Below are 110,958 nucleotides of genomic sequence, written 5' to 3' on the forward strand. Positions count from 1 at the left end.
CGTCGAGCCGTTGTAGTACTGGTCCGCCGCGAACGTCACATCGTTGCCCCGCACACCCTTGATCACGATGTCGCCCGCGCCCGGCGCCTTGAGCGTGTCGTGGAAGACACCGCCGCCGATCGGCGCTCCCAGCGTCACCGGGCCGTTGTACGCGAAGGTGAGCTTGGAGCGGGACCGCGCCGCCAGCAGGTTGATGTAGACCGTGTCCGCCGTACCCGGCATGAAGATCTCATGGGTCGTGCCGTCGCCCCACTGGACGTCCGCGCCCTTGATGTTGGTCCCGCGCTTGTTCAGGTCGTGCGGGATCTTCCGCCAGTTGAGCGCGGTGTCGCTCAGCGACGGATTGGTGTCGCCGCCCCGATCGGAGTAGCTGTACTGACCGGTGAGCACGACCTTGCCGCCCGGGCGCGACTGCACGTTGATGTCGCTGCCGTACTCGCGCTGGTAGAAGTTCTGCCGAAGTACGACGGTCTGGCCCAGCGGCGTGTCGACCGTCCACGTCCCCTGGTTGAGGACAGCCCGCGCGTTCGGCAGTGCGACCGCGGTCTCAGGCTTGCCGGCGGCCAGCCCGGTCCCGTTGTCGATCACGCCCGAGAACGGCTGCGTGCCGGCGAGATCGAGCGTGCCCCACATGAACCGGGGCTGGGTGACCAGCCCGGAGCCGCTGATCGTGCCGAGGTTGAAGGTGCGGGTCAGCGAGAGCCGCAGCGTGCCGTCGACCCGAATGTTGTCCTGGTTCAACGCGAATCCGGGCGTGTTGTACGGGAAGTGCCCGATCAGCCCAGTAGCCCCGCCGTTCCCGTACTGCAGGGTGGCGCCACGCTCGACGATCACCGCAGGTGGATCCGGCCTGCGGACCACGACGTACGGGTGATTCCCACCCAGGATGCTGACACTCTGGCGGGTCTGAGGCAGCGTGAAATCACTGTCCTTGGTCAAGATCAGCGTGCCGCTGCCACGCACCCGCAGCGTCCCTTTGCCGCTGATCACACCGTCGTACGTCGTTGTCCCGGACGGCACCCTGACAACGGCGTCACCGATGAGCGCGACGTTCCGCCCAGCGAGGATGTCAGGGGTGATGTCACCAGTCGGCTGAAGGAGTGTGGCGAGCAGGAGCGGGGTCGCGAGCACCGGGCCAACCTACGCGAGCCGCGGCCGGATTCAGAGCGATGTCTCAGTCCGCTCACCCCGGTTGCGCCGTCGCGATGTTGGGCACACGCTGGAGTGAGACCCCCTGGAGGTGGTTGTCATGACCGCTTCGACGCTCGAACTGGCCCTGACCTACGAACATGCCCGGATTCGTGAGCTGGCCGAGCCGGCTCAGCACCTCGAAGCCGCGCACCCGGAGCGCAGGCACGAGACCGACTGGTTCTACGCGATCGCCGCCCAGCATCTCGCCGCGGCGGAGGACGTCCTGCTCCCGCACGTACGGCGGCTGTCCAACGGCGAGGAGCTCGTCACCACGTACGTCGGCAACGCGAAGGAGCTGGAGCGGTCACTGCGCTTCCTGAAGGGGCGCCAGTACGGCGACAGCCGCGCGCAGGATCTGACTCCGGACGAGGTGTGGGAGTCGATCAACCGGCTGCTGACCGAGCACGAGCAACTGGAGACGGCGTACAGCCAGCGGCTCTGCGAAGAGCTGGACGACGAGCACGTCAACGCGCTGACCGAGGAACTACTCGAGGCTGAGGAAGTCGCCCCGACCCGAGCGCACCCCTACTCGCCACACACCGGACTGACCGGCCGGCTGGCACATCGCATGTGGCGGGTCGCCGACACCGCATGGGACAGCGCCGAGGGCCGCGTCGTACCCACCAAGTACCACGTCCACCCCAAGCGCGACTCCGCCCTCTCCCACTACCTCTACGGCACTCCTCTGCCGGACACGGAAGAAGAGACCGAGTAGACAAGAGTGACTGGGCCCGGCTGCCGGATGCCTCCAGCGGCCGGGCCCAGTCTGCCTGCTCCCACTGCGCCTGGTTGTGGGAGCCGGCTGGGTCCCGCCTCCGCTGCGCCTGGTGTGCGGAGGTGGGTCCCGACGTCCTCCCCCGCTGCGCCTGGTGTGCGGGGGAGGACGGTCCCTGGAGTTATCTCAGGCCGTCGATCGCCTTCTTCGCCCCCGGGTGCAGCTGCACCGGGTCGGTCTTGTCGGCGTTCTCCAGCGTGATGCCCTTGGCCGCCGCGTTCACCGCGACCAGGGCGTCCTTGTTCTCGTAGATCACCTTGGTCAGCTGCTCGGCCAGGTCGTCCTTCATGTCTTTGCGGACCAGCAGCACGTTCGGCACGATGATCGTCGCCACGTCGGCCGGCTGCTTGTACGTCGCCGCCGGGATCGAGTCCTGGGCGTAGATGGTGCCGTACTTCTGCTGCAGCGCCGGCAGTAGGTCCCCGATCGGCAGCAGCTTCACGTTCTTGCCCATGCTGGTGGTCAGATCGGTGATACCGCCGGTCGGCAGACCGCCGGACCAGACCAGTGCGTCGATCGACCCGGACTTCATCGCGTCCACCGACTCCGGCAGGCCGAGCCGCTGCGCCGTGACGTCCTTGGCCGGGTCGAGACCGGCTGCCTCGAGCAGCCGCCGTGCGATCACCTCGGTGCCCGAGTTCGGCGAGCCGGTCGAGACGCGCTTGCCCTTCAGGTCGGCGATCGAGTTGATCCCGGCCGACGCGCGTACGGCGACCTGAGTGTAGTTGTTGTAGAGCCGCGTCAGAGCGACCACGTCCTGCGGCGTCTTGAAGCTGTTCTCGCCCTTCACCGCGTCCGACGCGGTGTCGCCGAGCGAGAACGCGATGTCGTAGTTGCCCGCGACCAGGCCCTGGACGTTCTGCACCGATGCACCGGTCTCGCTAGCGGTCGCCCGGTAGCCCGACACCTTCTGCGAGATGACCGAGGCGAGCGCGCCACCGAGCTGGTAGTAGACGCCGGTGGTGTTGCCGGTGGCAATGGTCAGCCGCCCACCGCCCTCCGAACTGGAGCCGGCGGGTTCGCGTTGCCCTCCACAAGCGACCAGCGAGACGACGGCGGCGAGCGCCACCACGGCGGTGGGGAGGCGGCGGGTTCTCATGGAACGACGGTTCCTTCCGTTGGTCTGGCCTGGCGGGTGCGCCGGACCAGATTGATGACGACGGCAACAAGTAGCAAACAGATTCCCGCCGTGATGGTTACGGGCGCCAGGTACAGCAGCAACACCGCGGCCGGCACACACAACGCCCGCTCGATCCAGCTGGTGGCGACAAGGATCCAGCCCCCGGTCACCACCGCGAGGGCGGCGACGGCCAGCATCGAGACAGCCAGCGTCCACAGCATCCCGATCAACGACCCCTGTCCCAGCAGATGCGCACCGTTGTCGGTGAGCACGAACGCGAACGGCACCAGGAACGCCGGCAGCGTGTACTTCCACGCCTGCCACATCGTCGGCATCACCTTGCCACCGGTGATCGCGGACGTCGCCACGGCGGCCAGCGCGGTCGGCGGCGACACCTCGGACAGCACGGCGTAGTAGAAGATGAACATGTACGCCTCGGGCTGCGTCACCCCGAGCTGGACCAGCGCCGGCGCGATGATCACCGCGGCGATGATGAACGACGCCGTCACCGGCACCGCCAAACCCAGAATCAGTACGGCGAACGCGGACAGCACCACCGTCAGAATCAGCACGACGGTGTGGTTGTCGGTCAGTCCACGCGCCGCCCCGACGATGATCTCGGCCAGGTTCAGGCCCAGTCCGGTTTGGGTGGTGACGGCAACGATCACCCCGGCCGTCGCGCAGGTCGCGGCCACCGGGAGCACCGAACGGGTGCCCTGGGCAAGCGCCTTGAACAGCGGCCCGGCCGCCAGCCGGTGCTCACGGTCCAGGAACGACAGCCCGAACTGGATGATCACCGCATAGACCACGGCCTTGAACGGCGGTACGTCGACCGCCATGAAGCCGATGATCACGAACAACGACAGGAAGTGGTACCCGAACCGCAGCAGCAACCGCAGCGCCGACTGCTCCGACACCTCGGTCGACGTGGTGCCGTGCCGGCGCGCGTCGATCTCGATCGCGAGCAGAATGCCCAGGTAATACAGGATCGTCGGGATGACCGCGTACCCGAGGACGGTCAGGTACGACACCTGCAGGAACTCGGCGATGATGAACGCGGCCGCGCCCAGCGTCGGCGGCGACAGGATCGCGCCGATCCCCGAGGCGGCGAGCATTCCACCTGCCGGTTCGGGCGGATAACCCGCGCGGCGCAGGATCGGCCACGACACCGTTCCGAGCGATACGGCGGTCGCCGTACCGGAGCCGGAGACACTGCCGAGCAGGAAGCCCGCGAACGTGACGGTGCGGCCCGGCGCCGTACGGCTGCGCTTGAAGGCCGCGAAGGACAGGTCGATGAAGAACTTGCCGGCGCCGGAGTAGTCGAGCACAGCGCCGTAGATGGTGAAGAGGACGATGTAGCTGGCCGCGACGCTCAACGGCGTCCCGTAGAAGCCGGCGGTGCCCATGGTGAACTGCGCGATGATCGCGTCGAAGTTGAAGCCCTGATGTGCCAGCGACCACGTGTAGGGCAGGTAGCCGCCGTAGTACGCGTACGCGATGAACAGCAGACTGAAGAGCGGCAGCACCCATCCCGTCGTACGACGACATGCTTCGAGCAACAGCAATAGCAGTACGGCGCCCGCCACCACGTCGAGCGCGGTCGGGGCCTGGCGTCGTTCGAGATAACCGTCGAAGTCGACGAGTGGATAGACACATACCGCCAGCGCTATGACGGCCAGGATCCAGTCGGTGATCCCGGGGTTGTCGGTAGCGCGCGCCTTGAACGGATTGACGAACGACGGAACCTTCCAGCCCCGGTAACACAGCAGCGTGATCGGCAGAACGGCTGCGAGAAAGATCACCAAGTAAAACTGCGTGCCTTGTGGTAAAGGAAAGAACACCTGCAGAAGCACGCCGACGCTGATGATTGCGCACCAGACCGAAATGGCCAGGTCCAGCGCAGGGCGAAGCTGCCGAGCGGGCTTCTCTTGCTCGTACTCGGCGAGCTCGGATTCGGAGGGCGCGACCAGGCCGCCCCCCGTACCAATACCGACAGTCATCTACCGGTCTCCTCCTGTGGTCGAAGGCTATGTTGGCCGAACACTGCGTGGAGTCGCGTGATTACGTCTTTACCAAGATCTGACACATCTGAACGCCTCCTGGCCTACGATCACCGCATGAGTGGCGCGGTCAGGATTCTGTTGGTCGAGGACGATCTCGATATCGCCAATGCCCTGATACCGGCGTTGCGGCGCTACGGCCTGATGGTCACGCATGTCCGGACGGCCGCGGACGCCCTCGCGGCGGATCCCGGTGACCTGGTCCTGCTGGACCTGGGGCTGCCGGACGGCGACGGCATCAACGTCTGCCGGCAGATCCGGACGGTGTCGGATGTGCCGGTGATCGCGGTGACGGCACGCGGCGAGGCGGCGGACCGGGTGCGCGGGTTGCGCAGCGGTGCGGACGACTATGTGGTCAAACCCTTCGCGATCTCCGAGCTGCTGGCCCGGATCGATGCTGTACTACGTCGTACCGGTCTCTTGCAGCCCCGCCCCCGGGTGACAGTCGGCGACCTCACCGTGGATATCGAGGCCCGGACGGTGCAGGTGGCGGACAAGCCCATCAGCCTGACCCGCAAGGAGTTCGACGTGCTAGCTGTGCTGGCCGCTCACCACGGCCGGGTGGTGCCGCGCGAACAGGTCGCCCTGTACGCGTGGCAGTCCGTCTTCGAGGCCTCGTCGCGCACCATGGACGTGCACGTGGCGAGCCTGCGGGCCAAGCTAGGCCGGCCCGAGCTGGTGCAGACCATCCGTGGCGTCGGGTATCGGCTGGGTTCGGACTGACCCTTGCGCCGTCGTCTGCTGCAATCCCTCGTACCGATGGTGGTCGTGCTCGCTATCGTGGCCGCCGTACCGCTGGCCAACTTCATTGCCACCGGTGCGTCGCGCACCCTCTTCTTGTCACGCAGCAACGACGCGGACTGGTTCGCCACCATGGCGGAGTCGCCTCTGCAGACCGGCGACATCGCCAACCTGCGTGAGCTTGCGGTTCGCTATCAGGAGCTCTACAACACCCCGGTGTTCGTGGTGGACGTCGACAGCCGGGTGGTGGCGACTTCACGGTCCGGTGTGGACGTGACGGAGCCGGACATCGAGGTCGCACTCGCCAGCACACTGGCCGGCCGCCTGCCCGCTGAGCCGCCGGCGCTGTGGCCGTGGCGGACCGGCGAGATGATCGTGGCCCGTCCGGTCGTCAACAACGGCCGCGTGCTGGGTGCCGCCGTACTGCGGGTGCCGACCGAGAACGCACGCGACCAGGTGCAGCGCAGCCTGCTGCTCCTTCTCGGCGGTCTGCTGATCAGCATCGGCGCGATCGTCGTCGGTATCGTCCGGCCGATCACCCGGTGGGTGCTGCGGCCGCTGAAGGACCTGGACAACGCGACGCACCAGATCACCCGCGGAGCGCTCGACACTCGAGTCTCCACCGACGGACGTGCACCAGAGCTGCGCCGGCTGGGCGACAGCTTCAACTCGATGGCGCTCAGCCTGCACCAGGCGCGGCAGCGCGAGCGTGAGTTCGTCGCCGACGCGTCGCACCAGCTGCGGACGCCGCTCACCTCGGCGCGCATCCACATCGAGGGCCTGTCCCGGCTGTCGCCGACGGCACGCTTCGCCCTCAGCGACATCGACCGGCTGGGCCGGATCGTGCAACGACTGTCCCGGCTGGCCGGCTCGGACCGTCCGGGAGCCGATGCCGACGGCAACGAAGAGCCGCTGGACCTGGCCCAGGCGGTGAAGGAGCGGCTGGTCGGCTGGAAGGCCGTGTACGCCGCCGACGACCTGGAGCTGATCATCGGCGAAATGGTGCCGGGCGGTGTCGCGCCGGAGCTCGAGGTGGACGACATCCTCGACGTACTCCTCGACAACGCCGCCAAGTACGGCGCTCCGCCGGTGGAGGTATCGGTGACACGCGACGGCACCGAGGTCGTACTCGCGGTCCGCGACCACGGACTCGGCCTCGGCTCACGCGACCTGAAGAAGGTCGGCGAACGGTTCTGGCGCAGCGCCCACCACCGCGAGATGCCAGGCACCGGCCTGGGCCTCGCCATCGTCCGCTCCGAAGCAGCGCGCGTCGGCGGCCGCGTCGTAGCCCGGCCTCCGATCGGCGGCGGCCTGGTCATCGAGGTCCGCGTCCCCCTGATCGACGACTACGACGCCTAGATCAGATGTGGTTCGCGCGGTACCAGCGTTCGGCGGCCGGGTGCAGCGGGATGGGCATAGTGGCTATCGCCGAGCGGGGGTCAAGTGAGGCCGCTTCCGGGTGGACGTCCACAAGGTCGTTCTGCCGGCGGAACATCGTGTTGACCGTCCACCAGGCCCACGAGTCGGAGAGGGTCGCCCGGGCCAGCAGGTAGTTCGGCAGCGCCAGCGTCAGTACCGAACTCGCCAGCTTGTAGACCGACGGCGGGATGGACGACACCATGTACCCGCCGAACTGCTTGAGCGAGATCTCTTCCGCCACGGAGCCGATGTCCACCAGCCGGAAGCCGATCGAGTTCTGCAGGTCTTCGATCGGCTTGGTCGGCAGGCCGCCGCTCCAGATCAGCGCGTCGATGCCCTGCCCGGGCTTCGCCGATCCGTCGGCCTTCGCCTTCAGTTGGGCGACCGCCTGCTCGAGTCCGAGGTTCGTCGTGTTGACCTTCACCTTGGCGGTCTTCAGGATCAGATCCGCGACGACCTTGGTGCCGGAGTCGACCGGACCGACGTTCACGACCTTGCCGGCGAGCTTCGCCACCGAGTCGATCGGCGAGGCGATCGGCACCACCACGTGGACGTAGTTGTCGTACGTACGCGCGAGTGCGTTGAACCGGAGCCGGCCGGACGAGAACATCCCGGTGCCCTCGTAGGCGGCCAGCGCGGAGTCCGACGTACTGAAGCAGATGTCGGCCTTGTTCTGGGCCATCATCCTGAGGTTCTCGATCGACCCGTCGGTGACCAGCGTGGTCAGGTCGACCCCGGTGACCTCGGTGACCAGCTTCGCCAGACCGATGCCGAAGGCGTTGTAGACGCCGCCCTTGTTCCCGGTCGCGAACCTGGCCGGAGCGGCGGGCGCGGGCTCGTCCGAGCGGCCCCGGGAGCACCCCGGCACGATCAGGCTGGTCGCGGCGGCGGCACCCAGGCCGAGCACGCTGCGCCGAGTCAGTCCGGTCGGCCGGTTCCCGGCGGGGGTCAGCAGGCGGGGGCGATCCATGCAGGACAACCTAAACGGCAACAGGTCCGTCCCGGTAGCCACGCTCCCGCACTGCGACCCAACCGCTACCGGGAGTGCAACGATGAACTCAGTCTGGACGGGCCCCGGGTGGGTGTGACAGCGTTGTCATCGCAGCGGCCGGTCGGGCCGCATGAGTGGGTCTTCAAACCTGGTCAAAACCCCCGGAGGATGATTTCGTGCACGACGACCGTCAACTCATCGAGGAGCGGCTCACGCGCGCCCTGCGGGAGCGGATCCGCCCCGCGATCTACGGCGCGGCGGTCCCGCTGGACATCGAGGTGTGGCATGCCCCCGGTGAGCCGGTGTCCCCCGCCGAGGCGCTCGCCCAGACCTACGAGCCGGCCGAGATCGGCCTGCCCTGGGGTCCTGCCTGGGGTACCGCGTGGTTCAAGTTCAGCGGCCAGGTGCCGGCCGAGTGGGCCGGTCTGGAGATCGAGGCGGTCATCGACCTCGGCTTCAGCGGCGGCCCCGGGTTCTCCGCGGAAGGCCTCATCCACACCACGTCCGGCGTACCGCTGAAGGGCCTGCACCCGCGGCAGACGTACGCGCCGCTGTCGATCCTCGGCCCCGACGGTACGGCGGCCTCGCCCGGCGACCGGATCGAGTTCTATGTCGAGGGCGCCGCCAACCCGGAGATCCCGCTCGACAACGCCTACGCGAAGGTCGACATCGGCGCCAAGCTCGGCGAGACGCCGATCTACCAGCTGGCCCGCGCCGACCTGGCCGTGTTCAACTCCGAGGTCTGGGACCTGATCCTCGACCTGGAGGCGCTGGACGGTCTGCAGAACGAGCTGTCCACCCAGGACCCGCGCCGCCGGGAGATCCTGCGGGCGATCAGCCGCTCGCTGGACGCCCTGGACTACGAGAACGTTGCCGGTACGGCGGCTGACGCCCGCGCGCAGCTGACCGACGTACTGAGCCGTCCGGCGCACACCAGCGCGCACCAGCTCTCCGCGGTCGGCCACGCCCACATCGACTCGGCCTGGCTCTGGCCGCTGCGGGAGACCCGCCGCAAGGTCGCCCGGACGGTGTCCAACGTCGCCACCCTGGCCGAGGAGTACCCGGAGCTCGTCTTCGCGTTCTCGCAGGCTCAGCAGCACGCGTGGGTGCGGGACAACTACCCCGAGGTGTGGGAGCGGCTGAAGAAGGCCGTTGCCGAGGGCCACATCGTCCCGGTCGGCGGCATGTGGGTGGAGTCCGACACCAACCTGCCCGGCAGCGAGGCGCTCGCCCGGCAGTTCGTGCACGGCAAGAAGTTCTTCCTGGACGAGTACGGGATCGACACCCAGGAGGTCTGGCTGCCGGACTCGTTCGGCTACACCGCGGCGCTGCCGCAACTGGTGAAGCTGTCCGGTTCGAAGTGGTTCCTGACCCAGAAGATCTCCTGGAACAAGGAGAACAAGTTCCCGCACCACACCTTCTGGTGGGAGGGCCTCGACGGGACCCGCGTGTTCACGCACTTCCCGCCGATCGACACCTACAACTCCGACCTGTCCGGCCGCGAGCTCGCGCACGCGCAGCGGAACTTCCAGGAGAACGGCGCCGCGACCCGCTCGCTGGTCCCGTTCGGGTACGGCGACGGCGGTGGCGGCCCCACCCGTGAGTTCGTCGCGACCGCGCGCCGGGTGGCGAACCTGGAGTCCTCGCCGCGGGTGACGATCGAGTCCCCGACCGAGTTCTTCACCGCCGCCGAGGAGGAGTACCACGAGCACGCGCCGGTCTGGTCCGGTGAGCTCTACCTGGAGATCCACCGGGCGACGTACACCTCGCAGGCCAAGACCAAGCAGGGCAACCGGCGCAGCGAGCACCTGCTCCGCGAGGCCGAGCTGTGGTCCACCGCGGCTGTCGTCGCGGGCAAGCTGGACGCCTACCCGTACGAGGACCTGGACCGGATCTGGAAGGCCGTGCTGCTGAACCAGTTCCACGACATCCTGCCGGGCAGCTCGATCTCCTGGGTGCACCGCGAGGCCGAGGCGACGTACGCACGTCTTGCTTCCGAACTCGAGGAGATCATCGCCAAGGCTCAGACCGCTCTGGCCGGCTCCGGTGATGCACAGATCGTCTTCAACGCCGCACCGCACAGCCGCAACGGTGTCGCCGGGCTCGGCGCCGGAATCGCTGCCGGTGAAGGCCAGGCTGTGTCGGTCGAGAACGGCGTACTCGACAACGGGCTGATCCGGGTCACCATCGACGAGCGCGGTCTGATCACCTCGCTGTACGACGTCGAGGCTTCGCGTGAGGTGATCGCGCCAGGTGCCGCGGGCAACCTTCTGCAGCTGCACGTGGACACCCCGAACCACTGGGACGCCTGGGACGTCGACTCGTTCTACAAGAACAACGTCCGCGACGTGACCGAGGTCGACAGCGTCTCCGTCAGCAGCGTCGAGGGTGTCGCGACGGTCGTCGTGAAGCGGTCGTTCAGCCGGTCGTCGGTGACTCAGACGCTGCGGTTGCGGCCGGGTGTGAAGCGGGTCGACATCGAGACCACGATCGACTGGCACGAGGCGGAGAAGTTCCTCAAGGCGGCGTACCCGGTCGACGTACACGCGGACCGGTCGGCGTCGGAGACGCAGTTCGGCCACATCTTCCGGCCGACCCACCAGAACACCTCGTGGGACGCGGCGAAGTTCGAGATCGCGGCCCACCGCTGGGTGCACGTGGGCGAGCCCGGGTACGGCGTTGCCGTCGTCAACGACTCGACGTACGGCCACGACATCAACCGGACCGCGCGTTCCGACGGTGGCACGACGACCACGATCCGTACGTCGCTGATCCGGGCGCCGCGGTTCCCCGACCCGAAGACCGACCAGGGCGTGCACACCGTGAACCACGCGCTGGTGGTCGGCGCCGGCATCCCGGAGGCGGTCGAGGAGGGCTACCGGATCAACCTGCCGGAACGTGTCGTCACCGGTGCCGAGGGCATCGACCCGATCGTTGCCATCGACAACGACAACGTGATCGTCGAGGCTGTCAAGCTCGCCGACGACCAGTCCGGCGACGTCGTCGTCCGCCTCTACGAATCCACCGGCGGCCGCTCCCGCGCCACCATCACCCCGTCGTTCGAGGCGGCCTCGGCCACCGAGGTCGACCTGCTGGAGCGCCACCTGGCGGACCGTGAGCTGACGGACAACGGAGTCACCTTCGAACTCCGCCCCTTCCAAATCCTCACCCTCCGCTTCACCCGCTCCTGACCCACCCCGCCACAAGGGCCGCCCTCCCCGCGAGGGCGGCCCTTCCCCATTTGATAGGTCCACCAGCCAAGTTGTGGGTTCCCCGTCCGCATACGGGCGGCGGACCCACAAGCTGGTGGGTGGACCCATCAAACGTGGTCAGTGACCGGCTGCGGCGCTAGCTGACCGAAGGCGGCCATGCCTCGGGGCGCTGGGGTGGAGTGGGGTCGACTGCCGCCTTCGCCAGGTCGGCCGCCTGACCGGGCTCGATCCGATCCGGGACGATCAGCTGCCTCGGCTGGTGGCGGCGCTTGTCGCGTTCGACGCCCGGTGTTCACCCGGCTGACGTAGCGTTGGAGCCCCAAGCAAACGGGAGGTGGCATGGCCCCGACACCCTTGCTCGGCGCCCGGACGCTCGACCGGCAGACGGCTCGGACGCTGCCGCCGGGTCCGCGGCTCCCCACGCTGGCTCAGACCGTGCTGTTCGCCAGTCACCGCAAGACGTTCTTCCCGCGGATGCGCGAGCGGTACGGCGACGTGTTCACGATCCGGCTGGTGCCGTCCAGCCGCGTCGTCGTCGTACTGAGCCGGCCGGACCACATCCGCGAGGTGTTCGGCCAGCCGCCGTCGGTGATGCATGCCGGCGAGGGCAACACGGTGCTGGAGCCGATCATGGGCTCGCATTCACTGCTGCTGCTGGACGACGAGGACCATGTGCGGATGCGGCGGCAGCTGATGCCGGCGTTCTCCGGCCAGGCCTTACGCGGGTACGCCGGAATGGTCGCCGAACTGGCCCGCGCGGAGGTCGCGAAGTGGCCGGTCGGCAAGCCGTTCAAGCTGCATCAGCGGATGCGGGACCTGACCCTCGAGGTGATCCTGCAGGTCGTCTTCGGCGTGACGGACTCCGCCCGCCTCGATCAGCTCCGGCCCTTGCTGGACAAGATCGTCTCGGTGTCACCGGTGATCATGCTCGGCGGGTTCTACCCGGCGCTGCTCCGGATGCCGCCCTGGCGTACGTACCTCACCACCCAGCTCAAGGTCGACGAGATCCTGTACGACGAGATCGCGCGACGCCGCGGCAACCTTGCCGGACGCAACGACGTACTGTCGCGACTGCTTGCCGCTGGCAACTGGTCTGACGTGGAGCTGCGGGATCAGCTGGTCACGTTGCTACTCGCCGGGCACGAGACGACGGCGACCGCGCTGGCGTGGGCCTTCCACGAGCTGGCGCGGCGGCCGGAGGAGCTGGAGTTCGGGCAGCGGGCGGCAGATGCCGGTGCGGATGACGAGCTGGAGGCGATCGTCAAGGAGGCGATGCGGTTGCACCCGGTCGTCTACCAGGTCGGCCGGCGGCTGACCGAAACCGCCGACGTCGCGGGGTACCGGTTGCCGCGAGGTACGACGATCATGGCGGCGATGGGGCTCGTCCACCGGGACCCGCAGCACTTCCCGGTGCCGGAGGACTTCCGGCCGCGGCGGTTCCTGGAGGACGACCCACCGGCACCCGGCACCTGGATCCCGTTCGGCGGCGGCGCCCGGCGGTGCATCGGCGCCGGCTTCTCCCTGATGGAAGGCACCGAAATCCTCCGCGAAGCCCTCAAGCTCTACAACTTCCACGCCCCCAACCCCACCCCCGAACCAGCCAAACCCAAAAACGTAACCCTCGTCCCCTCCCGAGGAGCCGAAGTCCAAGTCACCCCCCGCTGCCCCAAGCTCCCCCGCGCCAACACCAGAAGCCGCACCTGGGACCGGACCCGGCGGCGGGAACAGCAGCCGGGGCCCGAACAGGACCCGAGGACTGGAACACCAACCGAGGGTTGGAACACCAGCCGGGGACTCCGAACAGGATGCGGAGGCTGGGAACAGGATCTGGGGCCCGGGAACAGCGGGTGGGGGGTGAGCGCAGGTTATTTCCTGTGTCCGGCCCCCGGTAGGTGTGTCTAGCCCGGCGGCTGGAAACACCCACCGGGGACCGGGAACAGGACCCGGCGGCTGGAAACACCAACCCGGGTCCGGGAACAGGATCTGGGGGCTGGGAACAGCGGGTGGGGGCTGAACGCAGGTTATTTCCTGTGTCCGGCCCCCAGTAGCTGCGTCCGCCCCCCAGTAGGTGGGTCCGGCCCCCAGTAGCTGCGTCCGGCTGCCGGTAGGTGTGGCTGGCGCGGGTGCTGGTCAGTCTTCGGGGTCGCCTATGTCGCCTAGGTCTACGTCTTTGTAGTCGGCTACGTCGAGTTCGTCGTCCTCGGAGAGTTCGAAGTTGTCCTCGTCGTCGACCACGTGTACGGCGGCCTCCTCGGCCGTGGCGGCGGCTGCGTCGATGCCGACGTCTTCGGCGACCAGTTCGTTCTCGTCGTCACCGTGTGCGCCTTCGTCCGGAGCCACCAGGCGGCCGGAGCGTTCGACGCCGACCTCGGGGCCGCCGACGTCCTCGCCGTCTTCCGCGTAGGGATCGACGTCCGGCTCCTCCTGGGCGATCCGCTGGTCCAGCGTCTCCCCCTGCAGCGCCTCGTCGGCCGTCGTACCGAATCCTTCGCCCGCGGACCACTTCTCCGGCGGCGAGTAGCCCTCGTCGAGCAGGTCCTCCACACCCCGGTCGTTCAGGGTGTCCTCCGCCTGCAGCTGATCCTCGTCGTCGACGCTGTAGCTGCCGTAGTCCTCACGGTTGTTCTCGGTCATGCCTCCACCCTCACCCGCACCACCCCACCGAATCAAGGCGGCCCGGCATGATGGGTCCGTGGATCCGGTCAGGCTGACGTTGGACCAGTTGCGGGAGCTGCGCGACGACATCGCGCCGCAGGCCGCCCGGCGCTCGCGGGCCTCGGTCCGCCGGCGCGTCGACCGCTTGCGGGAGCGGGTCTTCTTCATCGCCCAGTGCGCGCTCGCTGCCGGCGTGTCATGGGCGCTGGCCCACTACGTCGTCGGTCACCCGACCCCGTTCTTCGCGCCGGTGGCCGCGATGGTCGCGCTCGGGTTCAGCTTCGGCCAGCGGCTGCGCCGGGTCGCCGAGGTGATGGTCGGCGTGGCGGTCGGCGTCGGTGTCGGCGACTTGTTCGTCCGGTTCTTCGGGACCGGCGTACCGCAGATCATCTTCGTCGTCGCGCTCGCGATGAGCGTCGCCGTACTGCTCGGCGCAGGCACGCTGATGACAACGCAGGCCGGTGTCCAGGCCGCGATCGTCACGACCCTGCTGCCGAACCCAGGCGCCGGCTTCAGCCGCTGGCTCGACGCCGCGCTCGGCGGTGTCGTCGCGCTCGCCGCCGCCACGATCGCCCCCGCTGCGGCGATCAGGCGCCCAAGGCAACAAGCCTCCGACGTGCTGCACGAGCTGGCCGCGATCCTGGTCGAGACCGCCGACGGACTACGGACCGAGAACGCCGACGACGTCACCGACGCCCTCCGTCGGGCCCGCTCCAGCGAATCCATGCTCGACGACCTCCGCAGCGCCGCCTCCGAGGGCGTCGCCGTGGTCCGGCTGTCGCCGTTCCGGCGCCGTCACCGCGGCCGGGTCCAGCAGATCGCGGACCTCGTCGTACCGCTGGACCGTGCGATCCGGAACATCAGAGTCCTGGTACGGCGCTGTGCGGTGTCGGTCTGGCGTGACGAACGGATGCCGGACGAGTACCCGATGCTGCTCGAGCGCCTCGCCGACGGCACCCGCCTAATCGCCGAATCCCTGTTCGAGCCGGCCGCCGACGTCGCCGCGCACCGCGTGCTGGGCGAGCTCGGCCGCCGTACGGCGAAGCTGCCGCTGCCACACGGCCTCTCCGCGGTGGTCGTGCTCGGTCAGATCCGCTCCACCGTGATCGACCTGCTCGAACTGACCGGTACGTCGTACGACGAGGCGCGCAAACTGGTCCCGCTCCGCCTCGACGGGCTGGATGAGAAGTAGGTCACATCAAAAAGTTTGGCGAAATTCCCGTCATACCCCGGGCCGGCGTGCGTCTCACTGGCATGACGATCCACCGATTGATGACCTCCATGGCCTCCGAGCAGGTGCGGATGCTCGATGAGCTGGTCTTCGAGACGACCAACCAGACCACCGACGACCGGAACGACGCCGCCGCCGAGCAGTAATTGGCGCGAACCGGACGAACAGATCCAGGCGGCGCGCCCGAACGGTCTTGCCCACCGAGCTAGACCGCGCGGATGTCGCACCACGCAAGAGGCGCCCAGTGCGAGGCGCCGCCGGATCTGTGGTGCACCACCACTTCAGGTGCACCGAAAACCACCCGCCGGCCATCCTGACGCCGCTTGCGCGAGGCTCAGGCCAGGCCGGCGGGTGGTTTTTTGTTGCTGATAGCCACTAAGAAGTTGCCACGAGCTACTGTTGCCTCAGGCCACCGTGATCTCGGTGGTGACCGAGTTCGCGATGAAGCACTCCAGGTGGGCGCGGTGGTGGATCCGCTCCAGCGCCTCGGCGTCCGGCTCTGGACCACCCCAGACGATCTTCGGGTGCAACGTCACGTGCGTGACCGCCACCCGCCCCTGCTCGTTCTTCGACATCACGCCGACCGCGTGGTCGTCGTACGCGTCGACGACCAGGCGTTTCCGGGCCGCGATCGACAGGAAGGTGAGCATGTGGCAGGACGAGATCGCCGCCACGAACGCCTCCTCCGGGTCGACCGGGCCCGGGTTGCCCAGGTACGTCGGATTGGCCGACGCGGGCACGGTGATACCGCCGTCGAAGCGCCACTCGTGGTCGCGGTTGTAGGTGTCGTAGGTGAACTCGTGCTCACCACGGCTCCAACTGACATCGACCACATGCTCCGACATGCTCACATCACCTCTCCGTCACGTCTCCACGGCACCACACCGGCGCCGAGACCGGGTTACAGCGTACGGCGGTGTCGCCCGGCAGCTTCGCGACGAAGTCGGAGTTGTACCGGGCGGCCATGCCGGCGACCGGGAAGTCGGTGGTCACCATCTGCGCACCCGAGCCCAGCGCGACGCTGACCCGGCTGAGCTCACCGTTGAGCACCGTGCTCATCGGCTCGTCCGACCGCGTCCGTACGAAGTAGCCCTTGCGAACGAGCCGCTGGATCTCGGCGGAGTTGGCGCCCCGCGGGTCGTTCACCATCGTGACGGCCGCGTCCGGCTCACCCTCCGGGCCGCGGGTGAAGACTGCTCGCCCCTCCAGGTTCGGCTTGCCCGCGCGATAGGTGTCGCGGATCGCACCCGGACCGCCGTTGTCGAAGAAGAACATGACCTTCCCGCGCGACTCCGCCAGCGTCGGCCAGCTCTTCGTCAGTACCGACTGCTCCAGCGTCAGGCCAGGACGCCGTACGTCGTCCGGAGAGAGCAACTCCTGCTCGGAGAAGACCGAGCGGATCTCCTGGTCGACGCTGTCGAGGTTGCCGGCGTCCCACGGCGGTGCTTCCACGCCGCCCGCCGCCACCAGCCGCGGGTCGGACTGCTTGAGCTCCAGCTGAATGACGATCGGAGCGTGACCGGGGTTGGCGTTCGACCAGGTCTTCACCTGGTTCAGGCACTTCACGAACGTCGTACAGGTGGTGCCGTAGTCGAAGTCGGCCCAGTGCAGCACCTTGATGCCCGGCTTGGCCAGGTCCGGGTCGGTGAGCGGGCCCTTGCCGGCCAGCTTCCGGATCAGCGGGTAGGTGTACAGCCCGCCCTTCGGGTCCGGGAACAGGTCGAGCTCGACGGCACGGATGTTCTGGTCCTCGAGCTGGGCCGGGATCGAGGCGTGCGAGTAGAACAGGCCGACGGCGCCCGGGTCCTGGGCGAGCTGGATCTTCTTCTCGTCGTCCGGCGCCTCGCGGTGGTAGGCGTTGTGCGCGCCGATGAACTGGATCTGGTTCAGGCGCAGACCCGACTGCTGCTTCTCGGCGGTGTCCGGCGATTGGAGCGCCGTACTGGCGAGTCCGGTCGCGGCGATCGCGGCGGATGCCAGGCCGGCGACCACCGTTTTGCTGATGCGCATGGCGGAGCTTCCCCTCCTGTGGGCGGTGTGACTCAGATCTGAAGGCAATCTGTCACACGCAGGTGGCAACGTCGTCCCCCCAGAAGATGGACAATGTGCAAATGGTGAGCACTTCCGCCGACTCCGGTACGGCGTACCCGTTGCGCCGGACGCCGACGCAGGACCGGGCCAGCCGGCAGGTCGAGCGCATACTGGACGCGGCCTGCGCGGAGGTGGTTGAGCGCGGGTACGACGCGGCGTCAACAAGCGGGATCGCGAAACGGGCCGAGATCGCGGTCGGCAGCGTGTACCGGTACTTCCCGGACAAGCGCAGCCTGATCCAGGCGATCGAGCGGCGGAACCAGGCGCGCTACACCGAGGCGGTGCGCGAGCGATTGGCGTCGGTGTCGACCTGGCGGCAGGCGGTGGACGTCACGCTGGACACGTTCCGCGAGATGCACCGGACCGACCCGGGATTCAGGGCCGTGGTGCTGAGCGGGCTGGGCGATCCGGACCTGGAGACGAAGCCGGGTGAGTTCGACGACCAGCACGCGGGTGAGTTCGCCGAGCTCCTGACCGTCCGCTTCGGCGCCCAAGACAGCCGCGAGTTTCGCCTGGCCGTCACCTTGAGCATCACCATGGGCGAAGCCCTGGCCCACCTGGCCGACCGTCTACCCCCCGACGAGGCGCGGTACGTCCTGTCCCAAGGCCGCCCCACCCTGCACAACCTCCTCGCCCCACACCTCCCGTCCTGACCCTGCCCGCCCTCCGCATTTGCTGGGTCCACCCACCAACTTGTGGGTTGACCGTCGGTATTCCGAGGGCGAACCCACAACCTGGTGGGTGAACCCACGAAAAGTGGAAGACCCCCGCCTTGAGGCGAGGGCGTGGGGGTCAGCGGAAACGCTTTCTAGGGCTGAGGGACGGGGTCTTCGGACTGTAAGGATCGCGGGCCGAGTTGGGGCCAGTGGGTTACTCGGCCGGCGATTCTTGCGCGGCGGGGCGTCCGGACGTCGTAGCTGACGATGACGCGGTCGTCCTTGGCGTAAGTAATGCGGCTCCCGGCCGGGAGTTTGCGGGAGACTTCGAACGGTCCCTCGCCCCGGCGGGTGTAGTACTCGACGGTGACCTCGGTGTATTCGGCCGGGATCCCGCCGTCCAGCTGACCGCGGACCGGGCCGCGGACCCGGATCACCCGCCCGGCGGTCTTTTCCTCAGTGCCCGTTGGGATGTCGTTCCGCCGCAGACCGGCGATCACGTCCGCCACGATGCATGCCGTGACCAGCAGCACCAGGCTTAACCCACCGAGCACAACGATCGTCAACATGGCACTCACCTCCGACGCGCCGCCCGCGAGCGACGCGGTCGTCGTTAGTCGAACTGCCTTGCGCGGCCCTTGCCGCACGACGGTGAGACGCCGCGAACCCGCGCCTGGTTCCAGGTAATGACAAAGAATCTGAGAAGTCAGTTTCCGCCCATGCCGAACTGGTACTGCGGCGGCACCGGCCGGTTGGTGCCGAGCGCCTCCTCGGTCTCCCGCCACAGATCAGCAAGCGGGTTGGCACCCTCGCGAACCGTCGACAACTGGAGGCCATCATCCAGCAGTTCATGCGCGGTCCGCGGGTCACCGGACGCCAGCGCGTGCCGGATCTTCAGCAACCGGATCCGCGGATCATCGACCACCACGCGGTCAAGGAGCTGCCCCGCGCGATCCACGTCGACCTCGAGCGCCGCCCCCACAGCCTCAACCTGCAGTTCCACCAGATCGGGCAGCAGCGCCGCCGCGCGTTCGTAGTACGAAAGCTCCCCGGTCACGAAACCCAGGTTCCGCAGCGCGAACGCGTTCTCCCCCGACCGGCGCCACGCGTCCACAGCACCGTCACGATCGCCCGCGTAGTACCTGGCGACCCCGCGGTGATACGACACCAGCCAGTTGTCGGAAGCCTTCTCCAGCAGGTCGATCCAGCTCACCAACGTCCCATCCGGTACGGCGTCTCCCGCCGGCAACCGACCTTCGAGCAATGGCAGCCAAGCTCGCTCCCGTGACGACATGGTGTCCTCGGCGAACGGCGTACCAGGGGAAACCGTCCAACCCGTTCGGGCCAGCTCCAACGCGCCCCAGCCCGAGCCCACCGCCAGCCGATCGACTGGTGCGGCATCCGCAATCGTCAGCCACTCCTGCTCACGACCCGGCAGCTCGTCCAGCAGCGGGCGCAGCGTCTCACTGGTCCCAGTCCGCGCCGCCTGCCAATCCTCCGCGTGCGCGACACCAGGATCCACCGACAGGCGACCGTAAGCCTCGAGCCAGTGCCAATCAGTTGCTGCTGGCAACTTCAAGTGCTCCATCTGGGTCCGCGCCAGCCCGGCCTGGATCTCGGCGTACCCATGTCCCTCCAACCCCGGCGACAGCCACTCCTGCCAGCGCCGCCCGCCGGCGCCCTCGCCCCAGACGAACAACTTCCGCCCCTGCAGCCGATCGGTCGACGCCTGCACCAGACCGTTGCCATCAGCATCTACCGACGCGATCCACGGCCGCTCGCCGGCGAGTGGCTCGAAGAAGAAGTCGACCGCCCGGCCGTGCCGCATCGGATAACTGAGGTCGGTGCCTTCGTAGAGCGGTACGTCGATCAGGTCGAGCCGCTTGCCGTAACCGAACCGCCAGGCCTGATCCGCCGGCACCAGCACCCGAGTCGACGGCGACTGTTCGACCGCGATGTTCGACCACCAGTACGCCGGGACTTCGGTGTCGGACGGGTTCTGCAGCCGTACGCCGACGTACAGGAACTCGGAGTCGGCCGGGAGCCAGAAGTCGAGTTGAGTGATGAGGTTCCTCGTCCGCTCCAGCTCCCAAAGGCGTAGTACTGGCGTGCCGTCCGGGCCCTCGACCCGGGCAGCGTGCATCGGCGAACAGGTCCCGGTCCAGTGGCCGGTGCTGCCGACGTTCCACTCGACGCCGCCGGCCCACCAGGCGTTGCGCAGGGCAAGGTTCGCGGGCTGGAAGACGGGGTTGCGGTAGAGGAGTTCCGCGCCGCTCGCCTTGTGGACGAGCGAGTAGAGCCGACCACCGAGGCTGGGCAGGACGGTCGCGCGGACGTGGTCGTTCTCCAGCACCCGCGCGGGGAAGGCGCGGTCGACGAGCGAACGGTCGTACCCGTCCTGGTTGAGGCAGGGCAGTGGGCTGTGCAGACGCCCGTACTGGATGTTCTCGCGCAGGTCGGCCGGGAGCTCGTCGAGGTTCTGAACCTGGTGGAGCTCTTGCTGGCTGCGGAGCGGCGCGAGCGGGTTCTCCGGTCCGAGGGAGGCGGCGGGCAGGACGAGATCTTGCGCGGAAAGGGTCGTCACAGCTCTCATCCTCACAATTCCGCTCAAGACCGTCCATCCGTGCCGCCGGTCCGCTATACATGGACACCATGGACGCGGATGTGATCGTCGTCGGGGCGGGACTGGCCGGGCTGGCCGCGACAGCGGAGCTGGCCGACGCGGGCCGGAAGGTGCTGCTGCTGGACCAGGAACCGGAGGCCTCCCTCGGCGGGCAGGCGTTCTGGTCGTTCGGCGGCTTGCTGTTCGTCGACTCTCCCGAGCAACGCCGGATGGGCATCCGCGACTCGCGCGATCTCGCACTGCAGGACTGGCTCGGCTCGGCCGGTTTCGACCGGCTGGACGACGAGGACAAGTGGGCCCGGCAGTGGGCTGAGGCGTACGTCGATTTCGCGGCCGGCGAGAAGCGGCCCTGGCTGCACGCCCAGGGCGTGCGGTTCTTCCCGGTGGTCGGCTGGGCCGAGCGCGGCGGCTACCTCGCCGACGGACACGGGAACTCGGTGCCACGCTTCCACATCACCTGGGGCACCGGGCCTGGCCTGGTAGCGCCGTTCGAGCGGCGAGTTCGCGAGGCGGTCGAGAAGGGGTTGGTCGAGTTCCGGTTCAGGCATCGCGTGGATGAGCTGACCGTCACCGGTGGAGTGGTCGACGGTGTCGCCGGCAAGGTGCTGGAGCCGAGTGGCGTCGAGCGCGGCGTCGCCAGTTCGCGGGTCGAGGTCGGCGACTTCAGCCTGACGGCGCAGGCGGTGATCGTGACGTCCGGCGGGATCGGCGGCAACCACGACCTGGTACGCGCGCAGTGGCCGAAGCGAATGGGTGAGCCGCCGAAGCGGATGATCTCCGGCGTACCGGCACACGTCGACGGCCGGATGCTCGAGATCACCGAGAAGGCCGGCGGCCGGTACGTGAACCGGGACCGGATGTGGCACTACACCGAGGGCATCCAGAACTGGGACCCGATCTGGCCGATGCACGGGATCCGGATCCTGCCCGGGCCGTCGTCGCTCTGGTTCGATGCCACCGGCAAGCGTCTGCCGGTGCCGCTGTTCCCCGGCTTCGACACCCTCGGCACGCTCGAGCACATCACCCGGACCGGGTACGACTACAGCTGGTTCGTCCTGACCCAGAAGATCATCGAGAAGGAGTTCGCCCTCTCCGGCCAGGAGCAGAACCCGGACCTCACCGGCAAGGACATCCGAGGCGTGCTCGGCCGGGCTCGTGGTGGTGCGACCGCGCCGGTACGCGCGTTCATGGAGAAGGGCGCGGACTTCGTCGTACGTGGCAACCTGCCTGATCTGGTCCGCGGCATGAACGACCTGACCGGCGACAAGCTGATCGACCTGGACGACCTGGAGCGCCAGATCGTCGCCCGCGACCGCGAGCTGACCAACACCTTCACCAAGGACCTGCAGATCACCGCGCTCCGCGGCGCCCGGAACTACCGCGGCGACAAGCTCATCCGGGTCGCGACACCACACCGGATCCTCGATCCCAAGGCCGGCCCGCTGATCGCCGTACGGCTGAACATCCTGACCCGAAAGTCCCTCGGCGGCCTGCAGACCGATCTTGAGTCGCGGGTGCTGAGGACAGACGGCCAGCCGTTGCCCGGTGTCTACGCGGCGGGTGAGGTGGCCGGCTTCGGCGGTGGCGGCGTCCACGGCTACCGGTCCCTCGAAGGCACCTTCGTCGGCGGCTGCCTCTTCACCGGCCGTACGGCGGGCCGCGCAGCAGCCAAGGCGGTGTCGTAGGAGAACACTCACGCACCAGCGCATGTGTGCCGCGACCCTCTGTCTGAGCGCTGGACCGCCTCCTAGCGTGACGCCATGCGCCGCCTCGCGTTCTTCTCAGCCGTCCTGCTGTTGACCGGTTTGACTGTGCCGGCCAACGCCCATCGCCAGGTCCGGGTTCCGGGTGCCGAGTATCAACAGCTCGCACACCTGGACGACCTGACCACTGCCGGGACTGTCGCCTCCGGTCACACCAATCCGGCCGACTACGCCGGGCTCACGCACTCCGGGCTGCCCCAGCAGTCCGGTGTCCCCGGGGTGCAGATCGACGGGTACTTCCCGGACACCTCGCACACCAACACCAACCACGGTTGGAATCACGACTCCCAGTTCGTCATCCGGCTGCCTCAGCGCTGGAACGGCGGCCTGGTCGTCTCAGGCTCGCCTGGCGTACGAGCGCAATACGCGAACGACAAATCGATCTCGGACTATGTGCTCTCGCTCGGCTATGCCTATGCGGCGACCGACAAGGGGAACACCGGCGCCGCCTTCTACACCGACGGCGTGAAGCCTGGTGACGCGATCGTCGAGTGGAATCTCCGGACGACCCAGCTGGCCCGGGCCGCACGCGCAACGGTTGCGCAGTACTACGGCCGGCCGGCTCGCGAGGTGGTCGCGGCAGGGATCTCGAACGGCGGCTATCTGGTCAGGTGGCAGCTCGAGAATCATCCCGAACTCTTCACCCGCGGCGTCGATCTCGAAGGCACACTCTGGACCGCCGACAAGAACCTGTTCACCTTCTTGCCGCCGGCAATCAAGGGCTACGAGCAACAGTCGCCCGAGGCAATAGTTGCCGCCGGCTTCGACCCGCGCTCGGACTTCCTCTGGAACTATCACTACACGGTCTACTGGAAGCTGACTCAGCGCATCTACGCCGCCGAGCTCGATCCCACCTACACAGGTGCAGAAGCCGACTACGACTACGCCTCAAGGCCGCAAGCACACCAGGCTGTGGCACGCATCGCGTTGACCGGGAACATCCGCAAGCCGCTCGTCACCATTCACGGAACCTACGACAGCCTGCTCCCGATCACTCAGGATTCCGATGTCTACGCCGCGATGGCCCGGCACACCGGCCTGCACACATACCAGCGGGTCGAGGCAGGCAACCACGTCGACGGACTCGTCGACGCCTACCCCGACCGGCTGGTCCCGCTGGTTCCCCTGTTGCAGCAGGCGATTGCTCAGACCAAGCGGGAGTGGTAGCGGCCGAGTACGGCGTTCCATTCGGCCGGCGGAGACTGGGTCAGTTCCTCGATCATGGTCATCGCGTCGGCCGGGCTGGAGATGGCGAGGTGCCGCGCCAGGGTGTCGCTGCTGTTGCGGAACCCGTGGACGCGACCCGAGGGGACGAACACCGTCGAACCGGCCGGCGCGGTGACCCAGTCGTCGTCGAGCCGATAGTCGATCTCGCCGGCGAGGACGTAGAAGACCTCTTCGTACTCGTCATGCACATGACCGGGAAACCCACCGCCGGGAGGGATGTCCGATTCGAGCATCCCGATCAGCCGGCTCCCGGCGTGCGGACCGGCCTTCACCGTCGGCGAGGTCGGGCCGGCCCGCAGCGGACGCCCCTGACCGGCCGGCACGACCCCACCCGGCCTGGCGGACTGACTGACGTCGTCCATGGCTCAGCGTCCGGCAGTCGCCGGGATTCCTGCCGCCGAGTCGACGGGCAGTGGAGCCGCCTGGATCTTGCCGATCATCTCGTCCATCGTCAGGACCTGGGCGAAGACCATCGACAAGCTCGCACAGGTTGCCCGCTGCAATTCGTCGGCGGGCACGCCGGCCATCTCCTTCGTGGCGGTCCCGTCGCTGAGGAAGAACACCCGGAAGTCACGCTGGGCCGCCTCCCTCGCCGTCGTGTCGCAGCAGACGTTGGTGGCGATACCGGACACGATCACGGTGTCGACTCCGCGGTTACGCAGCACCATCTCCAGGTCGGTGCCGTGGAAGGCGCCGTACCGCGGCTTGTTCACGACGACGTCGCGGTCGTCGACGTCCACGGCAGGGTGTAGTTCGGCGGCCTCGGCGCCCTCGGTGTAGAGGGCGACGATGAACGGCGGCACGAGCTCACCCATCACGCCGAGGTTCGAGCCGTCCGGACGCATCCACCCCCTGGTGTGGACCACCAGGATGCCCGCCTCGCGGCAGATCGCCGCCAGCCGGTTGATCCGGGGCACCAGCTCCAGCCCGTCGGGTGACGCCAGCGGACTGCCCTCGATGAAACACGCCTGCAGGTCCACGTTGATCAACGCGGTCCGCGCCGGATTGAAAGCGAAATCGGTCATGTCGAGCCTCCGATCGGCCGGGCTCGCGATCCCCCCGCAAGTACAGCCAAACTGTATGGGTACAGTGCTACTGTATTCAGATGCCGGAGACTGTCAAGAGATCGCGGCCGCCCCGGACCCGCCGGGCCGAACGGGCCGAGCAGACGAGGCGGCGCATCATCGACGCCGCCACCGCACTCTTCACCGAAGTCGGGTACGCCGGGACGACCATCGAAGCGATCGCCGGCCGTGCGGACGTGGCAGTCGAAACCGTCTACAGCCGGTTCCGGAACAAGCTCGGCCTGCTCGACGCGATTCTCGGGCCGGCCATCCGCGGTTCCGACGACGGCCGAGCCTTCTCCGCCCAGCCCGAGCTGGCGGAGATCCGCGCCTGCACCGACCAGCGGCAGCAGGCGACGTTGCTGGCCCACTTCTCCCGCACGGTCCTGCAGCGAAGTGCGCAGGCCCATCGGATCCTGCGCACTGCTGCCGCCTCCGATCCGAAGGCAGCAGCGCTCGAGCAGAGCGATCAGGAGAGCCGCCGGCGTGGGCAGGAGCTCTATATCGACTTGCTGCTCGCCAACGGACCGCTGCGCGACGGACTGACCAAGGCCGATGCGGCCGACACCTACGCGGCGCTGGCAAGTCCCGAGACCTACGCGTTCCTCACCGAGCAACGCGGCTGGACCCCCGACCGGTTCGAGGCCTGGCTCGCCGACGGTCTGACCCTCCTGCTCCTGCCTCTCGATCCGTCGATCAGAACACCATCGTGAGAAGGTCGGCGAACAGCTCTTGTTCGTCGATCTCCAGACCGCGGTTGGTGAACCAGGTCGCCATGTTGTGGCAGTCGCGGAGCAGGAAGTCCATGCCCTTCGGGTTGCCGACGATGTCGACCACCTGCGGAAGGTCGATCATGACGATCCGCTCCCCCTGGGCCAGGACGTTGTACGGCGACAGGTCGCCATGGGCCAACCCCGCCCTGGCCAACTCGCGCATCCCGTGCCGCACCTGCTCGAAGTACTGCCCGAGCAGGTCCTTCGACGGGCGGACCTGAGCGAGCCGTGGCGCGGCGCCGCCCTCACCGTCGTCGATGAACTCCATCAACAGCTCGGTGCCGTCCACCTGCACCGGGTACGGCACCGGCACGCCGGCCTTCCACAGCTGGCACAGCGCACCCCATTCGGCACCCGCCCACTGCCCCGCGGCGACGTTGCGACCGTGCGAGGTCTTCTTCGCCATCGCGCGGGTGTCCCGGCTGTTCCGGGTCCGGCGCCCTTCGACGTACGACGTACTGCGGTGGAACGACCGGTGTTCCTCGGTGCGGTACCGCTTGGCGGCGAGCAACGAGGAACGCGCGGGATTGCCGCCGATGGCTTCGACGGCCCGCTCGATCAGGAAGACATCGGCTTCCTTACCGGTTTTGAGGACGCCGAGCTCGGTGTCGATCGCGGCCTGTTCCGTCACCACCCAGTCCGGGCGGGGATCAGGTCCGCGAGAACCGCGCTCGACGTCCAGCCAGGTGGACCAGCGCTGATCCGGGCCCAGCGTTTCTTCCACTTCCTGGAAGTGGAAGACGAACGCGTCGGCCGGATCGGGTTCGGACTCGTCGCGGGTGAGTTCGGCCCAGCGGGAGTCGAGGTCGGGGAAATCGTCAGCTTGTGCGTGCTCGGTACGAAAGAGGTCCGAAGACATCTGGAGTGCTCCTGAACTGTGAGGTGGGACTGATGCGGACATGCCGCAGCACAGTGATGGCCATCCGTCAGCCCTCCTTAGGTCCAGGCAGCGCTCGTCGCCGCGCGGTCGATCCAGGATGCCGGGGCGCCCCGGCCACACGCAAGCTATTTATTCGGGGCCGACGCTCAGCGGAACTGCGAGCGCGCCGTCGGCCGCAACCGCAGCTCCTGCGGCGGCTTGACCGAGCGGGAGCCGATCTCCCCCAGCACCTGCCGCCAGCCGGGCGACGCCGCCAGCCGGCGCCGGTGGTCGTCGTACGACGCATCGTCCGGGAACCGGGCGAACCAGGCCAGCACCACCTCGTCCCGCAGCGGCAGAGCGGGAAAGTTGTTCTCGGCAACCAACGTCTCGAAGACGGCAACCGGCTCGGCGCCGCCGGCGACCAGCGACGGTACGACGTGATCCGTGAAGAACTCGACGAAACCGTCGTCCGGCGAGGCCCGGTGGTAGACGGCTCCAGCGATCACCGAGTCTGGGGCACTTGTACCGCGCGGCGAGTCGAGTCGCGGGTAACCGTCGCGAAGCTCGACCGGCTGCAGCAGCAAGGCGTTGTCGGAGTCGATCATCGTCTTGTTCGCGGTGGCGGAGTGCTCGCGCCAGACCGGGCCGTAGTAGAAGGCGTTCAGCGCCTCCGCCCGCGCGGGCAGATCGGTGAAGCCGCGGATCCAGACGAACCGGTCCGGATCATCGAGATCGCGGAACTGGCCGACGATGTGCATCCCCGCTGCTTCCTGGCCCTCGACGAAGTACTCGTCGAACACCTCGATCAGCGTGTCCCGCCGGCCTGGATGCAGCGTGTACTGCCGCAGATCCACCACGGCACAGCAGTCGTCCATCGATTCCTCCTCGGGGGGTCGGCAACGCTCAGTCAACCAACGAAACCTGACAGTGGCTGTCAGCGCTCCTGGCGACCGCCCGCCGTTTGCCGCGAGTTTCGGCAGGGAACCGGATGGGTCGCACGGGGAGGTAAGCCGCCGGGCATCCGTCCGGCTCGAGAGATTGGAAGGACCATGGGTCTCATCCTGTGGATCATTGCGGCGATCCTCGTCATCGCAGGAATCGTCTCGCTCGTCCGCGGTCAGCTCCTGTGGGGCGCCGCCCTGATCGTGATCGGGCTGCTGGTCGGCCCTGGTGGCGTCAGTATCTTCACCTGACCGGCCCGACACCTTTCGTCGCCCCACGCAGGCTCCCGCGTGGGGCGACGTCCGTCGTACGGCGTGAATACGGGCGTCGGGGCGGGGCACTGGGCGGGAAGTGACGCCAAGTGTTTGGGGAGACGACGTGAAGATCGGATATTTCCTGTCCAGCGAGGAGTACGGGCCGGAGCAGTTGATCGAGCAGGCGCGACTGGCCGAGGAGGCCGGGTTCGACGCGCTCTGGATCAGTGACCACTTCCACCCGTGGAACGACGCGCAGGGTCAGAGCCCGTTCGTCTGGTCCACCATCGGGGCGATCTCCCAGGTCTGCGAGCTGCCGGTGACGACCGCCGTCACCTGCCCGACGGTGCGGATCCATCCGGCGATCATCGCCCAGGCCGCCGCGACCAGCGCCGTACTGCTGAACGGGCGATTCACACTCGGCATCGGAACCGGCGAGGCGCTCAACGAGCACGTGCTCGGGAGTGTCTGGCCGACGGTCGACGTACGGCTGGAGATGCTCGAGGAGGCGGTCGAGATCATGCGGCGGCTGTGGACCGAGGACGGCTTCGTCTCGCACCACGGCAAGCACTACACCGTCGACACCGCGCGCATCTACACGCGACCGACGGCGCCGCTGCCGATCTACATGTCCGGATTCGGGCCGGAGGCAACGGATGTCGCGGCGCGGATCGCGGATGGATACATCACCACGTCGCCGGATGCCAAGCTGCTGAAGCGATTCCGGGACAACGGCGGTGGTGACAAGCCGGCGCAGGCCGGGTTCAAGGTCAGCTACGCGCCGACCGAAGAGGAAGGCATCGAGCAGGCGCATCGGATCTGGGGCAACTCGGGTCTGCCGGGTGAGCTGGCACAGGTGTTGCCCTCGCCGCGGCACTTCGAGCAGGCGAGCCAGCTGGTCACCAAGGAGTCGACCGCGCAGTCCGTCACCGCGGGATCGAAGGCGGACGCGCATGTGGACGCGTTCAAGCCGTACATCGACGCCGGCTTCGACGAGATCTACGTCGCGAACATGGGCCCGCACTCCGTCGACATGCTGAACCTCTACCGCACCGAGGTCCTCCCCGAACTCCGCCGGATCGCACGTTAGGCCAGCGGCGCGACCGCCGCGCGGAGGTCGTCAGTCCAGCAGCGCGACTGCCGCGCGGAGGTCGTTGACGAACAGGTCGAAGTCGCGACGGTACTCCCGGGACCGGACCACGGATGACGGATGCACCGTCGCGACCCCGGCCCGACCGTCCGGGAGTTCGAGCGGCAGACCACGCTGTTCGGTCACCTTGAACCCGGATCCGAGTACGGCGCGCGCGGCGACCGAACCGAGGATCACCACCAGGGAAGGTTTCACCACCGCCAGCTCACGCTGCAACCAGGGGCCGCAGGCAACGATATGGCCGACCGCCGGGGTCTTGTGGATCCGGCGTTTGCCCTCGCGCTGGAACCGGAAATGCTTGACCGCATTGGTGAGGAACACCTCCGACCGATCGATACCGGCCTCGACCAGTGCCTTGTCGAGCACCCGCCCGGCAGGCCCGACGAAGACATGCCCCTTTTTGTCCTCAACGTCACCGGGTTGCTCACCGATGAGCATCATCCGCGCCCGCGCCGGTCCTTCGCCGGGGACGACACGCTCGGCGTCCTGGTAAAGATCACAACCGCGGCACTCGGGCAGCGCCGCCGTGAGCTTGGCGAGTCCGCCCTTGTCAGGCACCCATTCCGCCGCGCCGGGGAACTTGTTCACGTGCCCGCCGGTGCCCAGTTCAAACAGCTGTAACACCCGGAGACTTGAAAGCCGCCGCCGATTTTGATCTGGTGGAGGTACGTGGTTCAGCCGTGACGCCACCGACCCGCAGGACGATACGACGACGAGGTTTCTCACCGTGACGATCGCACCTGTCCTCAGCGCTGCGGATTCGAAGCAGCGCATCGCCGATACCACCCACGAACTTCTCGTCGAGGCCGACGGCGTCCCGGATCCGCGCCATCAGGAGCTGCTCGACGAGGTTGTCATCCTGAACGCACCGGTCGCCCGCTCGATCGCCTCGCGCTACCGCAGCAAGGGTGTCGACCCGGACGACCTCGAGCAGGTCGCCTACCTCGGCCTGGTCAAGGCCGCGAACGGATACCGGCTCGACGCTGCCACCGCCTTCCTGTCGTACGCGGTACCGACGATCAGAGGCGAGCTCAAACGGTACTTTCGCGACTGTGCCTGGACGGTCCGGCCGCCGCGGCGGGTGCAGGAGATGCAGGGCTCCATCGCCGCCGCCGAGCCTGAACTCATCCAGCGCCTTGGGCATGTCCCCACCGACGAGGAGACCGCTGCCGCATTAGGCACGGACGCCGAAGAGGTCGCCGAGGCGACGTCGATCCGCGGCTGCTTCACCACACTGTCGCTGGATGCTCCCGGCTCGGTCGACGGTGGCACCAACCTGCTCGACACGGTCGCCGACTCAGAGGACGGCTACGACCTGGTCGAGAACGTCCACACCCTCACCCCCGCGGTCGCTACGCTCGGCGACCGCGACAAGCGCATCCTCGAGCTCCGCTTCCGCAACGGCCTGACCCAGGAAGAAATCGGCCACGAGCTTGGCGTCAGCCAGATGCAGGTCTCCCGCCTCCTCCGCAACATCCTGGAAAAGCTCCGCAGCTCCCTGGCCTCAACTCATTAATGGGCGGGCTTGCGCGGCCATAGTGAGGTCCTCGCGCGCCGGTACGACGTACGCCGTCACCGCTGATCCAGGAGCGGTGACGACGTACGCGTCGCTCTCGTTGGCCTCCAGGTCGAGTACGACACCCAGCCACGCGAGGCGGCGACACGCGGCGGCCCTGAGTGGCGCCGAGTGCTCGCCGGCACCACCCGTGAATACCAGCGCGTCGATACCACCCAGCGACGCGGCCATCCGGGCGATCTCGCCGACAAGACGATGCAGGTAGACGTCAAAGGCCAACCGATTGGTTTCGCTGTCGAGGGCCGCCAGGATCTCCTGCAGATCGCCGGTCTTGCCGGTCAGTCCGAGCAGTCCGGAACTGTGTTCAAGTGCGTCGCTGATCTCGTCGGCGGTCAGTCCGCCGGTGGTCTGCAACCACATCAGCAGGCCCGGATCGACCGAACCCGAGCGCGTAGCCATCACCAAACCGTCCACCGGCGTGAACCCCATTGTCGTGTCGACGGACACGCCATCGGCGATCGCACACAGCGACGCTCCTGCACCTAGGTGGCAGCTCACTATCCGCCTGGCCTCGACCGCCTGAGCGACGTACTCATGAGAGAGCCCGTGGAAGCCATACTTCCGCAGGCCGAACCGCTCCCGCCATTCCTGCGGCAGCGCGTACGTCGCCGCCGCCATGGGAATGGTCTGGTGGTACGACGTGTCGAAACACGCCACCACCGGTCGCCCGCCGCGCCGTGACTCCCGGATCAACCCAAGCGACCTCGGCTGATGCAACGGAGCCAACGGGACCAGCTCCTCGATCGCCGCCTCGACTTCGTCGTCGACAACGACCGCGCCGCTGTACGACCCGCCATGGACGACCCGATGGACAACCGCGTCGGCCTGCAGCGACTTCAGCGGTTCGGCTGATCCGTCCCAGTCGGAGATCGACCGCTCGTCCAGCACTTGGTCGTCGTCAGCCAGCACCCGCAGCTTCAGGCTGGACGATCCCGCGTTGACGATCAGGAGGTCCATCGCCAGTCCCGCACCTCCGGCAGGTCCTCGCCGTACGTCGTGACATGGCTCCGATGCCGCACCCGCTGGTCGGCGAAGTACTGCCGCGCCGTCACCGCGCGCGTCCCGAGGGACGGCACGCGATCGATCACGTCCATCGCCAGGTGGTACCGATCGAGGTTGTTCAGCACCACCATGTCGAACGGCGTGGTCGTCGTACCTTCCTCGATGTAGCCGCGGACGTGCAGGTTGTGGTGCCCGTGCCGCCGGTACGTGAGCCGATGGATCAGCCATGGGTAGCCGTGATACGCGAAGATCACCGGCTTGTCGGTGGTGAACAACGCGTCGAACTCGGCATCCTCCAACCCGTGTGGATGCTCGCGGGAGTCCTGCAATCGCATCAGGTCGACCACGTTGACCACCCGGATTCGCAACCCAGGAAGGTGTTTCCGCAGCAGGTCGACCGCGGCGAGCGTCTCCAGCGTCGGTACGTCGCCGGCGCACGCCATCACCACATCGGGATCGCCCGCGTCGTTGCTGGCGAAGTCCCACACGCCGATGCCACGTGCGCAGTGCAGCGCGGCCGATTCCCAGTCGAGCCAGTTCGGTTGCGGTTGCTTGCCTGCGACAACGACGTTGATGTAGTTGCGGGTCCGCAGGCAGTGATCCATTGTCGACAGCAACGTGTTCGCATCCGGCGGCAAGTACACCCGGACCACTTCCGCCTTCTTGTTCACCACATGGTCGATGAACCCGGGATCCTGGTGCGAGAACCCGTTGTGGTCCTGCCGCCAGACGTGCGACGTGAGCAGATAGTTCAGCGAAGGGACCGGCCGCCGCCAGTCGAGCCGGTTGATCGTCTTCAGCCACTTCGCGTGCTGGTTCACCATCGAGTCGACGATGTGCACGAAGGCCTCGTACGACGAGAACAGCCCGTGCCTACCGGTGAGCAGGTACCCCTCCAACCAGCCCTGGCAGGTGTGCTCGCTGAGCAGCTCCATCACCCGGCCGTCCGGCGCGAGGTTCTGGTCGGTGTCCCGCCGGCCCGCGAGCCACGCCTTGCCGGTCACGTCATAGACCGCGTTCAGCCGGTTCGACTCGGTCTCGTCCGGCCCGACCAGGCGCAGATTGTGATAATCGGCGTTCAACTCGAAGGCATCCCGCAGGTACGCCGCGAACACCTTCGTCGGCTCCCCGTCCTCAGCTCCCGGCGACTTCACCGGTACGGCGTACTCCGCAACCTGCGGCAGTTCGAGATCACGCGCCACCAGCCCTCCGTTCGCCTGCGGACACGAACCCATCCGCAACGACGGCCCGGGCGCCAGCTTCAGCAGCCGCTCGACCGGTCGCCCGGCTTCGTCGAACAACTCCTCCGGACGGTACGAACGCAGCCAGGACTCCAACTGCCGCAGGTGTTCCTCGTTCGTCCGTACGCCGGACAACGGCACCTGATGCGATCGCCAGGTGTCCTCGACCGGCTCGCCGTCGACCGTGTGCGGGCCGGTCCAGCCCTTCGGCGTCTTCAGCACGATCATCGGCCAGGCAGCCCGGGCCGGGCTTTCCGGGGCGGTCCGAGCCTCGAGCTGGATCTCGTCGATCCGGTCCAGACAGCGATCCAGGGTTGCCGCCAGCGCCTGATGCACTGTCGCCGGATCCGAGCCTTCCACCAGATACGGCTCATGACCGTATCCACGGAGCAACGCAGTCAGTTCGTCGTCACCGATCCGTGCGAGCACTGCCGGGTTCGCGATCTTGTAGCCGTTCAGATGCAGGATCGGCAGTACCGCGCCGTCCCGGGCTGGATCGAGGAACTTGTTCGAGTGCCACGACGTCGCCAGCGGCCCGGTCTCCGCCTCGCCGTCCCCGACCACGCAGGCGACGACGAGGTCCGGGTTGTCGGCGGCGGCGCCGTACGCATGACTCAGTGAGTAGCCGAGTTCGCCGCCCTCGTTGATCGATCCCGGAACGTCGGCCGCGACATGACTCGGGATGCCGCCCGGGAACGAGAACTGTTTGAACAGCCGCGTCATCCCGAGCTCGTCCTGGGTCGTGTTCGGGTAGGCCTCTGTCCAGCTCCCTTCCAGCCAGGTGTTCGCCACGATGGCCGGGCCGCCGTGGCCGGGACCGATGACGTACATGAGTTGGCGTTCTCGTTGCCGGATCACCCGATTCAGGTGCGTGTAGAGGAGGTTCAGGCCGGGCGTCGTGCCCCAGTGGCCGAGCAGGCGGGGTTTGATGTGCTCCGGCCGCAAAGGTGCCTTGAGCAACGGATTTGCGAGCAGGTAGATCTGGCCGACGGACAGGTAGTTGGCCGCCCGCCAGTACGCATCGAGGCCTTGCAACTCCTCGTCGCTCAGCGGGGTGGCGTCGATCTGTTGCACGAGCTCCTCCGTTTCAGGTGTCTGTCACGCGTAGCCAGCGATAGCCGTAACCGTTCAGCTGCACGGCGCCAGTGGTCGCCGGCTCGTAGTTGCTATCAGCAAGCAAGTCGGCCATGACGTCGTACGGCAGGGTGACCTCGACCTCGCGGTCGGCGAGGTTCACCAGCATCAGCACGGCTTCGCCGGACCGGTGGTGCAGCAGGCCGAGGACCGAGGGTTGATCAAATGTCAAGGATTCACACCACCGCACGGGCAGGGCGCCGAGCTCGCGGCGGCGGCGCACCAGCTGGGAGACCCGGCTCAGCAGTGATCCGCTGCGCAGATCCTGATCGTCGACCTTGTCCCACTCCATCGGCGTCCGCACCGGTTCCCGATCGGGGAGCGACAGGTCGTCCGCCATACCGATCTCCTCGCCGTACCGGACGATCGGGACACCCGGCAACGACTGGACGAGTGCATGGGCCATCGCGACCCGCCGATCGCTGCCCAGCATCGGCGCGAGCCGGCGGCGGATTCCGCGCCCGAAAGCCCGCATCTCCTCCTTGGGCGCGAAGGCGGCGAGCACCTCGTCACGTTCGGAAGCTGTCAGCCGTTCGAGGTCGAGCTCGTCGTGGTTGCGCAGCCAGTTGACGTACGTACAGGCGTCCGGCGGCTGCGGCTGGTCCCGCAACGCGCGTACCACCGGCTCCGCCTCACCACGCGCCATCGCGAGGAAGATCAGGTTGTTCATCCAGAAATTCAGTACGGCGTGCAGCCGGTCGGCGTCGCCGAAGTAGTGCCGATACTCGTCCGGCGGCGCATCCACTTCGCCCATCATCGGAGCGCCGTTCCCGGCCGAGCAGAGCTCGGTGAGGAACCAGAAACCCCGATCGCGTTCGTCGATCGCCGCCGCCTGCCGGACCATGTAAGGCACCGCGTCCACCCGGAACCCGTCCACGCCCCGATCCAGCCAATGCCTGACGATCCTTCGGATCTCCTCCAGCACCGCCGGATTCCCGACGTTCAGGTCTGGCTCGTGGCGGTAGAACGCATGCCGGTAGTACTTCCCGGCCGTCTCGTCGTACGCCCAGACCGAGTCCTCGGCACCGGGAAAGACCGGCTCGCTCACGACCCCGTCGTCGTACGGCTCGGACGCCCAGACGTAGTAGTCCCGGTACGGCGATTCCGGATCCTCCCGAGCCGCCTTGAACCACGGATGGTCGATGGAGGTGTGCTGTACGACGAGCTCCACCAGCACCCGCAGCTCCACCTGATGGCAGCGCGCGACGAGCTTCTCGAAGTCCGCCATGGTGCCGAACCGCGACGACACGTCACAGTGGTCGACGACGTCGTACCCGCCGTCCCGGTACGGCGAGACGTAGAACGGCTGCAGCCAGACGGTGTCGGCCCCGACCGCGCGGATGTGATCGAGCCGCCGCAGTACGCCGTTGAGGTCGCCGAGACCGTCCCCGTCGGTGTCGAAGAAGGTCGCGGGGTCGAGCTGGTAGATCGCCCTTCCGTCGAGCCTCAGCGTCCTACGGCCTTCTCGAGCTGGGCCTTGGTCATCTTCGAACGGCCCTTGATGTTCTTGTTCTTGGCCTCGTTGTAGAGCTGCTCCTTGGTCCGGCCCTTCGACCCGCTGTGCGAGCGCAGGCCGCCGCGCCGTCCGGACGAGATGTCGTCGGTGGAGGTACGGCTCTTCTCCTTGGCCTCGCCGGAACGCGCCCGCTCCTTGTTGACCGTGCGGGCAGCGATCTCCTCGGCCTTGTCCTCGCTCCGGCCGCGCTTCTTCAGGCCGGCCTTGATGTGCTCGTACTGCCGCTCACGCTTCGGGCTCGATCCTGCAGGCATGGCAATACTCCTCTCAGCTTTCAGCCGTCCAGCCCGGTACCCGCTGTGCAACCGGGCAATCAACCTTCAGCAAGCAGCCTGGCCACGGAGCGTTCCAGCGCGAGACGGGTCTTCTGGTCGTCCAAATCGTTGCCCCGCTTCCGGACCGCCGCCGCTACCGTCCGGCCCTGCTCGTACTGCGTGACGACGCGTGGATCGACGTACGACGACCTCGCCACGGCCGGCGTATTGCCGAGATGGTCGGCGACGTCCGCGAACATCTCCTTCACCGCCTTCTTCGTAGCAGGCAGGTCCGCTTGGGCAAGATCCACCGCGGCATGCACGGTCGCGGTCCAGGTCCGCAGGTCCTTCACCGTGAAGTCGTCGCCGACCAGTTCCTGGAACCGCTCGTTGATCATGGTCGCGTCGATCTCATGCCAGCCGTCGCGGTCGCGGTATACGAGCAGTTGCGGCTTGCCGTGGCGGGCCCGTTTGAGCGAGGAGACAGCTTCGACCAGGTGGTCGTCCGACAGCTCGATGACCCGTTCGACGCCGCCCTTGGCGACGAAGTCGAACACCAACTTGCCGTCGCGGACCTGTACGTCGTCGCGGAGTAGCGTGGCGGCGCCGCGGCTGCCGTGTTCCTCGGCGTACTCGGTGTTGCCGGTCCGGAAGACGCCGTGGTCGAGCATCCGCAGCGCGACCGCGAGGACCCGCTCGCGGCTGATTCCCTTGCGGCAGAGGTCGCGGTCGACGGCCTTACGAAAGGCCGGTAGCCGGCGGGCGAGACGCCGTACTCGATCATGCTTGTCGGCGTCCTGGGTGGTGCGCCAGTCGTCGTGGTAGAGGTACTGGCGGCGGCCGGCGTCGTCGGTGCCCATCGCCTGCAAGTGACCGTTCGGATACGGACAGATCCAGACGTCCTTCCAGGCCGGCGGAATGGCCAGCGCGCGGATCCGCTCCAGGGTCTCCGGGTCGGTGATCCGCTTGCCATCGGCATCGCGGTAGACGAAGCCACGCCCGTGCCCCCGCCGGGTCAGGCCGGGCTGGGCCGGATCGCTACGTCGTAACCGCATACCCATCCGATACCCGGACCGCATGCATGGGGCGGAGAAGCGGCGGGAACCGGGGGGCCACGGACCCACGAAGGAGAGACGGATGGGTACTGGAGACAAGGCGAAGAATGCTGCCGAGGCGGCAAAGGGCAAGGTCAAGGAAACGACCGGCGACGTCACCGACAACCGCGATCTGGAGGCGAAGGGCCGGGCGGAGAAGACCAAGGCGGACCTGAAACAGGCCGGCCAAAAGGCGAAGGACGCGCTCAAGGACTAGGGTCTGGGGTAGTTTCGGGGAGTGGACTTCGACGAGGCAGCCGACGCGCTCTATGCGACGTCGGCTGCCGATTTCATTGCTACCCGCAACGAGCTGGCGAAGCAGCTGAAAGCGGACGGCGATCAGCTCGGATCGACCCGGCTGAAGGCGTTGCGGAAGCCGACCGTCGCCGCCTGGGTGACGAACCTGGTGGCGCGCTCGCTGCAGGACGAATTGGACGACCTGCTCGCGCTGGGAGACGAGTTCCGCGCGGCGACCGCGGACCTGGACGGCGAGCGGTTGCGTGAGCTGACGCCGAAGCGGCACCAGCTGATCGACAAACTGGCGAAGGACGCGTCCAAGCTGGCCGAGAAACAAGGCCAGAAGGTCAGCGCCGACGTCGGTCAGAAGCTGCGCGAGACGCTCGACGCCGCGTTGGTGGACCCCGCCGCGGGCGGCGCGGTACGGGAGGGGCGCCTGAGCAGCGCGCTCCGGCATGTCGGGTTCGGCGTCGTCGACGAGAACGGCGAACCGGCCAACGTCACCCCGCTCACCGACGAACGCCGGCAGAAGGCCCGCGAGCGTCGTCAGGCGACGGCCAAGGTCGAGGAGGAGTCGGCGGCCGCCAAGCGCAAGCGGGAACAGGCCGAGCGGGCCGAGGAAGAACGCGAGGCGGCGGAGAAGGCTCAGGCCAAACAGGCGTTCGAGGACGCGGTCGCGGCGGCGCAGGAGGCCGAGGCAACGGTCGAGGACCTCGACAACCAGCTCGACGCGGCCCGCGAGGCGCTGGCCGAGGCGCAGGAGCTCGTACGACGGCTGGGCGCGGAGCTGGACGAGGCACGCCGGGCCGCCCGGGACGCACAGAAGGAGAGCCGGGAGGCGCGGAAGCGGTACAACCGGCTCTGAGCCGGGTACCGGGCCTCTTGGCTGTTTGAGAGGAGTGAGCGATGGCGCGGTCGATCTGGAGCGGGTACATCAACTTCGGGCTGGTCTCGGTGCCGGTCGGGATGTACAGCGCGACCGAGGAGCACGAGCTCGACTTCCACCAGTTCCAGAAGGGGACGTCGGACCGGATCCGGTACAAGCGGGTGAACGAGCGTACCGGTCGTGAGGTGCCGTTCGAGAAGATCGTCAAGGGGCACGACGTCGGCGGCGGCGAGTACGTCATCGTCGATCCGGAAGAGCTGGAGGACATCGCGCCGGGCAAATCCCGGTCGCTGGAGATCTCCACCTTCGTCGACCTGGACGAGATCGACCCGATCCATTTCCAGAAGAGCTACTACCTCGGTCCGTCGGACAAGGAGAACGCGTCGTCGTACGCGTTGATGCGGGACGCGCTGGCGAAGACGAACCGGGCCGGGATCGCCAAGTTCGTGATGCGCGGCAAGGAGTACCTGGCCACGATCCGGGCCGACGGCAAGGTTCTGGTGCTGGAGACGATGTTCTTCGCCGACGAGATCCGCGACCCGGCCAAGGAGGTCGGCAACCTGCCAGCCAAATCGGGCGCGACCAAGCAACTGTCGATGGCGGTCAACCTGATCGAGGCGATGAGCGGCGAGTGGAAGCCGTCCGACTACAAGGACACCTACACCGAACGGGTGCAGAAGCTGGTCGACACCAAGCGCAAGGGCAAGGAGGTCGTCTTCACCGAGGAGGAGCCCGAGGCCACCACCTCCACCGACCTGGTCACCGCCCTCCGAGCCTCCGTCGAAGCCGCCCGCTCCCGCCGCGGCAGCACGACGAAGAAGTCCACCGCCAAGAAGACGGCGAAGAAGTCCACCACGAAAAAGTCGACAGCCAAGAAGACCACCACCAAGAAAGCCAGCACTCGGAAGAAAGCGGCCTGAGCACCCACCGCCGGCGCGGGCGGCGTCGTCGCCTGTGAGGTTGATCGATAGAGTTCGGGGTCGTGGGTGCCGCGGAGTTGATGTTGGGGGGCATCGTTCTGCTGGGGGCTTCGGTGCAGTGGTTGACCGGGATGGGGTTCGCGCTGGTTGCTGTGCCGGCGTTGGTGTTGCTGCTCGGTCCGGGTGACGGCGTAGCGCTCGCCAACTGTGCGGCCGGGGTCATCTGCCTCGTCGGGCTGACGAGCGGCTGGGAGCGGGTGCGGCTCAAGGCGATGGTCCCGCTCATCCTCGCGGCCGCCTGCACCGTTCCGCTCGGCACTTGGGTCTCCAACCGCCTGCCGGAGCCGATTCTCTTCGTGAGCATGGGCGCCTTGGTGATCGTCGCCGTACTCCTGATGTTGCGCGGTGCCCGGGTCCACTCTCTCAGCGGTCTCAGCGGTGCCCTCGGCGCGGGCGCGGCGGGCGGCTTCATGAACGCAGCGGCCGGCCTCGGCGGGACGCCGGTCTCCCTCTACGCCGTCAACGCGGGCTGGACGATCCGCGAGTTCGTGCCGAACGGGCTCTTCTTCGGGCTCATCGTGAACATCTTCTCGGTCGCCACCAACAGACTCCCGCACCTCACGCAAGGCAACTGGATAGCGGCGGCCACCGGCCTCGTCCTCGGCGCGCTCATCGGCCGCGCCCTCTCCGGCCGCGTCCCCGAACGCCACGCCCGGCGCCTCGTCCTCCTACTCGCCCTAACCGGCGGCATCTCAGCCGTCATCAAAGGCCTGTAGCCCGAACCAGTTCATCCCGTACAACGACCGCCGCACTCCGCGGCCCAGCGTCCGACCGCGTAACGACGTACAAGGTGTTCAGCGGCGGCAACTCCGGTTCGGCCAGCAAGACCAACTCACCAGTCGCCAGCAACTCGTCGCACAGATAGGTCGGCAACACACTCGCACCCGCACCCCGTCGTACGGCGGCCAGCACACCGCGCAGATCGGGTACGACGAGATCCACCGTCCGGGTCAGCCGGGTCCCGAACACGCTGCGCCAGTAGCGCCGGATGATCGGCGCCTCCTCGGCATACGCGACCAATGGGATCTTGCGCAGCGGCTCCGGCGACGTGATCGCCGTACCGGTCGACCATTGCGGCGCGGCGACCAGCGCGAACACCTCGTCGTAGAACGGCGTCACCCGAAGGCCCGGGCGGCGGGGCCGGACCGAGCTGATCACCAGATCGAGACTGCGGTTGAGCAGCCGATCAAGCAGGTCGTCGGGCAGGCCGAACGTCGTACGTACCTGCAGACCGGCCGCGAACCGGCCCGCCAGCGCCGGCAGGACTTGATCACACAGGAAGTCAGCAGGACCACCGAGGTGAACCGTGCCCGTGGTGGGCGCGTCGAGCTCGTCGCGGAGCAGTCCCTGCAGGGCGTCGATCGGGTCAGCGATTCGGCGAGCCAGTTCGTCGCCTGCGGAGGTCGGGCGGACGCCGCGAGCCTGGCGTTCGAAGAGTGGGCGGCCGAGCGCGGCTTCCAGCGCCTTGAGCTGCGCCGTCACGGTCGGCTGCGACAGCCCGAGGACTTGCGCGCCGGCGGTGATCGAGCCGGCCCGGTGGACGGCGAGGAAGCTGCGAAACAGATCCAACATATCGGAAATCCTATGCCTCACGGCGATTTTTCCTATTGGTTTCCGATAGCCCGACCAACGCATCATGGTGCGCATGACACGCGTACTGATTGCACTCACCAGTCACTCCGAGCTCGGCGGCACCGGGCGTCGTACTGGCTTCTATGTCTCCGAGGCGGCCGAGCCGTGGGCGGTCTTCCAGGAGGCCGGATTCGACGTCGAGCTGGTCTCGGTCGCCGGCGGGCGACCGCCGCACGACGGTCTCGATGAAGACGACCCGATCCAGCAGAAGTTCCTCGCCTCCGTGGACCTCGACCACACCCCGACCGCCGCCACCCTCGACCCCACGTCGTACGACGCGATCTTCTTCGCCGGCGGACACGGGACCATGTGGGACTTCCCGGATGACAAGGCGCTGGCGTCACTCGCCGCGGCGATCTACGAACGTGGTGGCGTGGTCGCCGCCGTGTGCCACGGCCCTTCCGCCCTGGTCAACCTGAAGCTCTCCGACGGGAGCTACCTGGTCGACGGCAAGAACGTCGCCGGCTTCACGAACGCGGAGGAAGCGGCGGTCGGGCTCACCGACGTCGTGCCGTTCCTCTTGGCCGACGCGTTGACGGCTCGTGGCGCCGTACATCACCCAGCTGCGAACTTCGCGCCGCAGGTGGTCACCGACGGCCGCCTGGTCACCGGGCAGAACCCTCAGTCCGCCACTCTGGTGGCTCAGGCCGTGGTTGCTCAGTCACCTCGGGCGGGAAGCAAGTAGGAGCTCGGGTTCGCGGGGGCGCCGGCGTCGATCCAGCGCTGGAAGCCGTCGGGGTTACGACGCTCGAACTCGTCGAGGCAGATGCGTCGTACCTCGGCGACTGCCTGGCGGTCGCGCATGTCGGCGCCCTGCGCGAGCGTGCTGCTCGTCTCGGCCCAGACGCCGCACAGTTCCTCGATGCTCAGTGGGCACTGGAGCGAAGCGATCAGGTGCTCGTCCTCCAGGAACTCCTGTTCGGTGAGCCGCTCGAGCTTCCGCTGCCGCCGCGACTTGCGCGGCTTGCGAGCCGGCACCACGAGGTCGATCAGCACGAAGAGCCCGGCGACGAGCAGCGCCACCGCCACCCCGAGCGCGCCCCACGCCAACAGCCGCACCAGCCCCGGCAGGCACAGCACGCCGGCCGCCGCAGCCCCCGCGACAACCATCGCCGACTCGTACGGCGCGTCGTCGACAACGTGCCGGATCACCGCGGCCACCGGCCAGACCAGCACGAACACCACAGCGAGCAGGATCGAGGCCGCCAGCGGGCCAAGCAACAGCACCCCAGCGAGAACCCCGGTCGTCCCCACGCCAAGCCCTGCCGCGACGGCAATCCGCCGTACCAGAGGTGACCTCACCAGAACTCACACACCATCGCCACGAACCACCTCACAGCCAACCCCACCCACGCCTACCCCGACCAACGAACACGACCACTTCACCGTTCCCCAAACCCCTGTCCGCACACCTGGCCGCTCAGCCAGCAGCTGAGACGCAGGAGCTCAGTCACCGGTTTCGGCGTGAGGCGTGTGAACTGGCTTGGACTGCGCGGAGTGACGCTGGCGGAGGAAGATCGAGCCGCCGATGATGGCCGCGACGGCGAGGAACTCGCTCTGCCAGTTCTGGAACGACTCGTACCAGAACTGCGACGTCTGCAGATAGGCCCAGGTGGTGACCGCCTCACCACCGTGCAACTGCTGCTCCTCGCTGTACGCGCGTGCCCCGGTGACCGCATGCAGCCACAGCGACAGGAAGAACACCAGGCCGAACGCGATCGCCAGCGAGTTCTCGTACAACCACAGGATCGGCTCGGACCCTCGTCGTACCGGCCAGGGCGCGTTGCGGTCGTTCCGGTGCTCCCGCGGGTCCTCGTCCTGCGGGGCCTTACCGTTCAGCGGCCGCGACTCCGCGGACCCTTTCTGCACCAGGTACGCCGTGAGCAGGACGTACATGCCCATCTGCAGGAATTCGGACTCCCAGTTCTCGAATACCGCCTCGCCGAACGAGGCCGAGCCGACGTACTGCCCCAGGCTCTGCGCCGGCTGCCCGTGGTCGGCGAGCTCGGAGTTCTCCTGCGCGTGCCCGGTCAGGACCAGTCCCAGCAGGAACAGGAAGAACAGCACCAGATTGACCGTCAGCAACGCCCGCAGCCGAATCCATCGCATGTCTCATCCGGTACCCGCCCTCAACCGGTTCAGGCGGCGACCGTGGCCTCCGTGGGCTGGTCCAGCGGGTGAGCGATCTCGTCGGACGGCATCCGGCCGAAGTACACGACCAACAGCGACACCAGCGCCGGGCCGGCCAGCGCCATCGACAACGGCATCAACAGCAGCGAGACGAAGAACAGTTCGCATGTCAACTGTTGCACCGTGTACTAGACTTCCGCCATGCCGACGACGATGAGCACCGAGCAGCTCGGTGCCTGGCGAGCGATGTACCGCGCGGACACCCTGCTGTTCACGCATCTCGACAACACGCTGCGATCCCGGCTGAAGATGGGCTACTTCGAGCACGAGGTGCTGCGGATCCTCGACCAGGCCGGCGGCCGGATGCGGATGGCGCCGCTGGCGACGGAGCTGATGATCTCCCGGAGCGGCTGCACCCGGCTGATCGGGAAGCTGGAGGACAAGGACGGCTGGGTCGTCCGCCGGAACACTCCGGAGGACCGCCGGGCCATCTGGGCCGAGCTCACTCCGGCGGGCCGAGAGGCGCTCGCAGCTGCTCAACCCGTGGTCGACGCTGTGGTATCAACCTTCTTCGCCGATCATGTATCGAGTGAGGACCTTCGCCGCGCGAGCCGAATCCTGGATGTCCTGGCCGACGCGAACCCGAATGACGACGGCTTCGACTGCGGGCTCTGAGGGGCTGAGCCGGTGACCGCCGTCGACGAGCGGTTCGCCGAACGCGTCCGCGCGCTCAAACCCACACCGTGCGAGCACCCAGCCGACCTGCTGCGCAGCCTGTACGACGCCCAGCTCGGCAGCCGGCACGCCGACCTGGCCGCCCGGTGGATGCAGTCGCAAGGCCAAGGCTTCTACACGATCGGCTCCGCCGGTCACGAGGGCAACGCGGCCGTCGCCGCGGCGCTGCAGCCGACCGATCCGGCGCTGCTGCACTACCGGTCCGGTGCGTTCTATCTCGCCCGTGCCGACCAGTGCGGCTCCAAGGAAGGCCTGCGCGACATCCTGCTCGGCGTCGCGGCTGCGACCACCGAGCCGATCGCCGGCGGCCGGCACAAGGTGTTCGGCCGGCACGACCTGGCGATCATCCCGCAGACGTCGACGATCGCGTCCCATCTGCCGCGGGCGATGGGGGTGGCGTTCTCGATCTCGCGGTCGGCGAAGCTCGGCGTACCGTCGCCGTGGCCGCACGACGCGATCGTGGTGACGAGTTTCGGCGACGCCTCGGCGAACCACTCCACTGCGACCGGCGCGATCAACGCCGCGCTGCACGCGTCGTACCAAGGACTGCCGATGCCCTTGCTGCTGGTCTGCGAGGACAACGGGATCGGTATCAGCGTGCGTACGCCGGAGGGCTGGATCAAGCAGGCGTACGGGCAGCGACCCGGGCTGCGCTACTTCGATGCCGATGGCACCGATCTTGCCGCGACGTTGACGATGGCAACGGAAGCGGCGACGTTCGTACGGCGGAACCGGCGGCCCGCGTTCCTGCGGCTCCGAACGGTCCGGCTGCTCGGACATGCCGGATCGGATGTGGAGGCGGCTTATCGATCGCCCGGGGAGCTGGCGGCCGACGAGGAGCTGGATCCCTTGCTGGGTACGGCGCGACTGCTGCTCGGTGCTGGCTACTCGGCCGACGACCTGATCGAGCTGTACGAGGACAAGCGCGCCGAGGTGATGCGGATCGCGACTGAAGTTGCGGGCCTTCCGCAACTGTCGTCGGCGGAAGCCGTTGCCGCGCCGCTGCGTTTTCCGCAGCCGGCGAAGGTGTCGAAGTCGTTGCCTCAACGCAGTAAGACAACCGACCTCCTGACCCTCAGCCAGTCGATCAACCGCGCCCTGTCCGACATCCTCGCGTCGTACCCGGAAGCGATGGTGTTCGGGGAGGACGTCGGCCGCAAGGGCGGCGTGTACGGCGTGACCCGCGGACTGCAGAAGGCGTTCGGGCCGGCCAGGGTGTTCGACACACTGCTGGACGAGCAGTCGATCCTCGGGCTGGCGCTCGGCGCCGGAGTGTCGGGATTGTTGCCCATCCCGGAGATCCAGTATCTGGCCTATCTGCACAACGCCGAGGATCAACTGCGAGGCGAGGCCGCGTCGCTGAAGTTCTTCTCCCAGGAGCAGTACCAGAACCCGCTCGTCCTGCGGATCGCCGGTTACGGCTACCAGAAGGGCTTCGGCGGGCATTTCCACAACGACGACGCGATCGGCGTACTCCGGGACATCCCGGGCATCGTCATCGCCTCACCGTCGCGACCAGACGACGCGGCCGCGATGCTGCACACGTGCGCAGCCGCAGCGCGTTCGTCGGGGACTGTGAGCGTGTACCTCGAGCCGATCGCCCTCTACCACCGACGAGGTTTGTACGACGACACCGACGAGCGCTGGCTGGCGCCGTACCCGACCGAGGAGGTGCCGATCGGCCGCGCACGCACGTACGGCGACGGGACCGAGCTGACCATCGTCACCTTCGGCAACGGCGTTCCGATGAGCCTGCGGGTGGCGGCGAAGATCCCTGGCATCCGCGTTCTCGACCTCCGCTGGCTCGCGCCGTTGCCGATGGACGACTTGTTGCGCGAGGCAACAGCAACCGGTCGCGTCCTGGTCGTCGACGAGACCCGCCGATCCGGCGGCGTCTCCGAAGGCGTGCTCGCCGCCCTGATCGACTACGGCTACACCGGCCGGCTGGCCCGCGTGGCCAGCCACGACTCCTACGTCCCACTGGGCGCGGCCGCCCACCACGTCCTGGTCAGCGAGCGGGAGATCGCCACCGCCGCCCGCGAACTGATCAGCTGAACAACCGCTGCCAGAACGACTTCTTCCGCTCCGGCTCCGGAGCGGAAGCGGGCTTCGCCGCAGGGTCGGGCCGTTCGGCGCGCCACTGCGCCAGGATCGCTTCCTCGTCCACCGTGCCGACCGGGACGACCGGTCCGGTGGTGTCGCGAATGCTGATCAGGATCCGCTTGTTCAGATCGGCCAGGTAGTCGCGGACCTGGGCCTCGCGACGCATGCCCCGGACCTTGTCGTGGACCTGCTGTTTCTCCTTGCGCAGCAGGACCGCGGGCGGCAGCAGCGCCTCGGTCTCGATGTTCTCGCGGCGGATGAAGTCCTTGACCCACCAGTCCGGATCGTGCGAGTCCGCGAGCTTCAGCGGCTTGCCCGCTCCGGCCAGGTCGTCGAACTCCCCGGTCCGCTGCGCATGCTGGATCTGGGCCTCGACCCAGTCCTGGGTCGACATGTTCGGTGGTTTGCGCTCCGTCACGCCCGCACCTCTATCTGTCTCGCCGACAGTTTCGTCGCGGTTGATCTTACCCGCTTGTGAATGCAGTCACAAGCCTTCCTGGCGTGCCCCCGGATACTGGGACGGTGACCCTGACCGACGAAGAGATCGCGGCCATGACGGCGGCCGAGCGGCGGGACCTGATCCTGCGGTTGGCGCCGGCCCCCGGCCGGATGGTCTCGCTCCGGACGATCGAGCGGATCCGCAAGTGGCGGACGGTGCTGATGCTGCTCTGCGTGGCCGCGCTCATCCCGTGGACGGTCTACCTGGCCGTCACCCTGCCCCAGCACTACGTCGCGCGGAACTGGGTCGCCACCTGGGTCGGCTTCGACATCCTGCTCCTGACCATGCTCGCGCTGACCGCGATCGCCGGCTGGAAGCGCAAGCAACTGGTCTTCCCGACCGCGTTCGCGTCCGGGGTGCTGCTGATCTGCGACGCCTGGTTCGACGTGATGACCAGTCAGCGCGGCTCCGATCTCACCCAGGCCCTGCTCGGCGCCTTCCTCGTCGAGCTCCCGCTGGCGTTCATCCTGATCGCCGGCCCGCTCCGTCTGCTCCGGTACGTCGCCGTACGCCACGGCCTGATCCACCCGCACATGCACCTCTGGCGGATGCCGATCCCGATCCCGGACCTCTACCCCGGCCGCAAGCTGCCCCCGCACGCTTAAGCCACGATCCGCGACCCCGGGCGTGCATCGCGGCTTAGGGTGGTGCCACCAGCGAAAGGGGATGCGCGGATGGCGGTCGAGGTTCGGTCGGTTGTGGCCGGTGAGCGAGTCGCGGAGGCGGTACGGCGTACTCCGTCGACCAATCCGGCTCAGTTGAGCGATGTCGTGGGGACGGTCGGCAGCGCGGGACCAGAGGTGTTCGTCCGGGCAGCCGAGGCGGCTCGCGCGGCTCAGCCGGCCTGGGCCGCGACGCCTGCACCGCAGCGCGGTCAGGTGATCGCGAACGTCGGCCGCCTGATGACCGCGAACAAGGAGCGCCTCGCCGCGCTCGTCACCCGAGAGATCGGCAAGCCGCTGGCCGAGGCGCTCGGCGAGGTGCAGGAGATCATCGACACCTGCGACTTCTTCATCGGCGAGGGCCGCCGGCTCTACGGACAGACCGTTCCGTCCGAGATGCCCGATAAGCAACTGTTCACCTTCCGCCGCCCGGTCGGCACGGTCGCGGTGATCACCGCCGGCAACTTCCCGGTCGCCGTACCGTCCTGGTACATCGTCCCGGCACTGCTCTGTGGCAACACGGTCGTCTGGAAGCCGGCCGAGTACTGCGCGGTCGTCTCCGACGCGTTCTACGAGATCTTCGCGCACTCCGGCGTACCGGCCGGGGTCTTGAACGTCGTGTACGCCGATGGTCCGGACACCTTCAGCGGACTCGAACAGGCCCTCCAGTCGGGCCTGATCAACAAGGTCGGCTTCACCGGCTCCAGCGAGGTCGGGAGCCGCATCGGCGAGCTGTGCGGTCGCCACGTGCAGACGCCGTGCCTCGAGCTCGGCGGCAAGAACCCGATGGTGATCACCGAGGACGCGGACCTCGACCTGGCCGTCGAAGGCGCGCTCTTCTCCGGCTTCGGTACGGCGGGTCAGCGCTGCACCTCGCTCGGCACGGTCATCGTCCACGAGTCGGTGCATGACGAGTTCGTTCTGCGCTTCACGCGAGCAGTCGAGGACGCGGCGATGGGTGATCCGACTGCCGACGTGCTGTTCGGCCCGCTGCTGGACGAGAAGTTCGCGGCTGGGTTCGAGAAGTCGCTGGGCTGGATCGCGGGCCACCATCGGGTGATCGGCGCGACGGGGCGGGTCAGCGCGGAGAACCCACGCCGCGGTTTCGTCGGCGACCCCGCGGCCGGGTTGTTCTACCACCCGGTGATCGTCGACGGGGTCCGGCCGGACGACGAGCTGTTCCTGAACGAGACCTTCGGCCCGGTCGTCGGCATCACGACGTACTCGACGCTGGACGAGGCGATTGCCCTCGGCAACAAGTCTGGGTACGGCCTGTCCAGCTCGATCTACACGACGGACCCGAACAAGGCGTTCCGGTTCGCTTCCGGTATTTCGGCGGGAATGGTGAGTGTCAACAACTCCACCTCCGGCGCCGAAGCGCACCTCCCGTTCGGCGGCAACGGCAAGTCGGGCAACGGCTCCCGCCAGAGCGGCGTCTGGGTCCTCGACCAGTTCACCCGCTGGCAGTCGATGAACTGGGACTACTCCGGCAAACTCCAAAGAGCCCAGATGGACACCGAAACCGTCGCAGCAGACCTCACCTACCAACTCCCGTAACCCGCTCACACCCACCCCCGGCCCAGCATCCGGTGGGCGAGCCCAGCATCCGGTGGGCCAGCCCACCGCCCGTGCGCCAACCCACCAGCTTGCGAGTTCGCTACCGGCACTCCGTGTGCGACCCACCATCTGATGGGTTCACCCACCAACCCGCGATCCCCGGTCGATCGACTTCCCAACGCCTGCCCGGCCGATCCCGCCGATCTCCGGAACATAGTTTGCGCCAGGCGCAAACTATGTTCCGGAAACCCAAGGAGAACCCCCGGCACGCGGGGCGGCATGCTGCGGGCACGCGTCGCGAGCGGCACGCGGGGGGTGGCACGCGGGGGGTTGGCACGCGGGGGGTTGGCGCGCGGGGCGACTATTCGATGGGTCAACCCACCAGCTTGCGGGTTTGCCACCGGCACACCGTGGGTGAACCCACCATCTGATGGGCTCACCCACCAACCTGCGATCCCCGAAGCCAGCTGCTCCCCAACCTCTGCCCGGCCGATTCGCGCCGATCTCGGGAACATAATTCGCATCAGGCGCAAATTATGTTCCCCGAAACCCTACGAGGACGCGGGCCTAGCCGATGTAGAAGCACGCGGAGGGGAGCACACGCCGGAGGGGTTGGGCGGCACGCGGGCCGGGTGCGGGCGGCACGCCGGAGGGGGTGAGCGGGGCGCCGGGTTGGGGTGGGCGGCGCGCGGGGTGGGTTGGCGGGGGGTGGGCGGGTGGTTGAGGGTTGGGGTGACGGCGAGCGGAGGGATGTGGGGATGGCGGCTGCGGTTCAGGCCGGTGGGCGTGGGGTGCCGGACGCCGCTGAGGTGGTGGTTGTCGGCGGTGGGGTGATGGGTACGAGCATCGCGTTTCACCTTGCCGAGGCGGGGGTGGAACGCGTCGTACTGTTGGAGCGCGACGAGCTCGGTTCCGGGTCGACGTCGAAGGCAGCCGGCGGGGTGCGGGCAAACTTCTCCGACGAGCTGAACATCGCGCTCGGCGCCCGCAGTCTGGAGGCGTTCGCAAGCTTTGCCGAGCGCCCTGGTCAGGAGATCGACCTGCATCGCGTCGGATACCTGTTCCTGCTCGAAACCGCCGATCAGCTCGAGCTGTTCCGCGAGAGCACGCGCCTCCAGAACGCTGCCGGCCAACCGACCCGGATGATCGAGGTCGACGAGGCAGTCCGGCTTGCGCCGATCATCTCCCCGGACGGCCTGGCCGGCGCCTGCTTCTCCGCTGCGGACGGACACTGTACGCCGGAATCAGTCGTCCTCGGCTACGCCACAGCCGCCCGCCGGCTCGGCGCAACTCTGGTCACCAAAGCCGAGGTCGTCGGAATCGATGCTGACGGCAACCACATCCAGACGGTCCGGACCAACCGCGGCGACATCCGCACCAGCACGGTGATCTGTGCCGCCGGCGCGTGGTCAGGACAGCTCGGCGAGATGGTCGGCGTCGACCTCCCCGTCACCCCACTGCGCCGCCAGATCGTCGTCACCGAGGCGGTCCCCGACCTCCCGTCGAACCTGCCGATGACGATCGACTTCGCCAGTACCTTCTACTTCCACCGCGAAGGTCCGGGACTGCTCGTCGGGATGTCGGATCCGGACGAGCAACCAGGCTTCCACCTGAACCGAACCGACGACTGGTTGCCGCGACTGACCGAGGCGATGGAACACCGCGCACCGTCGTTGCTCGACGTCGGCCTGACCAGCGGGTGGGCGGGCCTCTACGAAATCACGCCGGACCACAACGCACTGATCGGCGAGGACGACGGAATCTCCAGATTCCTTTACGCCACAGGGTTTTCCGGCCACGGCTTCCTGCAAGGCCCGGCCGTCGGCGAGATCATCCGCGACCTCTACCTCGGCCGCGAACCCTTCGTCGACATCAGCCCGCTCGACGTCCGCCGCTTCCAGGCCAACACCCACCGCGCCGAGCGGAACGTGGTCTAGTCGACGACCGCACCGGCCGTGAGGTTGAGCGCCGTACCGGTGAGGATTCGGTTGATCAGGGGCCCTCGGGCGGTGGGCCCGAGGGCCAGTTGTCGGGGTCGCAGTACTCGGGATCCCAGCCCTGCTGGAGGCAGTACTCCCGCAGCAGCTCATCCCGGGATGGCGGGGTGCTCGTGGTCGGCCGCGGCGGCCGGATCGTCTTGGTCGCCGTTGCCGACGGCTTGGTCGGCGTCGACTGAGCACGGTCGTCGGACTGAGCCGTGGTGCGCCGCTTCGTCGGCTGCTGCGTCGGTTTGCGCGACGGCGTGACCGTGGACTTCTGCACCGGTGGCGGCGCCGAGGTGTGCTGCGTCGTCTTCGGCGGTACGACGGGAGTCGGAGTCGCGGACGGCGTCGTACTGTCGTCGGCGAAGTGGATCGCAGTACGGTCGCCGGAGTCGCCGCCGAACATGCCGATCGCGGACAGCGCCCAGAAGTTGACCCCGAGGAACAGCATCAGCGCGCCGGCTCCGGCGTACACCGCGCGACGCGACGGGCCGCCGTACCGGCCGACCGGACCGCGGACGGGATTGCCCTTGCCGTCGACCCAGAACCGCCAGCCCGGGGGCGGCGGTGGCCAGGATGGATCGGGATGCCAGGTCTTGGGTGGGACCCAGTGACGGCGGGGCGGCGACGGCCAGGTCGGCGGAACCACGAACCGCTTCAACGACTTCCCTCCATCTCCGCCGATCATCGACTCAGGCTAGGGGATCCACGACTGCCCTGGACAGTGCTCTCAGGTCAGCTCTTCGTTCAGAATCCACAAGCCCGCATCAGTCCAACGACACAGACCCCGCGCAAGCTACTTGCAACTACCAATTGATCGGCGTGTCGCACTGGCTTTTCGATCAACGACTGTGTGAGCCACCAGCAATGACTGACGGATCAAGGAGATCCAGCAGTCTGGCCAGGTCCTCGCCGAACGGACGGTCGGCTTCGATCGGCGGTACGACGGCCGCGACGTCGCCGAGCAGTTGACGCAGACCTGGTGGATACGGGCGCTTGGCGAGAGCGAAGGCCTGGTGGACGGCGAGGAGTTCGCAGGCGGTGACCTCGCGGGTCAGGCGGACGGCGTCGGCGAGGACACCGACGGCCTCCCAGCTGAAGGTCTGGACGTCTTCCTGGCCGTTGGACGTCTCCGCCGTACTGGTTGCCGAGGGCAACGTCAGGCGGCGAAGGGCGTGAGTGGTGGCGACGGCTCGTTTGTGGACGGCGACGAGACCGGCCTGCGGGCCTGGTTCGTGGGCGAGCTGAGCGGGGAGGCCAGTGACGGACGGGTCGAGCAGGCGGTGGAGCCGGGCGGCGGAGACCTCGGCCGCGTGGGCGAGGGCAGCGGTCAGGTGATCGCAGTGCGCGGCGAGGTCGATCCCGTGAAAGCCCGCCGTACCGATGAACTCGCCATCCAGGTACGCCGGTGAGTCGGTGACCCCGGCGAATGCCCGGTCGACCGCCTCCTCGAGCTGGGTCAGGGTCCGTCGAACGTGCGCGATCACGTGCCCAGCAACGCGAAACGAGACCGGCGCTTGCAGACTTCGCGGCTCAGCTTCGGGCCCGGCAAGATCCCTGAGCCGGGTGAGCTCGGCCGCCAGCACATCGTCGCCTCGGGCAGTGAGTGGGTGGTACGGCGCACGGTTCGCGCCGATCACAGCGATCGACCCGGCCGCGGCCGCGCTCAGGTGATCCACCAGCCGACGGGCTCGGGAAGCGTGGAGCGCCGCCCGGCCGGTCGCGCCCGGAATCCCGGCAAGGAGCGCGATGCCCTCCTTGGGACCAAGCTCGAGCCGGAGCGAGCCAAAGGCATGGGCCAACGGGATGATCTCCCCGGCCGAACCAGCGCCGCCCGCGGGGATCTCGGGCATTTCGCCACTGTTGATCAAGGCAATCAATCGCTGAATCAGCTCGACGGAGACACCGGCATCACCGGTCAGGAACGTCCGCAGCCGGCCGATCAGCACAGCGCGTGCTTCGTCGGGCGGGAGCCACGGCGGACCTCCGACCGCCCGGCCGAGCAGGAGATTGCTCTGGTGGGTGCGCTGTTCCTCCTCGGTCAGGCGAACCTTGCTCATGGCCCCCATTCCGGTGTTGACGCCGTAGACAGGATCACCGGCCTGCAGCGCGCGGAGTACGTCGTACCGGATCTTCGCGAGGCGGTCGAGCAAGGCCGGCGCGAGCTCGATCGGCTCGGGGCTGGCCGGGTCGAGGTCGGACGGCTCGGTGATCAGCATGTCAGTGGAACCGGAGCATCGTGCCGACGTCGGCGGCTTCGGCCTTGCGCAGGATCAGGTGAGCGATAGCGACGTCCAGCAAGGACAATCCGCGATGCCAGAAAAGGTTGCGCTCGGCATCGTTCTCCCGGCCGGGTTTACGACCGGCAACGATCTCGCCGAGTTCGGCGTACAACGTCTGCGGTGACAACCGGCCCGAGTCGACGTGCCGCCGCAGCGACCCGAATCGCCCGGACTGCGCCTCGCGCCAGTCGTCCACGACCACCTTGTCCATCACGTCGAGCAGATCGAGCTCAACCGCGCTGACGGTTCCGTACGGCACGACGAATGCGCCCGGCTTCACGGCCGATGTCCGCAGCAACGGCTCCGGTTCGGTCAGCCGCGTCGCCTCGACCAGTACGTCGGCACCGTCGAAGGCTTCCTCGGCCGTCGCCACCACCCGCACAGGCGTGGACAGTTCAGCGGACAACTCGGCCGCGAACTTCTCCCGCGACTCCGGCCGCCGCGACGTCACCCGGATCTCGTCCAGGTCGAAGAGGTCGTCGAGCATGGTGACGTTCCACCACGCCGTACCGCGAGCTCCGGCGTGTCCGAGGATCTTGCTGTCCCGCCGGGCAAGGTGCCGCGCGCCGACCGTGGTCATGGCACCGGTCCTTGCCGCGGTGATCATGGTCGCGTCCAGCACTGCCAGCGGAACGCCGGTCGTCGGGTCGAACAGCGTAGCCATCGCCAGCTCGCTGGGTAGGCCCTTCTGGTAGTTCGGGACGAAGTCGCCGACCACCTTCACCCCGCTGATGCCGTGCTCGCCGAGGCCGTCGAGGTGACCGCGCAGGACATTGAAGTGGCCGATGCCGCCGTTGTCCGGCATCAGATGCACCCGCGGCTCGAAGCTCGTCCGGCCTTCGCCGTGCTCCCGGACAGCTTCCTCGACCGCATCCACGATCTCCAGCCGAGTCAACCCGAGCTCGTCGATCTCCGGGCCGGAGAGGAACCGCAACCAAATGCCGCCTGTCACCTGGTCGAGCGTACCGACGGACAGGAGGTAGTCGGCCCAGCGGCCCTGCCGCCGGGCCCGCTGAGCGTGCGAGGCGGCATACGTAGAGGAGTACGTCCTGTTCTTCGGTTCCCTCATTCGATACTAAAGTTCTCCGCTGGCTCCACTACGTTCGGGGCATGGCGGACAGCACCGTGATCGGGCATTCGGCGGCGGACAAGGTGATGCTGTTCGGCGGGTTCCCGCTGGTCGGGCTGGCGCGGTCGAAGGCCTTCGAGGACGGCGACAAAGGCAAGGCCGACCTGCGCGAGCTTCGCGACGAGGTGGCGAAGCTCGGTTACACGGTGAAAGACCGGGAGAAGAAGCAGTACTGGCGGGCTACGCGCCCAGCAGGTGGATGACGGCGTCGGCGTAGGCCTGTTCGGCGTCGGGGGCGGTATGGGTCGTGTTGGTGAGCTCGACGGTGTAGCCGTCCGGCACGGCTTCCAGTTTGCGGAAATGCTCGCCGAGGAGGGCGCGGAGCTGCTCCTCGCGGGGCAGCCAGATGACCTCGCGTTGCTCGATGCTGTCCAGGGCCCACTCGGTGGTGCCGTTGAAGCCGATCACCTTGCTGCCCTGGTAGTCGTGCACCTCGACGGTCATGTCGCTCACCACGAACACGTCGTCGTCCATGTCCCGGTCCGGTACGACGAAGCGATCCCCGGCCGCGGGTGCCCACAGCACCCCAGCCTTGCGCAGTCGCCCGGCCTGCTCGATCGTGATCACCCCTCCATCCTCCCCACGCCACTCAAGCTCTGCACCTCACCAGGCGAGCCGTGAGACGCCGGGTGACGCCGGGTCAGCGGTTCAGGGCGGCCCGGAGCTCGGCGGCGCGGCGTGCGATCCGGTCGTGCGACGCGGTGGTGAGCGGCAGGTCCACGATGGCTGTCGCCTGCAGGTGGCTCACCTCGAGCAGCTCCCGCAGACGCCGTACGGCGGTCTGCCGGTCCGGCGACGTCTTCAGCACGCTCAGCACCTCGGCGCGGCGCTCGAACGCGGCCAGGATGCCGTCGTAGATCTCCAGCTGCGTGTGCGCGGACCGGTCCGGCTCCGTCACTGCGGTCTCGTCTGCCTTCCGGATCACCTGGCGCCACAACGTGGGTACGGCGAGCCGGGAACGGCCGTAGCGCCGGGTCACGGGCTGTGCATAAGTCATCGTCATGGTGATCTCCTCTTTGTCAGATCAGTCGGACACGGGTCGCGCGTACGGTTCGCGCGGTGGGCATTTCGTGCCGGGGGTGGTCAGCGCCTCGAAGTGCCAGGGTTCGTTGTCGTACCGGCGGCACACGCCGTACCGCCAGCCGTTCCGGTTCAGCCATTGCCGAGCCGCCGCCGGCCCGATGTCGACGGCCGTGCCCTGCACGTGCGCGGAGTACTTCGGCGGCAGCACCCAGCGCGTCGCCGCCTTGTAGGAGCCGTACTTCTGGATCGCCTCGTTCAGCAGCCGCTGCTGCTTGGCCGCGCTCCGGCGACCGGAGGTGATCCTGATCGTGATGCCGTCGGCCCGCGCGCCTGCCATCGCCTTCTTGAGGCGAGACTTCAGTTTCGGCGACAGCCCGCTGATGCTGCTTTCGCCGTACGTCGGCTTGGTCGTCGGCTGGGTCTTCTTCGGCGGCTTGGTCGTCGTACGGGTCGGCGTGGGAGTCGGCGTACGCACGGACTTCGTCGTGACCGGCGGCCCGGAGACCGCGGGGGCGTTCACGCTCGACACCACCGGCTCCTTGTCCGCCGCGAGTCCGAACAACTCCCCCACCTGTCCGTGCCAGATCACCAGCGACCCGACCGCCAGCACCACTCCGCCCGCCCCGATCACGGACAGCAACCGCAGCCGAACCGAGGCGGTCCGACGGGGCGGCGGGTCGGTCGTCATGGGTACAGCCTTTCGGATTCGGCATGGTCGGTGCATCGGTCCCAGGGACCGTGTCTGCGACCCGGAAGTCGGACCTGGGTATCCAATCGGACGCCCAGCCTCCTCCTAAAGTTGGAGAGCGCGCCCGTTCGGGCAGATGAAGCCTCCGCTAACACGCGGTGACTAGGCTCTCTGGCATGTGGACCTACTGGCGTCGATTGCCGCAGGCGCAGCAGGATCTGCTGCTCGCGGCGCTGATCGGGCTGGTCTGGTTCGGGGCGCTGAGTCTGATCAACAACAGCGGACTGCGGCCGCAGAACCCGATGGTCTCGGTGGTGACCGGCGTCTTCCTGGTCGCCACGGTCGCCTGCGGCCGGCAATTCCCGCGCATGACGCTTGTCGTGGTCTCGGTCCTCTACCCGTTCCTGTACGCCGCGGTCGGCACCGGCCTCGCCGCCCAGGTCGGCCTGACGATCTTCGGACAGCCCGAGATCAGCGACGCCGCCTTGCAGTCGGAGATCCACCTGGTCCCGCTGCTGGTCGTCGGGTACCTGGCGGCCTCAGGCGGCGTACGGCGCTTCACCTGTCTCTTCTTCACCATGGGCAGCCTGGCCGGGCTGATGATCGGGCTGCCGACCGTGGTCGCGATCGTCCTCGGTCAGGTGAACCGCGCAATCCTGTACGGCGACCGGTACAAGAGCCTGCCCCGCGATCTGCCGAGCCTCTACAACTACATCGACGTCTCCCTGTTCGTGTTCGCCGAGGCACTGATCTGCGGCATGGTCCTGCTCGGTGCGGACGCCCGCCGGCGGCGGAAGAGCGTCGCCCTGCTGGAGCAGCGCAACGCCGAACTCGTCCGGCTGCGCGCGGTCGAGGCCGAGCGGGCGGCGGTCGCGGAACGGACCCGGATCGCGCGTGATCTGCACGATGTGATCTCCCACCACGTCAGCGCGGTGGTGATCCGGGCCCAGGCCGCCGACCGGGTGGCCGACCAGCGGCCTGAGGTGCTGCGGGAGGCGATTCGCTGGATCATTGCCAGCGGCAAGGAAGCGCTGACCGCGATGCGGGAGACGGTCCGGGTGCTGAACACGGCGTCGCCGGACGCCGCGTCCGCGGGCTCCGGCGGCTCTGGTGGCGGGACGACGCCCGTGCCGGACCTGGCCGACGTGGCACGGATGGGCGACCGGCTGAAGGCTGTCGGCATCGACGTGAGCATGGAGCTGCCGTCGCGGCAGCGGCAGCTGACCTCGGCCGCCGACCTGACCGCCGTACGGATCATTCAGGAGGCGCTCACCAACGTGATGGTGCACGCGAAGGCGACCGCGGCTCGGGTGACCTGGCAGAGTGGACCGCAGGGCGAGCTCCTGACGATCGACGACAACGGCAGCGGTGGACCGCCGCCGGTGAACGTCCTGGAGACCGCCCGGCGGAGCGAAAGCGGCCGCGGCAACGGGCTGATCGGGATGCGGGAACGAGCGACAGCGGTCGGCGGCACACTGGCCGTCGCCGCCGGGCCACTGGGTGGATGGAGGGTACAGGCATGGCTGCCGCCGCAGAGGTGACTGACGGTCAGATCCGGGTCCTGGTCGTCGACGACCAGGGCGTGATCCGGATGGGCCTGTCGATGATCCTCGACCACGAACCGGACCTGACCACGGTCGCCCAGGCCGAGAACGGCGAGGAGGCGCTCCGGCTGATCGACCAGTACGACCCAGACGTCGTACTGATGGACATCCGGATGCCGGTGATGGACGGACTCGTCGCCACCGAGCGGATCACTTCGGCCAACAAGGAGGCGGGGCGGGCGCGTCCCGCCGTACTGGTGCTGACGACGTTCGACGACGAGGCGTATGTGCTGAGCGCGGTCCGGGCCGGGGCGTCCGGGTTCCTGCTGAAGGACACCGATCCCGATCTGCTGGTGTCCGCCGTACGCGCGGTCTACCGCGGCGACTCGCTGGTCGACCCGTCGTCGACGCGGGTGCTGCTGGAGCGCTGCATGGAGCTCGAGCGGCAGGTCGGCAGCGGTACGACGCAACCCGCGCCGCCGCAGCCGGACGGACGCTGGGTGGGGCTGCTGGGGCAGTTGAGCGAACGTGAACGCGAGATCCTCGTCTGGATGGCCCGCGGCCTCTCCAACCGAGACCTAGCCACCAAACTCTTCGTCAGCGAAACCACCGTCAAAACCCACGTCAGCTCCGTCCTCTCCAAACTCAGCCTCTCCAGCCGAGTCCAAGCAGTCGTGGTGGCTTACGAGGCAGGTGTGGTGCGACCGGGCGAGGCCGAGGTCCGCTGGGAGTCCTAGGAAGACAGATAGATTCCGAGCGCCGCGGCGGCGAGCAGGAGAAGGACTGTCAGCAACTGGGCTTTCACCGACGCCTTGCGACGGTGAGGTAGGAAGTCTCCGGTCATATCGTCAAGCATGCTTGGTGAATCGTTGTCATCCATCGGTCGCCAGGACGGTTCTGCGACGCCGAAAGTAGGCCCTCGGTCGCAGCCGTCTCCTCCCTCAGGAGGATGGTTGCCTCAGGCCCCTGCACCGGTGCCGAAGTACTCGGCGCGGACCTTCTTCGGGACGCACATCGACCACGCGTCCAGGATCAGTTCGCGGAGTTCGTCGTACTCGAGGGCGTCCAGGCGGACCTGGATCCACTGGAAGCGCTCGTCCGACGGTCGCGGCGGGAAGAACTTGTCCGGCTCGGCCGCCAGCGCCGCCTCCCGCTCCTCGCGCGGGAATCCGATCCCGATCGTCTTCTCGTCCGGCGCGACCGCCAGGTACACGATCTGGCCGACCCGGAACTTGATCTGGTCCCGGACCAGCACCTCGTAACTGCGCGGCAGGTCCGCCGTCAGCGCCCGGATATCCGTGAGATCGACCACCTTGCCACGATAGAACAGCATCACTGACAAGGTATGTCAGCTTTTCCGGCTGTACCTTGGTCGGATGCCTGATGTGGTGAGCGCGGTCGAAGGGGCCGAGGTGGTGTTCCGCCTCGCCGACCGTTCGCATGCCTTCACCGGGGTCAGGTTGTGGCAGGAGCTGGGGCTCGCGGCCGAATTGCTGGAGTTCAAACCGGTCGACTACGGCTGGGAGCTGCGGCTGCCGCGCCCGTCCGTGCACCGGATGGAGTACCTGTTCGACATCGCTGATCTGGGCATGCGGACCGATCCGACGAATCCGCGGCTGGTCGGCGGTGCGTTCGGCGAACACTCCTGGCTGCCACTCCCCGGGTACGTCGAGCCCGCCTGGCTCACCAGCACGCAGATCCCCTCCGCTCTGACACCACTCACGGTGGACTCCCCGGTGGGAACCGTCGACCTCCAGGTGTGGGCGCCGGAAGGCATCGCGCCGACCTTCGAGCTGCCGCTGCTGCTCGCCCACGACGGTCCCGAGTTCGCCGCGTACGCCGGTCTGACGCACTACGCCGGCGCGATGGTCGCCGGGTCCGCACTGCCGCCGTTCCGGCTCGCCCTGATCCACCCGACCGCCCGGAACCTCTGGTACGCCGCCAACACGCAGTACGCCGAGGCCCTGACGCAGTACGTGCTGCCTGCGATCAAGGCGCAGTACCGGAGCCGTCGACCAGTGATGATGGGTGCGAGCCTGGGTGCGTTGGCGGCGCTGCATGCTGAGTGGAACCATCCCGGCACGTTCGGCGGGCTGTTTCTGCAGTCGGGGTCGTTCTTCACGCCGGAGACGGACCCGCAGGAAGCCAAGTTCGAGTTCTACGCCCAGGTCACCGGATTCGTGAACCAGGTGCTGACGGCAACCACGGCCCCCAGTACGCCGATGGTCGCAATGACCGCCGGCACGCCGGAGGAGAACGTCCACAACAACCGGGTGATGGCGGCGAAGCTGGCCGAGCTCGGGCTGCGGGTCGAACTCGGCGAAACGCCGGACATGCACAACTTCACAGCTTGGCGTGATGTGCTGGATCCTGAGCTGACGGATCTACTGCGACGAGCCTGGGGTGAGGCTGATGGAGCGGGAACAGGTCGAGCTGGAGGCGCCCGGGCTTGACCGGCCCGGCACGCTGATCCGCTACGGCCATTACGGCCGACCGGTGCTGGTGTTCCCGAGCGAGCAGGGCCGCGCCTGGGACTACGAGAACAACGGCATGGTCGACGCCGTCGCGGACCTGATCGAGGCCGGCCGGGTGAAGCTGTACTGCGTGGACTCCTACGACCACCGCAGCTGGTCGGACCGCAGCATCCAGCTCGAGGACCGGGCCCGTCACCACGGGTTCTACGAGTCCTGGATCGTCAACCAGGTGGTCCCGGCCATCGGCGCGGACTCGCCCGGCGTCGGCGACATCATCACCACCGGCTGCAGCCTGGGTGCCTTTCACGCGCTCAACTTCGCCTTCAAGCGGGCCGACCTGTTCCCGATCGCGATCTGCCAGTCCGGCAACTACGACGCCGCCAGCTGGCACGCCTGGGGTGAGCGCGGCGAGGCGACGTACTTCAACAATCCCGCCGACTACCTGCCCAATCTCGATGGTGATCACCTCGACTGGCTACGCAGCCGGATCTTCATCGTCCTCACGGTCGGCCAGGGCGACTGGGAGACCAACCCCACCGGATCGCTGCCGTCCGCTCGCGCGACTGCCGCCGTACTCGCATCGAAAGGCATCCCACATGACTTCGATCTGTGGGGGTACGACGTAGCGCACGACTGGCCCTGGTGGCGTAAGCAGATCGCCCATCACCTGCCCCGATTCTGTTAGGAGTCTGCCGCCCTCCACTCTTCTTCTTTCCTTTCTTCCCTTCCCCCGGACAACCGACCATTTAAGGAGCACCATGTCTGACCGTTCTCGGCATTTGATCGGATTGTTGCTGGGGGCCGAGGAGGACTGGCCGCAGGCGTTCGAGGCGTTGCTGCAGCGGGTCGGGCCGGTGAACATCGACGGGGCCGAGCACGAGTTCGGGTCCCGGCGGCTGACCATCGAGCCGTTCGACCTGAACGACCCGGTCCGGGTCGGGCTGGTGATCGACCGGCTCGCGTACTGGTACTACCACCCGCGCGAGTGGCTGAAGAAGGCCGCGCTGATGAACGGCACGTACCTGCTGAACTCGCCGTTCACCTTCCAGTCGATGGAGAAGCACAGCGCGTACTGCGCGATGCTCCGGCTCGGGCTGAAGATCCCGCGGACCGTGCTGGTGCCGTACAAGAACCCGGTCGACAACGTGCGCTGGGCGTACACGTCGGCGAAGTACAACAAGGGTTTCGACCTGGACGCGATCGCCGAGGACCTCGGGTACCCGATGTACATGAAGCCGTTCGACGGCGGCGGCTGGCGCGGGGTGTCCCGGATCAACAACAAGGTCGACCTGCACCAGGCCTACGACCAGTCCGGCGAGATGCTGATGCACCTGCAGGCGACGGTCGAGTACGACAAGTTCGCCCGGGCACTGTCGATCGGCGCCGAGACGATGGTGATGGACTTCCGCCCGGACGAGCCGATGCACAACCGGTACGCCGTCTCGCACGACTTCCTCAGCCCGTCCGCCGGGCACCAGGCGATCGCGATCAGCCGGATCGTGAACGCGTTCTTCGGCTGGGAGTTCAACTCCTGCGAGATGCTGGTGAAGGGCGACTCGGTCCACCCGATCGACTACGCCAACGCCTGCCCGGACGTCGCGGTGACGTCGCTGCACTACTACTTCCCGTGGGCGATCAGCGCGCTGGTCAAATGGTCGGTCTTCTCCCTAGCCACCGGCCGGCGCAGCTCGGTCGACCTGCACACCGAGCGCTACTTCGCCATCGCCGACGACGAGTCCCTCGACTACGACGCCAAGATCAGCGCCTATCTGGCCTTGGCCGACGAGCACTTCGAGACGGCGAAATACCACGAGTGGTGCGCCGAACACCTAGGCGACTTCGACGCCCGAGTCCGCGACTGGGTCGCCGGCCCAGACTTCGACCGCCTCCTCCGCGAGACCATCACGACGACGTACCCGGAGAACGAGCACGAACAGTTCTACGCCCACTTCAAAGGCCTCACCAACCTCTGGCTGTCCGACCAAACCGCCGATCATTGATCAGTCCTCGAGGGCGGTGAGTTGGCCAGCCTGACGCACGTCAGCCGATCAGCAGGCGGATGGCGGCGGTGAGGACGATTCCGGTGGCGACTGCGAGCAGGAGCGGGACACGGACGACGGAGAGGATTCCGGCGGCACCGACACCGGCGAGTTGAGTCCAGTCCAGGCGCTTGGCGCCCAGTTCGGTGACGATGAGGCCGGCGAGCAGTACCGGCGCTATCAGTACGACGACCCGAACCGCTGCAGGCGGCAACTTTCGTTCGCCCATCAGGAGCGGGCCACCGGCTTTCATGAGCCAGTTCACGACAGTCACGGCCAAGGCCGCCAGCCACAACTTCACGACGTCTCCTCACGCTCGAGCTCAGGTTCCGGAAGCAGCCCGATCAATGCGGCCACCGTGGCTCCGAGCAGCGCATAGCCCGGATCGGTCACCACCAACAGGCCGGCGGCGACAACCGCGCCGAGCAGGGACGCGGCGAGCGCTCGGCGGGAACGCCTGACTTCGTCCAGCGCGAGCACCAGGAAGAACGCAGGGAACACAACATCCAGCCCCAGCCGGTGCATCAGGTCAGGCGACGGTGCGGTCAGCGCACCGACCGCGGTCCCGAGCACCCAGGCCACCCATTGCGGCAGGCTGGCGCCGATCAAGCGCGACACGTCGTACCGGCCATCGTTGCGGTGAGCAAAGACGAACGACGCGTCGACGAGCGCCTGCGCCTGCAGTGCCCGGGTCAGCCGGCTTCCGTGCAGGCTGTCGTTCAGGGCCACACTCATCACCAGATAGCGCCCGTTGATCAGCGCCGCCGAGGCGATCGCCGCCGCCACAGTGCCGCCGGACAGTGCGGTCAGCAAGGTGAACTGCGCCGATCCCGAGAAGGCCAGGGCCGAGAACAGGACCGGGAAGCCGACGCCCCACCCCCGAGCCTCTGCCTCGGCGCCGAAGCTGAGCGCGAGTACGAAACCCGCTCCGGCAGGTCCGAGCCCTAGCCGGATGCCCGCGGCGAGGGCAGGCCGGTCGATCGCCATCACGCCAATGCTCCGGTCTGGCGACGCTGGTAATGCCTGCGAGCCCGGGCCCGATTGCCGCAGTCCGCCGAGCTGCACCACCGGCGCGAGCCGTTCTTGCTGCGATCAAGGAACAACCAGCCGCAATCGTCGTCATCGCATTGCCGCAGCCGGCTCAGGTCCTCGTCCTCGAAGAGTCGCCAGACGGACAACCGCACCCGATCGGCGATGGAGTCGGCACGCCAGATCAGCGGCCGGATGCTGACCAGCGAGGCCTTGCGGACGGCCTCCTCGACCAGTTCACCCAGTACGGCGAGATCCGCCGAGCTCGGCTCCGCACCTATCGCGAGCGGCTGCAACACCGCATAAGCAGTCTCACGGCACCGCACCAGCGCGTCGTACGTGGCGGTCCGCACTCCCCGGTCAGACGGCTTCAGGCCGGTCGCCGTCAACCATTTCCGCAGGTTGCCCGGATCCGCGAGCCGGTCGACACGCCGCCGATCATCCAGCCGCCACGCCACGGTGTTGACCAGATCGAGCGCCACATGCCCGCCGACAAGCTCCGGCCGGTAATCCATCACTCCGCCTCCTGCTCTAACGATCAAAAGGCATTATTAGTCGTTAGACAAGACCGGCACAACCGCAGCGCGTGTCTCGATGTCCGTGCCGGACGAGGACGTGTTGGCGCCCGCGGATGGCCTGTTCGGTCAGGCGTCGGCGTGGGTGGTTAGGCGGTAGCCGATGCTTGCTGAGAATTCGGCGGAGAGGGCGAAGCGGTCGCCGCGGACCAGGGTGTGGCGCCATTCGACCAGGCGGCCCTGCGAGGTGCCCGTGCGGTTGATGGAGAATGCGGCGGCTTCCGGCGGGCAGTGGAGCACGGCACGTTCGGCCGGGGTCGGTACGACGGCTCGGATGTCCTCGCGGCCGTGGTCGAGACGGAGTCCGGTGCGGGCAGCCAGTTCGTTGTAAAGGCTGGTGTGAGTGAAGTCGGCGTCGAGGAGAGGCCTTGCGACTGAAGCCGGCAGCCACACCCGGTCCAGCGCGAGCGGCTCGTCTCCAGCAAAGCGGAGGCGCTCGAGGTAGAGCAGCGGGATCGACTCCTCCAGCTCCAGGCGGGCCGCGATGACACCGTCGGCCCTGATGTCGAGCGCCCGTACGACGCTGTGCTGCGTCAGCCCTGATGCCTCGACGCTCGAGAACAGGCTGTACAGCGCGCCCATCGGCTGGCGGATCTCCGGCGTGGTGGCGACGCGGGGCTGGCGACCGCGCTCGGCGACGATCAGACCGTCGGTCCGCAGCTTCGACAGCGCCTGTCGGACGGTGTGCCGGCTGACCTGGTAGTCATCGACCAGCACGAGCTCGCCGGGGAAGAGCTCGTCGAACTCCCCGGCTCGCAGTCGCCGGACCAGGTCCTGCTGCAACTGCTTCCAGAGCGGCTGTCCGCCGGAGCGGTCAAGCCTGCGCTCGGTCATCTGGGGTCCCGCCTCCGTCTGAGGTTGCCAAATGTCCGGTCATCTCTTAGCTTAAATGTGCGTACATTTTTCGAGCCGAGGAGATCCGGTCAATGGTGCAGGTCGAGGTTAGGCCACCAGCCACTCTGCCTACTCCTCATCCTCACCTCAGTTCGGCGCTGCGGGCGACGTCCCGCCGGCTGCCCGGCTTGGCGGTCGTCCTCGGGCTCGCGGGGGTCGCAGTCCCGCTCGGCCGATTGGTACCCGTGGTCGGCGGGCCTGTGTTCGGAATCGTGCTGGGGGTGCTGGCCGGGGTTGCCGTTCCAGCGTTGCGATCCGAGCGGTGCCGGCCTGGATACAGCTTCGCCGCGAAGACCTTGCTCCAGTCGTCGATCGTCGTACTAGGGACGGGCCTCTCCCTGCAGCAGGTGGCTCGCGTAGGCAGCTCTTCGTTGCCCGTGATGCTGGGCACGCTGGCCATCGCACTAGGTGGAGCCTGGCTCTTCGGCCGACTGCTGGGCGTCCGCGGCGACACGCAGACGTTGATCGGCGTCGGTACGGCGATCTGCGGCGCCTCCGCGATCGCGGCGACTACCGCGGCGATCAACCCCAAACGCTCCTCGGTCGCGTACGCGCTGGCGACCATCTTCACCTTCAACGTCGTCGCCGTACTCACGTTCCCGCCGCTCGGCCACCTGCTCGGCCTGAGCCCCGAAGCCTTCGGCCTCTGGGCCGGCACCGCCATCAACGACACCTCATCGGTAGTCGCCGCCGGCTACGCCTACAGCCAGCAGGCCGGCGACCAAGCTTTGGTCGTCAAGCTGACCCGCTCACTCACCCTGATCCCGATCGTCCTCACCCTCGTAGCCCTGAAATCCCGCCGCGACGCCGATCCAGCGAGACGCCTCCCCTGGCGCAAGCTGGTCCCGCTCTTCCTCATCGGCTTCCTCGCCGCCGCCACCCTCCGCACCGCCGGCGCCGTACCGGACACGTGGCTCCCAACCCTCACCCTCCTCGGCACCTTCCTCATCACGTCCGCCCTCGTCGCGATCGGACTGTCCTTGCGCCCAAAGGAACTCCGCGACACAGGCCCCCGCCCCCTCCTCCTCGGCGCAATCCTCTGGGCCCTGGTCGCAGTCGGCAGCCTCGGCCTCCAGGCTCTGACCGGCACGGCGTAGGCGTATCTCCGCGACCTTGTGCACGGCTCAGCCATGAAATCGGCGGTGGAATGGTCGAACGGCGCACAAGGTCGGACCTGGGAGGGATTTCTGCGTAATCTCGGAGGGTTTCTCACCGATCCGGCGTACAAACCCTCCCCGAACCCAGCCGACGCAGGTCAGCGCTAGTCCTTTTCGTAGGCTGCTGGGCGGGTTTGGGCGGCCTTGATGCGGGGGACGTCCAGCTTCGTCGTGCGGTCGAAGCGGTAGATGCCGTTTTCTTCTTGGAAGACGTCGGTTAGTTGGGTGTAGCAGTAGCCGAACATGCGGGGGTTGTCGAGGAGTACGTCGACCAGGCCGGTGAAGCGGGTGTAGAAGGCTTCCTCGTCGGCGACGCGGTGGCCGTAGCCCCAGGATTCGTTGGTGTCGTTTCCGGCTGCCGCGGCCGCGGCCTCCGGGTTCCACCAGATGCCGCCGAACTCGCTGCAGAAGTACGGCTGACCGTCGTACGCCAGGGAGATCGGCCGCTGCTCGTGCCCGCCGGTGTTCCCGTACGGCGCTCCGTCGGCGAGCCCGGCCATCTGTCGCCCGAACTCGACGGGGTCCTGCTCATAGTTGTGCGAGTCCCAGACGTCCGTCTCAGGCACCCGGTGCGAGTACCCGGACGCGTCCAGCACCGGCCTGGTCGAGTCGGCCGCCTTCGTGGCCAGGAACATCGCGCGGGTGACGTCGTCCAGCTGGGTGATCCGGTCGTGCAGGAGCTGATGCGTCTCGTTCAGCGGGCACCAACCGATGATCGACGGGTGGCTGTAGTCGCGCTCGACCGCTTCCAGCCACTGCGTCACGTACGACGCGGTCGGCTGCTGGTTGTCGTCCCCGGTGTCGCCGGTGCCCGAGCCCCAGTCGCCGAACTCGCCCCAGACCAGGTAGCCGAGCCGGTCCGCGTGGTACAGGAACCGCTCCTCGAACACCTTCTGGTGCAGCCGGGCGCCGTTGAATCCGGCGGCCAGGCTCAGCTCGATATCCGCGACCAGCGCCTCCTCGGACGGCGCCGTCATCAGGCTCTCCGGCCAGTAGCCCTGGTCCAGCACCAGCCGCTGGAACACGTGCCTGCCGTTGATCAGGATCGCCTGCCCATTGATCGACACCGACCGCAGTCCGGCATAGCTGTCGGCGCCGTCCACAATGTTGCCGTCGGCATCGATCAATTCGAGGCGTACGTCGTACAGGTGTGGATCGTCGGTGTCCCAGAGCCGGACGCGATCCGCCGGCACCGGCAGCACCAGCCGCGGCGCGAGGTCGAGATCGGCGCGGACCTCGGACCGGACGACTTCACCGTCGGCATCGGACAGGATCGCGCGTACCTTCCAGCCGGGCTTGTTCGCCGACACCGGTACGGCGAGATGGAAGCTGGAGCCGGCCACGTCCGGAGTGATCCGCGGCCTGCCCAGGTGGACCGCGGGTACAGCCTCGAGCCACACGGTCTGCCAGATGCCGGTCGTCCGCGTGTAGAGGCAACCATGGTTGAAGTACGTCGTCACCTGCTTGCCGCGCGCCTGCACGCCGTGCCGGGTATCACGCGCCCGTACGACGATCAGCGCCTCCTCGCCCGGCGCCGCGACACCGCTCAGGTTGGCGCTGAACGGCGTGAACCCGCCGCGATGGCGCACCACCTCGACACCGTTGACCCAGACGGTCGCGTCATGGTCGACCGCCTGGAAATGCAGGACGGCGTCCTTTCCGGACCAATCGGCCGGGATCGTGACGGTGGTCCGATACCAAACCGCCTCCAGGAAGTCGACATCCTCGATCCCGGACAGCTCAGTCTCCGGCGCGAACGGTACGACGATCCGCTGCGCCAGCTCGCGGTCCCGGACGCCGCGCTCGAGACCGGAGTCGGACCGATCGACCTCGAACTGCCACTCACCGTTCAGGTTCAGCCAGTCCGGCCGAACGAACTGTGGGCGCGGGTACTCGGGGCGAGGCTGGGTCATCAAGGACTCCCGGGAAGGTGACGAGTAAGCGGTGCGAACGAGAGTACAACGTTGGAATAGGCGCGGCAACGGCTGATCCAGGGGTGCTGCTCACAGTCCGAGCAGCCGTGCGCCGTTCTGCCGGCAGACGGCTCGGAGCCAGTCGTCGCCGAGGTCCAGTTGTTCGAGGGACTCCAGTTGGACGGCGTAGTCGTAGGGGATGTTGGGGAAGTCGGAGCCCAGGACGATGCGGTCCTGCAGGTCGGCCAACCGCGGGCGGAGCTCGCGGGGAAACGGCATCAGGGCTTCGGTGAACGGCGTGAGGGCCATCGTGGTGTCGAGGTGCACATTCGGGTACGACGTCATCGCCAGATGCTCGGCGTACTCCGGCATGCCGAGGTGGGCGATGACCGCGGTCAGGCGCGGATGCTTTCGCAATACCTCACCGAACGGACCCGGACCGGTGTGACGCCCGGGGATCGGGCCGGAGCCGCAATGCACGACCACAGGTACGGCGGCCTCCGCCAGCTGGCCCCAGACGTCGTCGAGCTCGTCGTCGCGCGGGTCGTAGTCGCCGACCTGCACGTGAACCTTGAAGATCCGCGCGCCTTCCTCCAGGGCTTCCCTCACGTAACGCGATGCACCCGGCTCGGGGTAGAACGTTCCGCTCGGCACACAACCCGGCGTCGCGTCGGCGAAGTCCCGAGCCCAGGCGTTCAGCCACGCCGCCATGCCCGGCTTGTGCGGATACACCAGCGCGGGAAATCGCCGTACGCCCAATGATTCAAGGGTTTTCAGCCGTTCCTCGACCGACGTCCGGTAGTTGATCGGCCACGCCGTCCCATAGTGTGTGGACGCCTGATCGAAGTAGGCCCAGACCGCGTTCATCACCTGGTCCGGCAGAAAGTGCACATGCACATCCACCAGCCCGTCCAGCCCCAACCGCCGCCACCACGCGGGCACATCCTCGTCACGCACCCTGACACTGTAGATGGGCTGATACTTGGCGCATGACGGTCAAGGAGCTGCGGTTGGTGGTTACGGCGGATGACTACGAGGAGGCGGTGGCGTTTTACCGGGACGTGCTCGGGTTGCCGGAGCGGGCGTCGTACTCGTCGGAGAACGGGCGGGTGGTGATCCTCGAGGTCGAGCGGGCGACGCTGGAGATCGCGGACCGCGGCCAGGCCGAGTTCATCGACGAGGTCGAGGTCGGCCGCCGGGTCGCCGGCAAATACCGGGTCGCCCTGGAGGTGGACGACTCGAACGCGACCACCCGAAAGCTGGCCGACGCCGGCGCCACAGTCATCGCCGAGCCGACCCGCACCCCATGGAATTCCCTCAACGCCCGCCTGGAAACCCCCGGCGGCATCCAGCTGACCCTCTTCACCGAACTTGACCTCAAGTGAACTGGAAGTGTTGAGGTAGGCGCCATGTGGCAGATCGAAGACCTGGACCTGGACGCCTACCTCGACCGGATCAAGCACCCGGGCGTGTCTCCGTCGGCGGAGAGCCTGCGCAGTCTGCATGAGGCGCACGTACTGGCGATCCCGTTCGAGAACATCGACGTGATCCTCGGCACTCACCCCGGCATCGCACTGCACGCGATCCAGGCCAAGCTCGTACGACGGCAGCGTGGCGGCTACTGCTATGAACACACACTGCTGTTCGGCGCCGCGCTGGAACGCCTTGGTTTCGACGTCGTACGACGGGTCGCACGCGTGCAGCCGCACAAGTCGGGACCGCGTACGCACGCACTCCTCAAGGTCGGTGTGAACGGGCAGGAGTTCCTGGCGGACGTCGGGTTCGGCGCGGGGCAGCTCTACCCGACGCCGCTCAAGGACGGTGTGATCGTTGATCAAGGCGGCTGGGACCACCGCCTCACCACCGACGGCGACGTCTGGACGCTGGAGAAGAAGACAGCCGACGGCTGGATCCCGCAGCACGCGTCGAACGACGAGCCCGTCCGGCCGATCGACTACGAGGTCTACCACCACTACGTGTCGACCCACCCGAACTCACCCTTCACCGGCAGGCCCGTGGTGATGCGCGTCGCCGAGGGCGTCGTACGGCGTCTGGTCGGCGACGAGCTCACCATCGAGTACGCCGACGGCCGTACGACCAAGCGCGTCGTACCGGCCGAAGAGCTGCCGGAGGTGCTGGCGAGTCTCGACGTCGTGCTCAGCGAGGAAGAAGTCGATCGGCTTCGGCTCGTCTAGGGGTCTCGGTCCGGAAGGATTCGCCGAGTTCGGGACCCAGGCCGAAGTAGTGGCGGAAGTTGTAGATCAACGGCGACCAGGCAGCCGGATCGACGTACGACGTACCCGGTACGACGATCCGGTGGTCCGCATGCACTCGCAAGACCTCCGCTTGAACGATGAGGAAGTTGCCTCCGGCATCGAAGTCGGCACGGGCCGCGGCCGCCTCGAACTGCAGCGGGCATTCGGCGACACGCGGCGGACCGACGCATTCGGACGCAACCGGGGTCAAACCGGCCGCCTCGAACTTCGCCCGCTCGAAGCGGAAGCGTTCCTGCTTGTGCTCCGGCACCGGATCACGCCCGGTCAGCCCGGCGAGTCGCTCGACCGCTCGCCACTGCGCGGGCGACGGGAAGTTGACCACCAGCTCCGATCGGTGCCGCAGGTTGTGCGCGGTCTGACTCGTCGCACCCAGGCCGAGTACGACGACATCACCGAGCGCCCAGGCGGACGACATCGGCGCGAGGTTGACGGTGCCGTCGCCGTTGTCGGTGGAGAGCAGGGCGACCGGCGTACCGACGTACAAAATGGACGGTTCGATCGTGAGGTGCGTCATGATGCCCGACGCTAGGGGCCGCTTGTTTCGGCCGACGCCGAAGTGTCGGCGCGGCATGATGGGGTGTATGAGCACGCAGGAAGGACAGGAGCTCGCCGCCTGGGCGAGGATGCTGGCCGATGCCACCCGGGCGACTGTCTGCCTTGCGCTGCTCGACGGGCGGGCCTGGACGGCGACCGAGCTGGCCAAGGTCGCGCAGGTGTCGCGGCCGACCATCAGTGAACATCTCAACCTGCTGGTCGAAGGCGGACTGCTGACCGAAGTCCGGCAAGGCCGGCATCGCTATATGAAACTCTCCGGTCCGGAAACAGCCGAATTGATCGAAGGACTCGCGGCGCTCGCACCTCGTCGTACTGAAGTCGCCAACAGTCTTTCGGCGGTGAGCAAGCGCGACGCGTTCGCGCGGGCCCGGACCTGCTACGACCATTTGGCCGGCAAGCTCGGCGTGGCGTTGACCGATGCGATGACCGAACGCGGACTGCTCGACTGGTCGGACGGTGTCGCACTGACGCCGGAAGGCACGACCTGGTTGGAAGATCTCGGTGTCGAGGTCGAGCCGCGACGCGGACGACCCGCGGTCCGGTCTTGTCTCGACGTGACCGAACGCAGGCCGCATCTCGCCGGCGCGGTCGGTGCGGCCTTGTGCGGACATGCTTTGCGGCAAGGGTGGGTGAGCCACATCCCCGGCGGCCGTGCGCTGAAGGTGACCACTTCTGTTCGCGAACTCGGTCTGCCGGTTGGAATCGTGCGAGAACTCCTGCCGGTGCAGCGTGAAACATAGAAGTAACACGCGCCCGGGAGGCGCCTGACGCCGAAAGCGCCTAACCTTCGGCCATGACTGAGTTCGAGCCCGACACCGAACTGGTGTCCCGTCTCCCTCTGCCCAGCCACGTGATCGTCTTCGCGGACGGCAAGTGGCACCGCGGCTGGCTGATCGGCCGCGAGCACGAGGAGACCGGATGGACCGGGATGGTGCAGTACGAGGGCGACGACGGTACCGAGCGGACGGAACGCCTCCCGGCCGACCGGATCGCTCAGCCGGAGTCGGACCGCCCGACCGAACGAGCGTCGTAGAAGTTGTTCTGAGGAGGGAATGACACGCGCGAAGGCCCCCGGTGGATCACCGGGGGCCTTCGTGCGACGGGTAACGCGCACGGCCGGGGCGCCTGTCGGCGGGCGAGAACCCCGGCCCAGGCCCTTCGGGCGGTTGACCTGGGACGGGATCCTCAGTGGCGTTACACACGGTACATCGCTGGTGACGGGCCGAGTGTTACACGATCGAGCGAAATTACTCTCGGATTCGTAATGGCCCGGATGATCACCGACTGTTACGAACGCCCGGGTGCCGGTACAGAAGGCCAGGCGACCCCGGTGCACGTCCCTGAACACCGGGGTCTGGACCGGCAGCCTCTCGAGCGACCACCGCCCTTGACTCCCAGGTGCCCTACATTCAAGCGGTCATTCGTGATCAGAAGTGCACGGCCAGCAAAATCCGTCCGGTCTCGGAACTCCGGATGTCCAGCGCCCGGATCTCACTGCGCTGCAGCTTCGTCGTCGCGGCCGGTTTCACCGTGGTCCCGGGCGACGACGTCCAGCTCGCGATCAGCTGCGCCTTGCCCGAGGTGTCTGTGACGTACAACTCGTAGCCGCGGGCTCGTTCGCTCGGCGTCGCCAGTTCGTCGTACCGGCAACTGATCTCGATCGTCGTACCCCAGCGCTCCGGCACCAGCCGCGCGTCCGCCGACAGCTTGCTTGCCACGGTCGACGTGAGTACGACGGTGTCGCCCTGCGGCTCGTCGCGGGTGAGCGGGATCGCGACGACCGCGCCGATCACGGCCGCTGCGGTGGCGATGCCGGTCATCACAGCGCCCAGCCGGATCCGCCGCTTCCGCCGATCGCGCTGGACGTTGCGCACCAGCCCGGGCAGCAGGTTGGGCGGCGCTTCGGCGATCGTCGCGAGTCCGCGATCGTTCGGCAACGCCGCGAGTACGGCCGGCATTTCGGCCAACGAGGCAACGCCGGCCGAGCACTCGTCACACGTCTGCAGGTGTTCCTCGTACGCGCGCCGGTCGGCCGGCGACAGCGCGCCGAGCAGATAGGCCGCGTCCCATTCCCTGTATTCGTCGCTCACTGGCTCGTGACCCCCCTCTCCTGCAACGCGAGCTTGAGCGCCCGCAGCCCGTAGTGCAACCGCGATTTCACGGTGCCCGACGGGATATCCAGCTCCTCGGCGATATCAGTGACGGTACGACGTCCGTAGTACGCACGGACAATCACTTGCCGATGTTCCTCCGACAACTGCGCGAGCGACTCCGACACCAGCCACGCGTCCAGTACGGAGTTCGCGTGGTCGGCGCTCGGGCTCTCCGGCAGGTCGTCGCTGGCCACCTCGCGGCTGACCCGGGCGCTGCGCCGATCGTCGATGACGAGGTTGCGAGCCACCGTGAACAGCCAGGCCCGGGCCCCTGCCTCGTCCTCGGTCAGAATGTGCGGCCGCCGCCACGCCCGCAGCAGGGTCTCCTGTACGACGTCCTCCGCCAGCCGGTCGTCTCCGGTGAGCCGGACGACGAAACGCCACAGCGAGGGCGCATGCACGTCGTGCAGCTCACGCAACAGTGCCGCCCGGTCATCGGCCATCGGCACTCCTGCTCTGTCATGCGGAGTGAACATCGTCCGGCCTTCCGGGGTCACCTGCCGCCTTCTCGCCCCATTCTGCACAGCCGGCAAAGCGCGCCCGAAAGGCTGCCCGGGGAGGCATGGGCATCTTCGGGCCTGGTGCCGATGGTTGAGACATGCACGAACGGCAGGGGCAGGAGACGCAGGAGCGGAAGCCGGCACCACAGCCGGTGACGACTCCCACCGACGACCGCGGGCTGCTGGACCTGCAACGCACCGCAGGCAATGCAGCCGTGGCCGCGGCGATGTCGACCGATGCGGTGTGGCGACCGCCGCCCGACTTCGTGATCGAGGACCGGGGCTCGTGCGCTACCGGCGAGGACGTCGCCCTCACACTCGGCGCCTGGGCCAACAACGTGTACGGGCAGGCGAACGCGCTGACCGGCGAGCGGGCCGACGCCGTACGCACAGTCGCCAACGCCGCACGCGACATGAGCGTCGACTTCGCGCCGAAGGCGTCGCTGACCCAGCAGGACATCGGCGTACTCACCGCGTTCGCGACCACCGCCACCGGCCTCGTGCAGGCCCGGATCCGGGAAGCGGCACAGGAGTTCGCCTCGGCTCTGGTACTGCCGGACATCGACGAGACGAAGAACAACGATCTCCTCGCGGATCTGGCCGAGCAGGCTCACCTTGCCTTCATCGACACGTCGGCGCAGGACAAGCTCGGCCAGCTCATCGGCCTGATCAAACAGGCCAAGGCGGCCAACGACCAGGTCAAGGAGTACGCCGGAAAGGTCGAGAAGGTCAGCAAACAGCTCCAGATCCTGCAGGGCGCCGTCAAGATCGGTCAGCTGGCCAAGGAGCTCCAGGAACTCAACAAGAGGCTCGGGGAGCAGATCGAGGAGGCGAAGAAGTCGGTCGAACTCGCCCGTGAGATCGCCACCGTACTCGGTGTCGACAACACCAGCAACGGCACCGAAATGATGCAGGGCATCCGTCAGTTCCAGGCGGCCTTCGGGCTGGTCGACAGGGTCATCGGCAGCCCGCTGGGCGAAGCCGTCCCGATCTTCGGAGACCTGTGGAAGAAGTGGTACAAGCCGATGGTCGACGCCTGCTTCAAACAGCTGGCGATCATCGCCAAGTACGACGAGGCCGAGAAGCGCAACGAGGCCATCTTCGAGACCATGACGAACGGCCCTCGCAACGCCGGCGGAGCACCGATCATCACCGAAGAGTTGATGAAGAAGAACTACTTCCCGGGTGGACAGCCGGTGTTCGACTACGTCCACGCGGTCCGCGGCGAACGACCGGCGGTGATGACCGAAGAGGTACGGAAGTACTTCATCGACCGGCAGGACCAGTTCAACATCAAGGAGGACGACGGCAACCAGATCAAGGTCGAATCCTTCAGCCTCTTCGATACCGGCACCTGGCACTTCAAGGAGAACCGCAAGAGCAACCTGGAATCCTGGATCGCCAAGAACATCGACAAGGTCTGGGCCCTGCTCTACGGCGAAAACGGCAGATATATCGGCTACTGAGCACCAAGGTGGCTGCGGAACCAATCTCGCGCCAGTACGGCGACCTGCTCGAGCGCGCCGGGCTCCTCGAAAAGGTGGGTCGCGCCGGGGACGACCTCGAGACGGTTGACACAGGTCAGTCGGCGCATGGCCTGGCGGTTAAGGGCAAGGACCTCGGTGTCGCGTTCGCCGACGATCAGCAGAGTCGGGGCTGTGACCCCGGCCAGGCGCTCCCCTGCCAGGTCGATCCGGCCGCCGCGTGAGACCACGGCCGCGACATCGTCGCCTGCTGCCCATAGCGCGGCCGCGCCGCCTGTACTGGCACCGAAGTAGCCGACTGCAAGGTCTTTCCTTTCGCGCGCCCACTCGTGCGCGGCTATGAGTCGTCCTGCCAGCAGCGGGATGTCGAACACGTTCCGCCGATTGAGGGCCTCGGCCGTCGTCAGCAGGTCGAAGAGCAGGGTGGCGACTCCGGCTTGGTTCAGCGTCTGAGCGACGTACTGGTTCCGCGGGCTGAGCCGGCTGCTGTCGCTGCCGTGGGCAAAGATGACCAGGCCGCTCGCTTCCTCCGGTACGACGAGCTCGCCGGCGAGCTTGGTGCCGTCAATACTGAGGTCGACCTGCATACCTGCCGGTACCCCGGCGTGCGATGATCGAACGATGGATGTCGCGGCGATCAACCAACTGGCGGCCGAGCAGCTCGCCAAGGCAGAGTCCGCCGAGAGTGGGCGCAGCTCCGTCACGGTCTACAGCCGACCCGGTGCACGCCTTCGGCAAACGCTGATGGCGCTCACAGCGGGCAACGTGATGGGCGAACACAAGAGTCCCGGCGACGCGTCCCTCCTCTGTATCCAGGGGCGTGTCCGCCTCCACGCCGGCGACACCGAACTCGAGCTCGCGCCTGGCGACCTGATCGCCGTACCGCCGCAACGCCACGACGTCGAAGCCCTGGAGCCGTCGGCTCTACTGCTCACTGTCGCGTTGCATTAGTTCCATTAGTCTTCGCAGCCCTGGCCGTCGCTGTCGCGATCGAGGTCGTAGATGTCGGTGCCGACGACGGTGACGGGACCGCGGACGTAGGCGGGGCCGTTGCCGCTGCCGCCTGAGCAGTCGACGTCGCTGGCGATCGGGACGCAGCCGCCGCTGTAGTTCGGATCGCAGGACTCTTCGGACTCTTCGACCTTGGTGCCGATGGTGGTGATCTGAGTTCTCGGCTGCTTGGCGACCTCTTGACGCAGCAGGGTCTTGCTGGTTCGTACGCCGTTGACGAACGTCAACTGGTAGGTCAGCCGGCGCGTTCCGTTCGCGCCTGTTGTCGTGACGGACTTTTCGCCTTCGGGGAGCGAGTCGTCGGTGACGGTCTCCTTCTTGAACGGGATGGTCCGGAACTCGACGACGATCTTCCTTGTCGTCGTGGGTTTCGGCTTTGCCGTTTGAGGCTGTGTCGCTTGTGGCTTCGTGGTTTCAGGCGTCGGTGTTGCCGCGACCCGCTCGCTGGCGATCGCGGCCGGCTCCGCGGCTCCCGTCGTACCCTCGGCGCCGCAGCCCGCCACGACAGCCAGCGCGACCGCCGGTACGAGCGCAGCACGAAACAGGTGGTGCATGGTTCCCCCCAACCCACCGTCGGTTCCCCCCGCGGCGGGATTGTCAGCACCCGGAGTTCCCGGGCGAATACCGATCCATACCAGCTCGACGCGACGGCTGGCGACGGCTCAACCGGAGTTCAGGTCAACCGATTCGTTTTCGTGACCTCTGCTCTTTGGCGGGTTCAGGCGTGGGTGCCGCTGAGCACGCCGGCGCCGACCCGGCTGATCGTGTGGCGTACGGCGCCGCCGACGCATCTGGCCGTCACCAGCCCGGTCCAGCACAGCACCCGAGCGTGCTCCTCGCCGACGCCGCGAGTGAGATCCCGGCCCGCGCCGCCAGCTCGCTGGTCGAACACGCCCCAGCCGAAATGCTCCGCAGTACGGCGGCTCGCGTCCGCCCGACCAGATCCGCCCGCGCCATTTCCGGATCGGCCGGCTGCTCGGCCGGCTCCGACCACGCGGGGTCGTGCCGCACCAGGTAAACGAGCACCGGTGAACCACACCACCACTCTCAGTAACAACCCCTAGCTCTCCCCACGGTCACCCCACCCCCCGAGCGAACTCCCCCCAAAACCTGACACACTGTTCCCCTCACCCCTCGGTGCGAGGGCCTCTAGCTCAATTGGCAGAGCAGCGGACTTTTAATCCGCGGGTTGTGGGTTCGAGTCCCACGGGGCCTACCAGCCGGAATCGCCTATAAAACAAGGCGATTCCGGTCTACCAAGAGAAGCGTCGCCACCCACCCGCTCTGCTCCGTGGGATCAAACGTGGTGCGAATCGATACACTTGCCCCCATGGCAAAGGCTCCGAAGAGGCGCCAGCGCGCCCGCGGCTACGTGGAAGAGTTGCCCAGCGGCGCGCTCCGCGTGGTCGTCTACGCCGGCATCGACCCGGTCACGAAACGCCGCCACTACCTCCGCGAGACCATCCCGGCGAACACGCCGAAAGCTGCCGAGGAGGCCGAGCGAGCCGTCCGGCGGCTTCAGACCCAGGTCGACGAACGGCGGCAGCCTCGGACCAATGCGAGCCTGAGCCAACTGATCGAGCGGCATCTGGAGCTTGCCGAGCTCGATGAGACCACCCGCCGCACATACCGCGGGTACGTGCGGAACCACATCGAACCGCTGATCGGCCACGTCAAGGTCGGCGCAGTCGACGCCGACGTCCTCGACTCCTACTACGCCGAACTCCGTCGCTGTCGTCACCATTGCGATCGAAGGCCATTTACCGAGCACCGCACCAAGACTCAGCACGAGTGCGACCAACGCTGCCGTCCTCACGAGTGCCGCCCGCTCGGCGCGTCCACAGTCCGCCAGATTCACTTCATCCTGAGCGGCGCCTTTCGGCAGGCCGTCCGGTGGAAGTGGGTATCGGTCAACCCGATGCCGACCGGCAAGCCCCCGTCTGCACCAAAGCCGAACCCCCGTCCCCCGACCGCCGATGAGGCCGCCCGAATCCTCGGCGAGGCCTTCTCCGACCCGGCGTGGGGCACCTTCGTATGGCTTGCGATGGTCACCGGCGCCCGCCGTGGCGAGCTGTGCGGCCTCCGCTGGTCAAAGGTCGGCCTCGACCAGGGCACCATCGTCATCGACACCAGCGTGGCCCAGAACAGCAGCAAGAAGTGGCTCAAGGACACCAAGACCCACCAGCATCGGCGCTTAACGCTGGACACCGAGACCGTGACTCTCCTGCGCAAACACCGGGAGATCTGCGACGAGAACGCGGCGAAGCTAGAGACCAAGCTAGGCCTGGACGCGTTCGTGTTCTCCCTTGCCCCAGACAATAGCGAGCACCTGGTCCCCGACAGCGTCTCTCAGCGTTACAGCAAGCTGGCGGCCCGCCTCGGCATCGATACCCACCTGCACAACCTCCGCCATTACTCGGCCACCGAACTCATCGCCGCTGGGGTCGACATCCGAACTGTCGCCGGCCGTCTTGGCCACGGAGGCGGCGGCACCACAACGCTCCGCGTGTACACCGCCTTCGTCTCGGAGGCTGACCAACGCGCCGCGACAGCGCTGTTTGACCGCCTCCCAAGCCGCCCAGAACAGCTCAGCGAGCGTGAGCGGATCCAGCGCTCCCCGCGGGCCCCTTACGAAATGATCGCGGCCAAGCTAAGCGCGGCAATCGAATCTGGATTACTGCCGGAGGGCACCTCACTGCCACCCACAAAGCAGCTTGCCGAACAGCACGCGGTATCGGAGGGAACCATCCGTCGCGCTCTCGGCCTGCTACGCGCCTGGAACCTCCTCGACGACAGCCGTCAAACCAAACCCATCCAGTAGCACCTACCTGCTCGCGGTGTACCGCTCCCGGCGCCGTCTTCGTGATCTGGCGCTGCCGCCCGCTCCCGAATGCGGCGCGACGCCCCTCGTTCGCGGCCACAGCAGAGATCATCGACGCACGGCCCGCCGCGCCAGCGACCCGCAAGCTGCTGGAAACGCGGCACCGCGTAGCACAGTCCGGGCAATCATGGCACTACGGTGACGACACCCAGCACGGCCCGGTCCAGATCGCCGACGGCCCGCGCCTGGCGCTCGGGAGCGCCGCGGATCCAAACCTCGCGTGAGGTCGGCCCCGTGCGTCGATACGGTGGCTTGCGTGGCTGAGCGGACCGTGAACGCACGTCAACTCGAGGTCTTGAAGTGGATCGTTGCCGGGTGCCCCGAGGGAGTGATGAAGGACACGACGTACAAGACGACTGCGATCGCACTTCAGAACCGTCGCCTGGCGATCGTGACTAAGAAGCGCGGCGTGTGGAAGGCGGAGGCAACGGAGGCTGGTCAGCATTTCGCCGAGCACGGTTGCTACCCAGCCGGACACTGGACGAGTGCCTCGGATAAAACAGGCGCAAAGGGCGCGAAGACATTGTCGCTGGCCAGAGGGACCTTCCCGGCACGCGCAGAGCGGAAGGTCACTGCCTTGCGCCCGGTTGACCAGATGATCGCCGACGTTGTGGCCGCAGGCGGGAGCCTCGAGGTCGAGGATTTCCGCAATTATTACGACAACCTCGTGTCATCAGCCATACGGCACGGCAAGGTCCCCGAGGGCAAGCTGCTGCAAATAGCGCGCGGCCGTAGCTGGCACGAGAAGCTGCTGCAGCTCGTAGACAAGCCGGCCTGGATGACCGCCGTCTTGGAGCCGATCGAAGTATCCGACCGGCTCATCAAACCCCACTCCGCGATCGTCGCGCTCCGCGCCGACAAGGAGCATCGACTGCGGTTCAAGGGCGACGTACGGCAACGGGCACTACGTCTGCTCGACGCGATAGCCAGGAGTGCCTCAGCACGGGGGTGGGAAGTCACCTGCCCGGTGTGGAAGCGGGACGATCACCATCCCTCCGACCTCGCTGTCTCCATCACTGGGCACGCGTACGGCTTGCACGTCTCCGAGAACGATGACAAAGTCCCGCATGAACCAACCGCGAAGGAGCTTCGCGACTTCGAGAGGTGGGGCTACCCGCGGATTCCGACGTACGACAAGGTTCCTTCAGGCCGGCTAACGATCGCGGTCACCGGCGGCGTCCCGGTCCGCCAGTCCACCTTCAGCGACACGAAGACGATCAACCTCGCCGACCGCCTGCCAGTCCTCGTCCAGGAACTGGAACTCCGGGCGGCTGCCGATGAGCAACGCCGTCTTGAGCGCGAACAGCAAGAAGCCGAACGCCGCCGGCGTTGGAAACAGGTCCGAGACGAGGCAGTCGTCGCCCTGCGCGAGCAAAACCGCGCCACTATCTTGGCCGAGCAGGCCGCCCAATGGCACCAGAACCAACTGCTTGGTGACTACATCGTCGCTATGCAGCAGCGGGTCGCCTCGCTAGACGGCGACGAGCAGGCCGCGGCACGTGAGTGGGCGGAGTGGGCAAGGGATCACCATCAGCGGTCGAACCCGCTCAACCAGCGTCTGGCACTCCCAGCCGACCCTGATCCGAGTCCGGAGGCGATCAAGCCATACATGCGTGGCCTGTCGCCTTACGGGCCGGACAACGGCCTCGGTTGGCGCTGACCAGAGTCCTGTGACATGGTCAGCGACCCCTGCACCCCAACAGCGGCGTCCCAGGAAGCTCGGGTGGAGGTCAGGTGTCGGAATCGAACCGACGACCTTCTCATTACTAGGAAGAACTACACCGCCACGTCCGCGCTCTACCAGCGCTTCGACCACACGGCCGCCCCCAGCGAGCGCGAGATTCCCCAGGCGTATCCGTCGTTTCATGCTACGAGTCATGCCATGCATCTTGACCACCCAAGGCCGCGGCTCACGCCTGGTACACCGGCGCGGGACTCCTGATTCGCGGCCCAGCCGTCGCCAGCTGGACTGCGGTTGGCGCTGCCTTGTGGTGGGATGTGGCCTGTGACGATCTTCTCCGCGACTATCCGGACGGACGCGTCTCCGAGGTCCCACGGAGACAGCCAGTTCCAGTTTCTGGATCGCGTGTCGGGGCCGTACTGGGACCAGGTCCGTGGCCTGATCGAAGACTGGTTCTGCCGGCTCTGTCCCGAGGCCCAGGCCGACGTGCGAGGCCGCCTACGCTCCACGGACGACCGGCAGTCGAAGGGGGCCTTCTTCGAGTTGTACCTCCATGAGTGCCTGCTTCGGATGGGTTACTCCGTGACGTGCCATCCGGAAGTTGATGGGACGAGTCGTCGGCCGGACTTCCTTGCCGAGAAGGACGGGCGGAGGATCTACGTCGAGGCGCGCTCGGCCTCGTCCAGCGATGCGGCGGTCGGCAAGTCTGCCCGGGTGAACGCGGTCTACGAGTCGCTGGACAGGTTGGACAGCCCGAACTTCTTCCTTTGGATCGACGTCGCAAGGCAGGGGGACGCCCCGCTCCGCGCCCGGCCGCTGCGGGGCCGCTTGGAGAAGTGGCTGGCCGGGTTGGACCCGGACGACCACACTCTCGTGGGCAAGCGTCGCGACGACCTTCCCGGCGTCACCCACGAGGACGCGGGCTGGAGGATCGAGTTTCGTGCGCTCCCCAGGTCGCCCGAGGCCCGCGGTAGGAGGGGTGCGCGGCCGCTCGGCATCTTCGGGGGCGGCGACGCCCAGTTGGTGCATGACGTGGAGGGGCTCCGAGGCGCGTTGGCTGATAAGGGCTCGGCCTACGGGTCGCTCGGCGCGCCGTTCGTCATCGCGGTGGCGTCGAGCAGCAACTTTCTCGACGACGACGACGTGCTCAACGCGCTGTACGGCACGGAGGTTGTCGAGTTCCGCACCTTCGCCGACGGCACGGAGTCGACCGTCAGGACCCGGAAGCCCGACGGCTACTGGTTCGGGGGCGATCGCTGGGATCACCGTGGGGTCTCGGCGGTTCTCGTGGTCAAGAACCTCCACCCCGCCTTCGTTGGCAGGCAGCAGCATACGATTTGGGAGCACCCTGACCCCGAGCACGCCGTGGACGCGTTCCCGATGTGGCGTCGCGCTGTCTCCGGTTCCGGGAACATGACGTTCGTCGAGTCTGAGCGCTCGCAGACCGATTGGTTCGGTCTGGGCGAGCCTTGGCCAGTGGGCAAGCCCTTCCCGAGGGACTGAGCGCTCGCCGGCGCCAGGGCCTCGAGCCGATCCGGCGTCCAGGCGCGCCGGAGAGCCGTCTGGACAAGCCACTACGCTCATTCAGTGCCGCACACGGCGAACCTGATCCACCACATACTTGGAGTACGCCGATGACCGACAGTCGCTCCGCTACTTCCGCTCTCGCGGGTGCGCCGCTCGGTAATGCGGTGCAGATTTCGGGAGCCAAGGAATGACCCTGCTCGACGACGTGATCGCGGGGGCGACAGGAGATATTCGGGTCGCCAGCCTTCTCCGTCAGGTGAAGATCCTCGCGTCACGGACCGGCGCCGACCCGCTCGAAGACTGGATTGGCCACGAGCTGGATGGCTATCCGGAGGACGCCGAACTGCCGTCGTACCGCGGCCCGTTCGTCGTTCCTGTGCTCGGACACTTCTTCGGTCCGTTCCAGAGCCAAATGACGAACGTCCCGATTCCACGAGCCAGTTTCGGCAAGGAGCTAGACGTGGAGCACCTGTTCGAGGCGCAGTTGCGAGAGCCGATCGCGCGTATCGAGACCATGGCGGCCCAGGAGGGGGCGACCCTCGCATGGTCTGGCGACATGATCAACCTGTTCAACTGGGGCCTGAACAACGGGCGGATCGAGTCTCCCCTGAACGATGGCTATGTGCTCGGCCAGGCAACGATGCCGGTCTCGAAAGACGTATACGTTGGCGCACTCGATGGCGTACGGAACAGGGTCCTCGACCTGGCACTTCAGCTGGAGAAAGTGGTTCCGGTCGCAGGTCAGGCTACTACGACGGAGGCCGAACAAGCCTTCGCCGGTATGATCATCAACAACCATTTCCACGCCAGCTCGAACGTCGCGATCGCCAGCACCGACGTCAAACAGTCGGTCAAGCCGCCGGCAAAGGGCGACCTTGAGGGTCTGGTCGACTTCCTGCAGGAGATGGGATTGTCGCCCGACCTACTGGCTGAGCTGCGAGCAGCCGCGAAGGGTGATGAGGAAGACCAAGGCGAAGGCCCTGACCGCTGGAAGCGGGTACGTCGATGGTTCGCAAGCGTGGCCACCGATGCCGGAACAGAAGCCATCGGCGGAGCCGTGGCGACGGCCGCGATCGGGTTCCTTGGCGGCTGAACGGACTTGTCGACGGCACCCAGTTCTGGTTGACCTGCTCGCTCATGTCGACGCACATGCCTCGCGGGCAGTCCACGAACGGCCTGATCGCGCTGGGCCTTTCCAGTACTTCGGGTATCTTCGACGCCGATGACCGACAACCGATTCGTCTCCTCCGGCCTCGCGGGTACACCACTTGGTATTGCGCCGCTGGAGATCCCGGCATGACCCTCCTCGACGAGGTGATCTCCGGCGCGAGCGGAGAAGCCCGGATCGCCAGCCTGCTCCGTCAGGTGAAGATTCTGGCGTCTCGGACCGGCGCCGAGCCGCTGGGTGACTGGATCGACCACGAACTCAACGGCTACCCGGACGAAGCCGAACTCCCGTCGTACCGCGGCCCCTTCGGCATCCACGTCTTGGGCCACTTCATGAGCTTTCGCGGGGAGGAGGCGACGAACGTACAGATCCCGCGATACACCTTCGACCAGGAGTCGGAAGTTGCCGACGGCCTTTTCAGGCTAGAGCTGCGAGAACCGGTTGCCGCGGTTGAGAGCATGGCCGCAGATGATCAGGTCACGATTGCCTGGAGCGCGGACATGGTGGGCTCCTACAACGCGTGGGTAGAGGCTGGCAAGGTGCGTCCGGTCTTCACCGGCGGCGGAGCGCGCCTGGTGGGTGCGAAGAGCCACATCTCTCGCCACGTCCTTGCCGGGGCACTTGACGGGGTGCGCAGCCGGATCCTCGACCTTGCTCTGCAGTTGGAGAAGATCGTGCCAGAGGCCGGACAGCCCAGCAGGCCGGAGGCCGAGCAGTTCCTCGCTGGCAGGGTCATCAATAACTACTTCTACGCCAGCTCGAATCTCGCGATTGACAGCGTGGACGTCAAGCAGGGGGTGAAGCCACCAGCCAAGGGGGACATCGAGGGATTGGTCTCGTTCCTGCAGGAGTCGGGCGTGACGTCCGAACTCCTCACTGAGCTGCGCATTGCCGCGAAGGCGGATGAGGAAGAAGACCAAGGCGCTGGTCGCCGCCGTTGGACGCGAGTCCGTGCGTGGGTCGCAAGAGTGGCCACAGAGGCTGGCACCGAAGCCATCGGAGGCGCTGTCGTAGCGGGTGCGATCGGATTCCTCGGCGGTTGAACGCGCGTGCCGCAGTTCATGCTCCAAGAATCTGTTGCTGCGCGCCGTGTTACCTCTGACCGATACGTATCATGACCGCGTGTCTCCGCTGATTCTGAGTCGCACCGTTGCCGGGTCCAACAGCCGTATGGAGTCGATCTGATGCCTGACGGCTCCGGTTCGGCACACCCGCCTGTGCTCGCGGACGACGAGACACAGCTACTTCAGCTTGTGTGGGACGCGCTCGTCCGCACGGGCAACTGGCCCACGTTCGAGGCGATCGACCGGACCCTCTTAAGCCGCCATGACGACGCCGTTGACCTGCCGGAGCTGATCGCCCGGATCCCACCGCTCTTCTTGCACGGGGGACGGCCGCAGGGAGGAGCGCGAGCCGATCCCGACGGTTCGTTGTCGCTCACTGTCGCAGGCGCAGCGGTCTGCTCTGGCACCGAGGAAGTCATTCAAGTGGTTGTTGCTGCCGCACGTCTCGGAGCGGACGCGTATCGAAAGGGCGATCCAGCGCAACCTGCGGTTGTGACCTTCGACCAGGTGCTCGAAGAGCTTGAACTCGACCTGTCTGAGGCCGAGGAGAAGGAACTCGGCCGGCGGTCGGCCATGCTCCTCGTCTGGGAACCCTGGAGAGGGTCCAGCACCAACAACGACGGCCGCTGGACGTTCAATGTCGACCGCGACATCCGACTTTACAAAGGCGTCACAACGTTCGACGAGTACTGGCAAGCCCGCGTGCGGCAATTGGCGGTACAGCAGGCTTTGACCCCGAGTGGAATCTGGGCCCCAACGCCGTATGGCGTTGGGACAGCCGACGCCCCCCAGCCCGATCTAGCTGTTCCTTCTCACACCAGTACTCCGGAGGCCGAGCAGCCCCCCGCCGGCAAGGTCATCAACAACCACTTCCACGCTCCTTCGAACGTCGCGATCGACAGCACCAACGTGAAGCAGTCGATCAAGCCACCCAAGGGTGGCGACGAGATGCCGGCGGTGCTGCCGCAGCATCCAGAGACGTCGGCAACCACCGCGTCGGACGCGGACGCGGACCACGGATCCCATCCGCTCATGGTGTTCGGCGGCGCGGCCATAAGCCTGTTCGGCATCCTGCCGGCCGTCATCCAGGCCACCAAAGCGATCTGGGCGCAGGTCACCGGGGCAAGCCTCGTCGTGCTCACGGTGCTCCTGCTCATCCTGTGCTGGTTCAAGTGGAATCGGTCGCCACGGATGCGGAAGGCCGGTCTGGTGATCGCCGGGATACTTGCCCTGGGCATCTGCGCGGTGCTCATCCTCGGAAACTCGTCCTTGTAGGAGTCGACGGGTCAGCATCGACGACTACGGTTTCCTGTTCGTCGTCGAGACGATGATCGACCCTCCCAGCTCGAGAACAGCGGTAACCGAGCAACGGAGGACGACGACATGAACTCCACAGCGGATCGCATGGTCATCGGCCTCGACCCACACAAGCGCTAGGCGACCAACGAGGTGATATCGCCGCCGATGCTGTCCACGGCGGCCGCCGGTTGGCCACCGACCGCGAAACACCGCGGCGGTTGGCTATAGGAAAGAGTGGCCGCCCCGGGTCCGGGCGATCGAGGGTTGCGCCGGCACCGGCTCGCAGCGGATCGCGGACACCCTCCACAACGCGAGCCTGCAGGTCACAGCGCCATTCCAGCCGCGAGCTTCGGGGAACTCATGTTTCTATTCAGAACCTTGGGCCCGACTCAGTCGTTCCCCCAGCATCATCCACATTTTGCGGTCTTCAGGAGACAAGCGGCCGGCGATGCTTCGGACCTCGGCATCCCAGGGTTCGCTGCTGCGATCTAGCGTACGAACTCCAACTGCAGGTATGTATTCGGCCTCGACCTCGGGGTCGGCCTCGTCGAGCACGATCAGCACTCTGCTCGACACGAGGGCGGACAACAGCGCGGGAGCGAGGTCACCATGATCGTCTCGCCTATCGATGAGAAGATCACGGATCTGCGACCCGGAGTAGGTTGCGGCTGGTCGAGTGAGCTTGGGACATACGGCCGCGGCGACGAGATTGAGGAGTTGACCTGCCGGTAGCGGGCCTACTGCTAGGGGCCGCACCAGAGAGAGCAAGGTGTGCACATGGCCGCGGAAGGGCTTAGCGTGGCCGCCTTCCCAGCGCTCGATGTTCACGCGGCTCAGCCCGAGAGCCTGGGCGAACTTCACCTGGCTCATGCCGAGTGATGACCTGAAACCTCTGAGAGCCGTTGGCACATCGACCGGCAACGGCCACTCGGCCGCGAACGAGTCATGCTGGTACATCAAGAGTTCGAACGACGCGAGTGGGTGTCCCTTGGGCATCACAGTGCGCAATGGATTCAGGAAAGTCGATCTGATCAGCAGCGCATCTGCTGGCCTGGAGGCGTAGGCCGGGAAGATCGCGCCCCTCACTCGCCTCGCCGTCTCCTCCGGGTCCTCGAAGAGCGTCACCATCATAATGTAGGTGAGGGTGGATCGGATGTCATGTAGGTGCCAGGATCAAGGCATGACGACAGGTCCAACTGCCCGACGGCTTAGCCTGGCATCGAAGTGGGTCGACTGCGCCACGAACTTCATCCGATCCTGCACCAGGCTCATCGGCGCGTGCACGACGCTCGTGCTGGCTCTGACGTTGTTGATCACAGCCTTGCACCTTGGCCGCTGATCGATGCCCCAACCCTGAGTGTCTCGGATACTCATGCACTCACGCGGCGGCGACGGGTCGGCCCAACGTGGCTAACGCTGCGGAGAGTAGCGAAAGCTCGTATTCTCGTTACCCCAACTCGTCACACCTGGGGGGAATCCAGAGTGAGCGCCAACAAGAACTTCTTCGAGTCGCCACAGGCGGCGGCCATCTACAAGCACAAGCTGATCAAGAGCTACATCCCCGCGTGGGCGGGAAAGGTCGGTTCCACCTCGACTGGCAAGCGGGTCGTGGTGTACGACGCCTACTCCGGCCCAGGGCGGTACGAGGACAACGAGCCGGGATCGCCGGAGCTGTTGGTCGACACTGCTGCAGCGATGGCGGCCCTGCGGTCAGTGCGGACCGTGTTCAGTGAAAAGGAGAACGCCTACTGCGAACGTCTCAGCGCAATGCTCGCAGAGAAGGAGATCAACCCCGCGACGTATGACGTACGCGTCGGGCCTGTCGAGGACCACATGGATGCGGTGCTCGCCGAGGCGGGCGATCTGCCGCTCTTTGTGTTCCTCGACCCCTTCGGTTTGACCATCCCGTTCGACCGGGTGGTCCAGGTCATGAAGGGCAGAGACAAGTCCGGCTACTCGCGAGTCCTCCAGCCCAAGACTGAGCTGCTGATGAACTTCTCGTATGAGGCGGTCCGCCGCATTTCGGGGGTTGTCAGGAGCGATAAGGACTACCGTGCGCGCGAGGGGCAGATCGAGTCACTCAACCGGGCACTCGGCGACACCTGGTGGCAGGCTCTGGCCCGCGACGAACCGGAGGGCTGGGTTCAGCAGGTGCTGGAAGGTTACGCGGATCGGGTCGCAGCGGCCGTTGGTGGCGGTTGCGGCTATATCACCGCAGCTGTCGCCGACTCATTGGAGGCCAAGCCCGTCTACGAACTGATCCTGTTTACCCTACACCTGGACGGCTTTTGGGAGATGGCCCGATCGATGTCGATGGCCCGCAAGGAGTGGCGCCAATGGCTGGCAGACCGACGCGAGCAGGAGACCGGTGGCCAGGTTGAGTTCCGAGGCCTCGACTTCGACGACGACGAGTTGGCGTGGGTCGAGGAGATCGCCGCGAACATCGAGTCGGTTCTCAAAGCCACGGCCCGCTTCAGGATCGAGAGCGAGCTGGGGACGATCCTCGGCCGAACACTCGGCCTCGCCCGTGAAACTCATATCCGTAGGGCATTGAAGGCTCTGCAGAAGAAGGGCGTCATCGCTGACGTGCCCAAGGGCGATCTGCAGCGTGCCTACATCGCGCGCGCCTGAGCAGGTTGTGGCATCTCGTCCCACGTCAGGCCATCGAGGTCGCGTCCGCCGCTCTTGGCTCGTATGCCACCCCATTGCTTGAAGAAGAACGGTGTGCGAACCGCCACACAGTCATCCCTCAGGTCCCTGATCCATTGCGGATCGACGGGCCGCGCATTTACTCCGCTCTCACCGCCTGCGATGACCCAATCGATCCGGTCCAGCGGAAGCCGATGCAGCGGGCCGAGCAGCGGCTCGCACGACAGGAATCGGACGGCGGCCGGCACGCCCGCCAGGTCACGCACTCGGTCGTAGTGGACTTCGGATTCCACACTGACCCCCATCCAAATGTTGCTCGACCACTCCAACCGCGGAGCGAGACGAGCCAGCCGTCGGCTGCGCTTGGTGAGGATCTGGTACGTGTGTTGTGGCGTTGCCCGCATGACCTCGAAGACCTCGCGGACGAACGCGATAGGGACGCGAGCATGGAACAAGTCGCTCATCGAGTTGACGAAGACGAGCCGCGGCTTGCGCCAGGTGTACGGCGTCTCCAACGATTCTCGGTGGACAGCCACCCCAAAGCCGGGTCCGCTCGTCCTCGGGTCGCCGTCGTTCTGATACTTCGCCACACCCATCGCCTTCAGGCGCTTGGAGAGGGTGAGCGCGTAGCAGTTGTCGCAGCCAGACGAGATGCGGTCGCAACCAGTCGTCGGGTTCCAGGTCGCCTCGGTCCACTCGATCGAACTCTTGTCGGCCATGTGCTTCAGTGTCTCAGGACTAGGCTGCTGTCCGTGCCAACGCAGCGCCCATGACGCGCAAGCAGTCGTCGAGCGTCGATCCACGAACTCGGATCGCCGGCCGGGGCCTGCCTGCTCTCAGGGCCTCGTGCCTCGACGCTGTGCGGGCAGCGGCTCGCGTGCGAGTGGTCTCTGGCCGCGGCCGGCGACGTGTCCAGCTTGCCGGAAAATCGGCGGCACCGTTTGGAGTTATCCACAGGCCACGTCCTGCGTCGCGAACTCCGCCTGGAAGGCGGCGCCGTATGGTGCGAGGTCGGGATCGTTTGGGTCGGCGGGGTGGCAGTTGATTCCGTCCTGCCACATCCAAAGGTTGCCGGGACCAGGCGCGTAGCCGAGCGCCCATCCGGGCCCGTTTGCCTCGGTCCGGCCCATCCGTTGGGCGGCCTTGATGCGGTCACGGAAGTCCGACTCGAGGTAGATCTGCCCGTGCCCGGGACCGCCTTCGAGCTTAATCACGGGACCGGTCACTAGCTTGCCTTCTCAACTGGCGGGTCTCCGGCGGGACGCAGGTCGTCGGCGGGGTACCACCGGACCCGCCCTGTGTCGTCGCAGACCCTGCCGTACCACTCGCCGCGGTCCCGGATCCACACATCGATTGTTCCGGCCGGCTTCCATCGCCTGGCGGCGACAGGCACCGCAGGCCTGCACCAGCGCAGCACATCAGGTCCGTGTTCGCCGTACGTGTCGTACGTGGCGTTTAGATCGGCCGCCAGGTCTGCGGCCTCGGCCTCGCTGAGATCCAGCGGCATGCTGCACCTGCTGCTGGCGGAGTCGGACACTCCGAAGCCAGTGGCGGCATCCCCGCACACCTCAAACCTGCTCATGACTCCAGGATGCCACAAAGGCGAACATATGTTCGAGACAGGACCAGTGACCGGTCGGCTACTCGGCGCACCCAGTCCCCGCTGCCGGTCTGCAGTACGTGAACTTGGGTCGAGGGCGGATTAGCGGTTGCGAGCCGCGCGCACGCGGGCGTAGTGCTCGGCCACCCGCTCGCGGTAGCCCGGGTCCAGATGGCTGTCGGCCTCGTACTGCGGGGCCGCCCTGATCTCGGCCTCGGAGACGTCGACGGAGATCTCCTTGGTGTGGTGGTTGATGTACTCGACCACGCCCGCCGGCAGCAGCACATGCTGTCCAAGGGTCCATAGACCGGTGTCGACCACCAGAGCCGCCTGGCCGGGCGGATAGCTGGCGTCTTCGACCTTGCCGACCTCGCCGTCAGGGGCAAGCACCTTGTAGCCGTCCAACCGGCTGCGATCGCTGAAGCCCGAGCCCGACCGATAGCTCCACGGTTCAAAGCTGCTCATGATCACCCAGTACCCGCCCGCCCGAGCCAGCGATTCGGCCGGGAACCTGGCTCATCCCGCGCAGAGCTCGGACCGAGCGACTGCTACGCCGGTAGTCGGTCCACGTCGTTCGGCGCGAGGTCGCCGCGGACACGGTGGAATCGAAGCGGGTGGCGGTAGTGGTCGCCTTGCATGGCGGCGTCGGCTGCCACCTCGGCCACGACGAACGGCCTTACCTTGACTATCTGGACCTTCTTGGCGCCGCGGCCCCAGTACCCGGCGCTGATCTCGTCTGGCCAGGGGTGCCGATCGCCTGCCGGCTCGAGGACTGCCGCCAGCTCGTCGGCTTGGGCTGGGTGGAGTGGAACGGTCCGGCCGACGATCTCTAGGTCGCTTCCTCGGTAGCGGCCACACACGACGACCTCGGGGCGGTCGATGCTGCCGGTCACGGCACCGACGATCACCTCGATCGTGTCGCGCTGCTTGACCTTGACCCAGTCCCGGCGACCAGGCTGATACCGCGTGCCGGCGCCCTTCACGACCAGTCCTTCGACGCCGGAGTAGCTGAATGCGTCGAGCCACTCACGTGCCTCGGCGGGATCGTCGGTGACCGGCGAGAGTTGAAGCGGCGGCCTCCATGTTCTGGCGAGTGAGCTGAGGCGTCGCTGCCGGTCGCTGAGGCGCATCATTCTGATGTCTACCTGGTCGATCGCCAGCAGGTCGAAGGCGACGTAGGAGGCCGGCCGCTTCGGTGCGAGTTGCCGCCGGATGGTCGCGGCGCCGTTGATCATGCGCTGCTGGAGTGCGCCGAAGTCGAGCCGTTCGCCGTTCCACACGACCAGCTCGCCGTCGAGGACGCAGTCTCGTTCCAACTGCGCGTCGAGCGCCCCGTGGACATCGGGGAACTTGTCGGTCAGGTCGGTTCCATTCCGCGACCACAAGCGGACTATCCCGCTGCGGCGAACCACGGCGCAACGGTAGCCGTCGTACTTCAACTCGTAGCGGGATCCGCCGGTTAGGCCGTTGCGGCCGGGCAGTTGTTCTACCGCCTTGGCGAGTTCTAGTTCGACGGGTCCAGCCAGGTCCGGCGGCAGGCCAGGCCCGTGATCGGCTGGCCCGGGTGGCCTACGGTTCGGGGTCATCGTCGACCGCCTCATTTGGGCGGCTGATGACGTCGGGTGAAGGGATGGGCACGTTGCCGATTCGAAGCGCCCAGTTACCGTCTGAGCGCTGCAGCCATTGTCCGATGCTGATGCTGTGGCCGTCGTCGGTCTCGACCTCGACGAACCGCCCACCCTCGGGCGCCGGCGGTCCGTCGAAGACGATGTTGATCGCTTGCACGGATCCGTTCATGGTTCCAGAGTGCGCCCGATCCGTTCGCATGTCATCGTGTGCGGTTGGTCTCCCATTGCAGGCGCTCTACTGTCCGCACCTTGGGTTGCCGTTGGCAAGCTCCAGGCGCCTCCGCTCCCTTTGCATCAAGCTGCAAACGGCTGGTCGCATGTCGGTGGCGGTGGCTACCCTGCGAAAGATGAATGGGGCTGAGAGCAACAATCCGCACCGTGCGACACGACGGGCAACCACTTCCCACACGGCCCGGGCGGTAGTGCCCAACCGGAATTCCCCACCGATGGGCCAGGTACCGCCTCGTCCAGCTTCGATGGTCCCACCGCCCGGGGCACGGCCGGCGGCCAGTCGAGCGCGACGCTGGGACATCGCTGGCGTGACGGAGCTGCTGCTGGCGTTGCCGTGGCTGTGGTGGGCGTGGCTGGCGGTGCAGTTCGTTGGGATCCCGAGTGACACGATCGAGTATGTTGCCTTGGGCGTCTGGTTGGTATCGGGTACGGCCTTGTTCTATCCGCGTTCACAGGATCTGTTGGCCTGGAAGGTGTGGCGCCTGCGGCCGCCGTCCGAGCTGGAGTCTCGCCGGATCGGCCCGGCCTGGTGGGCGGTGTGTGCCGCGGCCGGCGTCAATCCCGACCGGTACCGGGTGTGGATCCACGAGGGACCGGAGGCCACTGCACCGCAGACGGCCGGGTCGACCGTGGCGGTCACGTCCTGGAGTGTCTTCACGCTGCCGCCGCGCAATCTGGAGGCGGTGCTGGCGCACGAGCTGGCCCACCGGCTGGCGGTGCCGGGCTGGCTGTCGCTGGTGATCTATTGGTACTCGCTCCCGGCCCGGGCGCTGGGTGCGTTCATCCGACATGGCGTGAAGGTGCCGGGCCTGAGTACGGTGATCAAGCTCGTGATCGGGTTCCTCGTGCTGGGGGTGTTCCTGGTGGCGTTCTTCACTAGCTTCGACGGGTATTTCGTCATGATGATCTCGCCAGTGTTCTCGCCGGTCGTGGTTGCCTGGGCGTCCCGGGCGAGCGAGAGGTACGCCGACCGGGTGACTGTCGATCTCGGATACGGCGTACCGCTGTGGGAGGTCTTCACCGGCCGCGAGGTCGCGCGCGCCCAGTCGTACCAAAAGGTCGACCGCACGCCCCTGACGGCCTCCCAACCGATCGAATCGGCCCGCCTGCGCGCGCTGGAGCATCACCTGCGCTCAAACGCTCAGAACGGCCATCAGGCACGCTGAGATTCCGGACCCTCGGCCCGTAGCGCAACCAGGTTTGTGTATCGCGACAGCCGGGCAGACATTGCAAGAGTGGCCAGTCGTCATCAGCCGGGTTCCCCCCCGCTCGGCCTATCGATGGCGGCTGGGCGCTCGACAGGTGGCAGGCAACCGGTCCAACAACTCATCGTCGGCCCGCTCGGGATCCTCGCCCGCCGGCACACGGGCAAGTACCGCTAGAAGCCCGAGCAGTCGCCTGGTCACCTCGAAGTCGATCTGGCTGCTGCTGGACGCGCGGTATCTGCAACGCCTCATATCCCCCCACCCCATCCTCGGACTATCGGACGACGCCCGGTCACCGTTACAGGGCATCGCGAAGGCGGGAGCCGCCGTGTCGGAGGTTTAGTTGTCAACGAGCGGGTACCTCCGGATCAGGGCATGCCCAGTGATCCACGGCCGGGATGGAGTCAGCGCCTAGGCCCCGACGTTCAGAAGCAGCGTCGGGGCCGCATCCGGCACCGTTCGGCAGTGGCTATTGGCGATCCCTCGGTCTCGGCTCACCGGCAGCGGGCCCGTCGAAACTGTCGGCGCGGTATGGGATCGTCGTGTGGTATGGAGCTGACTGCCCGGGATTTCGAGCGGATACCGCGGGAGAACCTGCATGTGCCGGTGCGTGAGTTCGCCCGGCTCTGGTTGACGGCCGAGCGACGTGGCGACGCATTGCAGGCTCAGGACCGTGAAGATTCATACCTGACCGGCGTACAGGTGACCTGCCGGTGGCTGGCGGGCGCCATCGTCACCTTCGAGTACGCGACCGGACCTGTGCGCGATTGGGCGTACGCCCCGATCACCGATACTCGGGAGAAGGCGTACGAGGAGCTAGTCGAGCTGGAGACCCAAGCTGCCGAGCTAGCGGTCGCCCGTAGCATGCCGGGTCGGCCGGGGTTTGCCGATGGCGCGTTGGCGACGCTGGCGTGGGCGTGGCGCCGATCGGGCGTGCCGCCGATCGACGTAGAGAACGCCCAAGCGGGCTGAACCTCTCTCCGCACGAAGGGGCTCAGGAAGCCGCCGGACGGCTTCCTGAGCCCCTTCGTCGGTCTTCCGCTCGTCATAGCGGGGTCAGGCTGTTCGCGGGCGTGGGTGGCGTGTGCCGGCGGTGAGTCCTGAGGTGATGGTGCGTTCGGCTTCGGTGCGGGGTAGCCCGATGCGGCCGGCGGCAGACAGCAGTTCGTCACGGGCGATCGTTTCGTCCAGAAGTTGCGCGCCGACGAGTTGGCCGAGTGCGAAGGCGGCGCGGTTCAGGGTGTCGTTGCGCTGTCCTGGTGCGGCTGCGAGGACGTTCTCGAGTTCGCCGGTGAGTGCGGCGAGCGCGTACGAGCTGGCGTTTCTTAGGCTGGCTGCGGTCCGTGGTGTAGCGGTGGCGGGGCTGGTCGTGTCGAGGGCGTTGGTGATCCAGTCGGGCAGTCGCTGGGGTGGCGTGGTCTTGCTGGCCTGGTAGCGGCCGTGGTCGGTGATCGAGCCGGCGCCGACGATGTAGCCGCCGTGGCCGCGGGTGTCGATCTTCCATCCGATGCGGCCGGCGCTGTTGCCGAGTTGGTGGCCGGCGGGTTGGCGGTAGTAGAGGTGTTGCCCACCGGAGGGTGTGACGACGGTGTAGGCGGCAGGGATGCTGGAGTCGTGATCGGCGGCGGCCAAGGCGAGTACGTCGGCGCCGTTAGTTGCTCCTCGGCTGCGCCACGGTTCAGGTGCCAGGTCTGCGGTGGTCTTGGGTTGGTCGAGGTCCACGACGAGCAGACCGGAGGGTCCGGCGGCGACGCCGATGTTGTACGGCGCATGCCGCCAGGTCCGGGCGATCGCGAGGTGGTCGGTGGTTGCTTCGTGTTCCCAGTCCTTCTCCACGGCGGGTACCTTGCGGCCGGGGGCGAGCGGGAAGACTGCCATGCCGTGATCGGCGTGCCAGTGCGCGGCACGGCAGAGCATCCGGTGGTCCGCGTCCAAGGCTCGCCCGCCGCGCCGCGTGGTGGTGGTCACGGCTCGATTCCTCTCCGGTCGGGGTGGACTCGTTCGCTACGGATTCGCCGCGAGTCCCGACCCGCGGCGGGCTCGCGGAGTTCGAGGTAGACACGGACGCCGAACGATCCACGGTTCGGGTAGGCGCGGTCTGCGCCGGCCACCTCGAACTCGTGTCGTAGATGCTCGACCAGGCGCGCGATGTCGTCGGCCTCGCCGGACAGCCTGACCTTGATCGTCATGCCGTCACCTCCTGGTCCTGGTTCGCACCGGGCCACGCCTCGGGGCTTGTGTCACCGTTGAACACCACGCGCAGCGGGCCGCGCGCGCACAGCCCGTCGAAGTCTGTGCGGCCGGGAATGTCGTCGTCGGGGCAGGGCACGGTGACCGCGTAGTCGTCGCCGTCCTCGGTCTCGAACACGATCCACGGGGTGCCGTCGCGGTCGATCACCACCGGGGCCATTGCGTGGGACACCAGCTCGATCAGCTGGTCATACGTCGTGAGGAGGGTGCCGTTCGGGATGCGCTGGGACATGGTCAGTCCTTTCTGGTGTTCGTTGGTACGCCGTAGTGGGCGAGGGTGGGGATGCGCAGGTGTGGCCAGTGCCCGGCAGCCAAGACGGTGTCGGCGTGGCGTTGGCCGGCCGTCCAGTCGGGGGCGGTGTCGGTTCCGGGGAGAGGCGTGGTTTCGCGGGCGTGTTGATAGAGGAGGCTGGCCAGGTCGCTGCCCCATCCGTCGGTCAGGTCGTCGTTGCTGGCGTTGTCGGCGGTGAACCGGACCGTGATGGTCAGGTTTTCGGGGTAGCGGTGGGGGTCTTCCGTGCGCAGTTGCTCGAACCGTGTGTGGATGGTGGCGGTGAACCGTTGCTGGTACTCGGCGCGGTCGCGTTTCTCCAGCTCGACAAGCAGTTCCTCGATGTCCTCGATCTGCTCCAGCTGGTCCAGGCTCAGCCGGTCGCGCGATGGGGTCCAGCGGTCACCGAACAGGACTTGCCCGATGTGGCTGGTGCTGGCCTCGTAGGTCTCGAACATGCCGAGGTCGTCGAACTCGTAGACGCCGTTGACGACGATCTCGACCGGTTCGGTGCGATAGGTCAGCAGGTACTCGTCGTTGTAGCCGACGATGCTGTGCAGCAGACCTTCGACCCCGGCGGCCTCCCATGATCCCGGCCGGCCTGCGGTCACCGCCTCACTGCTGCCGAGGTTCGCGGCGACGGTGGCGAGCAGGTGTGTGATGAACTCGGCGCCGTCGCCGCCTCGCTGGTCGGCGTTGATCTGTCGGATTGCTCGGGTCACCGCGTTCGCTGCCACGTGGAAGTCGTCCGGTTCAGCGGTGTTTGCGGTCTCGTTGGTTGGGGTGATCATGAAGCTCTCCCTGGGGTTCTTGGTGTGACCGGGGGCGGGCGGTGTCGCCCGCCCCCGGGTTGTTCAGGCGGCGTGCAGGTCGGTGAGGTCGTGGCCGAGGGATTCGGCGACGGCGGCGATGAGGTCGCGTGCGGCGGGTGGGGTGACGGCGTTGCCGAGCTGGCGGACCTTCTCGCGCTTGTTGCCCAGCACCACGTAGCCGTTGGTGAACGCCATTCCGGCGGCGACCTCGTGCGGCTCCAGCATCCGGAATGTGCAGTCCTCGACCGCGATGGTTCGCGGCTCTAGCAGCGACTGGTGGCCGGCGGTGGTGAGGGTGCGTAGCGTCTCGGTGACCGGCGTGCACATCTCCGCGCCGTCGTAGCGGGAGCCGTTGTTCCGCATCACCAGCGCGTACCGGTCGCGGGTGGTGAGCGTGCCGTGCGGCTCGATGGTTTGACGGCTGGTGGCGTTGCCGTAGTAGGGCATCAGCAGACCGTGGTGGTTGCCTGCGGCAGCGAACGTGTCGAACGGGTCGGTCGCCTTCTTCGTGGTGTTGTTGTTCCGTAGCGGCACCACCAGCGCCTCGGACTCGCGCGTGGTCCTGGTCCGCATCACCTCCGCCAGCGTCGTCGCGGTCTCGTTCCAGGTGCCGCCCGCCGGGACCAGCAGCCCGGTCTCGTTGCGGGTCGTCATCGTGCGCATCGCCTCCGAGAGCGGAGTGGCGGTCTTGCCGTCGCGGCCCTCGACCGGCACCAGCAGTTCCGGCTTCACGTAGCGGGCCAGCCCGGCGCGGATGCGCTGCATCGTCTTGTCGGCCAGCGGCTTGGCCCGGTCCCCGATCCGCTCGCCGGTCAGGCTCCAGTCGATCGCGGCCGCTGCGGACAGCCAGCCCGGCTCGACCACCTGGTTGCGGCAGGCAACGTTCGGGCAGCGCCACACGTACTGGGCGCGGTAGCGGCCCCAGGTCCGTTCCGGCTTCTTCCACGCCTGCATCGCCCGCACCAGCTGCCCGCAGCGATCGCACCACGCGCTCGGCCGGGTCCACCGGTTCAGGTCCGGGCAACTCGACGCGCGCAGGTGCGCACGACGTACAGCCGGTCCCTGGACTGCGGCGCGGGGAGGCCACCGGCCTGGGCGTGCATCGAGTTCAGGTACACCACGTGCACGCAGTAGCCGAGCGCGTCCAGCCCCGAGCGCCACGCGGGCCACAGCACCCACAGCGCTGCGTCTACGACGTTCTCCACCACGATCGCGTCGTAGCGGTGGTGCTCGGCGAACCGCACCACGTCCCACATCGTTGCCCGCGACCGCTCGGCCGCCTCGTCCGGCAGGGTGTCTCCGAACAGGTCCGGCATCGCGTCAACGTTGCGCTTCTTGCCCTTGGCCTGGGAGTGGTTCGTGCACTCAGGCGACGCCCACAACACGTTCGTGCGTGGGTAGCGGCGTGGCTCGACCTGGGACAGGTCGGCACAGTCGTGGTCGGTGGTCGGGTGGTTGCTGTTGTGCGTGTCAACGGCCAGCTTCCAGTGGTTCGCGGCCAGCTTCACCGTCACACCCGGTACCTGCACAGCGCCGGTGCTCGATCCCCCGGCACCGCAAAACAGGTCAGTCATCGTCAGCGTCATCGGTCCTCAACCCCTTCTCGTGGTTGGTGCGGGGAGGCGCCGCGGGTGCGTGCTCCTTCACCACGGCCCTCCCCGAGTCGGTGGGTCAGCGTCGGAGCTTCCGCGCGCTGGACGGGCATCCGGGACGGCCGCATCCGACCTGACGGCGGGGGCTACACCACGCTGGGCAGTTGGTCTGTTGGGTGCTGGTGGTTGTGTTCGGCATCGTGATCCCCTGTCGCTGGTGGGCTTTGTGTGACGGCAGCCCCTTTGGGCCTGCCGGCAACTGCCGTCTGCCGGGCCGCTAGAGGCTCCGAAGTCAAGGGGTTCTCGGCTGGTGGACAAGGAAATAAGCGGAGCTTGCGGAGCGCCGCCGTCCTCCAGGCGAGAACCCCTTGACTTTGGAGGGGGCGGTCTGGCACCTGCCCACCAACCCCAGCCACAGAAGGGCTTTGTCCCGGCCGGAGGCCGGGGTGCTCTCCCGCCCGCCAGGGGCGGGAGAGCCTGGACTGCGCGTGGTTACTCGTCGTCGTAGCGCCCGAGTTCCATCACCGGTCCGGGATAGTCCGCGGCGTGATCGGCTGCGGTGGCCGTTGCGGTGTTGGCCTGCTCGGCGTTGGTGTCGTCGGCGTGCCACCGGGCGAGTTCTTCGGCCCGGGCTTCGGCTTCGGCGTCGGCGTGGTGTTCTTCCGCTGCGCGGCGGTGCTGAATCTCGATCAGTGCCCTCTGCGCGCGGCGTACGGCTTCGGCGGTCTCGTCCGCGGACGGCACCCGCGGAGTGTCGGACTCCGCGATGGGTACCTCGCCAGCAGCGACCTCGCGGATGTCGGCCGGCGCCTGGCTCTCCAGCCCGGCCGGATCCTCGGCCGCCTCATCCTCGGCAGCCTCGGCCACTTCTGCTGACGCCTGCGCGGGGCGCGTGTTGTCGTCGGCAACGATCTCCGCGTCCGGGATGTCGCTGGCCGCAGCGTCCGGTTCCGCCTCCTTGCTGGCTGGCTGGTCGTTGACCGGTGCGGCCTCAACGAACTCGTCGGCAGGTACCGCGAGCGCTATGTCGGTGTCTCGCTGTTCGGCGACGTCGGCCAGTTCGTGCTCGTCGGTGACTTCGCGGTGTTCGTCCGCGTCAGCGTCGTCGGCGTCGATGCTGTCGAGCAGTTCCTCAGGGGTCGGTCCGTCGTCGCTGTTGTCGATGCCGCGGGCATCGAGTTCCAGTTTCGCGCGGTCGGCGACGGCGCGGGTTTCGGCGGTGTGGGCGAGCCAGACGGCGCGGGCGTCGTCGGCGATTTGCAGCTCAGCAGCGCGCGCGTCCAGCGCCGTGGCCAGGGCCTTGGCCTGCTCGGCTTCCGTGCGCAGCCGCTCACGTGTCGCCGCGTCGTCGCTGGCGTCTGCCTCCGCGAGGCGCAGTGCGGCGGTACGACGTTCGCGTTCGGCGGCCTGGCGCGTGCCGGCGAGTTCCTCCGCTACGTACGGAGGTGCCCATGCCTTTTCACGCTCGTACGCGCGGACCCGGACCCGTAGCTGACCGTTGGACAGTTCGGCCTCTGCACGGTCGGCCTCGGGGCGGCCGAGTGCGCGCCATGCGGCGCGCCACGACGCGTACTGCTCGACCTGGCCGGGTTTCGGTGCCGGGCCAAGCGCGTCGTCGCTGGCGTCGTGGTTCATGACCTCGCGGTGCGCGGCGACGACGCCGGTGCGCCGAATCCACTTGTCCCGTTCCGGACCGTGGTCGGTCGGCGGCCAGTCGAAGGCCTCGATTGCCCACTGTGGCAGCTCTGCGGCGACTTGGTCGCCGAGTTCTTCGGTGCGGGTGTCTGCGGCGGCGGCGAGGTTGGCCAGGTACGCCGACCACTTGGGGTCGTCGACCTGCGGGAGCCGGTCGGTGTAAGTGTCGCCGATCGGGTCGTACTTCCCGCTTTGCTTGATGCGCTCCTGGATGACGTTGCTGATCTGGCGCGCGTCGTGCAGCGACCGGCGCTGGATCGCCTCCGTCAGCACCTGGCCTGGGTCGTGTCCGGCCAGCTCGACCCGTCGCAGCAGGTTGTCGAGGGTTCCGGCGCCATCCTCGACAGCCAGTGCGCTGCGCTGATCCGCAGTCAGTGCGCCGGCGTGGGTGAGTTCGTCCAGCCAGGTAGCGGTGCGGCCGGCGGTGGCGAGCGCGATCCCGTCGGCCAGTAGTTCGGCGGGGGTGCGCAGCCGGTCGGCTTCGGCGGCGGACTCGGCCGCCGCCTGCAACGCCGACAGCTGCGGGTCGTCCAGCTCGAACGCGCCGCGCAGCACCGACAGCGGCGTCCGCTTCGCGGCGGCGGCCGTCTGGCCGTACTCGGCTTCCTTCGACAGCGACTGGGTGACGACGTGCGCGGTGTTCGCGGCCCGGCCCCGGGTCATCGCCACATACAGCGCGTACACCGACGTGTTCTGGGTGGCGACCAGATGGCTGGAGTCCACCGTCAACCCCTGGGAGGAGTGGACGGTGGCGGCGTAGCCGAGCGCGACCCAGTCCCGCACGTAGCTCGCCGGCAGCACCATCGTTTCCCCTGGCGCGGGATGGCGGGTGCCGCGGATCAGCGGCGCGACCCGCAGCCCGCCGTCGGCCAGGACCTCGACCACCTTGAACTCGTCGCGGTTGAACGCGGCACGCGTGTTGCCGCGGTAGCCGTTGAGGTGCCAGGCGTTGAGCCGGGTCTGGATCAGGTCACCGGCGCCGACCCGGTTTCCGCTCGAGGCGAGCCAGGTGGTGCGTTCGTCGTCTACCTGCCCGTACTCGATCAGCCGGGCGCGCAGCTGCGCGGACAGCTCGGCGGCCTGGGCGTTGGTGTCCACGATCAGCAGGGCGTGCAGGCCGTTGAGGTGGTCGGCAAGCCACGCGTCGGCCGCCGACCGCTGTGCGGCTTCGAGGTGGCCGCCGTCGAGGATGCGGCCCTGCTTGTGGTACTCGGCCAGCACGCCCTCGTCGCCCTGACGGAGCCGCAGCGACGCGGGGCCTTCCCACGCGGCTACGAAACGGCGGGTTTCGGTCAACTCATGCGTGAGGGCGCCTGCGGTGACCAGTTCCATGCCACCGCCGGCGCCGACGGCGGCGAGCTGGCGGTGGTCACCGACCAGCAGCAACTTCGCGCCAGCGGCGTCGCACTGCGCCTGGATCTGGGACAGGTCGCTGGTGTTGGCCATGGCGGACTCGTCCACGACAACAAGGTCGCCGGCGCGCAGCGCCCACGCCTGGTCTTCGGGCGTCGTCGAGCCGTCGGTGAGTCTCTGCTGGGTCATCAGCCAGCGGGTGATGTTCTTCGCGGTCACGCCGTCGGCGGCGAGCACTTCGGTCGCGACCTGGGACGCGGCCAGCCCGATCATCCGGCGCTGCTCGCCGTCCCAGAGGTCGGGGTCTTCCCACGCCTTCGCGAGGGCGCCGACGACGCGGGACTTGCCGGTACCGGCCGGGCCGATCAGCGTCTCGACCTTGGCTCCGGACGTGAGGATGCCTCGCACCGCGGCGGCCTGGTCGTCGCCAAGCTCGAGGCCATCGGCGGCCAGCCGCTTCACGAACGCCTGCACGTCGGTCGGGCTCATCACGGCGGCGCCGCGGGCGTAGCCCGCTTTGGCGAGCTGCCGCTCGGCCTTCACGTGATCCGGGGTCACGTACCGGGCGGCGCCGGGAGCCGAGTACGCCGACGATCCGTCGCCGCGGCGCAGCTCGTTGGGAAGTGCCGAGAGCTCGACGGGGCTTTGGCCGGGACGGTCGGCATCGACCTGCTGCGCGAGCTTCAGGCCGCGCTCGGTGAGCCGGTCGAGGAGCCGCGCGATCTTCGCCGGTTTCATGTTGCCGAGGTTGTCGGGTAGCGCGTCGCTGATGGCGCGGGTCCAGGTCCGCGGACCGCCAGGTCGAGTGCTTGGCCTGCACCTCGGCCAGCGCCGTCTCGAGCACCTTGGCCTGGTTGATCCTCCCGGGCAGCCACTGGCGCTGCTGCAATGCGAGCACGTCGCGGGCGACCTTGCCGAGTCCCCCGCGGACCTCGGCGCGCAGCTGCCGATCCCATCGCTCCAGCCGCTGCTCGACGGTCTCACCGTCGTGGGACTTGGCTTTGCGGGTCGCCAGCGACGCCTGCTGCTGCATGTAGGCCAGTTCCAGGGTGTTCGGTTCGCGGCCCATCTTGGCCTCGAACGCGCGCACCAGCGCGGCGGTCTTCTTCGTGATCGCCTTGCGGCGGGAGCTGAACAGGTCCATCACAGCCTGGTCGATCCCGACGATCTCCCGGGCTTTGCCGTCGGGGCGCACCTTGAACTGCACGCCGAGCGACTTGACCAGGTGCTGTTCCATCACCCGCTCACCGACGGCGCCGGCGGCAGGCTTCCAGCGGTGCAGCGCCTTGGAGTCGATGGTGCGCCACTTGCCATCGGGTCCCTGCACGCGATTCAAAACGGCGTTGTGGATATGCAGCTGCGGGTCATGATCGCGTGAGTCGTGCTGGAAGAACGACGCAATCACCCACTCGTGTGCGTCGGCCCACCGGCCAGCGGCTCCACCGAAGTGACCGACGCGGGTGTAGCCGGCCTTGTCCTGCAGATAGTTCAGCGCTGCGGTGTTACCGGCCCAGATCGCGTCCTCGACCGCCTGGCGGTGCTGGCCCCACTGCACCGCTTCCCGCTCCGCTTGCCGCACCGCACTGCGGTAGCGGTGCGCCGCTTCACGGTCACCGGTGCGGTGCGCCTCGGCGAGTGCACCGCGGGCCGCCTCGGCGGCGGTGCGGGCCTGTACCTCCTGGGCCTCGAACGCGGTGTGGAGCACCGTCACCGACTTCTGCGGACTGAACGTGGCGTCGTGGAACGCGACGTTCTTGCGCACCGCTTTGCCAGCCAGTGCACGCAGTTCGGCGCGCCGCTCCGGGGATGCACCGGGCTCCTTGGCCAGTGCATCGGCGTACACCTGCTCCTCGCTCTTGTACGCCCGCCCGGTGTGACCGAGGGTCTCGGCCTCGTCCCACCGCGACGGGTCGCGGAACGCCTCGTCGCGCGGGTCGATGAACCGCTCGTACAGCGCGGTCATGTCCTGCGTGTCGACCTCGCCGGACAGCCCGAGAGCTTCTGCACCCTTGCCGAACCAGCGCCCGGGCGGCTCGCCGGCCGCCACGGCGCCGGTGTAGTAGTTCTCCCGACCCGTGGCCACGGCGCCGGTGAGATAGTCGGCCCGGTGGCCGCTGTGCACGCTCAGCACGAGGCACCCCCAAACCGCGCCGCGACCGGCGCGACAGCGCCGATGGCCGCCGCAGGCGGCAGGCCGATACGACGACGCGAAGCGGGGTCGAGGCTCCATTTGATCGTGATGCCTGGGTGTGATCTGAGTTCTTTGGTCTTGCTGCTGCCTGCTGGCTGCTGCTGGATCGTCGGTTGGGTCATGCTCGCTGCTGCTGCGTCGCTGTCGTGGTTGCTGGCTGCTGATCGGGTCTTCTCGGTGTTGGTCATCGGTTTGTGCTCGTTTCGAGTTCGCGGCTGGTGGTGGTCTCGTCGCTGGTGCTGGGCTCGTCGGTGATGCTGGTGTCGTGGGTGGGGTTTTCACCGGGCTCGGTGCCGAGCTGGAGCTGTCCGCGCGTCTGCGGGACGGCTGGCTGGGCGTCGGCGCTGCCGCTGGTGGTGGGCTCGGCCCACCCGGCGAGTTCGGCCAGTCGCTTGGCGCGCTGGGTGCCGACGCCGGTGACGCGCCGGATCGCGCGCTGGCTCATCGGGCCACCGTCGTGCTCGGCGGTCGAGCGGTGGCGCACCAGGGCCAGGAGTTCGTCGTCGGTGCGGTCGTCACTGGCGTGGCCGAGCACCGATCCCGTGCGGCCGGTGGTGCGGTTCGCCGCGTGCACCGGTGCACGCGGCGGGGTTGGGGCGTCGTCGTGCACCGGTGCGGGTGGTGCGGTGCGGGTCGAAGGGCGCACCGGTGCACGGGCCGATCCGGTTCGGAGCGCACCGAGCAGGTAGGCGATCAGCCAGACCGGTGCACCCTGAGACGCAGGCTGTTCCGCTTCCTCGTCCTTCGCCGCTTCGACCGGTTCGATCGGACGGGTCAGGCCGAGTGCGGCGGAATCGACCAGCGCGAGCAACTCACCCGGGGCCAGGCGGCCGGTGGCCGGCAGCAGCGCGGCGAGTTCGCTGGCCGACAGCAGCCCGTCGCGGATCGTCTGCAAGCAGGCTGTGCGCGCGGCGCGGCCGGCGTCGAACGGCCACAGCTTGTGGCTCGGGCACAGCGTCGCCAGCCGCGACGCCATACGTACGACCTGCTGGACCAGCGCCCGCGCGGCCGCAGGGTCATCGGTACCGGTCCTCGACAGGTGCAGCCACACCCGCGTGGTGATCACCGGGGAGGTGAACCAGGTCAGCGCCGACAGCCGCGGCTTCGCGGGTTGCGCGAGCTTCATGTGCAGCCGCAACAGGTGCGCGAGCATCTCGACCAGCAGCGCGTAGGCCAACGGCGCGAGCGCGTGCGCGAGAGCGTCGGCGATCCCGTGCGCGGTATCGATGTTCAGCCACACCGTGCCGCCGATGAACACATACGTCGTGACCAGAGCGCCCGGAATCCGCCATCCGCGCGTCAACGCGGCCAGGCGCAGCGCGGTGCAGGCCACGATCATGCCGTCGGCAACCAACGGCACCAACGGGCTGTCGAACTTCTCCGACACCGCGCCGAACGAGCGGGCACCGCCGATCCCGGCGACGCCGAGCGCGGCCACGACCGCGACCGCGATCAGCACCCGCCGAGTCGTCAACCGCCCGGTCTCGATCGCGTCGCTGACGGCGCGAACCGCACGCCGGGTCGCCCAGATAATGGCGGTGACGGTCGCGGCGAACATCAGCAGCACGGCGGTGCCGGCGGCGATCATCGGCCACGTCACCGCGCCCGGGTCGAACCGGTCAGGCAGGTCGATCAAGCGGGTGATGGCCTGGGTGGTCATCGCTGGCCTCCAGCGGTCTCGGGTACGGCGGTCAGGCCGCCGCGGCGACCTGCCTTGATCTGCTCCGGTGTCGGCGCCGGGCCGTTGTCGTCGCGGCCGGTGGCCCACCACGTCACGAACGGGTCGGCGTCGGCCGCCAGCGGCACGGTGACCGCGCGCTGCCCGGCGCCGTCGCGGTGGGCGAGCACGTCACAGCTCGCGGCGTACTCGCCGAGGCGGCGGGTCACGCCGGGACGCTGTCGGTCGTGCCAGTCACCGGCGAGCTTGGTGGATGCCTCCGGGCCTTCGTAGGCGGTGGTCCAGGCGTCCATCAGCCACAGCAGCTCCTCAACGATTTCGGGGTGCCAAAGCCAGCACGGCGGCAAGGACTCCCGCGCGGTCGCATACCGCAGGTACGTCGTCTCCATCCACGGCAGCAGCTCACTCAGTACGGCCTCGAGCGCGGCCTCGTCGTGTTCGGGCAGGCGAAGCCATGACCGCACCGGCTCCACGTCACTCGCAGCTGACGCTGTCGCCCGACCGCTGCTGGGCTTGGCGGCCAGCCGGGTCAGCAGCTCCTCGAACGACGCGACCGTGTTGCCGAGCGAGGCAACGGTGTCGTTCAGCCGTGCCACGGCGGTCTTACTGGCGGTCTGCTGAAGGCCGGCCTTCATCGCGGCCACGTCCCGGCTCAGCGTCTCGACCGACCGCGCCAGCCCGGCCACCGCGGCCAGCGCAGCGGTGCCGGGGTCCTTCTCGTCGTACTGCATCAGTGGTTCTCCTGCCAGAGCGTGGGCTGGGCGCCGAGCGGCCGGTTGGACCACAGCACCTCGGTCCGTCGGCCGTTGGTGCCTGCCTGGCCGGTGAATCCGGCCAGGTCGAGGCGGTGCCAGTCGGCGTAGAGGGCGTCGTAGAGGGCGCTGGGGTAGCCGGACAGCACGACCGCCGCGCGGCACGCCTTGAGCGCGTCGGCGAGTTCGACGTGTTCGGCCGGGCTGCTCATCTCGACGGCGTACTGGCGAGACGAGCGGGTGCTGCCCAGATAGGGCGGGTCGGCGTAGATGCAGACGTGTTCGTGGCGGCCGTAGGCGGCGATCACGTCCAGCGCCGGGCGGGCTTCCAGGCTGACCCTGCGGAGCCTGCGAAGCGCGGGGGTCATGCGCTCGACGTAGGCGTGCAGGTAGTCCGGCATGGACACCGTCGTCCGGTCGCCGGGGTCCTGGAAGTGCCGCCAGCCGGTACGGCGGCGGGTGCCGCCCATGCCCTGGCTGAGCTGCACCCAGACCCGGCGAGCAACTTCGAGCTCGTCAAGGTCGTTGCCGCTGGCATCGGTCAGCGTGTAGGCGTCCGCGTGCTCAGCGCGGCTGTGCGGCGTCAGCCAGCAGACCCGCGCCAGGTCGTTGCCGCGGTCCCGAAGGACCCGCCAGAACGTCATGAGCGCTCCGTCCAGATCGTTGACCGTCTCGAACGGCGCCGGGGCCTTGGCCAGCAGTACGGCCAGCGACCCGGCGAACGGCTCGACGTAGTGGCGGTGCGCCGGCAGTAGCCCGGCGAGCTGGGCTGCCTTGGTGGTCTTGCCGCCGTAGTAGGCGAACGGCGGCGCAAGCTCGGCGGTCATGCCACTCCCCTCTCGGTCCATGCCCCGTCGTGCTGGTCATCGGTGTGGGCCAGCTCTGCGGTGTGCCGGGCGGCCTGGTCGTCGGCGTGCCAGCGGGCAAACTGTTCGTCTCGCTCGGTCTGGTCCGCGGCTTGGTGGGCGGTGTCGAGCCGGGCCGCCGTGCGGGCCAGTGCCTCGGCGGCCCGGTCGGCCGCGGCCGACGCCTCGTCCCTGTCGGTCTCGTCGGTGTCGTCGGCCGCCTCCTGCCAGGCCTGGACGGTGCGCCACCCATCGGTGCCGCCCGCTGCCGGTGTGACGCCGGCGGCGTGGCAGTCGCCGCACAACCGGTCGGTGGTGCGGACGAAGTGATCGACCGGGCCGCACTCGGCGCACACCTTCCGCGCGGCCAGGGCCTTATTGATGGCGGCGAGCTGCTTGTCGCTCGGCGTCCGCTTGGCCCGGGCGCGCTCGTCCACGTACAGCCACGCGAACCGGCGATCCCGCTTCCACGTCAACCGGGCGAACGGCTCCTGACCGCCGCGGGACAGGCCGCGCTCGCGCAGCTGCCGTCGCGTGGACAGCCCCGCCGGTGCCTGCCCGAAGCTGAACTCGGGCAGGCCGTTACGGACCCGGCCCGGCCAGCGCCGGCCGTCCCACAGCTGCACCCACTCCACGCCGGTGCGGTCTTGGCCGGTCATGCCGGGGCTCCGGTGAGGTACCAGACCGGCTTCCCGGTCGAGGTGGCGTACTCGATCTCTCGCCGGGTCGAGTCCCCGACGTACCCGCCGGGGTTGACGACGTAGATCCACGCCGCCATGTCGATCTTGGTCAGGTGCAGCCGGTCGAGCCGGGCCTTGTCCTGGTCGGTGACCGTGTCGCCGTCGTGCACGAACACGCCGGGCGCGAGGACGACGTAGCCAGCCAGTGTCAGCTCGCGATTCACGCGGGCGATGTCGGCCCGGAAACGGGTCGAGCCGCAGATCGTCACCACACCGGCAGTGGGGTGAACGTTGGTTGCCGCTGGCCACTTCATCGCCGCACCTGCCGATCCACAGGCCGCTCAGTGCGCGCGGCGAGCCCGGCCCGGGCCTTGCGCATCGCACCAACCAGCCGGAACCGGGCGACCAACTCCCGGCCCGGATCGTTGGCCTCCAGCCACGTCAACGCGGCGTCAAGCCGAGCGGCGGCACGCCGTACGACAGGGCTGGTGACCCGTCGGCGGACGTCGTCGGCGCGGTCGAACGCGGCGAGCAGATGGTCGCTTAGCCAGGCGGTGTCGCTGAGCAGCCGTGCGCCGGCCCGCTCCTCGACCATGGCCAGCTTGCGGGCGGTCCACTGCACGGTGGGGCGGTTGTGGAACCGCTCAATGCGCAGGTCCCGGCGCTTCCACGCCATCTTGACCCGCCCGATCGCGGGCGGCATGCCACGGGTGATGATCAGCGCCTGCCCGGCGCGCAGCTGCGCGACCTGGCCCGGGGTCAGCACCGGGACCCGGCGGTCACTGATCGACACCCCGCCGGTGGTGCGGTCGCGGGTCGCGACCTGCTCCAGCCGTTCGCCGCACAGCGTGGACCAGAACTGCAGATCATCGTCGTCGGAGGTGCCGGCCAGCACGACCTTCGTGGTCACGTTGGTCAGCAGCGCCCCGGTAGCCGCCTCGCCGAACCGGTCCCGCAGCTGCGCGCGGGACTGCGCGGAGATGTGCAGGGTGATCCCGCGCGACCCGAAGTCACCGGTCCACCGGTCAAGCGGGATCAGACAGATCAGCGCCGCCTCGTCCAGCACCATCGTCAACTGCGGGTCCAACCGGCGGCCCGGCGTACGGACCGCGAGGGCTTTGGCCTGGCGGGCGATGTGCGCGGTCAGGGCCGTCACGAGTGGCGCGGTCTTCTTGTCCTCCGCGCCCAGCAGGTACACGGTGCCGGTCTCGGCCAGCAGCCGCTCCACGTCGAACGGCACGCCACCTCGCGCTGCCGCCGCGGCGGCGGTCGGCACTGACAGCCACGACAGGGCGGGCATGATCGTGGTGGAGATGCTGGAGCGGGTGCGCTCGTTGTTGGTGAAGAACTGCATCGCCTGCTGCTCGAAGCCGGTCGCTTTGGCGACGCGCAGCTCCCACAGCGCGTCGGACTTGGCCTGGTCGTCGGGGTGGGCGATCCAGCGCTGAACGTCGGCCATCGAATAGCCGCCGAGCGCGGCGGCGTGCATCAGCGCCGTCAGCGCCTGCCGAGCGAGGTTCAGCCAATGCTCGGCGTCGTCGGACTTCGCGCCGACCCCGTCGAGGAGGTCCGAGGCGCGGTCCATCACCACGCCCGGGTCGGTGCATCCGGTCAGCGGGTCGAAGGTGATCGTGGACCCGTCGCCGGTCAGGCCGTCGGGGTCGAACACCCACACCGGGCCGCGCTTGGCGCGCTGGGTGCGGGTGATGTCGAGAATGTCGGTCTTGGTCGAGGTCGCGATCACCGCGCCCGGCGCGTCCAGCAGGTGGTTCATCATCAGGCCGGTCTTGCCCGCGCGCGGACCCGCCACCGTCAGCGTGTGGTCCTCGGCCGAGGATCGGACCTTGACCCAGCCGACCGTGGCCACGGTCGCGCCGATCTGTGTGAGCGGCACGAACCGGCGCTTCCACGCCGGCACGTCGGCCAGCGAGGGGCGGACGATCTTCGCCTTCTTGCGCAGCATCCGCGCCGATGACACCCGCCGCACATCCCAGCCCGACGCCAGGCCGTCAGTCACGCGCCCAGCGCGGCCCAGGCGGCGCAGCAGCCCGCGCGAGCTGGACCGCGACCGGAGTGTGAATCCCGCCGTGGCGAGCAGCACAACGCCCGCGGCCAGCAGCAGCTGCCACCAGCGCTGAGACGCCTGCACGGTCGATGGCAGGGCGCGCAGCACGAGCCCGGCGTAGCCGAGCCACAGCGCGACCGCGAGACCTCCGCCGACCGGGCGGTTCACCGCCACCACGGCCAGCGTGATCAGCAGCAGGACACCGCCGCCGATCACCCACCCGGCCGCGCCACCCGGCGCTCCGAGCCTCAGCCCGATCGCCCCGGCCAGCAGCACCCACAACGGCGAGGCGATCAGCGCCCCATGCATCAGACGCCAAAACAACAGCCCGGCCGTCACCAGCCCGACCGCTCCAGTCGCTGCGACCCAGTACCCCAGCTCGGTCAACGCCGACGTCTTCTCCCACGCGACCGCGGCCACACCCGCGGCCAGCAGCGCCACCATGGCGAGCGTGAACTGCGGAACCATCACGCCTTCGGTCCGGGTCGGCCGCCGCATCATCGCGCACCACCGATCAACACACCGGCCACCGCGCACGCCGCACCCAAGACAGCCGCGACGAACGACACCCGCAGCCATCGGTGCTTCGTCCACGCGATATCGGCCAGCCGCTTGGCCTGATGAGTCACCGCCACCAGCGGGTCGGCCACCTTGTTGTCGTACGTCCGCGGGTCGATGTGGCGGTCGAGCAGCTGCTCGACCGAGCGACGACGTACCGCACCGAAGTACAAGAACTCCCCCGGCACCAACGCGTCAGCCGGGCGGTGCAGCCGCGGCACCACCACCAGCAGCGCCGAACCCAACGCCACCGCCAACGCCACCAGCGCCACACCGAACGCCACCCGCGCGACCAGCGGCGAGCCGTGCGACTGCGACACGAACGTCAGCACCACCGCCGCCAACGCGGTCTCCACCGTCGCCGCAAGACCTGCCTTGGTGTCAGCCTTGTCGATCGCCGCAGCGGCCGAGTCGTGCATCCGCCACGCCAGATCCATCTGCATGCGCTCGCTCATCGCACTACCCCCGCCACCGGAGCGGACTCGTCGAACTCCGACACCTGCTCGGGCTGCACGTTGTCCGCGTACGACATGTGTGCGGTGTGCGCGGCCATGGTGTCGCTCGAAATCGCGAACGACGTGACCTCGACAGGACCGAACCCGGTGGTCACGGCGTAATGGCCGTTGTTCAACTCCGGCTCGGCACCGAGCACGGCACCGACCTGGTCGACCTCGCGGCACGCGGCCTCAAAGTCCTCGTTCCGGCTCGGCGGCCAAAGCACAGCCCGCACCGACGGCACGTGCAGCTCCGGGTGATCCGCTACAAACGCAGCCAGCTTGAACAAGCCCCTGATCACCGCCGCGTGCCCCGACGGCAACTCCTCCAACATCCCGAATCGCGGCACCCACTCCGTGCCGCCATGTACTGCGTCAGTCATGCTGTAGACCTCTCGAACTCGTAGCTGAGTGATGGGAGAACCGGCCCTGTTCTGGTTGGCGCCTGTGCGGGGCCGGTCTTCGATGTCTTGGACTGCGCCGACAACTGGCGGGTCATCCCGCTACCTGCGCGGGGCGCCACTCGGCCGCATCGACGACTCCCCCGGTGGCGATAGCTGCGGTGGCCATGTCGTCAAGGGCCTGACTCGGAATGAACAACCTGCGACCGACCCGGACAGCGGGGAACGAGTTCGCCTGGATCACTCGGTACAGGGTCATCTCGGAAAGGCCGAGCACCTCGGCGGCTGCGGCAACGCTGAGGAACTTCCTTACGACCTCGCTGGCCGTTGCGTCTTCACTCACTGACTCTCTCCTTCACAAGAGTTTACTAGGTTGACCTAGGTTAACCTAGGTCACATGGTTCTACAAGAGTTCGCTGTCTAACTGACCTAGCTACCTAGGTCGACTACGGTTGAGTCATGCAGGTAGAGATCAATGACCCCCGCCCGCCGTACGCCCAGGTCGCTGACGGACTGCGCCGTGCAATCCAGACCGGCGAGCTGGCGGCCGGCACCAAGCTCCCGTCCGGCCGCGAGCTGGCCAAGCAGTGGGGCGTGGCTCTGATGACTCTCCAGAAGGCGATCGACCAGCTGCGCGACGAAGGACTCGTGTACACCCAACGGGGCCGGGGCGTCTTCGTCGCGTCCTCGGACAGTCGCCCGCCCATCGATGACCTCACCGCGCTCCGGGAAACCGTCGAGGAGCTGAGGCATCGACTGGAGGTGGTCGAGGAACGCCTGCGCACAGGCGATGGCACCTCGACCTGAGAGGTTTCGACTTGGCTCTCGATCGCTCCTGCGTCCATGTGAACCAGTGGACACTGGAGTCAACCGAAGTACCCGGACAAACTGTCCGGGTAGGTTAGTTCCGCCCTGCACTATCGTTGTGGGCATGCGAGGAGCTGGTGACCATCTCAGCATCGGCGAGCGGATCGCGTTCTATCGCGCCCGCCGTGGCCTCACCCAGTCGGTACTCGCAAGCCTGGTGGGACGCACCGAAGACTGGCTGAGCAAGATCGAGCGCGGCGAACGAGAGATCCGGCGGCTGGATGTGCTCGGGGAACTCGCGTCAGCGCTCCGGGTGTCACTCGGAGATCTACTTGGGCAGCCAGTTCTCCTGGAAGACGATCACAAGCACGACGATGTGCCAGCCATTCGCGACGCACTGATGGCTCCCCGGCGCCTCTCGCGGGTGTTGTTCGCGACGGAGGAGGCCATTCGCCCACCAAATCTCGAACACATCGCGAGCCTCACCGAAGGCGCCTGGGACCACTACCAACAGGGCCGCATCGGCCAAGCCGTCGTCGTGCTGCCAGAGCTGATTCGAGCCGCCCAAGCTGTCGAGGGTGATACAAGCAATGGCGGCCGCGGACCGGCTCTCTCGGCCCGGATCCATCACCTCGCAGCAACGATCCTTACCAAGATCGGCGAATCGGATCTGTCGTGGATCGCAGCAGAACGAGCGATGAACGCCGCCGACAACTCTGACGATCCGCTGGTGCTCGCATCGGCGGCCAGGGCCGGCACTCACGCGCTACTCGCCGTCGGCCGGTACGACGACGCGCTCCAGCTTGGGCAGACTGCCCGCTCCTGGCTCACGACC

General features: G+C 67.6%; 115 protein-coding genes, 1 tRNA gene and 1 pseudogene (2 of these 117 only partly in view). 49 read left to right on the forward strand and 68 right to left on the reverse strand.

The genetic code is table 11. The features are described from left to right. On the reverse strand, positions 1–1,131 hold the 5' portion of the coding sequence (locus EV646_RS30480) for an autotransporter (protein WP_132154724.1). It extends 930 nt beyond the left edge of the window; 1,131 of the gene's 2,061 nt are visible here — the first part of the coding sequence; it begins with the start codon at positions 1,129–1,131; its stop codon lies off the left edge, out of view. Positions 1,132–1,249: 118 nt separating this feature from the next. On the opposite strand from EV646_RS30480, the gene EV646_RS30485 reads away from it, so the two are divergent. Then, positions 1,250–1,906: a hypothetical protein gene (locus tag EV646_RS30485; protein ID WP_132154726.1), complete on the forward strand. Its 657-nt coding sequence runs from the start codon at positions 1,250–1,252 to the stop codon at positions 1,904–1,906. 181 nt (positions 1,907–2,087) lie between these two features. Here the strand turns inward: EV646_RS30485 and EV646_RS30490 are convergent, their stop codons facing one another. Further along, positions 2,088–3,065 carry a TAXI family TRAP transporter solute-binding subunit gene (locus EV646_RS30490; protein ID WP_132154728.1) on the reverse strand — a complete coding sequence of 326 codons (978 nt, stop codon included), beginning with the start codon at positions 3,063–3,065 and terminating at the stop codon, positions 2,088–2,090. Further along, positions 3,062–5,086, reverse strand: coding sequence for a TRAP transporter permease (locus tag EV646_RS30495; protein WP_132154730.1), 2,025 nt, complete (start codon positions 5,084–5,086; stop codon positions 3,062–3,064). The genes EV646_RS30490 and EV646_RS30495 overlap by 4 nt, the downstream gene beginning before the upstream one ends. Positions 5,087–5,203: 117 nt before the next feature. Here EV646_RS30495 and EV646_RS30500 point away from each other — a divergent pair, with 117 nt between their 5' ends. Together EV646_RS30500 and EV646_RS30505 are read left to right on the forward strand one after the other, a co-directional pair. Further along, positions 5,204–5,869: a response regulator transcription factor gene (locus tag EV646_RS30500; RefSeq protein ID WP_012918592.1), complete on the forward strand. Its 666-nt coding sequence runs from the start codon at positions 5,204–5,206 to the stop codon at positions 5,867–5,869. 36 nt (positions 5,870–5,905) lie between these two features. Continuing rightward, a complete protein-coding gene (locus EV646_RS30505) occupies positions 5,906–7,246 on the forward strand; it encodes a sensor histidine kinase (RefSeq protein WP_132155175.1) in 1,341 nt (446 codons plus the stop codon). 1 nt (position 7,247) lies between these two features. On the opposite strand, the gene EV646_RS30510 is transcribed toward EV646_RS30505, so the two are convergent. Beyond that, entirely contained in the window at positions 7,248–8,276 is a 1,029-nt protein-coding gene (locus EV646_RS30510) for a TAXI family TRAP transporter solute-binding subunit (RefSeq protein WP_241996425.1), read from the reverse strand. Positions 8,277–8,473: 197 nt separating this feature from the next. Here EV646_RS30510 and EV646_RS30515 point away from each other — a divergent pair, with 197 nt between their 5' ends. Next, complete coding sequence (locus EV646_RS30515) at positions 8,474–11,488, forward strand: alpha-mannosidase (protein WP_132154732.1); 3,015 nt, start codon at positions 8,474–8,476, stop codon at positions 11,486–11,488. Positions 11,489–11,848: 360 nt separating this feature from the next. Then, complete coding sequence (locus EV646_RS30520) at positions 11,849–13,411, forward strand: cytochrome P450 (RefSeq protein ID WP_241996426.1); 1,563 nt, start codon at positions 11,849–11,851, stop codon at positions 13,409–13,411. Positions 13,412–13,639: 228 nt separating this feature from the next. On the opposite strand, the gene EV646_RS30525 is transcribed toward EV646_RS30520, so the two are convergent. Further along, complete coding sequence (locus tag EV646_RS30525) at positions 13,640–14,143, reverse strand: DUF5709 domain-containing protein (RefSeq protein WP_132154734.1); 504 nt, start codon at positions 14,141–14,143, stop codon at positions 13,640–13,642. A gap of 58 nt (positions 14,144–14,201) precedes the next feature. Here EV646_RS30525 and EV646_RS30530 point away from each other — a divergent pair, with 58 nt between their 5' ends. After that, complete coding sequence (locus EV646_RS30530) at positions 14,202–15,356, forward strand: FUSC family protein (RefSeq protein ID WP_241996427.1); 1,155 nt, start codon at positions 14,202–14,204, stop codon at positions 15,354–15,356. A gap of 62 nt (positions 15,357–15,418) precedes the next feature. After that, on the forward strand, positions 15,419–15,541 hold the full coding sequence (locus tag EV646_RS40735; RefSeq protein WP_277875144.1) for a hypothetical protein: 123 nt from the start codon (positions 15,419–15,421) through the stop codon (positions 15,539–15,541). Positions 15,542–15,799: 258 nt separating this feature from the next. Here EV646_RS40735 and EV646_RS30535 read toward each other — a convergent pair whose 3' ends face one another. Continuing rightward, a complete protein-coding gene (locus EV646_RS30535; RefSeq protein WP_132154738.1) occupies positions 15,800–16,240 on the reverse strand; it encodes an OsmC family protein in 441 nt (146 codons plus the stop codon). A gap of 7 nt (positions 16,241–16,247) precedes the next feature. Then, positions 16,248–17,405 carry a phosphatidylinositol-specific phospholipase C1-like protein gene (locus tag EV646_RS30540; RefSeq protein WP_132154740.1) on the reverse strand — a complete coding sequence of 386 codons (1,158 nt, stop codon included), beginning with the start codon at positions 17,403–17,405 and terminating at the stop codon, positions 16,248–16,250. A 101-nt stretch (positions 17,406–17,506) separates the two neighbouring features. Here EV646_RS30540 and EV646_RS30545 point away from each other — a divergent pair, with 101 nt between their 5' ends. After that, positions 17,507–18,139, forward strand: coding sequence for a TetR/AcrR family transcriptional regulator (locus tag EV646_RS30545; protein WP_132154742.1), 633 nt, complete (start codon positions 17,507–17,509; stop codon positions 18,137–18,139). A 155-nt stretch (positions 18,140–18,294) separates the two neighbouring features. Here the strand turns inward: EV646_RS30545 and EV646_RS30550 are convergent, their stop codons facing one another. Together EV646_RS30550 and EV646_RS30555 are read right to left on the reverse strand one after the other, a co-directional pair. Beyond that, the gene (locus tag EV646_RS30550) at positions 18,295–18,711 is read right to left on the reverse strand and encodes a DUF3592 domain-containing protein (protein ID WP_241996428.1); all 417 of its coding nucleotides are present in this window, start codon (positions 18,709–18,711) and stop codon (positions 18,295–18,297) included. Positions 18,712–18,848: 137 nt separating this feature from the next. Beyond that, on the reverse strand, positions 18,849–20,735 hold the full coding sequence (locus EV646_RS30555; RefSeq protein WP_132154744.1) for a DUF5107 domain-containing protein: 1,887 nt from the start codon (positions 20,733–20,735) through the stop codon (positions 18,849–18,851). A 59-nt stretch (positions 20,736–20,794) separates the two neighbouring features. Here EV646_RS30555 and EV646_RS30560 point away from each other — a divergent pair, with 59 nt between their 5' ends. Together EV646_RS30560 and EV646_RS30565 are read left to right on the forward strand one after the other, a co-directional pair. Further along, positions 20,795–22,450, forward strand: a complete 1,656-nt coding sequence (locus EV646_RS30560) for an FAD-binding dehydrogenase (RefSeq protein WP_132154746.1) — start codon at positions 20,795–20,797, stop codon at positions 22,448–22,450. 75 nt (positions 22,451–22,525) lie between these two features. After that, on the forward strand, positions 22,526–23,695 hold the full coding sequence (locus EV646_RS30565; protein ID WP_132154748.1) for a prolyl oligopeptidase family serine peptidase: 1,170 nt from the start codon (positions 22,526–22,528) through the stop codon (positions 23,693–23,695). On the opposite strand, the gene EV646_RS30570 is transcribed toward EV646_RS30565, so the two are convergent. Both EV646_RS30570 and EV646_RS30575 read right to left on the reverse strand, forming a co-directional pair. Then, positions 23,674–24,117, reverse strand: a complete 444-nt coding sequence (locus EV646_RS30570; protein ID WP_132154750.1) for a cupin domain-containing protein — start codon at positions 24,115–24,117, stop codon at positions 23,674–23,676. The genes EV646_RS30565 and EV646_RS30570 overlap by 22 nt on opposite strands. A 3-nt stretch (positions 24,118–24,120) precedes the next feature. Beyond that, entirely contained in the window at positions 24,121–24,780 is a 660-nt protein-coding gene (locus tag EV646_RS30575) for a cysteine hydrolase family protein (RefSeq protein WP_132154752.1), read from the reverse strand. An 80-nt stretch (positions 24,781–24,860) separates the two neighbouring features. Between EV646_RS30575 and EV646_RS30580 the strand changes: the two genes are divergently transcribed. Next, positions 24,861–25,532, forward strand: coding sequence for a TetR/AcrR family transcriptional regulator (locus tag EV646_RS30580; RefSeq protein ID WP_132154754.1), 672 nt, complete (start codon positions 24,861–24,863; stop codon positions 25,530–25,532). Here the strand turns inward: EV646_RS30580 and EV646_RS30585 are convergent. Both EV646_RS30585 and EV646_RS30590 read right to left on the reverse strand, forming a co-directional pair. Continuing rightward, positions 25,516–26,451, reverse strand: a complete 936-nt coding sequence (locus EV646_RS30585; RefSeq protein ID WP_132154755.1) for a serine protein kinase RIO — start codon at positions 26,449–26,451, stop codon at positions 25,516–25,518. The two genes, EV646_RS30580 and EV646_RS30585, sit on opposite strands and share 17 nt — an antisense overlap. Positions 26,452–26,618: 167 nt before the next feature. Beyond that, positions 26,619–27,329 (reverse strand): NIPSNAP family protein, encoded by a 711-nt coding sequence (locus tag EV646_RS30590; RefSeq protein WP_132154757.1) that lies wholly within the window; start codon positions 27,327–27,329, stop codon positions 26,619–26,621. A 174-nt stretch (positions 27,330–27,503) separates the two neighbouring features. On the opposite strand from EV646_RS30590, the gene EV646_RS39565 reads away from it, so the two are divergent. Continuing rightward, positions 27,504–27,647, forward strand: a complete 144-nt coding sequence (locus tag EV646_RS39565) for a GPGG-motif small membrane protein (RefSeq protein ID WP_165949278.1) — start codon at positions 27,504–27,506, stop codon at positions 27,645–27,647. A gap of 127 nt (positions 27,648–27,774) precedes the next feature. After that, on the forward strand, positions 27,775–28,740 hold the full coding sequence (locus tag EV646_RS30595) for a TIGR03557 family F420-dependent LLM class oxidoreductase (RefSeq protein WP_132154759.1): 966 nt from the start codon (positions 27,775–27,777) through the stop codon (positions 28,738–28,740). Positions 28,741–28,770: 30 nt separating this feature from the next. Here the strand turns inward: EV646_RS30595 and EV646_RS30600 are convergent, their stop codons facing one another. Further along, positions 28,771–29,424: a UdgX family uracil-DNA binding protein gene (locus EV646_RS30600; RefSeq protein ID WP_241996429.1), complete on the reverse strand. Its 654-nt coding sequence runs from the start codon at positions 29,422–29,424 to the stop codon at positions 28,771–28,773. Positions 29,425–29,527: 103 nt separating this feature from the next. Between EV646_RS30600 and EV646_RS30605 the strand changes: the two genes are divergently transcribed. Beyond that, on the forward strand, positions 29,528–30,316 hold the full coding sequence (locus tag EV646_RS30605) for a sigma-70 family RNA polymerase sigma factor (protein WP_132154763.1): 789 nt from the start codon (positions 29,528–29,530) through the stop codon (positions 30,314–30,316). On the opposite strand, the gene EV646_RS30610 is transcribed toward EV646_RS30605, so the two are convergent. Genes EV646_RS30610 through EV646_RS30630 form a run of 5 tightly spaced genes read right to left on the reverse strand, consistent with a single transcriptional unit; the run spans position 30,305 to position 36,578 of the window. Then, positions 30,305–31,333, reverse strand: a complete 1,029-nt coding sequence (locus EV646_RS30610; RefSeq protein WP_132154765.1) for an acetate/propionate family kinase — start codon at positions 31,331–31,333, stop codon at positions 30,305–30,307. The two genes, EV646_RS30605 and EV646_RS30610, sit on opposite strands and share 12 nt — an antisense overlap. Next, positions 31,321–33,693 carry a phosphoketolase family protein gene (locus tag EV646_RS30615; RefSeq protein WP_132154767.1) on the reverse strand — a complete coding sequence of 791 codons (2,373 nt, stop codon included), beginning with the start codon at positions 33,691–33,693 and terminating at the stop codon, positions 31,321–31,323. The genes EV646_RS30610 and EV646_RS30615 overlap by 13 nt, the downstream gene beginning before the upstream one ends. Positions 33,694–33,706: 13 nt before the next feature. Continuing rightward, positions 33,707–35,203 (reverse strand): alpha-amylase family glycosyl hydrolase, encoded by a 1,497-nt coding sequence (locus EV646_RS30620; RefSeq protein WP_132154769.1) that lies wholly within the window; start codon positions 35,201–35,203, stop codon positions 33,707–33,709. Beyond that, positions 35,200–35,523, reverse strand: a complete 324-nt coding sequence (locus EV646_RS30625; protein WP_132154771.1) for a plasmid stabilization protein — start codon at positions 35,521–35,523, stop codon at positions 35,200–35,202. The genes EV646_RS30620 and EV646_RS30625 overlap by 4 nt, the downstream gene beginning before the upstream one ends. Before the next feature lie 59 nt (positions 35,524–35,582). Beyond that, positions 35,583–36,578, reverse strand: a complete 996-nt coding sequence (locus EV646_RS30630) for a DNA topoisomerase IB (protein ID WP_132154773.1) — start codon at positions 36,576–36,578, stop codon at positions 35,583–35,585. A gap of 82 nt (positions 36,579–36,660) precedes the next feature. Between EV646_RS30630 and EV646_RS30635 the strand changes: the two genes are divergently transcribed. The 4 genes from EV646_RS30635 to EV646_RS30650 all read left to right on the forward strand — a co-directional run bounded on the left by EV646_RS30635 (position 36,661) and on the right by EV646_RS30650 (position 39,436). Further along, positions 36,661–36,834, forward strand: coding sequence for a CsbD family protein (locus EV646_RS30635; protein ID WP_132154775.1), 174 nt, complete (start codon positions 36,661–36,663; stop codon positions 36,832–36,834). Between the two features lie 21 nt (positions 36,835–36,855). Further along, positions 36,856–37,719, forward strand: a complete 864-nt coding sequence (locus EV646_RS30640; RefSeq protein WP_132154777.1) for a hypothetical protein — start codon at positions 36,856–36,858, stop codon at positions 37,717–37,719. Positions 37,720–37,760: 41 nt separating this feature from the next. Further along, positions 37,761–38,660, forward strand: coding sequence for a non-homologous end joining protein Ku (ku, locus tag EV646_RS30645; protein ID WP_132154779.1), 900 nt, complete (start codon positions 37,761–37,763; stop codon positions 38,658–38,660). 62 nt (positions 38,661–38,722) lie between these two features. Beyond that, positions 38,723–39,436 (forward strand): sulfite exporter TauE/SafE family protein, encoded by a 714-nt coding sequence (locus EV646_RS30650; RefSeq protein WP_199237284.1) that lies wholly within the window; start codon positions 38,723–38,725, stop codon positions 39,434–39,436. Here EV646_RS30650 and EV646_RS30655 read toward each other — a convergent pair. Then, a complete protein-coding gene (locus EV646_RS30655) occupies positions 39,423–40,292 on the reverse strand; it encodes a LysR family transcriptional regulator (protein ID WP_241996430.1) in 870 nt (289 codons plus the stop codon). The genes EV646_RS30650 and EV646_RS30655 overlap by 14 nt on opposite strands. A gap of 73 nt (positions 40,293–40,365) precedes the next feature. Between EV646_RS30655 and EV646_RS30660 the strand changes: the two genes are divergently transcribed. Further along, on the forward strand, positions 40,366–41,037 hold the full coding sequence (locus tag EV646_RS30660) for a type 1 glutamine amidotransferase domain-containing protein (RefSeq protein WP_199237285.1): 672 nt from the start codon (positions 40,366–40,368) through the stop codon (positions 41,035–41,037). Here the strand turns inward: EV646_RS30660 and EV646_RS30665 are convergent. The 3 genes from EV646_RS30665 to EV646_RS30675 all read right to left on the reverse strand — a co-directional run bounded on the left by EV646_RS30665 (position 41,010) and on the right by EV646_RS30675 (position 42,664). Continuing rightward, positions 41,010–41,654: a hypothetical protein gene (locus tag EV646_RS30665; RefSeq protein WP_241996431.1), complete on the reverse strand. Its 645-nt coding sequence runs from the start codon at positions 41,652–41,654 to the stop codon at positions 41,010–41,012. The genes EV646_RS30660 and EV646_RS30665 overlap by 28 nt on opposite strands. Before the next feature lie 144 nt (positions 41,655–41,798). Further along, positions 41,799–42,461, reverse strand: a complete 663-nt coding sequence (locus EV646_RS30670; RefSeq protein WP_132154785.1) for a DUF6766 family protein — start codon at positions 42,459–42,461, stop codon at positions 41,799–41,801. A 29-nt stretch (positions 42,462–42,490) separates the two neighbouring features. Further along, positions 42,491–42,664, reverse strand: a complete 174-nt coding sequence (locus EV646_RS30675) for a hypothetical protein (RefSeq protein ID WP_199237306.1) — start codon at positions 42,662–42,664, stop codon at positions 42,491–42,493. A gap of 19 nt (positions 42,665–42,683) precedes the next feature. On the opposite strand from EV646_RS30675, the gene EV646_RS30680 reads away from it, so the two are divergent. Next, positions 42,684–43,157: a MarR family winged helix-turn-helix transcriptional regulator gene (locus EV646_RS30680; RefSeq protein WP_132154787.1), complete on the forward strand. Its 474-nt coding sequence runs from the start codon at positions 42,684–42,686 to the stop codon at positions 43,155–43,157. A 12-nt stretch (positions 43,158–43,169) separates the two neighbouring features. Continuing rightward, positions 43,170–45,272, forward strand: coding sequence for a thiamine pyrophosphate-dependent enzyme (locus EV646_RS30685; RefSeq protein ID WP_132154789.1), 2,103 nt, complete (start codon positions 43,170–43,172; stop codon positions 45,270–45,272). Here the strand turns inward: EV646_RS30685 and EV646_RS30690 are convergent. Further along, positions 45,265–45,738 (reverse strand): DnaJ family domain-containing protein, encoded by a 474-nt coding sequence (locus tag EV646_RS30690; RefSeq protein ID WP_132154791.1) that lies wholly within the window; start codon positions 45,736–45,738, stop codon positions 45,265–45,267. The genes EV646_RS30685 and EV646_RS30690 overlap by 8 nt on opposite strands. Before the next feature lie 104 nt (positions 45,739–45,842). Between EV646_RS30690 and EV646_RS30695 the strand changes: the two genes are divergently transcribed. The 3 genes from EV646_RS30695 to EV646_RS30705 all read left to right on the forward strand — a co-directional run bounded on the left by EV646_RS30695 (position 45,843) and on the right by EV646_RS30705 (position 49,975). After that, positions 45,843–46,424 (forward strand): hypothetical protein, encoded by a 582-nt coding sequence (locus EV646_RS30695; protein ID WP_199237286.1) that lies wholly within the window; start codon positions 45,843–45,845, stop codon positions 46,422–46,424. A 69-nt stretch (positions 46,425–46,493) separates the two neighbouring features. Then, positions 46,494–48,038: an aldehyde dehydrogenase family protein gene (locus EV646_RS30700; protein ID WP_132154793.1), complete on the forward strand. Its 1,545-nt coding sequence runs from the start codon at positions 46,494–46,496 to the stop codon at positions 48,036–48,038. A 758-nt stretch (positions 48,039–48,796) separates the two neighbouring features. Beyond that, positions 48,797–49,975, forward strand: a complete 1,179-nt coding sequence (locus EV646_RS30705) for an NAD(P)/FAD-dependent oxidoreductase (protein WP_199237287.1) — start codon at positions 48,797–48,799, stop codon at positions 49,973–49,975. Positions 49,976–50,030: 55 nt separating this feature from the next. Here EV646_RS30705 and EV646_RS30710 read toward each other — a convergent pair whose 3' ends face one another. The 3 genes from EV646_RS30710 to EV646_RS30720 form a co-directional block, all read right to left on the reverse strand. Next, positions 50,031–50,708, reverse strand: coding sequence for a DUF4106 domain-containing protein (locus tag EV646_RS30710; protein ID WP_132154795.1), 678 nt, complete (start codon positions 50,706–50,708; stop codon positions 50,031–50,033). Between the two features lie 154 nt (positions 50,709–50,862). Next, positions 50,863–52,239, reverse strand: a complete 1,377-nt coding sequence (locus EV646_RS30715; protein ID WP_132154797.1) for an aromatic amino acid lyase — start codon at positions 52,237–52,239, stop codon at positions 50,863–50,865. Position 52,240: 1 nt separating this feature from the next. Next, on the reverse strand, positions 52,241–53,371 hold the full coding sequence (locus EV646_RS30720) for an ornithine cyclodeaminase family protein (protein ID WP_241996432.1): 1,131 nt from the start codon (positions 53,369–53,371) through the stop codon (positions 52,241–52,243). 41 nt (positions 53,372–53,412) lie between these two features. On the opposite strand from EV646_RS30720, the gene EV646_RS30725 reads away from it, so the two are divergent. After that, the gene (locus EV646_RS30725) at positions 53,413–53,634 is read left to right on the forward strand and encodes a CysS/YqeB C-terminal domain-containing protein (RefSeq protein ID WP_132154799.1); all 222 of its coding nucleotides are present in this window, start codon (positions 53,413–53,415) and stop codon (positions 53,632–53,634) included. Here the strand turns inward: EV646_RS30725 and EV646_RS30730 are convergent. The 3 genes from EV646_RS30730 to EV646_RS30740 form a co-directional block, all read right to left on the reverse strand. Beyond that, complete coding sequence (locus EV646_RS30730) at positions 53,612–53,998, reverse strand: pilus assembly protein CpaE (protein ID WP_132154801.1); 387 nt, start codon at positions 53,996–53,998, stop codon at positions 53,612–53,614. The genes EV646_RS30725 and EV646_RS30730 overlap by 23 nt on opposite strands. A gap of 73 nt (positions 53,999–54,071) precedes the next feature. After that, on the reverse strand, positions 54,072–54,434 hold the full coding sequence (locus EV646_RS30735; RefSeq protein ID WP_132154803.1) for a hypothetical protein: 363 nt from the start codon (positions 54,432–54,434) through the stop codon (positions 54,072–54,074). A gap of 21 nt (positions 54,435–54,455) precedes the next feature. Continuing rightward, entirely contained in the window at positions 54,456–55,142 is a 687-nt protein-coding gene (locus tag EV646_RS30740) for a M15 family metallopeptidase (RefSeq protein ID WP_132154804.1), read from the reverse strand. A gap of 176 nt (positions 55,143–55,318) precedes the next feature. On the opposite strand from EV646_RS30740, the gene EV646_RS30745 reads away from it, so the two are divergent. Continuing rightward, a complete protein-coding gene (locus EV646_RS30745) occupies positions 55,319–56,683 on the forward strand; it encodes a sensor histidine kinase (RefSeq protein ID WP_132154806.1) in 1,365 nt (454 codons plus the stop codon). Further along, positions 56,680–57,423 carry a response regulator transcription factor gene (locus EV646_RS30750; protein WP_199237300.1) on the forward strand — a complete coding sequence of 248 codons (744 nt, stop codon included), beginning with the start codon at positions 56,680–56,682 and terminating at the stop codon, positions 57,421–57,423. Before EV646_RS30745 ends, EV646_RS30750 begins: the two co-directional genes overlap by 4 nt. Before the next feature lie 221 nt (positions 57,424–57,644). Here the strand turns inward: EV646_RS30750 and EV646_RS30755 are convergent, their stop codons facing one another. Beyond that, on the reverse strand, positions 57,645–58,019 hold the full coding sequence (locus EV646_RS30755; RefSeq protein WP_132154810.1) for an MmcQ/YjbR family DNA-binding protein: 375 nt from the start codon (positions 58,017–58,019) through the stop codon (positions 57,645–57,647). Positions 58,020–58,062: 43 nt separating this feature from the next. Here EV646_RS30755 and EV646_RS30760 point away from each other — a divergent pair, with 43 nt between their 5' ends. The 3 genes from EV646_RS30760 to EV646_RS30770 all read left to right on the forward strand — a co-directional run bounded on the left by EV646_RS30760 (position 58,063) and on the right by EV646_RS30770 (position 61,160). Then, entirely contained in the window at positions 58,063–59,139 is a 1,077-nt protein-coding gene (locus tag EV646_RS30760) for an alpha/beta hydrolase (RefSeq protein ID WP_132154811.1), read from the forward strand. Next, positions 59,099–59,845 (forward strand): esterase family protein, encoded by a 747-nt coding sequence (locus EV646_RS30765; RefSeq protein ID WP_132154813.1) that lies wholly within the window; start codon positions 59,099–59,101, stop codon positions 59,843–59,845. Before EV646_RS30760 ends, EV646_RS30765 begins: the two co-directional genes overlap by 41 nt. Positions 59,846–59,918: 73 nt before the next feature. Then, complete coding sequence (locus EV646_RS30770; RefSeq protein ID WP_132154815.1) at positions 59,919–61,160, forward strand: ATP-grasp domain-containing protein; 1,242 nt, start codon at positions 59,919–59,921, stop codon at positions 61,158–61,160. Positions 61,161–61,200: 40 nt separating this feature from the next. Here the strand turns inward: EV646_RS30770 and EV646_RS30775 are convergent, their stop codons facing one another. The 4 genes from EV646_RS30775 to EV646_RS30790 all read right to left on the reverse strand — a co-directional run bounded on the left by EV646_RS30775 (position 61,201) and on the right by EV646_RS30790 (position 63,637). Next, positions 61,201–61,500 (reverse strand): AzlD domain-containing protein, encoded by a 300-nt coding sequence (locus tag EV646_RS30775; RefSeq protein WP_241996433.1) that lies wholly within the window; start codon positions 61,498–61,500, stop codon positions 61,201–61,203. After that, a complete protein-coding gene (locus tag EV646_RS30780) occupies positions 61,497–62,186 on the reverse strand; it encodes an AzlC family ABC transporter permease (RefSeq protein WP_132154817.1) in 690 nt (229 codons plus the stop codon). Before EV646_RS30780 ends, EV646_RS30775 begins: the two co-directional genes overlap by 4 nt. Next, positions 62,186–62,743, reverse strand: a complete 558-nt coding sequence (locus EV646_RS30785; protein ID WP_132154819.1) for a CGNR zinc finger domain-containing protein — start codon at positions 62,741–62,743, stop codon at positions 62,186–62,188. The genes EV646_RS30780 and EV646_RS30785 overlap by 1 nt, the downstream gene beginning before the upstream one ends. 129 nt (positions 62,744–62,872) lie before the next feature. After that, positions 62,873–63,637 carry a GntR family transcriptional regulator gene (locus EV646_RS30790; RefSeq protein WP_132154821.1) on the reverse strand — a complete coding sequence of 255 codons (765 nt, stop codon included), beginning with the start codon at positions 63,635–63,637 and terminating at the stop codon, positions 62,873–62,875. A 92-nt stretch (positions 63,638–63,729) separates the two neighbouring features. Here EV646_RS30790 and EV646_RS30795 point away from each other — a divergent pair, with 92 nt between their 5' ends. Beyond that, positions 63,730–64,794, forward strand: a complete 1,065-nt coding sequence (locus tag EV646_RS30795; RefSeq protein WP_132154823.1) for a YeiH family protein — start codon at positions 63,730–63,732, stop codon at positions 64,792–64,794. A 164-nt stretch (positions 64,795–64,958) separates the two neighbouring features. On the opposite strand, the gene EV646_RS30800 is transcribed toward EV646_RS30795, so the two are convergent. Together EV646_RS30800 and EV646_RS30805 are read right to left on the reverse strand one after the other, a co-directional pair. Further along, positions 64,959–66,767 (reverse strand): glycoside hydrolase family 2 protein, encoded by a 1,809-nt coding sequence (locus EV646_RS30800; RefSeq protein ID WP_132154825.1) that lies wholly within the window; start codon positions 66,765–66,767, stop codon positions 64,959–64,961. Between the two features lie 90 nt (positions 66,768–66,857). Continuing rightward, positions 66,858–67,724, reverse strand: a complete 867-nt coding sequence (locus tag EV646_RS30805) for an amidohydrolase family protein (protein WP_241996434.1) — start codon at positions 67,722–67,724, stop codon at positions 66,858–66,860. A 32-nt stretch (positions 67,725–67,756) separates the two neighbouring features. On the opposite strand from EV646_RS30805, the gene EV646_RS30810 reads away from it, so the two are divergent. Both EV646_RS30810 and EV646_RS30815 read left to right on the forward strand, forming a co-directional pair. Beyond that, positions 67,757–68,152 carry a VOC family protein gene (locus EV646_RS30810; protein WP_132154829.1) on the forward strand — a complete coding sequence of 132 codons (396 nt, stop codon included), beginning with the start codon at positions 67,757–67,759 and terminating at the stop codon, positions 68,150–68,152. Positions 68,153–68,176: 24 nt separating this feature from the next. Then, positions 68,177–68,962 carry an arylamine N-acetyltransferase family protein gene (locus EV646_RS30815; RefSeq protein ID WP_132154831.1) on the forward strand — a complete coding sequence of 262 codons (786 nt, stop codon included), beginning with the start codon at positions 68,177–68,179 and terminating at the stop codon, positions 68,960–68,962. Here EV646_RS30815 and EV646_RS30820 read toward each other — a convergent pair. Next, positions 68,925–69,557 (reverse strand): flavin reductase family protein, encoded by a 633-nt coding sequence (locus EV646_RS30820; RefSeq protein ID WP_132154833.1) that lies wholly within the window; start codon positions 69,555–69,557, stop codon positions 68,925–68,927. The two genes, EV646_RS30815 and EV646_RS30820, sit on opposite strands and share 38 nt — an antisense overlap. A gap of 67 nt (positions 69,558–69,624) precedes the next feature. Here EV646_RS30820 and EV646_RS30825 point away from each other — a divergent pair, with 67 nt between their 5' ends. Together EV646_RS30825 and EV646_RS30830 are read left to right on the forward strand one after the other, a co-directional pair. Next, positions 69,625–70,338 (forward strand): ArsR/SmtB family transcription factor, encoded by a 714-nt coding sequence (locus tag EV646_RS30825; protein ID WP_132154835.1) that lies wholly within the window; start codon positions 69,625–69,627, stop codon positions 70,336–70,338. A gap of 53 nt (positions 70,339–70,391) precedes the next feature. Beyond that, on the forward strand, positions 70,392–70,631 hold the full coding sequence (locus tag EV646_RS30830; protein WP_132154837.1) for a hypothetical protein: 240 nt from the start codon (positions 70,392–70,394) through the stop codon (positions 70,629–70,631). Between the two features lie 394 nt (positions 70,632–71,025). Here the strand turns inward: EV646_RS30830 and EV646_RS30835 are convergent, their stop codons facing one another. Both EV646_RS30835 and EV646_RS30840 read right to left on the reverse strand, forming a co-directional pair. Continuing rightward, positions 71,026–71,688, reverse strand: a complete 663-nt coding sequence (locus EV646_RS30835; RefSeq protein ID WP_132154839.1) for an anti-sigma factor family protein — start codon at positions 71,686–71,688, stop codon at positions 71,026–71,028. Then, positions 71,685–72,194, reverse strand: a complete 510-nt coding sequence (locus EV646_RS30840; protein WP_132154841.1) for a sigma-70 family RNA polymerase sigma factor — start codon at positions 72,192–72,194, stop codon at positions 71,685–71,687. Before EV646_RS30840 ends, EV646_RS30835 begins: the two co-directional genes overlap by 4 nt. Positions 72,195–72,349: 155 nt before the next feature. On the opposite strand from EV646_RS30840, the gene EV646_RS30845 reads away from it, so the two are divergent. Further along, positions 72,350–73,717, forward strand: coding sequence for a coiled-coil domain-containing protein (locus EV646_RS30845; protein ID WP_132154843.1), 1,368 nt, complete (start codon positions 72,350–72,352; stop codon positions 73,715–73,717). Here EV646_RS30845 and EV646_RS30850 read toward each other — a convergent pair. Next, positions 73,711–74,322, reverse strand: coding sequence for a dienelactone hydrolase family protein (locus EV646_RS30850; protein WP_132154845.1), 612 nt, complete (start codon positions 74,320–74,322; stop codon positions 73,711–73,713). The two genes, EV646_RS30845 and EV646_RS30850, sit on opposite strands and share 7 nt — an antisense overlap. Positions 74,323–74,356: 34 nt before the next feature. Here EV646_RS30850 and EV646_RS30855 point away from each other — a divergent pair, with 34 nt between their 5' ends. Continuing rightward, a complete protein-coding gene (locus EV646_RS30855) occupies positions 74,357–74,686 on the forward strand; it encodes a cupin domain-containing protein (protein ID WP_132154847.1) in 330 nt (109 codons plus the stop codon). 5 nt (positions 74,687–74,691) lie between these two features. Here the strand turns inward: EV646_RS30855 and EV646_RS30860 are convergent, their stop codons facing one another. Next, positions 74,692–75,300: a G5 domain-containing protein gene (locus EV646_RS30860; protein ID WP_132154849.1), complete on the reverse strand. Its 609-nt coding sequence runs from the start codon at positions 75,298–75,300 to the stop codon at positions 74,692–74,694. 164 nt (positions 75,301–75,464) lie between these two features. Continuing rightward, positions 75,465–75,638: a hypothetical protein gene (locus EV646_RS39715; RefSeq protein WP_206752051.1), complete on the reverse strand. Its 174-nt coding sequence runs from the start codon at positions 75,636–75,638 to the stop codon at positions 75,465–75,467. Positions 75,639–75,889: 251 nt separating this feature from the next. Between EV646_RS39715 and EV646_RS30870 the strand changes: the two genes are divergently transcribed. From EV646_RS30870 to EV646_RS30900, 7 genes are all read left to right on the forward strand, one after another. Beyond that, positions 75,890–75,965: transfer RNA gene (locus EV646_RS30870), tRNA-Lys, on the forward strand. Between the two features lie 111 nt (positions 75,966–76,076). Beyond that, positions 76,077–77,567, forward strand: coding sequence for a tyrosine-type recombinase/integrase (locus EV646_RS30875; RefSeq protein ID WP_132154853.1), 1,491 nt, complete (start codon positions 76,077–76,079; stop codon positions 77,565–77,567). Positions 77,568–77,883: 316 nt separating this feature from the next. Then, positions 77,884–79,287, forward strand: a complete 1,404-nt coding sequence (locus EV646_RS30880) for a hypothetical protein (protein ID WP_132154855.1) — start codon at positions 77,884–77,886, stop codon at positions 79,285–79,287. Between the two features lie 345 nt (positions 79,288–79,632). After that, a complete protein-coding gene (locus EV646_RS30885; protein WP_132154857.1) occupies positions 79,633–80,811 on the forward strand; it encodes a hypothetical protein in 1,179 nt (392 codons plus the stop codon). Between the two features lie 211 nt (positions 80,812–81,022). Beyond that, positions 81,023–81,928, forward strand: coding sequence for an AbiTii domain-containing protein (locus EV646_RS30890; protein ID WP_132154859.1), 906 nt, complete (start codon positions 81,023–81,025; stop codon positions 81,926–81,928). Between the two features lie 203 nt (positions 81,929–82,131). Continuing rightward, the gene (locus EV646_RS30895; RefSeq protein ID WP_132154861.1) at positions 82,132–83,046 is read left to right on the forward strand and encodes an AbiTii domain-containing protein; all 915 of its coding nucleotides are present in this window, start codon (positions 82,132–82,134) and stop codon (positions 83,044–83,046) included. 174 nt (positions 83,047–83,220) lie between these two features. Then, positions 83,221–84,342, forward strand: coding sequence for a hypothetical protein (locus EV646_RS30900; protein WP_132154863.1), 1,122 nt, complete (start codon positions 83,221–83,223; stop codon positions 84,340–84,342). A gap of 390 nt (positions 84,343–84,732) precedes the next feature. On the opposite strand, the gene EV646_RS30905 is transcribed toward EV646_RS30900, so the two are convergent. Continuing rightward, positions 84,733–85,491, reverse strand: coding sequence for a helix-turn-helix domain-containing protein (locus EV646_RS30905; RefSeq protein ID WP_132154865.1), 759 nt, complete (start codon positions 85,489–85,491; stop codon positions 84,733–84,735). 99 nt (positions 85,492–85,590) lie between these two features. Between EV646_RS30905 and tcmP the strand changes: the two genes are divergently transcribed. Then, on the forward strand, positions 85,591–86,997 hold the full coding sequence (tcmP, locus tag EV646_RS30910) for a three-Cys-motif partner protein TcmP (RefSeq protein ID WP_158291048.1): 1,407 nt from the start codon (positions 85,591–85,593) through the stop codon (positions 86,995–86,997). Here the strand turns inward: tcmP and EV646_RS30915 are convergent. The 6 genes from EV646_RS30915 to EV646_RS39015 all read right to left on the reverse strand — a co-directional run bounded on the left by EV646_RS30915 (position 86,979) and on the right by EV646_RS39015 (position 90,412). Further along, complete coding sequence (locus EV646_RS30915; RefSeq protein WP_132154869.1) at positions 86,979–87,734, reverse strand: DUF5131 family protein; 756 nt, start codon at positions 87,732–87,734, stop codon at positions 86,979–86,981. The genes tcmP and EV646_RS30915 overlap by 19 nt on opposite strands. Positions 87,735–87,962: 228 nt before the next feature. After that, complete coding sequence (locus tag EV646_RS30920; RefSeq protein WP_132154871.1) at positions 87,963–88,229, reverse strand: hypothetical protein; 267 nt, start codon at positions 88,227–88,229, stop codon at positions 87,963–87,965. Positions 88,230–88,240: 11 nt separating this feature from the next. Beyond that, positions 88,241–88,597 (reverse strand): hypothetical protein, encoded by a 357-nt coding sequence (locus EV646_RS30925; RefSeq protein ID WP_132154873.1) that lies wholly within the window; start codon positions 88,595–88,597, stop codon positions 88,241–88,243. Between the two features lie 120 nt (positions 88,598–88,717). After that, the gene (locus tag EV646_RS30930) at positions 88,718–89,080 is read right to left on the reverse strand and encodes a PRC-barrel domain containing protein (RefSeq protein WP_132154875.1); all 363 of its coding nucleotides are present in this window, start codon (positions 89,078–89,080) and stop codon (positions 88,718–88,720) included. Between the two features lie 83 nt (positions 89,081–89,163). Beyond that, positions 89,164–90,201, reverse strand: a complete 1,038-nt coding sequence (locus EV646_RS30935; RefSeq protein WP_132154877.1) for an ATP-dependent DNA ligase — start codon at positions 90,199–90,201, stop codon at positions 89,164–89,166. Next, complete coding sequence (locus EV646_RS39015; RefSeq protein ID WP_158291049.1) at positions 90,185–90,412, reverse strand: hypothetical protein; 228 nt, start codon at positions 90,410–90,412, stop codon at positions 90,185–90,187. The genes EV646_RS30935 and EV646_RS39015 overlap by 17 nt, the downstream gene beginning before the upstream one ends. A gap of 370 nt (positions 90,413–90,782) precedes the next feature. Here EV646_RS39015 and EV646_RS39020 point away from each other — a divergent pair, with 370 nt between their 5' ends. Further along, positions 90,783–91,640, forward strand: coding sequence for a M48 family metalloprotease (locus tag EV646_RS39020; RefSeq protein ID WP_158291050.1), 858 nt, complete (start codon positions 90,783–90,785; stop codon positions 91,638–91,640). A gap of 588 nt (positions 91,641–92,228) precedes the next feature. Beyond that, a complete protein-coding gene (locus tag EV646_RS30945) occupies positions 92,229–92,651 on the forward strand; it encodes a hypothetical protein (protein ID WP_132154882.1) in 423 nt (140 codons plus the stop codon). Between the two features lie 84 nt (positions 92,652–92,735). Here the strand turns inward: EV646_RS30945 and EV646_RS30950 are convergent, their stop codons facing one another. The 18 genes and pseudogenes from EV646_RS30950 to EV646_RS31030 all read right to left on the reverse strand — a co-directional run bounded on the left by EV646_RS30950 (position 92,736) and on the right by EV646_RS31030 (position 109,659). After that, positions 92,736–93,647, reverse strand: a complete 912-nt coding sequence (locus EV646_RS30950) for a bifunctional DNA primase/polymerase (protein WP_132154884.1) — start codon at positions 93,645–93,647, stop codon at positions 92,736–92,738. Continuing rightward, positions 93,644–93,868 carry a hypothetical protein gene (locus EV646_RS30955; RefSeq protein ID WP_132154886.1) on the reverse strand — a complete coding sequence of 75 codons (225 nt, stop codon included), beginning with the start codon at positions 93,866–93,868 and terminating at the stop codon, positions 93,644–93,646. Before EV646_RS30955 ends, EV646_RS30950 begins: the two co-directional genes overlap by 4 nt. Then, positions 93,865–94,161 (reverse strand): hypothetical protein, encoded by a 297-nt coding sequence (locus EV646_RS30960; RefSeq protein WP_132154888.1) that lies wholly within the window; start codon positions 94,159–94,161, stop codon positions 93,865–93,867. Before EV646_RS30960 ends, EV646_RS30955 begins: the two co-directional genes overlap by 4 nt. A 2-nt stretch (positions 94,162–94,163) precedes the next feature. After that, the gene (locus tag EV646_RS30965; protein ID WP_132154890.1) at positions 94,164–94,991 is read right to left on the reverse strand and encodes a hypothetical protein; all 828 of its coding nucleotides are present in this window, start codon (positions 94,989–94,991) and stop codon (positions 94,164–94,166) included. 63 nt (positions 94,992–95,054) lie between these two features. Then, positions 95,055–95,966 (reverse strand): DNA cytosine methyltransferase, encoded by a 912-nt coding sequence (locus EV646_RS40350; RefSeq protein ID WP_241996435.1) that lies wholly within the window; start codon positions 95,964–95,966, stop codon positions 95,055–95,057. Between the two features lie 56 nt (positions 95,967–96,022). Then, positions 96,023–96,586: a DNA cytosine methyltransferase gene (locus EV646_RS40355; protein WP_241996436.1), complete on the reverse strand. Its 564-nt coding sequence runs from the start codon at positions 96,584–96,586 to the stop codon at positions 96,023–96,025. Between the two features lie 510 nt (positions 96,587–97,096). Beyond that, complete coding sequence (locus EV646_RS40740; RefSeq protein ID WP_132154892.1) at positions 97,097–100,390, reverse strand: ATP-dependent DNA helicase; 3,294 nt, start codon at positions 100,388–100,390, stop codon at positions 97,097–97,099. A gap of 256 nt (positions 100,391–100,646) precedes the next feature. Then, positions 100,647–101,882 (reverse strand): annotated as a pseudogene (gene mobF / locus EV646_RS41060) (MobF family relaxase); the annotation flags it as partial. After that, the gene (locus EV646_RS30985; protein ID WP_132154894.1) at positions 101,777–102,031 is read right to left on the reverse strand and encodes a hypothetical protein; all 255 of its coding nucleotides are present in this window, start codon (positions 102,029–102,031) and stop codon (positions 101,777–101,779) included. The pseudogene mobF and the gene EV646_RS30985, both read right to left, overlap by 106 nt. Next, entirely contained in the window at positions 102,028–103,503 is a 1,476-nt protein-coding gene (locus tag EV646_RS30990) for a DUF2637 domain-containing protein (protein ID WP_132154896.1), read from the reverse strand. Before EV646_RS30990 ends, EV646_RS30985 begins: the two co-directional genes overlap by 4 nt. Then, positions 103,500–104,252: a hypothetical protein gene (locus tag EV646_RS30995; RefSeq protein WP_132154898.1), complete on the reverse strand. Its 753-nt coding sequence runs from the start codon at positions 104,250–104,252 to the stop codon at positions 103,500–103,502. The genes EV646_RS30990 and EV646_RS30995 overlap by 4 nt, the downstream gene beginning before the upstream one ends. Next, positions 104,252–105,100, reverse strand: coding sequence for a DNA adenine methylase (locus EV646_RS31000; protein WP_132154900.1), 849 nt, complete (start codon positions 105,098–105,100; stop codon positions 104,252–104,254). The genes EV646_RS30995 and EV646_RS31000 overlap by 1 nt, the downstream gene beginning before the upstream one ends. Then, positions 105,097–105,777 carry an RRQRL motif-containing zinc-binding protein gene (locus EV646_RS31005; RefSeq protein ID WP_132154902.1) on the reverse strand — a complete coding sequence of 227 codons (681 nt, stop codon included), beginning with the start codon at positions 105,775–105,777 and terminating at the stop codon, positions 105,097–105,099. Before EV646_RS31005 ends, EV646_RS31000 begins: the two co-directional genes overlap by 4 nt. Further along, complete coding sequence (locus EV646_RS31010; protein ID WP_132154904.1) at positions 105,774–106,112, reverse strand: hypothetical protein; 339 nt, start codon at positions 106,110–106,112, stop codon at positions 105,774–105,776. Before EV646_RS31010 ends, EV646_RS31005 begins: the two co-directional genes overlap by 4 nt. Continuing rightward, positions 106,109–108,364 (reverse strand): type IV secretory system conjugative DNA transfer family protein, encoded by a 2,256-nt coding sequence (locus EV646_RS31015; RefSeq protein WP_158291053.1) that lies wholly within the window; start codon positions 108,362–108,364, stop codon positions 106,109–106,111. The genes EV646_RS31010 and EV646_RS31015 overlap by 4 nt, the downstream gene beginning before the upstream one ends. Continuing rightward, on the reverse strand, positions 108,361–108,876 hold the full coding sequence (locus tag EV646_RS31020; protein WP_132154908.1) for a Pycsar system effector family protein: 516 nt from the start codon (positions 108,874–108,876) through the stop codon (positions 108,361–108,363). Before EV646_RS31020 ends, EV646_RS31015 begins: the two co-directional genes overlap by 4 nt. Then, the gene (locus tag EV646_RS31025; protein WP_132154910.1) at positions 108,873–109,298 is read right to left on the reverse strand and encodes a hypothetical protein; all 426 of its coding nucleotides are present in this window, start codon (positions 109,296–109,298) and stop codon (positions 108,873–108,875) included. Before EV646_RS31025 ends, EV646_RS31020 begins: the two co-directional genes overlap by 4 nt. A gap of 112 nt (positions 109,299–109,410) precedes the next feature. Beyond that, complete coding sequence (locus EV646_RS31030; RefSeq protein ID WP_132154912.1) at positions 109,411–109,659, reverse strand: helix-turn-helix domain-containing protein; 249 nt, start codon at positions 109,657–109,659, stop codon at positions 109,411–109,413. 116 nt (positions 109,660–109,775) lie between these two features. Here EV646_RS31030 and EV646_RS31035 point away from each other — a divergent pair, with 116 nt between their 5' ends. Continuing rightward, entirely contained in the window at positions 109,776–110,123 is a 348-nt protein-coding gene (locus EV646_RS31035) for a GntR family transcriptional regulator (protein WP_132154914.1), read from the forward strand. A gap of 124 nt (positions 110,124–110,247) precedes the next feature. After that, a protein-coding gene (locus EV646_RS31040) for a helix-turn-helix domain-containing protein (RefSeq protein WP_132154916.1) crosses the window boundary here: on the forward strand, positions 110,248–110,958 show its 5' portion. It continues 513 nt past the right edge of the window; 711 of the gene's 1,224 nt are visible here — the first part of the coding sequence; the start codon lies at positions 110,248–110,250; its stop codon lies off the right edge, out of view.

The sequence above is a fragment of the Kribbella antiqua genome (genome assembly GCF_004345665.1).
Classification (GTDB): Bacteria; Actinomycetota; Actinomycetes; order Propionibacteriales; family Kribbellaceae; genus Kribbella; species Kribbella antiqua.

What these genes read in the sequence shown, in the direction of transcription:
- EV646_RS40735 (WP_277875144.1), top strand. Translation starts at nt 15,419, where the DNA reads ATGACGATCCACCGATTGATGACCTCCATGGCCTCCGAGCAGGTGCGG.
- EV646_RS30550 (WP_241996428.1), bottom strand. Translation starts at nt 18,711, where the DNA reads ATGTTGACGATCGTTGTGCTCGGTGGGTTAAGCCTGGTGCTGCTGGTC.
- EV646_RS30810 (WP_132154829.1), top strand. Translation starts at nt 67,757, where the DNA reads ATGACGGTCAAGGAGCTGCGGTTGGTGGTTACGGCGGATGACTACGAG.
- EV646_RS30955 (WP_132154886.1), bottom strand. Translation starts at nt 93,868, where the DNA reads ATGACGATCAAGGTCAGGCTGTCCGGCGAGGCCGACGACATCGCGCGC.
- EV646_RS30715 (WP_132154797.1), bottom strand. Translation starts at nt 52,239, where the DNA reads ATGCTGATCACCGAGCCGTCCGACCTCGACCCGGCCAGCCCCGAGCCG.
- EV646_RS30635 (WP_132154775.1), top strand. Translation starts at nt 36,661, where the DNA reads ATGGGTACTGGAGACAAGGCGAAGAATGCTGCCGAGGCGGCAAAGGGC.
- EV646_RS30575 (WP_132154752.1), bottom strand. Translation starts at nt 24,780, where the DNA reads ATGACCGATTTCGCTTTCAATCCGGCGCGGACCGCGTTGATCAACGTG.
- EV646_RS30795 (WP_132154823.1), top strand. Translation starts at nt 63,730, where the DNA reads ATGGTGCAGGTCGAGGTTAGGCCACCAGCCACTCTGCCTACTCCTCAT.
- EV646_RS30825 (WP_132154835.1), top strand. Translation starts at nt 69,625, where the DNA reads ATGAGCACGCAGGAAGGACAGGAGCTCGCCGCCTGGGCGAGGATGCTG.
- EV646_RS30800 (WP_132154825.1), bottom strand. Translation starts at nt 66,767, where the DNA reads ATGACCCAGCCTCGCCCCGAGTACCCGCGCCCACAGTTCGTTCGGCCG.
- EV646_RS30925 (WP_132154873.1), bottom strand. Translation starts at nt 88,597, where the DNA reads ATGAGCAGGTTTGAGGTGTGCGGGGATGCCGCCACTGGCTTCGGAGTG.
- EV646_RS30535 (WP_132154738.1), bottom strand. Translation starts at nt 16,240, where the DNA reads ATGTCGGAGCATGTGGTCGATGTCAGTTGGAGCCGTGGTGAGCACGAG.
- EV646_RS30990 (WP_132154896.1), bottom strand. Translation starts at nt 103,503, where the DNA reads ATGACCACCCAGGCCATCACCCGCTTGATCGACCTGCCTGACCGGTTC.
- EV646_RS31025 (WP_132154910.1), bottom strand. Translation starts at nt 109,298, where the DNA reads ATGACTGACGCAGTACATGGCGGCACGGAGTGGGTGCCGCGATTCGGG.
- EV646_RS30815 (WP_132154831.1), top strand. Translation starts at nt 68,177, where the DNA reads ATGTGGCAGATCGAAGACCTGGACCTGGACGCCTACCTCGACCGGATC.
- EV646_RS30510 (WP_241996425.1), bottom strand. Translation starts at nt 8,276, where the DNA reads ATGGATCGCCCCCGCCTGCTGACCCCCGCCGGGAACCGGCCGACCGGA.
- EV646_RS30830 (WP_132154837.1), top strand. Translation starts at nt 70,392, where the DNA reads ATGACTGAGTTCGAGCCCGACACCGAACTGGTGTCCCGTCTCCCTCTG.
- EV646_RS30965 (WP_132154890.1), bottom strand. Translation starts at nt 94,991, where the DNA reads ATGATCACCCCAACCAACGAGACCGCAAACACCGCTGAACCGGACGAC.
- EV646_RS30660 (WP_199237285.1), top strand. Translation starts at nt 40,366, where the DNA reads ATGACACGCGTACTGATTGCACTCACCAGTCACTCCGAGCTCGGCGGC.
- EV646_RS30520 (WP_241996426.1), top strand. Translation starts at nt 11,849, where the DNA reads ATGGCCCCGACACCCTTGCTCGGCGCCCGGACGCTCGACCGGCAGACG.
- EV646_RS30580 (WP_132154754.1), top strand. Translation starts at nt 24,861, where the DNA reads ATGCCGGAGACTGTCAAGAGATCGCGGCCGCCCCGGACCCGCCGGGCC.
- EV646_RS30700 (WP_132154793.1), top strand. Translation starts at nt 46,494, where the DNA reads ATGGCGGTCGAGGTTCGGTCGGTTGTGGCCGGTGAGCGAGTCGCGGAG.
- EV646_RS30765 (WP_132154813.1), top strand. Translation starts at nt 59,099, where the DNA reads ATGGAGCGGGAACAGGTCGAGCTGGAGGCGCCCGGGCTTGACCGGCCC.
- EV646_RS30560 (WP_132154746.1), top strand. Translation starts at nt 20,795, where the DNA reads ATGGACGCGGATGTGATCGTCGTCGGGGCGGGACTGGCCGGGCTGGCC.
- EV646_RS31005 (WP_132154902.1), bottom strand. Translation starts at nt 105,777, where the DNA reads ATGACCGGCCAAGACCGCACCGGCGTGGAGTGGGTGCAGCTGTGGGAC.
- EV646_RS31035 (WP_132154914.1), top strand. Translation starts at nt 109,776, where the DNA reads ATGCAGGTAGAGATCAATGACCCCCGCCCGCCGTACGCCCAGGTCGCT.
- EV646_RS30495 (WP_132154730.1), bottom strand. Translation starts at nt 5,086, where the DNA reads ATGACTGTCGGTATTGGTACGGGGGGCGGCCTGGTCGCGCCCTCCGAA.
- EV646_RS30820 (WP_132154833.1), bottom strand. Translation starts at nt 69,557, where the DNA reads ATGACGCACCTCACGATCGAACCGTCCATTTTGTACGTCGGTACGCCG.
- EV646_RS30570 (WP_132154750.1), bottom strand. Translation starts at nt 24,117, where the DNA reads ATGGACGACGTCAGTCAGTCCGCCAGGCCGGGTGGGGTCGTGCCGGCC.
- EV646_RS39015 (WP_158291049.1), bottom strand. Translation starts at nt 90,412, where the DNA reads ATGAACGGATCCGTGCAAGCGATCAACATCGTCTTCGACGGACCGCCG.
- EV646_RS30890 (WP_132154859.1), top strand. Translation starts at nt 81,023, where the DNA reads ATGACCCTGCTCGACGACGTGATCGCGGGGGCGACAGGAGATATTCGG.
- EV646_RS30710 (WP_132154795.1), bottom strand. Translation starts at nt 50,708, where the DNA reads ATGATCGGCGGAGATGGAGGGAAGTCGTTGAAGCGGTTCGTGGTTCCG.
- EV646_RS30840 (WP_132154841.1), bottom strand. Translation starts at nt 72,194, where the DNA reads ATGGCCGATGACCGGGCGGCACTGTTGCGTGAGCTGCACGACGTGCAT.
- EV646_RS31015 (WP_158291053.1), bottom strand. Translation starts at nt 108,364, where the DNA reads ATGATGCGGCGGCCGACCCGGACCGAAGGCGTGATGGTTCCGCAGTTC.
- EV646_RS30770 (WP_132154815.1), top strand. Translation starts at nt 59,919, where the DNA reads ATGTCTGACCGTTCTCGGCATTTGATCGGATTGTTGCTGGGGGCCGAG.
- ku (WP_132154779.1), top strand. Translation starts at nt 37,761, where the DNA reads ATGGCGCGGTCGATCTGGAGCGGGTACATCAACTTCGGGCTGGTCTCG.
- EV646_RS30490 (WP_132154728.1), bottom strand. Translation starts at nt 3,065, where the DNA reads ATGAGAACCCGCCGCCTCCCCACCGCCGTGGTGGCGCTCGCCGCCGTC.
- EV646_RS30780 (WP_132154817.1), bottom strand. Translation starts at nt 62,186, where the DNA reads ATGGCGATCGACCGGCCTGCCCTCGCCGCGGGCATCCGGCTAGGGCTC.
- EV646_RS30945 (WP_132154882.1), top strand. Translation starts at nt 92,229, where the DNA reads ATGGAGCTGACTGCCCGGGATTTCGAGCGGATACCGCGGGAGAACCTG.
- EV646_RS31020 (WP_132154908.1), bottom strand. Translation starts at nt 108,876, where the DNA reads ATGAGCGAGCGCATGCAGATGGATCTGGCGTGGCGGATGCACGACTCG.
- EV646_RS30985 (WP_132154894.1), bottom strand. Translation starts at nt 102,031, where the DNA reads ATGACCAACACCGAGAAGACCCGATCAGCAGCCAGCAACCACGACAGC.
- EV646_RS30725 (WP_132154799.1), top strand. Translation starts at nt 53,413, where the DNA reads ATGGCGGACAGCACCGTGATCGGGCATTCGGCGGCGGACAAGGTGATG.
- EV646_RS30555 (WP_132154744.1), bottom strand. Translation starts at nt 20,735, where the DNA reads ATGAGAGCTGTGACGACCCTTTCCGCGCAAGATCTCGTCCTGCCCGCC.
- EV646_RS30670 (WP_132154785.1), bottom strand. Translation starts at nt 42,461, where the DNA reads ATGCGATGGATTCGGCTGCGGGCGTTGCTGACGGTCAATCTGGTGCTG.
- EV646_RS30915 (WP_132154869.1), bottom strand. Translation starts at nt 87,734, where the DNA reads ATGGCCGACAAGAGTTCGATCGAGTGGACCGAGGCGACCTGGAACCCG.
- EV646_RS30850 (WP_132154845.1), bottom strand. Translation starts at nt 74,322, where the DNA reads ATGCAGGTCGACCTCAGTATTGACGGCACCAAGCTCGCCGGCGAGCTC.
- EV646_RS30720 (WP_241996432.1), bottom strand. Translation starts at nt 53,371, where the DNA reads ATGAGGGAACCGAAGAACAGGACGTACTCCTCTACGTATGCCGCCTCG.
- EV646_RS30760 (WP_132154811.1), top strand. Translation starts at nt 58,063, where the DNA reads ATGCCTGATGTGGTGAGCGCGGTCGAAGGGGCCGAGGTGGTGTTCCGC.
- EV646_RS30485 (WP_132154726.1), top strand. Translation starts at nt 1,250, where the DNA reads ATGACCGCTTCGACGCTCGAACTGGCCCTGACCTACGAACATGCCCGG.
- EV646_RS30705 (WP_199237287.1), top strand. Translation starts at nt 48,797, where the DNA reads ATGGCGGCTGCGGTTCAGGCCGGTGGGCGTGGGGTGCCGGACGCCGCT.
- EV646_RS39565 (WP_165949278.1), top strand. Translation starts at nt 27,504, where the DNA reads ATGGGTCTCATCCTGTGGATCATTGCGGCGATCCTCGTCATCGCAGGA.
- EV646_RS30680 (WP_132154787.1), top strand. Translation starts at nt 42,684, where the DNA reads ATGCCGACGACGATGAGCACCGAGCAGCTCGGTGCCTGGCGAGCGATG.
- EV646_RS30995 (WP_132154898.1), bottom strand. Translation starts at nt 104,252, where the DNA reads ATGCAGTACGACGAGAAGGACCCCGGCACCGCTGCGCTGGCCGCGGTG.
- EV646_RS30960 (WP_132154888.1), bottom strand. Translation starts at nt 94,161, where the DNA reads ATGTCCCAGCGCATCCCGAACGGCACCCTCCTCACGACGTATGACCAG.
- EV646_RS40350 (WP_241996435.1), bottom strand. Translation starts at nt 95,966, where the DNA reads ATGCAGGCGTGGAAGAAGCCGGAACGGACCTGGGGCCGCTACCGCGCC.
- EV646_RS30740 (WP_132154804.1), bottom strand. Translation starts at nt 55,142, where the DNA reads ATGACGACCGACCCGCCGCCCCGTCGGACCGCCTCGGTTCGGCTGCGG.
- EV646_RS30755 (WP_132154810.1), bottom strand. Translation starts at nt 58,019, where the DNA reads ATGCTGTTCTATCGTGGCAAGGTGGTCGATCTCACGGATATCCGGGCG.
- EV646_RS30590 (WP_132154757.1), bottom strand. Translation starts at nt 27,329, where the DNA reads ATGGACGACTGCTGTGCCGTGGTGGATCTGCGGCAGTACACGCTGCAT.
- EV646_RS30625 (WP_132154771.1), bottom strand. Translation starts at nt 35,523, where the DNA reads ATGCCTGCAGGATCGAGCCCGAAGCGTGAGCGGCAGTACGAGCACATC.
- EV646_RS30735 (WP_132154803.1), bottom strand. Translation starts at nt 54,434, where the DNA reads ATGACGATGACTTATGCACAGCCCGTGACCCGGCGCTACGGCCGTTCC.
- EV646_RS31010 (WP_132154904.1), bottom strand. Translation starts at nt 106,112, where the DNA reads ATGAAGTGGCCAGCGGCAACCAACGTTCACCCCACTGCCGGTGTGGTG.
- EV646_RS30845 (WP_132154843.1), top strand. Translation starts at nt 72,350, where the DNA reads ATGCACGAACGGCAGGGGCAGGAGACGCAGGAGCGGAAGCCGGCACCA.
- EV646_RS40740 (WP_132154892.1), bottom strand. Translation starts at nt 100,390, where the DNA reads ATGAAACCGGCGAAGATCGCGCGGCTCCTCGACCGGCTCACCGAGCGC.
- EV646_RS30785 (WP_132154819.1), bottom strand. Translation starts at nt 62,743, where the DNA reads ATGGATTACCGGCCGGAGCTTGTCGGCGGGCATGTGGCGCTCGATCTG.
- EV646_RS30585 (WP_132154755.1), bottom strand. Translation starts at nt 26,451, where the DNA reads ATGTCTTCGGACCTCTTTCGTACCGAGCACGCACAAGCTGACGATTTC.
- EV646_RS30935 (WP_132154877.1), bottom strand. Translation starts at nt 90,201, where the DNA reads ATGACCCCGAACCGTAGGCCACCCGGGCCAGCCGATCACGGGCCTGGC.
- EV646_RS30855 (WP_132154847.1), top strand. Translation starts at nt 74,357, where the DNA reads ATGGATGTCGCGGCGATCAACCAACTGGCGGCCGAGCAGCTCGCCAAG.
- EV646_RS30930 (WP_132154875.1), bottom strand. Translation starts at nt 89,080, where the DNA reads ATGAGCAGCTTTGAACCGTGGAGCTATCGGTCGGGCTCGGGCTTCAGC.
- EV646_RS40355 (WP_241996436.1), bottom strand. Translation starts at nt 96,586, where the DNA reads ATGACTGACCTGTTTTGCGGTGCCGGGGGATCGAGCACCGGCGCTGTG.
- EV646_RS30745 (WP_132154806.1), top strand. Translation starts at nt 55,319, where the DNA reads ATGTGGACCTACTGGCGTCGATTGCCGCAGGCGCAGCAGGATCTGCTG.
- EV646_RS30875 (WP_132154853.1), top strand. Translation starts at nt 76,077, where the DNA reads ATGGCAAAGGCTCCGAAGAGGCGCCAGCGCGCCCGCGGCTACGTGGAA.
- EV646_RS30525 (WP_132154734.1), bottom strand. Translation starts at nt 14,143, where the DNA reads ATGACCGAGAACAACCGTGAGGACTACGGCAGCTACAGCGTCGACGAC.
- EV646_RS31000 (WP_132154900.1), bottom strand. Translation starts at nt 105,100, where the DNA reads ATGACCGCCGAGCTTGCGCCGCCGTTCGCCTACTACGGCGGCAAGACC.
- EV646_RS30655 (WP_241996430.1), bottom strand. Translation starts at nt 40,292, where the DNA reads ATGTTGGATCTGTTTCGCAGCTTCCTCGCCGTCCACCGGGCCGGCTCG.
- EV646_RS30790 (WP_132154821.1), bottom strand. Translation starts at nt 63,637, where the DNA reads ATGACCGAGCGCAGGCTTGACCGCTCCGGCGGACAGCCGCTCTGGAAG.
- EV646_RS30630 (WP_132154773.1), bottom strand. Translation starts at nt 36,578, where the DNA reads ATGCGGTTACGACGTAGCGATCCGGCCCAGCCCGGCCTGACCCGGCGG.
- EV646_RS30610 (WP_132154765.1), bottom strand. Translation starts at nt 31,333, where the DNA reads ATGGACCTCCTGATCGTCAACGCGGGATCGTCCAGCCTGAAGCTGCGG.
- EV646_RS30500 (WP_012918592.1), top strand. Translation starts at nt 5,204, where the DNA reads ATGAGTGGCGCGGTCAGGATTCTGTTGGTCGAGGACGATCTCGATATC.
- EV646_RS30540 (WP_132154740.1), bottom strand. Translation starts at nt 17,405, where the DNA reads ATGCGCATCAGCAAAACGGTGGTCGCCGGCCTGGCATCCGCCGCGATC.
- EV646_RS30565 (WP_132154748.1), top strand. Translation starts at nt 22,526, where the DNA reads ATGCGCCGCCTCGCGTTCTTCTCAGCCGTCCTGCTGTTGACCGGTTTG.
- EV646_RS30860 (WP_132154849.1), bottom strand. Translation starts at nt 75,300, where the DNA reads ATGCACCACCTGTTTCGTGCTGCGCTCGTACCGGCGGTCGCGCTGGCT.
- EV646_RS30895 (WP_132154861.1), top strand. Translation starts at nt 82,132, where the DNA reads ATGACCCTCCTCGACGAGGTGATCTCCGGCGCGAGCGGAGAAGCCCGG.
- EV646_RS30545 (WP_132154742.1), top strand. Translation starts at nt 17,507, where the DNA reads ATGGTGAGCACTTCCGCCGACTCCGGTACGGCGTACCCGTTGCGCCGG.
- EV646_RS30505 (WP_132155175.1), top strand. Translation starts at nt 5,906, where the DNA reads ATGGTGGTCGTGCTCGCTATCGTGGCCGCCGTACCGCTGGCCAACTTC.